Raw genomic sequence first — 115,343 nt, forward strand, 5'->3', positions numbered from 1 at the left:
TGGCCCTGCAACGGGCCCGGAAGGCCGCCCGCGACCGCGGGGACACGCCCCTGTCCAAGGCGGCCGCGGCCAAGAACATGCGCGCCTTCGCCACGGCCATGGAGGAGGGAACGGGCTCCCCGGCATTGCGCGCGCGGGACCGCTACGGCGTGGATCCGCGGCAGCTCGGGGGCTTCTCGGGACCGGGGCGTTCCGCGCGGGACCCCCGAGCGCTGTCCACCGTGGTGGACGCGCTGATGACCCACAGGGGCTGGAAGACGCCCGTGAACGTGAGCAGTGTGCTCGCGGACTGGCCGTCCCTCGTGGGGGCGCGCAACGCTGAGCACACGTGGCCCGAGAGTTTCGAGGACACCGTGGTGCGCGTGCGCTGCGACTCCACGGCCTACGCGACCCAGCTGCGGTTGATCCAACCCCAGATCATCAGGAAGTTCTCGGACAAGCTGGGGGAGGGGATCGTCACGCGGCTCGAGATCCACGGTCCCGTGGGGCCGAGCTGGAAACGGGGGCGCTGGTCGGTGCAGGGCAGGGGGCCGCGGGACACCTACGGGTGAGCTGAAATCGTCAAAAACGCGCCAGAAGCGCGCGAGGCGCACCGCACCCCGAAAATGGGTCCACCCAGCGCGGCGGGGCTCCGGGGCGTCTGCGGGCCGTCCAGCGCTTCATGCGGTAGAATGGGAAGCCAAAGATCTTTCCGTCCCGCCAGCCGATGAGCCGCGAGCCGTCTCATCGGCTGTATTCATATGGGTCGGGTGATGATCGCCATCGATTACGCAGGAGGACCGGAGACCCCGTGGCTACAGAGGATCCCCTACAGCACGAGTACGGAGCGAGCGACATCACCGTTCTGGAAGGCCTCGAGGCGGTCAGGAAGCGCCCGGGGATGTACATCGGTTCCACTGGCCCCCGCGGCCTGCACCACCTGGTCTACGAGGTGGTCGACAACTCGGTGGACGAGGCGCTCGCGGGGTACTGCGACCACATCGAGGTGACCCTCCAGTCGGACGGCGGCGTGCGCGTGAGCGACAACGGCCGCGGCATCCCGGTGGACATGCACCCCACGGAGGGCAAGCCCACCGTGGAGGTCGTGATGACCATCCTGCACGCCGGTGGCAAGTTCGGCGGCGGTGGCTACGCCGTGTCCGGCGGTCTGCACGGCGTGGGCATCTCGGTGGTCAACGCCCTGTCCCGGCGTGTGGACACCGAAGTCCGCAGGCAGGGCTACGTCTGGCGGATGAGCTTCGCGAACGGCGGCCACCCCCAGGGTGAGCTCGAACGCGGCGAGCAGACGGACGAGACCGGGACCACCCAGGTCTTCTACCCGGACCCCGAGATCTTCGAGACCGTGGACTTCGATTTCGAGACCCTGCGGGCGCGGTTCCAGCAGATGGCGTTCCTCAACAAGGGTCTGCGGATCACGCTCACGGACGAGCGTGTCACGGACGAGACCGGCGAGGAGATCGCGGGGGAGTCCCCCGTGGACGCCTCCGGTCCGGTCGAGGGACAGGACGGAGGGACGGTCGGCGCGGACGACGCCGCTGTCCACGACCAGGCGGGCGCCCGCCGGGTGGTCTACTGCTACGAGCACGGGTTGCTGGACTACGTCACGTTCCTGAATTCGGCCAAGAAGGTCGATCTGATCCACGACGACGTCATCTCGCTCGAGGTGGACGACCCGGACAAGAAGATGTCCCTGGAGCTGGCCATGCAGTGGACCACGGCGTTCAACGAGTCCGTGCACACGTACGCCAACACCATCAACACCCATGAGGGCGGCACCCACGAGGAGGGCTTCCGCACCGCGCTGACCACGCTCATCAACCGCTACGCGCGGGAGAACAGGCTGCTGCGCGACAAGGACGACAACCTCACGGGCGAGGACGTGCGCGAGGGGCTCACCGCGGTGATCTCGATCAAGCTCGCGGAACCCCAGTTCGAGGGGCAGACCAAGACCAAGCTAGGCAACTCGGAGGCCAAGACCTTCGTTCAGCGCGAGATGTTCGACCTGTTCGGGGCGTGGTTGGAGCGCAACCCCAACCCCGCCAAGGACATCATCCGCAAGGCGATCTACGCGTCCCAGGCGCGGTTGGCCGCGCGCAAGGCACGCGAGACCACACGACGCAAGGGTCTGCTGGAGTCCGGGGGCATGCCGGGCAAGCTCAAGGACTGCTCGTCCAAGGACCCCACGGTCTCCGAGATCTACATCGTGGAGGGTGACTCCGCGGGCGGTTCCGCCGTGCAGGGCCGCGATCCCGCGCACCAGGCGATCCTGCCGCTGCGCGGGAAGATCCTCAACGTGGAGCGGGCCCGGTTGGACCGGGCGCTGTCCAACGCGGAAGTGCAGTCCATGATCACAGCCTTCGGCGCGGGGATCGGTGACGACTTCGACATCGAGAAGGCCCGCTACCACAAGATCGTGCTCATGGCGGACGCGGACGTGGACGGTCAGCACATCACCACCCTGCTGCTCACGCTGCTGTTCCGGTTCATGCGTCCGCTCATCGAGCACGGGTACGTGTACCTCGCGCAGCCGCCGCTGTATCGCATCAAGTGGTCCAACGCGCCGCACGACTACGTGTTCTCGGACGCCGAGCGCGATGCCGCCCTGGCCAAGGGTCTCGCGGAGAACCGCCGACTGCCCAAGGACAACGGCATCCAGCGTTACAAGGGTCTGGGCGAGATGGACTACACCGAGCTGTGGGAGACCACCATGGACCCGGAGCACCGCACGCTGCTGCAGGTCACCATGGACGACGCCGCCGCGGCGGACCAGGTGTTCTCGGTCCTCATGGGCGAGGACGTGGAGTCCCGCCGCGAGTTCATCCAGCAGAACGCGAAGGACATCCGCTTCCTGGACATCTGATCATGTGACGCCCGGAATATTCCGGCGCGAGTATGAACGATGATCCCGGGAACGAGAGAAGGAAACAGCAACTCATGAGTGACGAGACGCAGGACGGCAACGGCCCCGTGGACCCGCAGGGCGCACCCGAGACCGGCGACGGCGTCGTGACCGACGAGGTGGCGATCACGGGCGACCGCGTGGAGCAGATCGATCTCCAGACGGAGATGCAGCGCTCCTACCTGGACTACGCCATGGCGGTGATTGTGGGGCGCGCGCTGCCGGACGTGCGGGACGGTCTCAAGCCCGTGCACCGGCGGGTGCTCTACACAATGTACGACGGCGGTTACCGCCCCGATCGTTCGTTCAACAAGTGCGCGCGCGTGGTGGGCGACGTGATGGGCAACTACCACCCGCACGGTGACTCCGCGATCTACGACGCCCTGGTGCGACTGATCCAGGACTGGATCATGCGCTACCCGCTCGCGCTGGGGCAGGGCAACTTCGGTTCCCCCGGTAACGACGGCGCTGCGGCCCCCCGGTACACCGAGACCAAGATGGCGCCTCTGGCCATGGAGATGGTCCAGGGCATCCACGAGGACACCGTGGACTTCCAGGACAACTACGACGGCAAGCAGCAGGAACCCGTGGTGCTGCCCGCGCGGTTCCCCAACCTGCTGGTCAATGGCTCCTCCGGCATCGCGGTGGGCATGGCCACCAACATCCCCCCGCACAACCTGCGCGAGGTCGCGGACGGCGTGCAGTGGTACCTCAAGAACCCGCACGTGGACCGCGAGACCCTGCTCGAAGAACTCATCAAGCGAATCAAGGGTCCGGACTTCCCCTCCGGGGCGCAGATCCTCGGCCACAAGGGCATCGAACAGGCCTACCGCACCGGTCGTGGTTCCATCACGCAGCGCGCGGTGGTCAGTGTGGAGGAGATCCACAACCGCACGTGCCTCGTGGTCACGGAGCTGCCGTACCAGGTCAACCCGGACAACCTGGCCATCAAGATCGCGGACCTCGTCAAGGAAGGGCGGGTCCAGGGCATCGCCGACATGCGCGACGAGACCTCGGGGCGCACGGGTCAGCGGTTGGTGATCGTGCTCAAGCGGGACGCCGTACCCAAGGTCGTGCTCAACAACCTCTACAAGCACACGCAGTTGCAGGAGAACTTCTCCGCGAACATGCTCGCGCTCGTGGACGGGGTGCCCCGGACGCTGTCCCTGGACGCGTTCGTGCACCACTGGGTCACCCACCAGATGGAAGTCATCGTCCGGCGCACCACGTACCGCCTCAAGCAGGCGCAGGAGGAAGCGCACATCCTGATCGGCCTGCTCAAGGCCCTGGACGCCCTGGACGAGGTCATCGCCCTGATCCGGCGCTCGCCCACCGTGGAGCAGGCACGCACCGGGCTGATGGAGCTGCTCGAGATCGACGAGGCCCAGGCCCAGGCGATCCTCAACATGCAGTTGCGCCGCCTGGCCGCGCTCGAACGGCAGAAGATCCAGGACCGGCACGCCGAGCTGCAGCGGTTGATCGCCGAGTACGAGTCGATCATCGCGTCCGAGGAGCGTCAACGCGAGATTATCTCGGAGGAACTGCAGGGCATCGTGGACCACTACGGTGACGACCGCCGCACCGAGGTGCTCTACGGCTTCGACGGGGACGTCTCCATGGAGGACCTCATCCCGCAGGAGCAGGTGGTCGTGACCATCACGCGCGACGGCTATGTCAAGCGAACCCGCGCGGACGAGTACCGCGCTCAGCACCGAGGTGGCCGCGGCATCAAGGGCGCGCAGTTGCGCGGCGACGACGTCGTGGAGCACTTCTTCGTGACGAGCACCCACAACTGGATCCTGTTCTTCACGACCCTTGGGCGCGTCTACCGCGTCAAGGCCTACGAGTTCGTGGAGGCCGGCCGGGACGCCAAGGGCCAGCACGTGGCCAATCTCATGGAGTTCCAGCCCGAGGAACGCATCGCCCAGGTCATGGAGCTGCACTCCTACCAGGACGCCCCGTACCTCGTGCTCGCGACCCGCAACGGGTTGATCAAGAAGTCGCGGCTCACGGACTACGACACCAATCGTTCCGCGGGCGTGATCGCGATCAACCTGCGCGAGAACGACGAGTTGGTCTCGGCCATGCTCGTGAACACCGACGACGACGTCATGCTGATCTCGCGCCTGGGCCAGTCCCTGCGGTTCACCGCTGACGACGACGCCCTGCGCCCCATGGGTCGCGCGACCTCCGGTGTCACGGGCATGAAGTTCCGCCCCGGGGACGAGTTGCTCTCCGCCAACGTGGTCAGCGACGACTCCTACGTGTTCGTGGTGACCGAGGGCGGCTACGCCAAGCGCACGAGCGTCCAGGAGTACCGCGTGCAGGGCCGCGGTGGCCTGGGCATCAAGGTTGCCAAACTCGCCGAGGTCCGCGGTGGCCAGGTGGGCGGGCTGATCGTGGGCGAGAACGACGAGGTGCTCGTGGTCATGGAGAGCGGCAAGGTCGTGCGCTCCAACGTGAGCGAGGTCCCCGCCCGCGGCCGTGACACGATGGGTGTGATCTTCGCCAAGCCGGGTCCCAACGACGCCATCGTGGGGGTCGCCCGCAACGCCGAGCGGGAGATCGAGAAGGAGGTCGCGGAGGAGGATGCCGCCGAGGCCACCGGGCCGAGCGACGTCGCCCCCGGCTCCACGACGGACTCCCCCGAAGCCACGACCGCGGACGTCCCCGCGGGCCAGGACGGTGCCGACGCCGCTGCGCCGGTCGGTGACGACGATGCAGTAGCGTTGGAGCACAACGACAACGGAGGTGACGCATGAGCGCGAGCTCAGCCTCGAAGGCGGGCCAGCCCGTGAAGACTTCTTCCCCCCAGAAGCCGTCCCCGCAGAGCGCCAAGAGCTCCGGCAAGGGACTCGTGCGACCCGCCCCCCGGGCCAAGGTGCGCCGCGCACGGCTCGTGGTGTCCAAGGTGGACACGTGGTCCGTGCTCAAGCTGGCCTTCCTGCTCTCCGTGGCGCTCGGGATCATCACGGTCGTGGCGTCCCTGGTGCTGTGGATCGTGCTGAGCCTCACCGGGTTGTTCGACGGCATCAACGAACTGCTGTCCATGCTCGGCGGCAGCGCCGGGGGAGCGGACATCAAGCGGTTCCTCTCGCTCGGCAACGTGGCCCTGTTCGCCACGATCATCTCCGTGGTCAACGTCATCCTGCTGACCGTGCTGTCCGTGCTCGGGGCGCTCGTGTACAACATCGCGGCGTCCCTGATCGGTGGCATCGGGGTGACCCTGACCGACGACTGATCCCGCGGTCCGCCCGATTTTGTGCGGCGGATGAAACTCCGGTAAAGTCTTGGCGTGGCCGATCAGAGGACAATTCTGGCGGTGCACGCTGAGGGCGTATAGCTCAGACGGTTAGAGCGCTTCGCTGATAACGAAGAGGTCCCAGGTTCAATTCCTGGTACGCCCACCCATCGAATTCCCGCCAACCACGAGATGATCTCGTTCGGAGGGTCCCCATGAAGGCACGAATCGCAGCCCTGGCCGCACTGGCCGGCTTGTCCGTGGCAGCCTTCAAGTCTTGGCGCGAGGCGGAAGCCAAACGAGAGGCGTGGAATTCGGCCGTGGACCCCGTGGACTGACCGTCCCGGTACCGCGTCCGCGTTCTGCAGGATCAGCACCACAATTGAACACGGGGCCTTAGCTCAGTTGGTAGAGCGCCGCCTTTGCAAGGCGGATGTCAGGAGTTCGAATCTCCTAGGCTCCACACCCGAGAACCCCCGGGGACCGCAGCGCCGGTCCCCGGGGGTTCCTTCGTGCCGGGCCTGTTCCTGGTCCGTGCTCATCCGCTCTCATCCGGTTCGTCCTGGCCCGGTTCCTCCTGTCCCCGGCCTGGCGTGCGCGTCCCCGGTCCTCGGCGGGGACACACCAGCCATACTTCGCCACCGAAGGAGTGTGGCGCACCCGGCGTGAAAGACTGCATGAGCACAACTGTGACCTGATTCATGCCCGAAGTGTGGAGCCCCCCGATGCGCGACAAGACCCTGCTGCAACCCCTTCCGTCCATCGACCCCGATGAGTCGTTGGAGAAGGTCAAACGGTGGCAGCTGATCGGTCCCGGTCTCGTGGTGGCGGCCACGGGCGTGGGTGCCGCGGACATGGTGGCCACGCTGACCGCCGGCTCCCGCTACGGCTACACCCTGTTGTGGGCGGTCATCGCGGGCACGATCATGAAGATTGTGCTCGTGGAGGGCGCCGGTCGGTACTCGCTCGCGAGCGGGCGCACCATTTTCGAGGGTTGGCGCTCCCTGGGCCGGTGGACGTCCTGGTACTTCGGTCCGTACATCCTGATCTGGGGATTCGTGTACGGCGCCACGGCCATGTCCTCCTCCGCCCTGCCGCTCGCCGCGCTGTTCCCCATCCTGCCCCTATGGGCGTGGGCCATCCTCATGGGCCTGATCGGGTTCGTGATCGTGTGGGCGGGGCGCTACGCGGTGATCGAGAAGATCACCGCGGCCATGGTGGGGATCATGTTCCTGGTCATGGTGGGGCTCGCGATCATCACCCTGCCCAACATCCCTCAGATGCTTACCGGGCTGATCCCCGTGATCCCGCAGGGCGGTGTGGTGTACACGCTCGCGTTGGCCGGCGGCGTGGGCGGCACGATCACCCTCGCGGCTTACGGTTACTGGCTGCGGGAGAAGGGCTGGCACCAACCGCGGTGGATGCGCGTGATGCAGCTCGACAACACCGTGGCCTACACCGTGACCGGTATCTTCGTGCTCGCGATGCTCGTGGTGGGTGCCGAGGTCCTCTACTCCGCCGGCTACGCCATCAGCGGCGGGGACAAGGGCCTGCTGGACCTGGACCGGGTGCTGCGCGACCGCTACGGGGACGTCATCGGCATCGCGTTCCTCGTGGGGTTCTGGGCAGCCTCGTTCTCCTCCGTGGTGGGTGTGTGGTCCGGGGTGTCCCTCATGTTCGCGGACTACTGGGGCAACATCCGCAAGAAGCCCAGCGGCCACCCGGACACCCGCAACGGCGGGAAGTACTTCAAGTTCTACCTGCTGTGGCTCACGTTCCCGCCCATGCTCCTGCTCCTGTTGGACCGGCCCGTGTTCCTCATCCTGCTCTACGGCGTGCTCGGGGCGCTGTTCATGCCGTTCCTGGCGGTCACGCTGCTGGGACTGCTCAACACGTCCCGCACGCCCAAGCGCTGGCGCAACGGTGTGTTCACCAATGCGGTCCTAGTGGTCTGCGCCGTGCTGTTCATCATCCTGGGCGTCTACCAGATGTGGGACACGGTCTCCGACATCTTCTCCTGAGTCCCACCGCACGGGGCCGAGGGTCTCCCTGCACGGCCCGTGCGCTCGCCACGCACGGGTTCGTGTGTTCATTCCGGTACGACGACGGCGCCACACCCCCGAAGGGATGCGGCGCCGTCGTCGTGCGGGTCACGCGCGGTCGACGCGCGAGAACCGGCTCAGTGCTTGGGATCGCCCGGGTTGTGCTTGGAGCGGTTGTCCGGGGTGCCCATGTCGTCCGTCTTGGAGCCCTTGATCTGCTCCTTGACCTCGTTCACGGTCTGCTTGGCGTCCTCGGCCACGGACTTCACGCTGTCCGAGGCGCGGTGGGCGGCCTGGGACGCGGTGCCCGCCTTCTGGGCGGAGGAGGTGGGGTCCTTGACGTCGTCCACCTTCACACCGGTGCCGGCGGCGACCGTGGAGTTCGTGTTGACCGGGGAAGCCGATACACGCGGGGAGGCCGTGACGGGGGTCTTCCAGGGGTCCTGCACCGGGCGGGACGCGCGCCACGCGGCCACACCGGCCACGCCACCGGCGGCGAGGAGACCGAGGAGCAGCAGACCCTTGTGGCCACCCTGGGCCTTCTTCTGCTGCTTGGCGTATTCCTTGGCCGAGTTCTTCGCGGCCTTCTGGATGCGCTTGACGGTCTTCTTGTCACCGGTCAGCTTGGCCACGAGGGCGTCGAACTGGTCCGAGGTGTCCGCGTGGGCGACCTTGGAGGCCAGCGCGGCCACGGCACCGGAGTACTTGTCCTGCGCCACGGCACGGCCCTCGGCGGTCTTTTTGGCGGCCTTCGCGGCCAGGGGGGCGGCGGCAGCGGCACCGGCGGTCTTGGCCTTCTCGCCGCGGTGCTTGATGTCCTCACCGAGGTTCTGCGCCTTGCCCAGACCGTCCTGGACGTAGGGGCCCGTGGCCTCCACACCGCTCGCGAGGGCGGACGCACCCGCCTGCACGCCGTGCTGCAACTTCTCCCCGAGCTCACCGATCTCGCTGGAGAGCCAGTCCCCAGCGCTGACGACCTTGGACTCGGCGTTCTTCCGGGCGTGCTCGGTCTGCTTCTGGGCCTTGCTCTTGAACAAGCTCATTGTGTGTCCCTCCTACAGTGGTGACCGTAAAATCTCCACCTTCAGCATACGGTCTGACAACCCCGGGATTCCCGGGGAAAAGTGACACCCCAGCCCTTTTCACTGTGCGCTGAACACCTCGGGAGCGTTCTGTCGGCCCCGAGGACGCCGTGCCACAATGTGAATCATGACTTCCGCTATCGCCACGCACAAGGCCACCATCCACACCAACCACGGGGACATCGTGGTGGACCTTTTCGGCAACCACGCGCCCAAGACGGTCAAGAACTTCGTGGGTCTCTCGGACGGCACCCAGGAATGGGCGGACCCCCGCACGGGTGAGAAGCAGAACGGCCCGCTCTACAAGGACGTCGTCTTCCACCGCATCATCAAGGACTTCATGATCCAGGGCGGGGACCCGCTGGGCCAGGGCATCGGCGGCCCGGGCTACAACTTCGACGACGAGATCAGCCCCGAACTGAACTTCAATGCCCCGTACATGCTGGCCATGGCCAACGCCGGTACCCGCAACGGCCGCGGCACCAACGGCTCCCAGTTCTTCATCACCACCGCGCCCACCACGTGGCTGCAGGGCAAGCACACCATCTTCGGTGAGGTCGCGGACGACGAGTCCAAGAAGGTCGTGGACGAGCTCAACAACGTGCGCACCGGCGGCCAGGACCGTCCCGTGGAGGACTGCGTGATCACCTCCATCGACATCGAGAAGCTCTGACCCGCAGCTTTCACGCCCGGCACGAAGCCCACCCGGTCCCCGGGTGGGCTTCGTCCGTATTCGAGCCCCGTCCAGCCGCCCTGCCCACTCCCGGAGGATGACCATGACCCACCACCCCGACGACCCGCCGGATTACGGACGGCCCGCCGGCGCCCCGGACGGTCCCGCCCCGTGGAGCGGCGCGCCCGTTCCCGCCCCGCGGTACGGGCAGTACGTCCACGGTCAGCAGTCCGCCCACCCGGGTGGCGCGCCACGCGGCGGGTACGACGGCGCTGCGCCGCGCCGTCGTCGCAGCCCCCAGCGCGTCGGGGGCATGCCCGTGACGTGGACGCTCATCGGGATCTGCGTGGTCATGTGGGGCCTGCAGTGGCTCACGAGCCTGTTCACGCCTTACAGCCTGACGAGCATCCTGGGATACGCTCCCTCGCTCACGGACACCCAGCCGTGGCGGATGCTCACGAGCGGTTTCGTCCACGCGATGCCCTCGCCACTGCACCTACTGCTCAACATGTACACGCTCTATCTCTTCGGTCGGATGCTCGAGCCGCTGCTGGGGACCTGGCGGATGGCCGTCCTGTTCGTGGTGTCCGTGCTGGGCGGATCCGTGGGAGTGCTGTTGCTCGGTAATCCGTGGGTGCTCGTCATCGGGGCGTCCGGCGGCGTCTTCGGGCTCTTCGGCGCAATGTTCGTGTTCATGCGCCACTTCAAGAACAACATCACGCCCATCGCGGTGTTGATCGCGATCAACCTGGCTTTCGGTTTCCTGGTGGGCGGCATCGCCTGGCAGGCGCACGTGGGCGGGTTGATCGCCGGTGGTCTCGTGGCGCTCGCCATGCTGCCGGGGCTGCGTCGCCGACTCTGACCGGGCCCAGCCGTAAGCAGGGAAAGCTCTCCCGTTCCGCCGGATCCGGGTCGGGGATCGCGCTCTGATCCGGGCGTCCCAATGGCTGTCCACAGGGGTTGTCCCCACCTGTTAACAACTTACAGATGTGTAATTCCACAACTGTGAACACCCCTGTGGATACCGCGACAGCGCGCTAGGACTGCCCCGTAGGGGACATGTCGATCGCGATATGCACAAGGTTCTCCACACCTGTGGATAACTTTCGTACACGGGGTGGGGACAGTTCACGATCGTGACCTCACCCACACGTGCGCGGGCTCGTGAATAAATCGCGCGTGCACCGTGTTGTAGTGATCCTGTGCCCGCCCGGGTGCTGCCCGAATGGTCCGCCCGCGCGGTTCGCCCGCTACGAGTGCCTGCGCGGTGCGATGTCATAGGCCACGGACCGATCGCCACGGCCTCTCCGGCCACTCACCCGCATCCCTCTGGGGAACCCCACCTGCGAATCCTCGAAAGGTCGCGCGTCCATGTCCCAGTTGACCCCCGCCCGTCGCAGACTCGCGCTGTTCGCCCTGGCTCTGGGCGGTTTCGGCATCGGCTGCACGGAATTCGCGTCCATGGGACTGTTGCCCCAGATCGCCCAGAACCTCCTGCCCGATCTCTACGGTGCGTCCTCCGAGACCGGGATCGCACGCGCCGGGTGGCTCGTGAGCGCGTATGCCATAGGTGTCGTGGTCGGGGCCCCGGTCATCTCCTTCTTCGCCGCGAAGTCCTCCCGCACCACGATGCTGCTCGTGATGGCCGCGGCACTGCTCATGGGCAACCTCGCCTCTGCAATCGTGCCCACGTTCGAGTCCCTCCTGGTGATGCGGTTCCTCGCGGGTATTCCCCATGGCGCATACTTCGGTCTGGCGTCCCTCGTGGCCGCCACCGTGATGGGTCCGGGGAACCAGGCCAAGGGTGTGGCACTTGCTTTATCGGGGCTCACGGTCGCCAACGTCGTAGGTGTCCCAGTGATGACGGCGGTCGGTCAGGCCTACGGCTGGCGCATGGCATACGTCGTGGTGGCCGTGGTCTTCGCGGTCACTGCGATCGGCGTGTGGCTGACCGTCCCCCACCAGGACCGGGTGGTCGGAGCGAACCGGCGCCGTGAACTGCGGGCGTTCCGGCTGCCGCAGGTGTGGATCGTCATGGGGATCGCGGGGATCGGTTTCGGCGGGTTCTTCGCGATCTACAGCTACCTGACCCAGATGAGCCGTGAGCTGGCGGGGCTGTCCGGCGCCGGCATCCCGTGGTTACTCGCGGTCGTGGGAATCGGCATGACCCTGGGCAACATCCTGGGCGGGATCAGCGCGGACCGCAGTGCCCGGCGCACCATGGCCGTGGGTTTCCCGGCCCTCACCGCGGCACTGTTGCTCGTGGGGGCGCTCGCGGGATCCCCCGTGGGGATCTTCGTGGCCGGGTTCCTCATGGCACTGGCCAACTCATTCATCATGCCCAGCATCCAGAGCTGGCTCATCACGGCGGCGGGGCCCGCCCAGCTCATGGGCGCATCGCTCAACCACGCGGCGTTCAATGTGGCCAACTCGATCGGGGCCCTACTGGGCGGTGCGGTGATCTCCGCCGGTTTCGGCTACCGCTCCCCGGCCCTCGTGGCGGCCGCGCTGGCCGTGATCGGAGGTCTCCTCGCGCTCGCGGGTGTCAAGCGCCAGAAGGCGGACCGGCGGCGTCGGCTCGAGGCCGGCCTCCCGGTGACGGCCTCGCAACAGGCCGTCTGACGCCCCACCCGCGCTCCGCGGACACCTGGCGCGCCTTACTGGACCAGGAAGTGGCCCACCAGCAGGAACTCCCCGGCGTCCAGGAGCATGAGCAGCGCCGCGAGGCCCAGCACCGCGGTGACCAGCCGGTTGATCCACGGGGACACGGCGGCCCGCGCCCTGCGCATGACCCGGGAAAACCGCTGCTGTTTCCCCAGGATCGTCAGTAGCATCAGAAGTGTCAGGGGGAACTGACTGATGAGGGACCACGCGATCCATCCGGCCACCGCGTGGGACGGGGGTTGTGAGGCGCCGGTGGCCACGTGCACGTCGAACGGGAGATCGAAGATCACGATGCCCACGAAGATCACCGCGGTCACGTACAGGGCCCACGGACTCGTGGCGGGCTTCTCCTCGGGGGTGTCGCGGCCCCGGGAGCGCCGCGCCGCCACCACCCGCCACACGGCGTAGCCGCCGATGGCCAGGGCGAGGACCAGTTCGATCCACGCCGAGATGCTGCCGTGGCGGATGAGTTCCCACCAGTTCACGCGCTTCAGACCGGGACCCACGAGCAGGGTCAGGGTCATGCCCCACGCGGCGGTGCCACCCAGCAGTACCGCGGCGGAGCCCATGATGTGCCGTTTCCGGATCCCCGCGCCCAAAGCTGCCGCGAGGATGAGCATGGGCACGGGGTCGAAACCACCCAGGGCCGTGAGTAGGACGCTGAGCGCGTATTCCTGGGTGTTCATCTACGCCGTGCCGGTCAGGCGCTCACGGGCGCGAAGGCCGGGGACGTGCGGCCGAGCCATTCGAGGGACGGATCCAGCTGAGCCTCCCACAGCGCCACGCGGTGACCGCCGCTCTGTGAGATGTTGGACACCAGGGTCGTGGGCGGGGACACCGACGCCGCGAACTTGCGCACCGCGTCGACCGAGATGGTGTCCTCACCGCCGGAGAAGAACCAGATCTTCACGTCCGGTTTGTCCCGGGCCACGACCGAGGCCAGATCGTAGGAGCGAGGATCCGTGGTCTTCCACTGCTGGCCCTTGCTGTACGTGGGGGCGAAGTACCCGGCCAGGTTCACGCTGCTGGCCCAGACGTCCGGGTGACGCACGGCGAACATGGACGAGCACCAACCACCGGCGCTGTAGCCCACCGTGCTCCAGGCTTCCCGGTCCGTGGACACCCGCAGATTGCCGCGGATCCACGAGACCACGTCCTTGCTCACATAGCTCTCCCACTGACCGTTGTTGCTGTCCACGCATTCGGTGTCGTTGTTACCGGGATAAACGTTCGGGATCACCACGATGGCTTCCCGCATGGCGCCGCTGTTGACCCGCGAACGAATGTGCTGGGCGATGTCCATGGCCTTGGTATAGGTCTTCACGTCCCCGGGGAAACCGGTGAACGCGGTGATCACCGGATACACCCGCTGCGGTTGTGTCATGTAGGACGGCGGTAACCAGACGGTGGCTTCCTGCGTGATGCCGGATTGCGGTCCGTGAATCTTCAGATTCACCCACTGCCCTGACGTGTTGTTGGGATCCATCTGGGACCCGAAGAACGCGTTCTGCGTGGGGTTCGTCTGCATGGCGTTGAACGCCCGGTGCGGCAGGTCCTTGATGGGCTTGGCCGCCGCGGCGGTGGCACCCACATCCGTGACGGCCACCTGGCCGCCACCGCCGGAGAGTAGGTCCCCCCAACTGGAATACCACTGGTTGTCCATGTTCATCTTGAGGAAGATCCCCACCAGCACCAACAGGGACACGAGCGCCACGCACACAAATTGCATCACGTACTTGAGGATTCCCGGCCGGCGTTGCCGTGGCAGCACCACGACGGTGAATGCCAGCGCCAGGAAGGCCAAGATCACGGTGATGATGAACAGGGGCCACCCGTTCAGCTCGAAGAACGCCATTGCGAATTGCTCGTTTCCAGAGATTCCCCACGTATCTTGTGTGCAGTACGAAGCCCGGCGGAATAAGACATAACCGATGGGTAGCCGTACGGAAAAACAGCATAGGTACATCGGCGCCGCGCGCGACGCTCGCCGGGCCCGTAAGGGGAAGTTGATGGTTGACGCCCAGCTCGCGCACGGTTGCCGTGTGCCCGAGCTCAGCACCACCACGCCGACGCAACGGCGGTGGGCGAGGATCCTCACGTGGGTCTTCGCCGTGGCCACCCTCGTGGGGGTGGTCCTGCTCCTGCTGCATTGGGTGGTGCGCATCAATCCGCTGCCCACCCTGCTCTTCGGGACCCTCAACATCCCCGTGGCGCCCTCGCTCGTCTCCGTGGTGGTGCTCGGGTTGCTCACCGGTGCGCTCGTGCGCCGCAAGCGCATCGCGCTGGCCACGGTCGCGATCACCCAGATCGTGGGTGTGCTGTGGTCCGTGTTCCAGGAGGTCCTGCGGGCAATGGGCCCCGAGGTCCCCAATCACGGGCCCATCCCCTCCGTGGTGTTCGTGACCCTGGACGCCGTGGCCATCGTGGTGGGCATCGCCGCGCTGTGCCTGCTGTGGTGGTTGCGCCCGGCGTTCCCCGCACGCACGGCCCCGCGCGGTGCGATGGCCGCCCTGGGGACCCTCGTGGGCGGTGTGGTCCTGACGATCATGGCCACCCACGCGGTGCTACTGGTCACGACGAACTCGGCGATCGACGACTGGAACGTCCTCGCCCAAGCCCTCGTGCGCAGCCTCGGCTGGGCGGGCCCCCGGCGACACTTCCACGGCACGGTCCCGCCGTGGCTCCCCGAACTGACCTCCGTGTTGCTGGCCCTGACGATCGTGCTCGCGGTGCTGATCTTCCTGCGCTCGTCCTCCCGTGCCGCGTCGTGGCGGCCCGGGGACGAGATCGCGGTGCGCTCGCTGCTCGCGCAGTACGGTGACGAGGACTCCCTGGGGTACTTCGCGACCCGCCGCGACAAGATCTCGGTCTTCTCCGTGGACGGACGCGCATGCGTCACCTTCCGGGTGGTGGGTCAGGTGGCGATCGCCTCCGGTGACCCGGTGGGGGACCCCGCGGCGTGGACGAACGCCGTGGAACGCTGGCTCGCGCGCACGCATCACTACGGCCTACTCCCGGCCGTCACCTCGGCATCCGAACGGGGTGCACGGGTGTATGCCTCTCAGGGAATGAGCGTACTGGTCATGGGGGACGAGGCCGTCCTGCATCCCGACCGCTTCTCCCTGGCCAACTCCTCGATGACCGCGGTGCGCCGGGCGGTGCGGCATGCCCGCCGGGCCGGGCTCACGGTGGAGATCGCCCGGCACGAGGACCTCGACCCACAGGAGCTCGAGCGCATGGGGCGGCTCGCGGACGAGTGGCGCGGGAACGAACCGGACCGCGGGTTCTCCATGGCGCTCAACCGCTGGGGGGACCCGGCGGACGGTCGCTGCATGCTCGTCATTGCCCGCGATCGCGACGGCGCGGCGCTGGGCCTGCTCTCGTTCGTCCCGTGGGGTCGGCGCGGACTGTCCCTGGACGTGATGCGGCGCAGCCCTCAGGCGCCGAACGGCACCACGGAACTGATGGTCTCGGAGCTCATGGACTACGGGGCGTCCCACGGGATCCGCGAGGTCTCCTTGAACTTCGCGATGTTCCGCGGGGTCTTCGAGGACTCCGAGAAGCTCGGTGCCGGTGTGATCACCCGCTTCAACTCCTCGGTGCTGGGTTTCATGGACCGGTTCTTCCAGCTCGAGAGCCTGTACCGGGCCAACGCCAAGTACCTGCCCGAGTGGGTACCCCGCTACGCGTGCTTCGACGGCTTCTTGTCCCTGCCCCGCATGGCGGCCGCCACGGCCCAGGTGGAGGGGTTCCTGCCCGCGGTGTTCGTGCGCACGGGGTCGCAGCCGCAGCTCGACGCCGAAACACTCGCCGCGGTGCGCGCGATCGACCACGGACCCGCACCCATGCGCGCCCTGGCCCCCAAGCGCTCGCAGCAGACCCGCCACCGCATGCGGCACGCGCGTGCCCTGGCCCACGCGGGGATCGACCCGTACCCCGTGGGTCTCGCGGAGGCCGAGCCCCTCGCTGCGGTGCTCGCGCGCCGGGGCGACGCCGCGGCGTCGTCGGCTGTGCGCGCGAGCGGGCGCGTCCGTAGGTTCCGCGACTTCGGAGGCGTGAGCTTCCTGGACCTGACCGACGGCGGCGCGACCGTGCAGGTGCTCGTGGACCGCGAGCGCGTGGACGCGTCCTGGGCGGCGATCCGGCCCAACGTGGACGTGGGTGATCTCGTGGTGGTGGACGGGCACTGGGGTGTGTCCCGCACCGGCACGGAGTCCGTGCTCGCCGAGCGGGTGACGATGGCCGCGAAGGCGCTGCAGCCCGTCCCGTTCGGCAGTTTCGAGAACCCAGAACAGCGGCTGCGCAAGCGTTCCATGGACCTCCTGGTGCACCCGCGCAGGATGGACCTGTTGCGTCAGCGCTCGCTCGCGGTGGACACCGTGCGCCGCGTGTTGACCGGGCAAGGCTACCGCGAGGTCGAGACACCGGTGCTGAACACGGTGCACGGTGGGGCCTCGGCGCGCCCGTTCCGCACGTACATCAACGCGTACGGGATGGACCTCACACTGCGGATCGCACCCGAGCTGTACCTCAAGCGACTGCTCGTGGCGGGCAGCGGGCCCATCTTCGAGGTGGCCCGCAACTTCCGCAACGAGGGCGCGGACGCGACACACAACCCGGAGTTCACCGCGCTCGAGGTCTACCACCCGTTCGCGGATTACACGGTCATGCGCGAGCTGACCGAGACGATGATCAAGACGGTGGCCCAGGCGTTGCACGGTACCCAGGTGCTGCCCCTGTACGGCGTGCACGACACCGAGGCCACGCCCGTGCTGACCGACGTGTCCGGGCCGTGGCCCGTGATCGCCGTGACGGATGCGGTGAGCAAGGCGGTGGGACGGCGGATCTCGATCGAGTCGGACTTCGAGACCCTGCTCGCAGTGGCCGCGCAGCACGACGTGGAGATCGGTCCGGGCATGGGCCCCGGGGCGGTGCTCGAGAGCCTCTATGAGGAGCTCGTGGAACCGCACACCGTGTTCCCCACGTTTTACTGCGACTTTCCGGAGGAGACCTCCCCGCTGACCGCACCCCACCGCTCCGAGGGCGGGCTCGTGGAACGCTGGGACCTGGTGGTCAACGGCATGGAACTCGGTACGGCGTACTCCGAGCTGACCGACCCGGTGGTCCAGCGCCACCGGCTCACGGAGCAGTCGCTCAAGGCCGCCGCGGGGGACCTCGAGGCCATGCAGGTGGACAATGATTTCCTGGACGCCCTGGAGGTGGGCATGCCCCCGGCCGGTGGCATGGGGATCGGGCTGGACCGGTTGGTCATGCTCATGACCGCCACGACCATCCGCGACGTCCTGAGTTTCCCGTTCGTGAAGCCGCAGCAGCCGTGATCGCGCCCCGCGCGACCCCGGTTGCGGGCACACCCGCGGGACGAACGAGCTACCCCGGGCGAGCGCCGTCGTCCGGGGAGGAACAGGACCGTGGTGCGCGGCACCCGGCCCATGAGGAGAAGACTGGGTCACCATGACGCTTGAACTGCTGCACACCGCGGGAACGCTGATCCCGCAGCTGCCACCGCTAGGCGATCCCGCCCAACTGCTCGAGCAGCTGGGGCCGTGGGCGCTCGCCGGGACCACCCTGATGGTGTTCGTGGAATCGGGGCTGTTGTTCCCGTTCCTGCCCGGGGACTCCCTGCTGTTCACGGGCGGACTGCTGCACGAGGCGTTGCAGGTCCCGCTGTGGCTCATGATCCTGGTACCGTTCATCGCGGCGGTCGCGGGAGACCAGGTGGGCTACTTCCTGGGTAACCGGTTCGGCCGGCGCTTCTTCTCCGACGACGCCCGATTCCTGAAGACCTCCTACCTCAACCGCACGGAGGACTTCTTCCTGCGCTACGGCGGCAGGGCGATCGTGCTCGCGCGCTTCGTCCCGATCATCCGCACGTACGTCCCGCTCGTCGCGGGTACGGCGCGCCACCCGTACCGCCGCTTCGTGGGATGGAACGTCCTGGGCGGATTCCTGTGGGTCACCATCATGGTGGTGGCAGGGTCCCTCCTGGGCGGGATCCCGCTGATCCGTGACCACGTGGACCTGATCGCGATCCTGATCGTGGTGATCTCCGTGATCCCGGTGGCGCTGCAGATCCTCAAGGGATTCCGGGCCCGGGGGCCGCAGGAGAGTGCTACGGAACGATCGTGAACTTTACGTGGCCGTCCCCGCCGCGCTCGGCGATCCGCAGCACCTCGCCGACCTCCTCGAGCGGGTGCACGGGCCCCAGGCAGTAGTCCACGGCCACCTCGCCGTCATGAATGCGGCGCACGGCCTCGTGGAAGGACACGAGACCGGGCTCGGACTGCGCGGCCACGGAGGCCTGCAGGCGCACGCACTTGCGGAAGGTCTCGAAGATCGGGACGGGAGCGGGCTCGAAGCTCTCGTACAACCCGAACCAGCCCACGATCCCGCGGTGGGCCACGATCTGCACGGCCTCCGCGCGCAGCGCGTCCGACCCCACGGCCTCGATGACCAGGTCCGCGCCGTTGTTGCCCGTGAGCTCCGAGACCACGGAGGCCAGGTCCTCGTCCGGGACCCGCACCGTGTGCGCCCCCAGCTCGCGGGAGATCCGCAGGCGTGATTCCTGCTTGTCCGAGACGATCACGCGCTCGAAACCCCGGCGCAGCGCGTCCTGGAGGAAGAACAGACCCGCGGAGCCCGCACCCATGATCACGCACGTGCCCGCGTGGCCTCCGGGGCCGGTCACTGCTCGGTCAGGATGGTCCCCGTCTCGAGGGCATGGGTTGCGCGCACGATGACTCCTCCACGGCGGGGACGGACAGGCTTCCGTCCTCACCGTATGGCACCGGTGTGGTCCCCGTGACAACGTACCGGTAACCTGTGCGGGTGGAACTTCCCCGGGCTCTGCGGCCGTTCTCGTCACGTGCGTACACGGTGCTCGCCGTGGCCATGTGCATGAGCGTCTTCGGCTCCGGGTTGTGGGCCGTGGCCCTCGTGGCGCGGGTCATGGCGCTCGGGGGTTCCGCGGTGCAACTGTCCCTCGTCACGGCCGCCGGCGCGGTGGGCATGGTGTGCTTCGTGCTGCTCGGCGGGGTCACTGCGGACCGCCTGCCCCTGGGGCTGATCCTGCGGTGCGTGGAGGTCACCAACCTGGTCACGGCGTTGACCATCGTGATCCTCACCTGGACCGACACCCTCGCGCTGTGGCACCTCGCGCTCGCCGCGTTCGTCTTCGCCGGCGCCGTGGGGTTCTTCTACCCCGCCTACTCCGCGGCCCTGCCCAGGATCCTGCCGCCCGATCAGCTGCTCGCGGCCAACGGCGTGGAGGGCACGGCCCGCCCCCTGCTGCAGATCGCGGCGGGGCCCGCGGTGGGCGGGGTCCTCACGGGCCTGGCCCTCCCGGGGGCGTCCGTCCTGGCGATCGCGGTGTGCCACGCGATCGCGCTGTCCTTCATGCTGCGGTTACGGATCCCGGAACGCGAGGTCACCGGGCCGATCCCCGCAGTGGACGCCGCCCGGCCCTCCGTCCTGCGCGATCTCGTGGACGGGTTCCGGTACTGCGTGCGCACCCCGTGGTTGCTGTGGACGCTGTTGTGGGCCATGAGCGCGGTGTTCCTGTTCATCGGCCCGCTCGAGGTGCTCGTCCCTTTCCTGGTGGTGGACCGGCTGGGCGGATCGCTCGCCAGTTACGGCGCCATGCTGGGGCTCTACGGCGTGTCCACGGCCGTGGGCTCGAGCATCATGGCGTCCGTCCAACTGCCCCGCAAGTACCTCACGACTATGGTCTGGCTGTGGGGTTTCGGTACCCTGCCGTTCGGTCTGGTGGGCGGCACCGACTCGTGGTGGGTCATGGCGGCGGCGCTGTGCATCTTCGGGGCCACGGGTGGCGCGGGTCAGGTCATCTGGGGCACGCTCCTGCAACGGCGGGTGCCCGGGCACATGCTGGGGCGGATCTCGTCCCTGGACTTCTTCGTCTCGCTGTCCCTCATGCCCATCTCCATGGCCGTGGCCGGGCCCGTCTCGCAGCTGCTGTCCCCGGAAGTGATCTTCTGGGGCGTCGCACTGCTGACCCCCACGCTCGGCGTGGTCGCGGTCGTCGTCGGGCGGATGTACCGGGACCAGGCCGCCCACCCCTTGCGGTGATCCCCGCGTGCGTGTCCTGAACGGACGACGCCGCCGCGGTGCCCCTCCCTGAGGACGGGCGCCGCGGCGTCGTGACAAGTATTTATATCGGGATCAGTATGCCTTGTTGCGCTGCTGGACGACCAGGTGGATCAACGCGAACGTGTGGTCCTCGTCGATCGCCTTGTAGGCCTGCTCAAGCGCCCCGGGGATCTCGGACTCGCGCTCCACACGCACGCCGAAACCGTGGAACGCCGTGGCCATGGCCGCGAAGTCCGGGTTTTTCAGCTGGGTCCCGGAGACGTGACCCGGGTAGTGCTGTTCCTGGTGGGTACGGATGGTGCCGTACTCCTGGTTGTCCATCACGATGACCAGGGGAGTGGCGCCGTACTGCGCGGCGGTCGCGAGTTCCTGGCCGTTCATGAGGAACTCGCCGTCCCCGGCGATCGAGATCACGCGGCGGCCGGGGTAGTTCAGGGACGCCGCCACGGCGGAGGGGATCGAGTAACCCATGGAGCCGTTGCGCGCGGAGATCATGGACGCGTAGCCGTTCGTGGGGAAGTATCGGTGGGCCCAGTTGGTGTGCTCGCCCGCGCCGAAGGTGACCATGGCGTCCTCGGGGAGGGTCGCGACGAGGTTCGCCATCATGGTGTCCATCGAGGCCGGGCCGTCCGCGGGGGAGGCGTCCTTGGGGGTGGAGAAGTCCACCTGCTGCTGACGCATCCGCGCGCACCAGTCCCGCCACGCGTCCGAGACGGGAAGATCCATGCACACCAGGTCACGGACGAACACGTCCGGCTTGGCCACGATCTGGTAGGTCACCGCGCCGGAACGCCCGCGCATGGAGGGGTCCATGGTCACGATGAAGTTCTTCTTGGTCCAGTCCTGGCGCACCAGGAAGCCGTTGGTGATCACGTCACCGGGGACCGTGCCCACGAACACCAGCAGGTCGGTCTCCTCCAGCAGGTCGTAGGTGGGCTTGGGGCGGCCGTAACCGATGGGTCCCACGTACGAGGGGGAGTCGAACGGGACGGTGCCCTCGCAGCGCCACTCTGCGGCGGCGGGGATGTGGTGTTCCTCGAGCCACGCGGTGAAGCGCTGCGCGCCCTGCGGGGTCCAGTCGTTACCACCGAAGACGAACAGGGGCTTCTGGGAATCCTTGAGCGCGGACTCGAGGGCCTTCCAGTCCTCCACGGTCATCCCGCCACCGGCCACCGGGATCTCCGGGTGCACCGTGGGTTCGATCTGCCGGGTGATGACGTCCTCGGGCAGGCCCACCACCACGGGCCCCGGACGCCCGGAACGCGCGGCGAACATGGCCTCGGCCACGTACTCGGAGGCCCGCTCCGCGTGGTCCAGGACCATCACGCGCTTGGCCCCGGAGGCGAACCACTGATGCGGGTCGAACTCCTGGAACGCTTCCTTCTCACGGTGCTCGAACGGGATGAGTCCCACGAACAACACCATGGGCGTGGAGTCCTGCCACGCGGTGTGCAGGCCCACGTGCGCGTTGGCTGCGCCGGGACCACGGGTCACCATGGCCACGCCCGGGACGTCGTTCATCTTCCCGTCCGCTTCCGCCATGTACGCGGCGCCACCCTCCTGACGGCACACCACGGTGTCGATGGGGGAGTCGTAGAGCCCGTCCAGGACGTCTAGGTAACTCTCGCCGGGAACCACGTAGGCGCGCTCGACCCCGTGCGCCGCGAGGGAATCCACGATCACGTGGCCCGCGGACTTGCGTCCTGAGGTCGAGGAGTCGGTGTGCTGCGTCATGGGAGGCTCTCTTTTCGCCGTTGAACGTGTCGTGCTTCCCGGGCCCCGATGCCCGGGCAGCGGCAAATCTGTCTTGAAAATACCCGAACACCTGATCCCTACCGGTATTGCGACGAGCTGTTATCACGAACGTGAACCCGGTGTGACAATGCCCCGGTGCGCGTGTAACGCGAACCGGGGCATCGGGACGGGGAGAGGGGGATCAGGCGTGCATGTCCTCGAGTTCCACGTTGTTGGTCTCCCGCACCATCTTGATGGTGAAGACCAGGGACACCAGCGCGAAGAACGCGTAGATGCCGTAGGTCAGTCCCAGCGAGAAGTTGGACAGTGAGGGGAAGGAGACGGTCACGGCCCAGTTGGCGATCCACTGCACCGCACCGGCCACGGCCAGCGCCGCGCCGCGGATGCGGTTGGGGAACATCTCACCGAGCAGGACCCACATGAGCGGACCCCACGAGACACCGAAGAACACGACGAACAGGTTGGCGGCGATCAGCGCCACGGGTCCGGCCACGGGGCCGAGCTCGGGGGTGAGCTGGCCGTCCACCATGACCTTGGTGGCAGTCGCGAACACCACGGACATGACACCCAGGGACAGGGCCATGCCGGCGGAGCCGGCGAGCAGAAGCGGCCGGCGCCCGATCCGGTCCACCAGGAAGATGGCCACGATGGTCACCGCCACGTTGACCACGGAGGTGGCCACGGAGATGGTGAACGAATCGGACTCCTTGAAGCCCACTGACTCCCACAACACGTTGGAGTAGTAGAAGATCACGTTGATGCCCACGAACTGCTGCAGGGCGGCCAGGCCGATGCCCACCCACACCACGGGCTTGAGCCCGGCCATGGAACCGCGCAGGTCCGAGAAGCGGGGCTTGCGCTCGTTGTCCACGGTGCTGCGGATCTTGGAAACGCGGGCGTCCACGGCGTCGTCACCGTGGATCCGGGAGAGGACGGCGCGCGCCTCGTCCGGACGACCCACCGAGACCAGGTAGCGCGGCGACTCGGGGATCAGGAACGCGCCGATGCCGTACAGCACGGCGGGCACGGCCATGACCAGGAACATCCAGCGCCACGCGGCCAGCCCGAACCACAGCTCGTTGGCGGCGCCACCGGCCCAGTGGGCGAGCAGGGCGTCGATGAGCAGGGACAAGAAGATGCCCAGCACGATACCCATCTGCTGCAGCGAGCCCAGGCGTCCGCGCAGGTGTGCGGGGGAGACCTCCGCGATGTATGCCGGTGCGATCACGGACGCCACACCCACGCCGATACCGCCCACGACCCGCCAGAAGACGAGCCATTCGATGGACTGCGTGAAACCGCAGCCGATCGCCGAGAGCAGGAACAACAGTGCCGCGATCTTCATGATGGGGATGCGCCCCGTGCGGTCCGCGATGCGGGAACCGAAGAACGCACCCACGGCGGCGCCCAGGAGGGCCGCGGCCACCGCGAAGCCCAGGGGCCCGGGACCCACATCGAACGTGGACTGGATGGAGGAGACCGCGCCGTTGATCACGGCGGAGTCGTACCCGAAGAGGAGGCCGCCGAACGCGGCCACGGTGGTGATGCGAATGACCGCGCCGGTGTTCGTCTGATGACGCTCCGGCGAGTGTGCTTGCGCTGGATTGCTCATCCCGCAGCTCCCTTGCTGTACCGAAATTCAACGCTTCCCGCTCCCGGGGATCATGCCGTCCGTTCCGGGGATGTACCGGTCGAGGGGCCCGTACGAGGCGGATTTTCGTCTCCTGGAACCAGCTCGTGGGACCAGGGAGGGCGGCTACCGGGGAAGGACAGTGAACCCAGGGTAGGACCCAGGTCACAAATTGTCCATGAGTCGAAGACAAATTCCGCGCGTGTCGTTTGCGGCGCTCAGCGCGCCCCGGATGTCCTACACGGGGAGGGACGTCTCGGCCCGCGCACGGATGAGCGCACCCATGAGGTGCGCCCGAGCCCCGAGCTGCGCGGTGACGATCCGCAGCCCGGACACACAACCGCGCACCGCGTAGCGCTGCACCGCGTCCCGCACGGGATCGAGCAGCAGGTCCTCGGCGCGCGCGAGCGCCCCGCCCACGACCATGAGTTCCGGGTTGAACGCATTGCACAGCTGGGCCACGGCACCGCCGATCAACCGCCCGGTGTCCGTGATCACCCGGGTGCATCCGGGATCGCCGGCCAGCGCCTCCCGGACCACGTCACCCACGGATTCCACGCGCCGACCCGAGGAGGCCACGACGTCCAGCACGGTCTGGGAGGACACGAAGGTCTCGAGGCACCCTCGGTTGCCGCACCTGCACAGCCCCGCGCGTTCGTCGAGCGTCACGTGGCCGATCTCGCCCGCGGACCCGGTGGCCCCGCGGTACAGCCCGCCGCCCAGGATCAACCCGGCACCCACGCCGTGCGAGAGCTTGAGGTAGGCCATGTGGGCCGTCCCACGCCCCGCACCGAGCGCGTGCTCGGCCACGGCCCCGGCGTTCGCGTCGTTCTCCACCACGGTGGGACAGCCCAGCGTCCCGGTGGCCAGCGCTCGCAGGTCCAGCCCGGCCCACGCCGGGAGGATGGCCCCCGAACCGAGGCCGCGGCACTCGGCGTCCACGGGTGCGGGAAGGGTGAGCCCCGCGCCCAGGATGCGCTGGGCAGGAACGTCGAGCGAGGTCCGCAACTCGTCGAGGATCTCTCGCGCCCCGGTCAGTACGTTCTCGGCGCGGTGCCCGGCCGGGAGGTCGATGCGCCGCTGCGCGCGGACGTCCAGGTTCAGGTCCGCCACGGCCACGCTCGCGTGGCGGTGGCCCACGTCCACTCCCACCAGGTAGCCGGCGCTCTCGCTGAAGTGCACGCGCTGCCCGCGCCGCCCGCCGTGCTCGGGTTCCATGGCGAGCAGGTCGCACGCGGTGAGCTCGTGGACGATGGACGAGACCGTCGACGGCGCCAGGGCCGTCTCCCGCGCGATGCTCGCCTGGGTCGCCGCACCCAGCTCGCGCACCGCGTCCACGACCCTGCGGCGATTGGCCAGGCGCAGTGCCGCCTGAGACCCCGGGGCGGTCAGTTGCGCGGAGGCAGGCTGCGGCGAGGGCGGGTGTGTGGAGGGCGGGCCGACCTGCGCCCGAGACGCTCGCGTGGAGCGCGGGGGTGGGGGTGTGGACGCCATCGTCTCTTCCCTTCGCGAATGTTTCTTGAGGGCTGAGTGTAGTCAGTGTTCGGGGGATGAACTTTTAGGCGTCCCGAGAGGTGTCCGCGCCAGGAAGACGCATGTGAACGGACTATTCGTCCCCGCGGAGCACATACCAAACGAAGCATCCAAGCGAAAAAAGGTGTCTTTGGACTGGGTGTTTCACGTGAAACCCCGTTCCCAGCCCGCGGGGCACGGTGCGCCCGCGCAGCGATGCCGACCCTGGAATACCCCGGAACTTCGCATCACACACGCCACACCGCGTGCGACACGCCCACTTCAGGAATCGTTGAGTGTCTCGTGTCACCATTGACACATGACCTATCCGGCGCAGCACACTTCCCCCTCGCCGGGCGGGTCCCCGTGGCGGTTGCCGCAGTTGCGTCACCGAGTGGCCGTTCCCTTGGTCACGGTGTTGCTGACGGCAACCCTTGGGCGTCTGGTGGTGTTGTCACCGCAGATCACCCACGGGGAGACCGCGTTGCTCGAGGGGCTCTCCCAGCATCGCAACGTTCTTCTGGACGCGGTGGCCACCGCGGTGCAGTACGCACTGTCCAACGGCGCGGTGGTGTTGATCATCGCCGCCGTCATCGGGTGGCTGGCCGTCCTCAGACGCCGCCCCCTCGACGCCACCGGTTTCGGGATCACCGGCCTCGCCGGGTGGGGTGCCGTGGGTCTGGTCAAGGTGTTCGTGGAGCGGCCGCGTCCCACGTTCCTGAGCGGGGAGGCCCTCGCACCGGTCACCGGCTCCATGTCCTTCCCGTCCTCGCACACGGGTGCGGTCGTGGCGATCGCGCTGGCCATGGGTCTCGTGGCCTCCCGCCGTTCCTCACGGCGTCGGATCGCGCTGTTCGGCACGCTGGCCGTGGTGATCGTGGGGGCTGCCCGTATGTACTCGGGCGCGCACTACCCGTTGGACGTCCTGGCCGCCGTGCCCGTGGCCTGGGCCGGGGTCATGGCCGGGTGCGCCCTGGCCAACAAAGTGGTGCCCGCTCTCGCGTTCGGGTTCTCGTGGCGTCAGGCCGGGGTGTCCCAGCCGGCACCCGCGACTACGCGTCGCGCCGGCTCCGCGACGGCAACCGCGCCCGCGCCGTCGTACCGGCCCGCGCGGGGCAGCACCGCGCTGGACGGCGCCGCGCAGCACGACGAGCGCACCGACCGCGCGGCCTGAGCGCTCTTTCCATCACGTCCCACCGACGACGGCGGGCCGGACCTTGGGGGTCCGGCCCGCCGTTCCACGGGGCGATGATTGGTGCTCGCGTGGTCTCTCCCCGTCAGGGCCGCTGGCGCGTGACGGGAAACTGTCGACGTCGCTCGCTCAGGCGGCGTCGTACCCCGCCTTCACGCACAGCACAGGGCACCCGGCCTCGAGCAGCAGCCGCTGCGTGGTGGGGGCCATGATCAACTTGCCCACCGGGGTGCGCCGGCGGGTCCCGATCACGAGCAGAGCGGTCCGGTCGCGATCGGTGGCCTCGAGGATGACGTCCGCCGGATCGGCGTCGTGCGCCACGGGGACCAGCTCGTAGGACACGCCGCTCTCGTCGAGCGCGGCGCGGTCCTCTTTTACGGCGGCTTCGGTGTCCTCGGGGCCGGTGTGCCGTCCCCAGCGCTTGGTGTGATGGCCCTGGACCACCACGAGGTCCGTCGAACGCAGGGTGGCCTCAGTGATCCCGGCGCGCAGGGCGGCCCGGCCGGCGGGGGTGGGTAAGTATCCGACAACGATGTTCATGACGTCTCCGGGTCCGTGAGCGGGTGGGTGGGGGGTGGACTCAGCGGTCCACGTCCTCGAGGTTGGCGAGGTCCTCGGGGTGCTGGAAGCGGGTGCGGCGACCCGTGAACAGGCGGGCGTACAGGAAGTTCAGCAACCACAGGGCCAGGCCCAGGGCGATCAGGACGAGCGCGATCTGGTACTCGATGACGTCTTGCGCCCACGGCCCCAGCAGGAACGCGCACGTGATGGCGCCCAGGTAGGGCAGGACGCGCGGGGCGTGGAAGTAGTCGTGACCCTCCTGGGAGCGGTCGCGGCGCAGGATCACGGCGGCCACGTTGACCACGGTGAACACCGCGAGCAACAACAGCGCCGTGGTGCCGCCCAGTGCCGCGGCGGTGCCCTTACCCATCGCGTTGTTCACCAGGATGATGAGCACTATGCCCAGCACGGTGGTGAAGATGATCGCGGTCCAGGGGGTGCGGCGCCCGGGGAGCACCTTACCCAGGAAGCCCGGGATCACGCCCTGCCGTGCCATGCCGTAGAGCAGGCGCGAGGCCATGAGCATGTTGATCAACGCGGTGTTGGCGACTGCGAAGATGGTGAGGAACGGGTAGATGGTGTCGATCGGCAGCCCGGGGGCGCCGATGCGCACCACCTCCAGCAGCGGGGTCGTGGACTGTCCCAGTTCACCGATGGGCACGATCGCCACCGTGAACACGGACACCAGCACGTAGATCACGCCGGTGAGGCACAGGCCCAGCAGCATCACGCGCGGGAAGTTACGCGTGGGGTCCTTGGTCTCCTCGACCATGTTGACCGAGTCCTCGAAGCCCACGAAGGAGAAGAACGCGAGGGACGTGACGGCGGTCAGGGCCAGGAACATGCCCTTGTCGTCGGAGGTCTCGAAGATCACCGTGCGGCTGAAGTCCGCGTTGCCCTGGGCCGCGGCCCAGAACCCGACCAGGATCACGATCAGCAGGCCGGTGAGTTCGATGCACGTGAGCACCACGTTGAGCTTGACCGATTCGGACACCCCGCGCAGGTTGATCAGCGCGAGGATCGCCAGGAAGGCCACGGCCACGATGGTGATCCCCAGCGGGCCCACGTCCAGGTGGAAACCCTTGGCGAAATTGGAGGCCACGGTGCTGGATGCCGTAGCGGCGGAGGTCAGTCCCGAGCAGAGCACGGCGAACGTCACCAGGAACGTGAGGAAGTGGATCCCGAACGCCTTGTGCGTGTAGAGCGCCGCACCCGAGGCCCCGGGGTACTTGGTCACGAGTTCCAGATAGGAGAACGCGGTGATCGTGGCCACCACGAACGCGATGAGAATGGGTGCCCACGCGGCACCGCCGATCTCACCGGCGATGTTGCCGGTCAGCGCGTAGACGCCCGTGCCCAGGATGTCGCCCACGATGAACAGGAGCAACAGTCCCGGACCCATGACCCGCTTCAGCTCATGCCCGCCCCCCGAGGATGCGGGTGTCCCGGCGGCGCCGGATGCGCCCGGTGTCCGGCTGTTCGCCGTGGATGCCGGGGTGGCACCCTTCGACGCTGGTGAATCGCTCATGGTTTCCTCCGCGGATCGGCCTCGTGCAGCCGCTGACTGGCACCCGTTTCCGATGACATGGATGTGACCCGCGGCTCATGCGTACAGGTAACCCTAAAGGATGCGGTCCGGGTGGTGGGAGCACCGGAGGACCCGGCGCGGCGAGCCGCGCCGGGGAAGGGCGCGGGCGGCGTCGTCGTCCGGTACGACGACGCGCCCCGCACCCGCCGCTGCGGGTACGGGGCGCGCGCCCACGGAAGGGGATCTCAGCGGATGCCGCGCATGAGCCGCAGGATGGGCTTGGCGGCGAGCAGCATGATGATGCCGAGCACGATGGTGATCGCGCCCATGGTGCCGAAGTAACCGACCTCGTTCTCGCGGGAGTAGAAGCTCGCGAGGGAACCGGACAGGGCGGTACCGAGGGCCACCGCGAGGTTGTTCAGGGCCACCATCTGCACCGGGAACTTGCGCGGGGCGAGTTTGGTGGACAAGGACAACCCCACGGGGGAGAGGAACAGCTCACCCATGGTCGCGAAGAACAGGACCAGGACAATCCACCCCACGAAGACGGAGGCAGTGTTCGCCTGCGTGATGAACAGCAGGAACGCCACGCCGATCGCCAGCAGAGCCACACCGAACTTCACGGGGGTGCTGGGCTGACGCGCACCGAGCTTGGTCCACATGGCCGCGAACACCATGCCGAACAGGATGATGAACACCGGGTTGATGGACTGCACCCAGGAGGGCGGGAACTCGTAGCCCAGGAAGTTCAGTTTCAGGCGGGTGTCCGCGTAGATGGCGAGCACCGTGAACTGCTGCTGGAACAGGGCGAAGAATGCCGCGGTGGCGATGAACATGGGGATGAAAGCCAGGACCCGGGAGTGTTCCTCCGGGGAGAGGTCCTTGTCCCGCAGCATGATCGTGAACAATAGGATGGTCGCCACCAGCACCACGAGGACCACGGCGTCGGCCAGGTTGCCCGGGTTGAGGAGGCCCGTGAACAACAGCACCAGGATGATCACGACGGCGGCCACGGCGATGCCGATCCACGTGCCGTACTGCGAACGCGGCAGGGGGTTGGCCACGGTGTGCACGCTGGCGGGCAGGCCCTTGCGGGTGAGGACGTACTGGATCAGGCCGATCGCCATGAAGAAGGCGGCCAGGCCGAAGCCGAAGTGGAAGCCCCACGTGTTCCAGGCGAAGCCGGTCAGCAGGGGGCCCAGGAAGCCGCCGATGTTCACGCCCATGTAGTAAATGGAGAAGCCGGCGTCACGGCGGGGGTCCGCACGGTCGTAGAGGGTTCCCACGAGGTTCACGCACGTGGTCTTGAGGCCACCGGAACCCATGGCGATGCACAGCAGGCCGATGGTCAGGCCGAGAACGCTCGGAATCAGGGCCAGGGCGATGTGGCCCGCCATGATGAGCGCCGCCGAGGCGAGCATGGTGCGCTCGGAGCCCAGCAGTCGGTCCGCGATCCAGCCGCCCAGGATGGAGCACAGGTACACCGTGCCGCCGTAGGCACCCACGATCCCGGCGGCCACGCCCTTGTCGATGCCCAGACCGCCGTCCGAGACGGCGTAGTACATGTAGTACAGGACCAGGGCCTGCATGCCGTAGAAGGAGAAGCGCTCCCACATCTCCACCGAGAAGAGGTTGGCCAGCATTCCGGGCTGGCCGAAGAAGGTTTTCCTGCCCGCAGGGTTGTGCGGGTCGATGGCTGGCTGGGGTGTGGCCGCCGCGGTGTGCGCGCGGCTGCCATCCGGGCTGTTCTGACTCATAACAGTCCATGATGCACCCCGGGGCTGGGTGCCCGGGCCTGCGACGCACCACGGGAACGGCCCCGGGTCCTCCTGTCAGAGTCCCGGGGCCATTGCTCCGCGCCGAACGGCGTGGTCAGCGCGTCAGGCGTGAGCGCCGGACGGGGGCGCCGACGGCGCCGCGTCACCTCGGGTGGGCGGCGGCTGGGCCGTGGGCGGTCACCCGGTCAGTCGTTGAAGTCAGCCGGGTCCGAGCCCAGTCGACCGTCCTCGCGGGTGAGGCCGTTGATCTCCTCGATCTCCTCCGTTGTGAGGGTGACCTGCTGGGCGTCCCAGTTCTGCTGGATGCGCTCCGGGGTTACGGACTTGGGGAACACCACGTTGCCCAGGGCCAGGTGCCACGCGATGATGACCTGCGCGGGGGTGGCGTCGTGGGCGCGGGCGATCTCACCGATGGTCTCGTCCTGCAGCTCCGCCTTGCCCTGGCCCAGCGGGGACCACGCCTCTGTGAGAATGCCGTTGCGGGCACCCATCTCGCGCATGTGCTGCTGGTTGAAGGAGGGGTGCAGCTCGATCTGGTGCACGGCGGGGACCACCCCGGTGTCCACGACGTCCTGCAGGGCCTTCTCCGTGAAGTTGGAGACGCCGATGGAGCGTGCCTTGCCGGAGTCCTTGATCTCCTGGAACGCCTTCCAGGTCTCCAGGTACTTGCCCTTTTTCGGCTGCGACCAGTGGATGAGGTAGAGGTCCACGTAGTCCAGGCCGAGGCGTTCGAGGGACGCGTCGATGGCCTGGAGGGCGGAGTCGTGGCCCTGGTTGTCGTTCCACAGCTTGGTGGTCACGAAGAGCTCCTCGCGGGGGATGCCGCTCTTGGCGATCGCGCGACCCACGCCCTCCTCGTTGCCGTAGATCTCGGCGGTGTCGATGTGGCGGAAGCCCACCTGCAGGGCCTTGGCCACCACGTCCTCTGCAACATCGGACTCCACCTGCCACACGCCGAAGCCGAGCTGCGGGATGGAGTGGCCGTCGTTGAGCTGAAGTGTTTGGTTCTTGGACATCCTGGTGGATCCTTTCTGCGACAACTACTCCCAGTGAACTGCTGCGCCGCGGATCTGACAAGCCGTTAAGTTCTCGGTGAAGTCCCTGGCCGGGGCCGGATCCCGCGCGGGGCGCGGGGGGAAACATGATCAAATAGGGGACATGAAGTTCAACTTCCGGCGCGTCAAATCCCCCGCTTACCTCACGTCCGTGGGTCTCCTACTCATCGGTCTGCTGTTCGCCCTGGCCTCGGTGGCCGTGGCCGCCTGGATCTTCTTCCTCCTGGGTATCGCCCTGAACGTGGTGACACTGAGCGTCACGGACGTTCCCGATTCCTCGTCCCGCGCCCGCGGTGCCGGCACCCGGGTGGTCGTGGAGCCCGAGGCGGACACCGAGCAGCACGCGGCGGTCCCGCCCGCCGGATCATCTCCCGCGGGTTCGTCGTCCCTGCGCCGGGACGAGGAGTGGGTCCGGGACGCACACGAGGGTTCCCGCCAATGACCCTGCCCCGGCAGTGTGCCGTCGTTCCGCAGCACCGGAGCTGATGACGACGGCGCGGTATGGGACCCTGCCCCGCGGTCAGTTCATGGCTGCGGCACGGTAGATCTGCTGCACCGTCAGTTCGGGCAACCGGGTTTCGATCCCCACCGTGTTCTCCGGATCCGAGCGCAGGTAGCGCACCGGCCCGTGCGATCCCACGGTGAGCTTCTCGGCGTCAGCCAGTACGTAGACCGCGTCCAGCACGGCGGTGAACGCCGGGCCCTGCGTGGGGTTCACGCGCAGGGTGAGGTGGGCGGTCACGGTGTCCGAGACGCCGTTCTCGTCGAAGGGGGACTCCACGTCCAGCTCGCGTACGATGCCCACACCGTGGCCGATCACCCCCGGCAGTCGTACGGACAGGTGGCGCTGGGCCCTCGCGAAGCTGCGCCGCAGCACGGACACCCAGGACAGTGCGGCCAGGACGAGCACCACCGCGATGACCCCGAGCCACAACCCGTTGCGGGTGTCCGTGTACCGGATGGCGCTGAGCACCACCACGAGCGCGGAGACCAGGGGGATCACCAGCAGAAGGGACGTGGCCCACTTCTCGCGCAGGGTGGGCTTGGCGGAGAGATCGGGATCGGCCCCCGGGGCCCCGGTGCCGGTACCCGCGGAACCGGTCCCTGCGGCGTCGCCCGACCCGGGTGCGCGGCCCAACTGACGCATGGCGGCGGCGTCGAACCCGCGGTCGTCAACGTTCACGGGCGCGGGCCAGGTGTCGTGGGAGTCCATGCCTCCCATTATGGTGGCATGGACGTCCAGGAGAGGTGGCCCCGTGCCCGCAGTCGATCCACGCCCCGAGCGTTCTGTGTCCGCCCGTGCGCCCCGCGCGGGACTGCTGCTGGTCGGCGTGCTCCTGCTCGGGGCCAACCTGCGGGCGGGGATCACCGCGGTGGGCCCGGTGCTGCCGCAGATCGAACACGAGGTGGGATTGAGCGCGTCGCAGGCGTCGCTGCTCGTGAGCCTGCCGGTCGTGGCGTTCGCCGTGATCTCCCCCTTCGCGCCGCGACTCGCGGAGGCATTCCGGCTCGAACGGGTCCTGGGTCTCGCCCTCGTGGTCCTCGCGGCGGGCATCGTGGTCCGCTCGATTCCCGGGCCCGGGCTGATCTGGGTGGGCACGGGACTGCTGGGCGCGGCGATCGCGGTGCTCAACGTGCTCATCCCGTCCCTGATCAAACGTGACTGGCCGCACCGGATCGGCCCCATGACGGGTGTGTACCAAGCGGTCACGGCGCTGACCGCGGCGCTCGCCTCCGGTGTGGTGGTCCCCATCGCGGACGTCGTCCCGTCCGGCTGGCGGTTCGCGCTCGGGATCTGGGTGGCCGTGGCGATCATCGGCGTGGCCGTCTTCCTGCCGTGGATCCTGGGGGTGGCCTCCCGGGTGGGCTCGGGCACTGCCGCTCCCCGGGCTGCGGCCCCCAGCCCGGCGGCCCCCGATGCGACGGGGCCTGGTTCGCCGACTCCGGGTTCAGGAGCGGACGACGACGCCGCACCGGCGGTTCCCCCGGCCGTCACCGCGTCCGTTGCACGTTCCCGGGCCCGGCTCCCGCTGGGCTCCGCCCTGGCCTGGCAGGTGACCGTGTACATGGGGCTGCAGTCCACCGTCTACTACACGATGGTCACGTGGCTGCCGACGATCCAGATCTCCGACGGCGCTACCCCGGTCCAGGCCGGGTGGTACCACTTCGCGTTCCAGGCGTGCGGACTCGTGGGGACTCTCTTCGCCGGGTTCATGATCCCCCGGCTCCGGGAGCAGTCCGGTCTGGGTGCGGTGTTCGCTGCCTCAGCGGTGATCGGTCTGCTGGGTCTGCTGTTCGTCCCCTCCCTGTCCCTGTTGTGGGCGCTGTTCATCGGGTTCTGCACCGGCGGGGCGATCGTGCTGGCCATGGCCCTGTTCGGGCTGCGCACCACGGACTACCACCGGGCTGCGGCCCTGTCCTCCATGGCGCAGAGCGTGGGGTATCTCTTCGCCGCGCTCGGCCCCGTGATGATCGGGTTGTTGAAGGACGCTTCCGGATCCTGGACCGCACCGCTGCTCGTGATGGTCGGGGTGGCCGTGGCACAGGGCGTGTTCATCGCCCTCGCGGGGCGGCGTCGCACGCTGGGTGCCTGAGCGGTCGGCGTGGGGCGGGGTCACCCAGGTCCTTAGATACCCGAAATATTTGCTACGTCAATATATGCTCACTACACTCGTGAGTATGGAAGAGACCAAGTGGCTGTCAGAGGACGAGCGGGAAGCGTGGCTCGCGCTCGTCTCCATCATGTTCCGCCTGCCGGGTGCCGTGGAGGGGCAGTTGCGCAGCGAGGAGGACATGTCACTCGCGGAATACCTGGTGCTCGCCATGCTGTCCGAAGCCCCGGACCACCGGCACAAGATGTCCGCTCTGGCCACGGCCACGAACACGTCCCAGTCCCGGCTCTCGCGAATCGTCGCGCGGATGGAGAAAGACGGGCTGGTCACTCGCGCGGGCCGTCAGGATGACCGCCGCGTGGTGATCGCGGAGATCACCCCCGCGGGACTCGAACGTTTGCGTGAGGCTGCTCCGGCCCACGTGCGTCATGTGCGGGAAATCGTCTTCGACCGACTGGCTCCCGAGCAGGTGGGCCAACTCAGTGAGATCGGCCGCGCCCTCAACCGCGGCTCCAATACCCGCGGTGCCATGGGGCTGGACGGCCCCGCGTGATTCCCTGACCCGGGAATACAATTGCGAGCGTGAGTATGCAGAGCGCCCACATGGCCATGTGGCGGACCATGAAGGGGCAGGAGAACAAGGGCCGCAAGATCAGCGGTGAAACCGTGCGACGCATCATCACGTTCGCGCGTCCCCACCGCCACGCGATCCTGGCGTTCGTCCTGGTGTCGGTGGCCCTGGCCGTTCTGGGTGTGGTCACGCCCGTACTGGCCGGGCGGGTGGTCAATGCGATCACCGGCGGGCACGACGTCTCCGTGGTGGTGTGGCTCGCGGTGGCCATCGCGGCGGTAGCCATCACGGACGCTGGACTGTCCCTGCTGAACAGGTGGCAGTCCTCACGGATCGGTGAAGGGCTCATCTATGATCTGCGCACCGCCGTGTACGACCACGTGCAGACCATGCCGCTCGCCTTCTTCACCCGCACGCGCACCGGGGCTCTCGTGTCCCGGCTGAACACGGACGTGATCGGCGCGCAGCGCGCGTTCGCCGGGACCCTGTCGGGTGTGGTGTCCAACGTGGTGTCCCTGGTGCTGACCGTAGGGGTCATGGTCACCATCTCGTGGCAGGTCACCGCGCTGTCCCTGCTGCTGTTGCCCATCTTCCTGATCCCCGCCCGGGCCATGGGTGGCCGGTTGGCCGCGTTGCAGCGTCGCTCCGCCCGATACAACGCCCAGATGTCCACGCGGATGACCGAGCGGTTCTCCGCCGGTGGCGCCACCCTGGTCAAGCTCTACAGCGATCCCGCACAGGAATCGCGGGAGTTCGCCGCCCGCGCGAACGACGTCCGGGGAATCGGGATCCGCGCGACCATGTTGCAGACCACGTTCGTCACCGCCCTGACCCTGGTCTCCGCCCTCGCACTGGCGCTCGTGTACGGCGTGGGCGGAGCGCAGGCCCTTCTGGGCCACCTGGACGCGGGATCGGTCGTGGCCCTGGGCATGCTTCTGACCAGGTTGTATACCCCATTGACCATGTTGGCGAACGCCCACATGGACATCATGAGCGCGGTGGTCAGCTTCGAGCGCGTGTTCGAGGTCCTGGACATCAAGCCTCTCATCACCGAGAGCCCCGAGGCGCGTGCCCTGCCCGAGGGGCCCGTGGCCGTGGAGTTCGATCACGTGCGCTTCTCCTACCCCTCTGCGGACAAGGTCTCGCTCGCGTCCCTCGAGGACGTGGCCGTCCTGGATTCGCGCGGCGGCGAGGAAGTCCTGCACGACATCGACTTCCGGGCGGAACCCGGCCACACCGTGGCTCTTGTGGGGTCCTCCGGGGCCGGGAAGTCCACGATCGCGCAGTTGGTCGCGCGGTTGTACGACGTCGACTCGGGCGCGGTCCGGCTCGGCGGCCAAGACGTGCGGGACACGACCTTTGAATCCCTGCGCCGCTCCGTGGGAATGGTCATGCAGGACGGGCACTTGTTCCACGACACGATCCGCGCGAACCTCGGTGTGGCCCGGGAGGGGGTCACGGACGCCGAGCTGTGGAACGCCCTGGAGCGCGCTCGGTTGCGGCACGTGATCGAATCCCTCCCGGACGGTCTGGACACCGTGGTGGGGGAGCGTGGCTACCGGCTCTCGGGTGGCGAGCGCCAGCGCCTCACGATCGCTCGCTTGCTGTTGGCCCAACCCCGCGTGGTGATCCTGGACGAGGCGACCTCCGCCCTGGACTCCACGAACGAGGCCTACGTGCAGGCGGCACTCGACGAGGCGATGTCCGGGCGCACCGCCGTGGTCATCGCGCACCGGCTGTCCACGATCCGCCAGGCGGACCAGATCCTCGTGATCGAGGCCGGCCGAATCGTGGAGCGCGGTTCCCACGAGGAACTGCTCGCACGCGCTGGCCGCTACGCGGAGCTGCACGCCACGCAGTTCGCGGCGGGCCGCAATGACGACGCCGCTACCCAGCTCGATGACGCCGCCCGGCCCAAGGAAGGCGCCGGGCCGGCGTCGTCGGCGTCGCTGGAACGCGGCACGGGCCGGGGCTGAGGCATGCCGTCCTGGGAGGGTCTGGGTGCCGAACTGGGGATCACGTCCGCCCATGCGATCGTGGTGGTGCTCTCCGCGGTGGGGATCTACGTGGCATTCCTCGTCTTTGTGCGGATCTTCGGCCAGCGGGTGCTCACGGCCATGTCCACGTTCGACGTGGTGATCACTGTGATGCTGGGTGCCGTGGCGGGGCGCGTGATCCTGGGGCACCCGCCGACACTCATGAGCGGTGTGCTGGGACTGGGCACCCTGTTCTTGCTGGAAGTGGTGTTCGGCCACCTGGGCACGCGGGCTCGGTGGCAGCGCGTGTTCAATTCACCCGCCCGCCTGCTCATGATCGGTGACCGCGTGGACGAGCACGCCCTGCGTCGCGCCCACATCACGCATTCCGAACTCAACGGGGCACTGCGTCGGGCGGGGGTGCGCTCCTACCGCGAGGTGGCGTGCGTGCTGCACGAACCCGGGGGCGGGATCAGTGTGCTGCGCCGGGGGGTTCCCATCGACCGCCGGATCCTCGCGGACGTGGCCGGGGCGGACCGGATCCCGGAGGAGTTCCTGACCGAGGACGCAGGGGGGAACACCACGCGGCTCCACCGGGTGAACCGTCACGAATCTGGAAATGGTCCGCTCACCGATGGTTTTGCGCCGTTAGGATGAAACCACGGCTACGAAGGGATACGGCCCCATGACCGATCTGGCGATCCGCTACCGCGGGGTGAGCAAAGTCTATTCGGACGGTACGGCCGCGGTGGATAACTTGGACCTGGACGTTCCCGCGGGTTCCCTCACGGTGTTCGTGGGCCCATCCGGCTGCGGCAAGACCACGTCCCTGCGGATGCTCAACCGCATGGTGGAGCCCTCCTCGGGGACGGTGGAGGTCAACGGTCAGGACGTCGCGAGCATCCCGGCCGCCAAGCTGCGCCGCTCCATGGGGTACGTGATGCAGCAATCGGGTCTGCTGCCCCACAAGACCGTGGAGGACAACATCGCCACGGTCCCCCGGCTGAACGGGGTGTCCAAACGGGAGTCCCGCGCGCACGCCCGGCAGTTGCTGGGCTCGGTGGGATTGGACGAGTCCGTGGCCACCCGGTACCCGGCGCAGTTGTCCGGAGGTCAGCAACAACGCGTGGGCGTGGCACGTGCGCTGGCCTCGGATCCGCCCATCCTGCTCATGGACGAACCGTTCTCCGCCGTGGACCCCGTGGTGCGCCAGGACCTGCAGAGCGAATTGTTGGACCTGCAGAAGCGGTTGCACCGCACCATCATCTTCGTGACCCACGACATCGACGAGGCGATCCTGCTGGGCAACCGCGTGGCCGTGTTCGCGCGCGGGGGCAGGCTCGCGCAGTACGCGACCCCGGAGGAACTGCTGCGAGCCCCCGCGGACGACTTCGTCGCGGACTTCATCGGCCGTGACCGCGGGTTCCGTTCGCTGAGCTTCGACAACGCCTCCGTGGCACTGCAGCCCGTCACGGTCCTGGTCGTGGACACCGGCGAGCGCTTCCTGGTGGGCCCCGGCAGCGAGGACCCCGCGCCGTGGCAGGCGGCGGGGGCGGTGTCGCCGTCGGACTGGGTGCTCGCGGTGGACGAGCGCCGCCACCCGCTGGGCTGGCTGCCCGTGACGGCGTCCGGAGAACCGGCCGCGCGCGAGGAACTGCGTGTGGGAGGGACCCTGTGGCACGACGGCGGGTCGTTGCGCACCGCGCTCGACGCCGCCCTGTCCTCCCCGTCCGGGCAGGCCGTGGCCGTGCACCGCGACGGCTCCGTGGCGGGCGTAGTGCCCGGCGAAGACGTGATGCGTACGATCGAAGAGCAGCGCTCGGCGCGCTACGACAGGTCGGAACGCTCGTGAACTGGCTGTCGAACAACTGGTCCACGGTCCTGGACCTCGCCGGCGCGCATCTGATCCAGTCCATCGTGCCCGTGGTCGTGGGCCTGCTGGTCAGCGTCCCGCTTGCGCGGTTGGCCACGAGCAGACGCTGGTTGCGCCCGGTGTTCGTCACGGGCTCGTCACTGCTGTACACGATCCCCTCGCTGACCCTGTTCGTGGTCCTGCCGCTGATCCTGGGCACGGGTATCACGTCCGTGGTCAACGTGATTGTGGCGCTGACCCTGTACGTGATCGCAATCCTGGTGCGCTCGTGCGTGGACGCGTTCGAGTCCCTGGACCGAGATGTCCTCCAGGCCGCCACCTCGCTGGGGTACAAACCCGTGCGCCGCTTCTTCGGGGTGGAACTGCCGCTGGCGGTGCCCGTGATGATCGCGGGGCTGCGCGTGGCCACGGTCTCCAACATCTCCATGGTCTCCGTGGGCGCCGTGATCGGCATCCAGTCCCTGGGCACCCTGTTCACGGACGGGCTGCGCCGCTCAATCGTCTCGGAGATCGTGGTGGGCATCGTGGCCACCGTGCTGATCGCGATCGTGCTGGATCAGCTCTTGCGTCTACTCGGCCATGTCCTGACCCGCTGGCAGCGTACGGGGACCACGACGGCGCGCGAGCGGCGTCGTGCCGGCGCGGCGCGGCACGACAGCGCTAACGGCCGAGTCGACCGACCCGGGGGCGGGGGCCCCGAGGGCCGCGATTCCGTGGCCGGTGCGCCCGGCGGCGCGGGCGCCGTCGCCGCGGTGGAAGCCCGGGGTGATTGCGCGTGAACCTGTTCTCGGAAGCCGCGCAGTTCCTGACCGACCCCGCCAACTGGAGCGGAGCCACCGGGATCCCGCAGCGTTTGCTCGAACACGTGGGCTACAGCGTGCTGACCATGGGGATCGCGCTCGCGATCGCCGTGCCCCTGGGCCTGTGGGTGGGCCACACACGCCGCGGCGGCGGCGTGATCGTGGGCCTGGCCGGCGCATTGCGCTCGCTGCCCACCCTGGGTCTGCTGAGCCTGTTCACGCTGCTCATGGGGCTGGGGCTCATGCCCCCCATCCTGGCGCTCGTGCTGCTGGCCATCCCGCCCATCCTTTCGGGCACGTACTCGGGGGTCGCCGCGGTCTCCCCGGCGCTCGTGGACGCCGCTCGTTCCATGGGCATGACCGAGGGTCAGGTACTCACGCGCGTGGAGATCCCCGTGGCGCTGCCGGTGATCCTGGGCGGGATCCGTAACGCCGCGTTGCAGGTGCTCGCGACCGTGACCATCGTGGCGTACATCAACCTGGGCGGTCTGGGCCGCTATCTGATCGACGGGCTCGCGGTGCGCGACTACGCGCGCATGCTCGCGTCCGTGGTACTCGTGGCCGTGCTCGCACTGGCCGCGGATGCAGTACTCACTCTCGTACAACGCCTGGTGACGTCGCCGGGCCTCAGACTGGCAGGAGATCGACCATGACACCGTCCCCCTCTACGCAGCGCACGCGCGCTGCGCGCCGCGCCCTCCGCCCCGCCGCGTGGGCGGCCATGACCGCCACGGCCGTGTTCGCCCTCACCGCGTGTGGCGGCGGTTCCGACCCGCTCGCGGAGAACTCGGGCGACGCCGCCTCAGGCGGCTCCTCGGACGCCGTCACCGTGGGCTCTGCGGATTTCCCCGAGTCGCAGGTCATCGCCGAGCTCTACGCCGGGGTGCTGCGGGACGCGGGCGTCACGGTGGAGACCAAGCCGGGCATCGGCGCGCGCGAGGCCTACGTGGGTGCCGTCAAGGACGGTTCCGTGGACGTGGTCCCGGACTACTCCGGGAACCTGTTGCTCTTCGCGGACAAGGACGCCACCGCGGCCTCCGCCGAGGACATCATGAAGGCACTGCCTTCCGCGTTGGAGGGCCAGCAGCTCTCGGTGCTCGACCCCTCCCGCGCGGAGAACAAGGACGCCCTGGTGGTCACACAGGCCACCGCGGAGAAGTACGGTCTGACGTCCATCGAGGACCTCTCCTCGGTGTGCGGGGACCTGATCATGGCTGGCCCGCCGGAGTTCCAGGAACGCGCCTACGGCGTGGACGGGTTGAAGCAGAAGTACGACTGCTCCTTCAAATCCTTCCAGCCCATCAACGACGGCGGCGGCCCCCTCACCGTGCAGGCCCTGACCCAGGACGACGCCCAGGTGGCGGACATCTTCACCACCACCCCGGCCATCCAGGACCAGCACCTCACGGTGCTCGAGGACCCCAAGAACAACTTCATCGCCCAGCAGGTGCTCCCGCTCACCGCCCCGGACCGCTTGCCGCAGAACGCGGTGGACGCGCTGAACGAGTTCTCCACCAAGCTGACCACCCAGGACCTGATCGACCTCAACCGCAAGGTTAGCGGGGACCAGCAGCAGAACCCCGCGGAGGCCGCCAAGCAGTGGCTCTCCGACCACGGGTACGAGAAGGCCTCCTGATCCGCGACACCCGCAGCGACGTCGGCCGACGAACCGCCGTCAGGGTCACCTGGTGACGTCCGGAATCCACCCCACGGGGTGGGAGCGCCCGGTGCTCCCCGCATGGGGAAGCACCGGGCGTTCGTCATGTTCCGTTCATCCGCGTCCGGCCGAGCGCGTTCTCCACGGCCGTGTGCGCGGTTCTGCACAGGCTTGTCCACACCCGCTGGCGATTCGCGTCATATCGCTCTGACCTGGGGTTTCAGAGGTATCGCCCCACGTGGCTCACCCGGGAACGCGCCATGGTTTCCACACTTGTGGATAACTCTGTGCACAACCTGTGGGGTGAATACGGGGCGCGGGGACGAGTCACGCGGACGTCACCTGAGCGCCGAGTGCAACCGCGCCCGTATCCTGGACGAAACCGGCCCGCGGGAACGCGGAGGCGGTCGATCCGAGCTCGGCATCAAGGGGGATCCCGGGCACCATGACTCCCCACGCACGTGACGTGCGTCAACCGAGGAGGCATTCCCGTGCTGTCCGAACCCTCGATCCCCCGGGACACCACCGATCGCGAACACGTACTCGAATCGGTGCGGGAGCATCTCGCGCTGGATACGCGCGCGACCCCCGAGGAACGCACCGTCTTCCTTGGTCGGCTCAGCCGTCAGCTGGACCGTCTGATCACCTCCTTGCACGCGGTCTACGGACCCGGGCTCGGTATCTGGGACACCGTGACCCGCGCCGTCCTCACCGCGTGGGAGGCCTATGTGCAGCGCCCCCGGGACCTCAAGGACCTGGACCGCCGCCGCGAGGACCAACTGCCGTGGTTCACGTCCCGGGAGGCCGTGGGCGGGGTGTGTTACGTGGACCGCTACGGCGGGGACCTCGCGGGGATCCGGGAGAAGATCCCGTACTTCGAAGAACTCGGGCTGACCTACCTGCACCTCATGCCCCTCTACGAGAGCCCCGCCGGCAACTCGGACGGGGGGGTACGCGGTGTCCTCCTACCGCCGGGTGGACCCGGAGCTGGGGACCATGGCGGAGCTCGCGGACCTGGCGGCCGAACTGCGGGCCCAGGGGATCGCCCTGGTGCTGGACTTCGTGTTCAACCACACCTCCAACGAGCATGAGTGGGCCCGGGCCGCGGCCGCCGGGGACCCGTTCTACGAACGCTTCTACTGGATGTACTCGGAGCGCACCGTGCCGGACGAGTTCGAGCGCACCGCGCGGGAGATCTTCCCGGACGACCACCCCGGGGTGTTCACGCGCGTGGACAGCACGCCGGCGGGACGGGACGCGAGCCCCTACGACCCGGATCCCCGGTGGGTATGGACCACGTTCCACCGCTTCCAGTGGGACCTCAACTACTCCAACCCACACGTCTTCCACGCCATGGCCGCGGAAATGCTGTTCCTGGCCAACCAGGGGGCCCAGGTGCTGCGCCTGGACGCCGTGGCGTTCATCTGGAAGCAACTCGGCACCTCGTGCGAGTCCCAGCCACAGGTCCACGATCTGCTGCGCGCGTTCAACGCCGTGACGGCCCTGGCCGCCCCGGCCGTGGAGTTCAAGTCGGAGGCGATCGTCCACCCGGACGAGGTCATCCGCTACGTCCACCCGGACCAGTGTGCGCTGTCCTACAACCCCCTGCAGATGGCCCTCACATGGGAGGCCATGGCCACCCGGGATGTCTCCCTGCTCTCCGCCGCGCTCACCGAACGTCACGAGACGCCAGCGGGCACCGCGTGGGTCAACTACGTGCGCGGCCATGACGACATCGGGTGGACGTTCTCCGACGACGACGCCGCTCGCCTGGGTGTCGATGGCCACGACCACCGTCGCTTCCTTAACGCCTTCTACACCGGGCGCCACCCCGGTAGCTTCGCGCACGGCGTGGCGTTCCAGGGCAACCCCCGCACGGGCGATTGCCGGATCTGCGGCACCACCGCGTCCCTGTTGGGTCTGGAGACCGAGCCGGGTCCGGCCGTGGACCGGATCCTGCTGGCGCATTCGCTGGCCATGAGCACCGGCGGAGTCCCCCTGCTTTACCTGGGTGACGAGGTGGGTCAGCGCAACGACGTCCATTGGGACGAAAACCCGGACGCCGCGGACGACGCCCGCTGGGTCCATCGCCCGCGCTACCCCCGCGACGACTACGAACGCCGCCACGACCTGTTCTCAGTGCAGGGGCGGATCTTCGGCGGGATCCGGGGGATGATCTCGGTGCGCCGTGCCACCCCGGAGTTCGAGGGCACCGCGCTCATCCCGTTCATCACGCACAACCGCCATGTCCTGGGCTATCAGCGTCCCGGCGAGCACAGCGTGGTGCTGTGCCTGGCGAACTTCAGCGACTGGCCCCAGTTCGTCACGGGTGAGACGCTGAGCGGTTTCCTGCCCTCGGCGACCATGCTGCACGAGAACGAGCGGGTGGACCTGCGCGGGGGGATCCTGGTGGAGGCTCACGGTTTTCGGTGGCTGCGCGTGATTCCCACCTCCTGACACCGCGGAAATCACAGCGTCACATAACTGCCCCCTAAAAGGGGGTAACTCAACGCAGATAAGCGGACAGTGAGCGTTATCCACAACGCTTCTCCACAGGAGTGGATAAGTCACATGACTGTCATTCGACCCGGTTGGCCAGATGCTTGTTCGGTATTTACCCTGGTCATGCGTCATTTCCTGCCGTTACCGCGCCCGCCCAGGGTGTGTGCGTCGAAACTGTGTTCGAATTGTGCACAGACTTTTCCACCCCTGTGGATAACTTTTCTCCACCTCTTGTGGACGCGTCACACTTCCCCCGGCGGAGTGACGGCTTGTCGTCTTTGCATCAGACTGAGCGTCGTAAGTTACTCGCGTGTAGTTGGTGTTCGGTGGGACGAACGCCATGGGGGGAAGCACGCACCAAGGGGGAAACATGTCTGTTCGCATCTCCGAGGTCGATTCCACCGACCACGGATTCTCGCTACTCGTGGAGCAGGACGTGGCGGTCACCGCCCAGGAGTTCGATCTGGCCCTGGGCAGGCCCAGGGGGATGGGCCGATGGTTCGGGATCCACGTCACGTGGCCCACGTCCCTGGACAATCAACTGCACGTGGGCTCGGCAATCGAGTTCGACGCCCCGGTGGGGCCGTTCACGTTCGACTACGTCATGATCGTCGCGGACCGCGTGCCCGGTGAATCGCTCATGCTGCGCACCACCAAGGGGTTCGCGGACGTGATCATGGAGTACGCGTGGCAGCCCACGAGCTCGGGGGTGACCGTCCAGCTGCGCGCGGATTTCCGACTGCGCGGGGGGTTGTGGTGGAAGCGCCCGTGGGCCCGGATGATGGCCCATCGCCGACTTGCCCAGGGGCTGGAACGGATGCGGCGGGATCTGGCCGCGGGGCAGCCGGGGGAGCTGGCGACGTCGTCGACCGAGCATCCCTCTCGCGGCACCGGCCACGGCGTGCGGGCTGCTGCCCACGGCAGGCACGCGGGAACGCACCACAAGGCCACGGGGCGGCGTCGCGCGCAACGCGCGTGAACCGCTCGAAACGCGCTTACTACTGAGAGCTGCGCGGACGCCACCGGGACCAAGGGGGGGGCGTCCCGCGGCGCGCGTGGGCACCGGATTACGGGCTGAGGCGGCGCTCCATGCGCATGACCGTGACCCGGTAATCCAACCGGGGGACGGCGAAATCCACGGCACCGCGGGGCGTGTAGCCCAGACCTGTGTAGAAACGCTTGAGCACCGGGTTGTCGTCATCGCAGTCCAGGCGGGAGACGCTCCGTCCGGACTCGACGATCACCCGTTCTGCGGTGCGGATCAGACGGGCACCCGTGCCGGTGCCCGCGAGCGAGCGGTCCACCGCGACCCCGTGGGTGTAACCGGCGGGCTCCGGCTGCTCGCCCCAGATCTCAGGATCCGCCCAGATCACACGGGTGCTCGCCAGGATCAGGCCGGGCTGCACCGGGGATTCCATGACCCACCACTCGCCGCGGTCGATTTCGCGGCGCACCTCGGCGGGGTCGAACTCGCCCTCGCGCCACTGGTCGATGCCCCGGCCCTGCAACCACCGCGCCAGACGGTCCCGCAGGTTCACGATGCCCTGCGCGTGCACAGCCTGCGCGCGCGCGATCTCGAGGCCCGCAGGGTCGCCCTCGCCGGTTCGGGCCGCCGACGGCGTGTGGGCGCTCGCGGTGGCGCCGCCGGAACCGGTCGCGGTCGCGGTGACCTCCAGGGCGGTATCAAGGGTGGACATGGGCCCGAGGATAGGTCACGGCCCGGGCGGCAACGCACCGGTTGTGACGGAAGATGACGGGCTCCGTGAAACATACGCTAGTGGCTGAACGTCCTTGACCCGCCGAACCGCAGCGACGGACAGTTGAAGCATCACGCACCCGCAAAGGAAGGATGATTCACCGTGGCTGAAAAGTTCACTCTCCCCGATCTTCCCTACGACTACGCAGCGCTCGAGCCGCACATCTCGGCCCAGATCATGCAGCTGCACCACGACAAGCACCACAACACCTACGTGACCGGTGCCAACACCGCGCTCGAGAAGATGGAGGAGGCCCGCGCCAACGGCGACGCCGCCGGTGCCGCCAAGCTCTCCAAGGACCTCCAGTTCAACCTGGGCGGCCACATTAACCACTCCATCTTCTGGAAGAACCTCTCCCCGGAGGGTGGCGACAAGCCCGAGGGTGAGCTCGCCGCGGCGATCGACAACTTCTTCGGTTCCTTCGACGCCTTCCGCGACCAGTTCACCGCGGTGGCCACCACCATCCAGGGCTCCGGCTGGGCCATCCTGGCGTACGAGCCCATCGCCGGCAACCTGGTGATTGAGCAAATGTACGACCAGCAGAACGGTGTGCCCGTGGCCACCATCCCGCTGCTGCAGCTGGACATGTGGGAGCACGCCTTCTACCTGGACTACCAGAACGTGAAGGCCGACTACGTCAAGGCGTTCTGGAACATCGTCAACTGGGCGGACGTGGCCGAGCGCTTCGAGAAGGCTCGCGGCGGCGCCAAGTCCCTCATCTGATCCGAATGTGAAGTCCGCACCCCACGGGGTGCCTCGGAACCCCGCACGGCAGTTCTCGTGGCCGCGCGGGGTTTCGTGTTCCTCCGGGCGGCCGCCGCCGACGCCGCTCCCCACCTCCCAAGCCCGCCCGCCCGGTCCGTGCCGCATGAGTCGGTGCGTGTCGTACCCGAGGAGAGTTCATGAAGACACCGCGTTTCCTGGTCACCCGTGAGATCCCCGAACCGGGGCCGTCCATCCTGGAGGACGCGGGCGACGTCGAGATCCGGGACGGGATGAGCGCGGACGAACTGCGCGAGGCAGTGACCGGTGGCGAGTACGACGTGGTGGTCTCGCAGGTCTCCGACCGGTTCAACTCAGAGCTGCTGAGCGAGGCGCGGATCCGGGGGATCGCGAACTACGCGGTGGGGTACAACAACATCGACGTCGCGGCGGCCGCCGAACACGGGATCGCCGTGGGAAACACTCCGGACGTCCTCAATGACGCGACCGCCAACACCGCCATGTTGCTCCTGCTCGGCGCCGCGCGGCGTGCCCACGAGGCCGCCGAGTACCTGCGGGACGGGAAGTTCACGGGGATCGGACCCAAACTGCTGGTTGGTCAGGACGTCACCGGGGCCACCCTGGGGATTGCGGGCATGGGCAGGATCGGCAAGGCCGTGGCCCGCAGGGCACTGGGTTTCGACATGACGGTGATCTTCACGCAGCGCCCGCCCGAGGACCGCGCGGTCTCCGACGACGAGCTGGACGACCTGGCCGGGCGGGTGCGCCAGGTGCCGTGGGACGAACTGGTCGAGACGAGTGACTACCTCTCGCTGCACGTCCCGCTCACCGAGGACACCACGCACCTGGTCGACGCGGACGTGTTGCGGCGGATGAAGTCCACCGCGGTGCTCGTGAACACCGCCCGCGGCCCCGTGGTTGATGAAAATGCATTGGTTTCGGCGCTGCGGGATGGGGAGATCTTCGCGGCCGGTCTGGACGTGTTCGAGAACGAACCCGAGCTCGCGGACGGGCTGGCCGATCTGCCCAACGCGTTCTTGCTGCCGCACGTGGGCTCCGCAGAAGTGAGCTCACGGGCGGGGATGGCTCGCAAGGCCGCGGAGAACGCCGTGGCCATGGCCCGCGGTGAGAAGCCGCCGTACGAGGTGACGCCGTAGCGTCCCGCCCCCTCGGGGCGTCGCGCGGAGCGTGAACTCACCACGAGCGGCCCTGCGTCACGCCGACATCGGTGTGGCCGCGGGTGGGAACACCGGTCAAAGTGCGTGCTCGCCGCGGAGGTGGGCAATCACTTGCGCGGTGGCGCGGACGGCGCTGTCCACGTGGGCCTCGGTCGTCTCGCGGCCCAGGCTGAACCGCACCGACGTGGTGGCGAGCTCCGCGGGGATCCCCAGGGCCGTGAGCACGTGGGAGGGCTCGCTGGAACCGGCCGCGCACGCCGAGCCCGAGGACACGAGCACCCCCCGGTTCTGGAGGTCCACCAGGACGGTTTCGCCATTGACGCCCGGGAAGCAGAAGGACGCATTGGTCGGTAGTCGCGTGATCCCGTTCCGTCCCGACGTCGCTCCGATGGTTGCTGTCGCACGGCCGGCCGGCGGGATGAGGCCGTCGGAGGTGATCGAGGCTGGCGGGTCGACGGAAACGGCCGGTTCCGCGGACGCAGCCGGGCCGTCCGGAGTGGCCGGGGTGGCACCGCCATTGCCGAGGCCGCCCACAACGTTCCGAGGATCCTGGCCGGTCAGGATTGCGTCTGGTACGGAGTTCAAGATGCCCGAGATCAGTCGGTCACGCAGGGCTGTCGAGCGGGCCGCGTAGGCCACCCGTTCTCGCTCGGCCAGCTCCAGCGCCACCGCCAGGCTCACGGCGCCGGCCACGGTGGAGGTTCCTGAACGGCGCCCGCGCTCGTGACCGCCGCCGTTCAGCAGCGGGCGCAGCGGGGTGCCGCGCTTGAGCCACAGCAGGCCGATCCCTGGCGGCGTGCCGATCTTGTGTCCCGCCAGCGTCAGCGCGGCCACTCCCAGGTCTTCGACGTTCAGCGGCAGAGTGCCGGTCGCTTGCACGGCGTCCGTGTGCAGTGGAACCCCGTACTCCGCCGCGATCTCCGCCAGGGCGCGGATGTCCTGGACGGTCCCCACCTCGTTGTTGGCGAGCATCACCGACGCCACGGCCACGGTGGTCGGATCGGAGGCGCTGCTGCTCCCGGGAGGGGCATGGGAGGCGACGCCGCGGGAAGGGGCGGCACGGTCGGGGAGGGTGCGAGCGGCGTCGTCGGACACGAGGGCGGCGCGGAAGGTGTCGGGGGAGAGCGCACCGGAGGGATCGACGGGCAGTTCGAGCGTCTCGAAACCGTCGTGCCGGGCGAGTGCGCGGGCGGATTCCAGGACGGCGTCGTGCTCGATGGCGCTGACCAGCACGCGGTGACGCGAAGGCTGCCGCTCCCGGCGGGCCAGGGCGATGCCCTTGACCGCCAGGTTGTCCGCCTCGGTACCGCCGGAGGTGAAGATGATCTCACCCGGGCGGGCCCCGAGGACCGCGGCAACGCGCTGGCGGGCGTCCTCGAGGGCGCGGGCGGCGCGCTGGCCGCGCTCGTGATGACTGGACGCGTTACCGAACCCGCCGGTCAACCACGGCCACATGGCCTCGAGCACTTCGCGGCGCGGGGCGGTGGTCGCCGCGTGATCCAGGTAGATCATGATGTGACCTCTCGTGATGACGGACATGTCGTGCCCGTGACGGGCGATGAGCCGGACTGTAAAGATGAACCATGGAAGAAAACACGCTGACCACCATTGCCCAGGACATGCTCACCGAGGCGCGCGAGGCGTCCAGCGGGCGTTCCGCCCACCACCTCAACGGCGGCCGCGAGCACACGCTGCAGCAGACCATGATCGCGCTGGCCGAGGGCCAGGACCTCAAGGAACACGAGAACCCGGGCGAGGCCACGATCCAGGTGATCACGGGCCGGGTGGAGCTCGTCGCCGGCGACGAATCCGTGCAGCTCGGTCCTGCCCAGTACGCCGTGATCCCGCAGCAGCGTCACTCTCTGCACGCGCCCGAGGACTCCGTGGTGCTGCTGACGCTCGTGAACAAGGGCTAGTCCACGGCCACGTCCAGACCCAGGTCCAATGCGCGCACCGAATGGGTGAGCGCGCCCACGGAGATGACATCCACGCCGGTGGAGGCCACCCTGCCGATGGTCTCCAGCGTGATGCCACCGGATGCCTCCACGATGGCGCGACCGTCCACCACGGCCACGCCGCTGATCAGGTCCGAGTGGGCGAAGTTGTCCAGCATGATGGTGTCCACCCCGCCGGCCAGGACGTCCTCGATCTGATCGAGCCGGTCCACCTCCACCTCAACGTGCGTGGTGTGCGGCAGCTTCTTGCGCAGTTCGCGCAGCGCGTGGGTCACGGAGGTACCGTCCGCGGTGAGCACGGCCAGGTGGTTGTCCTTGAGCATCACGGCGTCCGAGAGGCCGAATCGATGATTGTTGCCGCCGCCGCACGTCACCGCGTGCTTCTCCAACGCTCGTAGTCCGGGGGTGGTCTTGCGGGTGTCGGTCACGCGGGTGCGCGTGATGGTCCCGGCGGGCAGGTTGTTGGCGCGTTCCACCTCTGCCACGGCCTTCTCGACCTCGGCCACGTACCGGGCGGTGAGCGTCGCGATCCCGGACATCCGCTGCACGAGGTTCAGCACGGTGCGTTCGGCGCTCAGCAGTGGTCGCGCCGGGCCGGTGATGGTCGCGATGGCGGTTCCGGGGGTCAGCGGGTCACCATCGCATACGTGGAGCGTGACCTCCAGGCCCGAGTCCGCCGTGGCGAAGCCGGTCCGGATGATCTCTTCTCCCGCAAAAATTCCTGCTTCCCGCGAGGTGATCGTGGTGGTGGCGGTCGCCGCGGCAGGGATCACGAGCTCGGAGGTGATGTCACCCCACGGCGCATCCTCGGCCAGGCTCGCACGCATCACGACTTCAACGGCTGAGCGAGTCAGCATGGTCTGTCCTTTCGGGGGTGGGTGCTGCGGATCCGGAGGCAATCCATGCGGTGCTCGTGGCCAGGCGGGGGTCGGTGGCCGGATGGTCCACGCGCTGATGGGCTCCGCGGGATTCGGTGCGAGCCAACGAGGCGCATACGAGCGCGTGCCCCACGGTCAGGAGGTTCCGGTCCTCCGCTTCAGCCAGGGTTCCAGGGGCCGCCGCCGTATCCTCCTCGTCCGACGACGACGCCGCGAGCCAGCCTTCCAGCCGCGCCTTCGCCCGTTTGAGGCCCTCGGCGGTGCGGAACACCCCGGCGCCCTGCCACATGGCTTGCTGCAGGCCAGCGCGGGAGAACGGTTCGGTGCCGGCCGAGTCCGTCGAGGACGGTGCCCTTCCCGTGGAATACGGCCTGGTGCTGAGCAGCGGGTCGTTTCGGTCTGCCAGGCGGGGCTGGACGTGGGCCGTTGCCTCATCGAGCACGCGCGGCTCCGGTTCGTTGCAGAGGGCCACGGGCGACGCGTCCGCGGGTTCCCCCGGACCGGCGAGCAGTTCGCCGATACTGCGGCCGAGGACCGTGGCTTCCAGCAGGGAATTCGAGGCCAGGCGGTTGGCCCCGTGCATGCCGGTGCGGGCACATTCCCCGGCGGCCCACAGTCCGGGAACAGTGGTGCGGCCCAGCGCATCGGTGGCGATGCCACCCATGAGGTAGTGCGCGGCGGGGCTCACGGGGACCCACTCGGTGGACCAGTCGATGCCTCGCCTCGTGAGTTCGGCGTGGATGGACGGGAACCGGCGGGCCAGGAACTCGGCGCGGGTCAGCCCGGGCGGGACGGGGATCGTGGAGCAGTCCAGGTATGCGGCGCCGTCGTCGGATGCCGTGCGCGCCGCGAAGACCGCGCGCGCCACCACGTCCCGGGGAGCGAGTTCCGCGCGGGGGTCCACATCGGTCATGAAGCGGTGGCCGTGCTGATCGCGCAGTACCGCTCCCTCACCGCGGACCGCCTCGGAGATCAGGAACGAACCCGGAGCGGCCATTGCGGTGGGGTGGAACTGGAAGAACTCCAGGTCACGCACCTGGGCACCGGCGCGCAGGGCCAGTGCGATGCCGTCCCCGGTGGCCACCTGGGGATTGGTCGTCCACGGATACAGCTGACCCGCGCCACCCGTGGCGAGCACCACGTGGTCCGCGGGGAGGAACTCCTCGTCGCCCAGCTCTCCGCCGTGGAGAACCGGGCGGACGGTGCAGCCCACGACCCGGTCACCGACCACGATGACGTCCGTGACCAGGGTGTATTCGCGCAGACGGATATGTCCCCCGCGGGCCATCTCGCGTGCCCGAGCGGACAGAGCCTCCTGGATCGCGTGCCCCGTGGCGTCGCCCCCGGCATGCAGGATGCGCGAGATGCTGTGCGCAGCCTCCAGGCCCTGCACCCACGGGGAGTCGGGGCCGGCCACGTGGTCGAAGGCGACGCCGTGGTCTGTGAGGTCGCGAACAGCCGCGGCGGAGTCCCGGACGACCCCGTGCACCACCAGCGGATCACACAAGCCCGCACCGGCCACCAGGGTGTCCTGGACGTGCAGCCGTACCGAATCCGCTGGGTTTCCGCCGGGGAGGGAGCCGGTCATCGCGGCCATCCCACCTTGGGCGCGATCGGTCGCGGTGTGGGTGAGTGCGGCCTTGGTGACCACGGTGACGCGGGCACCGGCCTCCGCCGCGGACAAGGCCGCGCTGAGACCGGCGACCCCGGTGCCGATGACCAGGACGTCAGTCATGACTCACGCCCTCGGGACGGCGGCGAGCATGCGTTCGAGAGCCACGGACGCCTCCCGTGCGACGTCCTCGGCCACGGACACCTGATTGATCACGCGACCGGCCACGAGTTCCTCCAGGACCCACGCGAGGTAGCCCGGGTGGATGCGGTACATCGTGGAGCACGGGCAGATCACGGGATCCAGGCAGAAGATCGTGTGCTCGGGATGCTCCGCGGCCAAACGGTTGACCATGTTGATCTCGGTACCGATCGCGAACGTCTGCCCCGGCTCCGCGGCCTCCACGGCCTTGCGGATGTGGTCGGTGGAGCCCGAGGAATCGGCGGCGTCCACGACCTCCATGGGGGACTCGGGGTGCACGATCACGGTGCAGCCGGGGTATTCCGCGCGGGCCTTCTCGATCTGGCCCACGGTGAAGCGCTTGTGGACGGAGCAGAAGCCGTGCCACAGGATCACGCGGGAATCCTGGAGGACCTGCGCGGTGTTGCCGCCCAGCTCCCTGCGGGGATCCCACAGGGGCATGTGCTCCAGCGGCACACCCATGGCCTTGGCGGTGTTGCGACCCAGGTGCTGGTCCGGGAAGAACAGCACGCGCTGGCCGCGGCCGAAGGCCCAGTCCAGCACGGTCCGCGCGTTCGAGGACGTGCACACGATTCCGCCGTTGCGACCGCAGAACGCCTTGAGCGCGGCGGACGAGTTCATGTAGGTCACGGGGATCACGGAGGCGAGCGGCTCGCCGTCCTCGCCCATGATCGTCCGGCCGTGGGCGTCCGTGGCGTGGGGGCCGAACACGTCCATGAGATCCGCCCAGCACTCCTCCACGGAATCCGCGTCCGCCATGTCCGCCATGGAGCACCCCGCAGCGGGATTGGGAAGGATCACGGACTGGCCGCCCCGGGAGAGGATGTCCGCCGTCTCGGCCATGAAGTGCACACCGCAGAACACGATGGCTTCCGCCTCCGGGTGCGCCTTGGCCTGCTGCGCGAGCTGGAACGAATCACCGATGAAGTCCGCGTGGTTGACCACTTCGTCCCGCTGGTAGAAGTGCCCCATGACGACGGCGCGCTCACCCAGAGTCTTCTTGGCCGCCGTGATCATGGCGTCCAGTTCCTCGGGGGAGGCATCCCGGTAGCGCTGCGGAATGGTGGGCTGCGCGGGGGAGCCGGCCGGAGCGGCGTCGTCCTGGGAAGCACCCGGGCCGTAACCCGCCGAGAGCGGGGCGGGGAACTCCCACGGGTCCTGGGTGAGAGCGGCGTTGCACGAACCGCCCTCAAGGGTCGCCGCGGTGCCGGATGGGCGGGTGGGTAGCAGCGTGAGTCGGGTGGCCACGGAGGTCATGGGGTCTCCTCGGTACGGTTTGACGGGGATGGGCGGAAGAGTCCGGGCGGTTCGGCCGCCGCGAAGCGGTACAGCGTGGGAGGGCGGTGCCGGGCGCCGGCGAGGCGCTCGCCGGTGTCTCGGAGCTGGCCGGAGGACAGGACGTGGCGCCGGAAATTGGGGGGATCCAGGGCTTTGCTGATGATGGCTTCGTGCACCTCGCGCAGGGCCGCGATCGTGAACGTCTCCGGCAGGAACGCCCGGGCCACGGTTGGCTCGGCGATGCGACCGCGCAGGTGTTCCAGGGCGTGGGCCACGATGAGTGAGTGGTCGAACGCGAGGTCCGGCAGGTCGGTGACGCGCAGCCACGTGACGTTGAGGTCGTTCTCGCCCATCGCGGCCTCTTGTGGCGGGAGGGAGGCCCAGTAGACCACGGTGACCTGGCGTTCTTCGGCCCCGGCGGAGCGGGTCAGCCCGCCGAACGTGGCCAGTTGTTCCAGGTGGGTGGGGGCCAACCCGGTGGTCAGGGTGAGGCTGCGCAGGGCGGAGTCCTCGAGATCTTCAGTGGATCGCAATGGACCGCCCGGCAAAGCCCACATGCCGCGGTAGGGATCGCGAATCCGGCGGACCAGGGGTAACCACAGCTCGTGGGCACTGTTCTCGCCCGTGGGGCGGACCGTGAAGATCACCGTGGACACGGCCAGCAGCACGCGCTGATCGGTCATGGCGGCTCCCCGGTCTTCGACGCCCCGCGGGGCCGGATCGTTAGTGTCAAGATGACTCTAACTTGCTAAAGTCGTTATGACCATAAGTGCGACGGGATGCTTCACCCAGCAGGGAGCAGGGCGGTCCACCGAGCGGGGGTCCCGTTCCCCGGGGATGCCAGGAGACCATCGGGTGCGGGAGTGTGTCGGCGGGCCCGGCTTGCCGCGCGCCGTCGCCGACGCCGTCGGGGCGAGGGGTCGAACGCTCGGGATGCCTGCTACCGTGTGCCGTCGCGGTTGCCGTCGTCCCCCACGGCCGTCGAGTCCGTCGCGTTGGAGGTGGCCCCACCGCGCCGTAGCTGGCGTCCAGGTCCGAGTGTTCGACGCCGGCCCGGGAGAGGATCTCGCGACCGTAGCGGACTGCTTCAACAACCATTCCGCCGTTGGCCACCACGGCGGCGGTGATCCGTGCCGCGAAGTCCACGGCGAGCACGTCCGTCCCGGGGCCGTGGGACTGGGATGTGTGCTGGGTGCTCACGGGTGGACCGTCCTCGGACTCGCGGGTGATGGATGTGGCCGGTGGTGGGTGTTGCTGATGGTGGGTGCCGCTGGTCAGCCTCATTCAGGGCGGGGAGGCCGGACCCCGCAGTGGGCGCGGTAGGGTCACACGTGCACCGCCGCATGGAAAGGATATGCCCGGGTGAACGCGACCAATCCCTCCGAGTTGGTTCTCACCGGCGAGTTCCGGGAGGCCCTGCAGCGGCTGCACCACGGGGAGAGCGTGTTCCTCACGGGCAAGGCCGGGACCGGTAAGTCCACCCTGATCTGGGAGTTCATGGCCCACACCCGGCGCAACGTGGTGGTCGTGGCACCCACGGGTATCGCGGCGTTGAACGTGGGCGGGTACACGATCCACCGGTTGCTCTCGTTGGCCCCGGGGATGTCCCCGGAGGAGGTGCGGCGCGGGCGGTACTACCCCGGCCGGTTCGCGGCCACCCTGCGCGAGTTGCACACGCTGATCGTGGACGAGGCGTCCATGGTCCGTGCGGATCTCTTCGACTGCCTCGTGGCCGCCCTGGAACGTTTCGGCCCCAAACCCGGGCGCAAGTACGGCGGTGTGCAGCTGGTGTTGGTGGGGGACCTCTACCAGTTGCCGCCCGTGGTCACAGATCACGAACGCGAGTACTTCGCGACCCGCTACTCCACCCCGTACTTCTTCTCCGCGGACACCTACCACCGGGACGACTTCGCCACGGTGGAACTGACCACAGTGTTCCGTCAGCTCGGGGACGACCGTCTCGTGGACATCCTCAATGCCGTGCGGGAGGGTGCGCTGCTCGAGGAGGCCCGCCGGGAGCTCAACGCCCGCACCGACCCGGACTTCACCCCGCCCATCGACGAGTTCTGGCTGACCCTGACCACGACCAACCGGATGGCCACGTCCCGCAACCGCGGGATGCTCGAGCAGATCCCCGAGCCGGCCGTGCACCACTCCGCGATCCTCACGGGGCAGCTGGACGGGTTCGAGATCCCCGTGGACCGGGAGCTCGTGTTCAAACGCGGCGCGCAGGTCATGATGCTCACCAACGATCCCTCCGACCGGTGGGTCAACGGCACGATCGCCAAGGTGGCCGACCACTTCTGGGAGGACGGCGAGCTCATCGTGTACATCGAGCTCCCCGACGGTCACCTGGCCAAGGTCGAACCCAACCTGTGGGAGGTGACGCGGCCCGCCGTCGAACACGGAACGCTGCGCCACGACGTGATCGGGAGGTACACGCAGCTGCCGTTCCGTCTCGCGTGGGCGGTGACCATCCACAAGAGCCAGGGACAGACGCTCGACAATGTGGTGGTGGACCTGACCGGGGGCACGTTCGCCGACGGCCTGGAGCTGAGCACCCTGGTCAACCCCACGCGGGACATGGGGGACGCGCGCAGCGCATACGGGATCACCGCGGGCCAGGTCCAGCTCGCGCCCCTGCTCACGGACGCGTGGGCCGCGCTCGCCCCGCACCTCGCGGGTCGCGTCCCCGTGGGCGCGGACATCGACCGCCAGCTCGGGTACCTCGATCACGAGCTCAAACGCACGGGGTACGTCACGCACATGCCCCTGGGGTACGACGTCGCCGCGGGGCGGGTCTCCGCCCAGCAGCGCCGCGGTCTCGGGGCGGCGACGGCGCTCGAACGGGCCCGTGCGGTGCGTGAGATCGCGGCTTCGTCGGGCGTCGCGGAGGGACTGGCCGATCCGTTCCCCGAAGCTCAGGACCGGTCGGGCTATCTCATGCCCCGGCCGGACGGTGTCACCGGGTTCACCGTGCGGTGCAGTGCGGATACCGCGGGGCACCCGGGTGCGGTACTCGCCGAGAAGTTGCGGGAGGCCGGGGAGCGCGGGCGGCTCTCCGCGCAGAGCCTCGCGGTGGTGCGCGCCGTGGAGGAGCACACGGGTGAGTACATCCTGGACGGGTCGGCCGATGCGGCTCAGGGGATCGAGGCCGTCCTGGTGCCGGGTGCGCGGATCTGTTTCACCGGAACGGTGATCGGCCCCGACGGGCGGGAGGTCTACCGGGAGGACCTCGAGGACATGGCCGTGGAGCGTGGGCTGCAGCCGGTGGCCAACGTGACCAAGACCCGCTGCGACGTCCTGGTCACCGCGGAGGACGGCTCGCAGTCGAACAAGGCCAAGAACGCCGCGAAGTGGGGCAAGCCGGTGTTCACCGCCCGGGAGTTCACGGCGTGGTGGCGGGGTGAGCCCGCCTCCGCCGGGCCGGAGTCGGCCGCGGAAGCGGGCGTGGTGATCCGCCCACTGATCGACCCGGCCGGCTGAACCGGGTTACCTGGAACCGGTGGCCACGGGATCCGTGGTGACCGCAGCGGCGTCGTCGGGCAGGACCGTGCGCTCGCGGCCCTTGCCGCGCACGAACGCGAAGAACACCGCCGTCATGATCACGAGCCACGCGAGCCCGGCGCTCAGGGCGATGCGGGTGTCCGGGGTGAAGGCGAGCAGCACGATCACGAACGCCATGAACGCGAGTGCCGCGTACGTGCTCACGCGACCGCCGGGCAGGGGGTAGGAACTGTGCGGGGCGCCGGCGCGGGCGCGCTCGCGGGACATGCCCAGGTGGGAGACCAGGATCATGATCCACACCCACACGGTCGCGAACGTGGCCAGGGACGCGATGATCAGGAACACGTTCTCCGGGATCACCGCGTTGAGCACCACACCGATCAACAGCACCACGGCCATGAGCGCCACGGTGAGGGTGGGCACGCCGCTGCGGCCCACATGGGTGAACGCGCGCGGCGCGTGACCCTGCTGCGCGAGCCCGTAGACCATGCGCCCGGAACCGAAGATGTCCGAGTTGATCGCGGAGATTGCCGCGGTGATGATCACCGCGTTGAGGATGTGGGGTGCGAACGGGATGCCCAGGGAGTCGAAGATCTGCACGAAGGGGCTGACCTCGCCGGTGACCTCGTTCCACGGGAAGAGGCTCATGAGCACGAACAGGGTCAGCACGTAGAACAGCAGGATCCGCACGGGCACCGTGTTGATCGCGGCGGGGATGGTCTTGGCGGGGATCCGGGCCTCACCGGCGGTGATGCCGATGGTCTCGATCCCGCCGAACGCGAACATCACCACGGAGAAGGACAGCAGCAGACTCGTGAACCCGTTGGGGAAGAGACCGCCGTGATCCACCAGGTTGTGCAGCCCGGGCGGGGTGTCGGAGGGGACGGCGAATCCGAAGAGCAGGATCGCGAAACCGCCCACGATCATGAGGATGATGGCCGTGACCTTCACGACCGAGAGCCAGAACTCCAGCTCACCGAAGATCTTGACGTTGAGAAGGTTCAGCCCGGTGATCAGCAGCACGATGGCCAGCACCCAGATCCACTGGGGTGTGTCCGGGAACCAGAACTGCATGTAGATGCCGAACGCCGTGACGTCCGCGAGGGCCACGATCGCCATCTCGAACACGAACGTCCACCCTGTGATGAAACCGGCCAGGGGACCCAGGTAGCGGCCGGCGTACTGACCGAAGGACCCCGAGACGGGGTGGAGCACGGCCATCTCACCGAGCGCACGCATCACCAGGAACACCACGGCCCCGCCCACGATGTACGCGAACAGCACCGCGGGGCCCGCGGTCTGGATGGCCGAGGCCGAGCCGTAGAACAGCCCCGTCCCGATCGCCGAGCCGAGGGCCATGAAGCGGATGTGGCGCACGGTCAGTCCGCGTTTGAGGGCGGCGGGGAATTCGCTCACGGGCGGTCCTTCTCGAGGGTTACCAGGTGGTGGCCGGGGCACCGCGCACCAGGGGCGGCCGGATCCGGGCCTCTAGGAGATTACACCGGGCGCGTACCCGCCCCGGCTCGTGGGGCGAGGATGAACGGGGTGCGCGCCAGGATGCAGGTGCGCCGGCGGAACAGGACGTCGGTGTATCGGTGACAAAGGTGCGCCACGTCACCACTGCTGCGCCGTAATCACGTGTCATGGCCCCGCGATTGCGTACGTTGGGCGCAGCACGACTCCGCCGGCAGAACGGAACCAGAGATGTCCTCGTCCACGCCCCGTGCCCGCTCGCACGGCACACAGAAGGGGACCGGTGGTCTGCTCCGGGTCCTGAACTGGATCGAGTGGGTGGGCAACAAGCTTCCCGACCCGTTCTGGCTGTTCCTCCTGCTCGCGGGGGTCGTGATCCTGCTCAGCTGGATCCTCTCCGCCGTGGGACTCAGCGCGGTCAACCCCGCCACGGGCGAGACGGTGGCGGTCACCAACCTGTTGGCCCCGGACGGGCTGCGCAAGATGGTCGCGGAAGCGGTCACGAACTTCGTGGAGTTCCCGCCCCTGGGGCTCGTGGTCGTGATCCTGTTGGGCGTGGCCGTGGCCGAACAGTCCGGAATGCTCTCCGCGGCGCTGCGCGGCTCGGTGTCCCGCGTGGGTCCCAAGTGGCTGACCTTCGTCCTGGCACTCACGGGCATCATGGGGTCCATCGCCTCGGACGCGATGTACGTGGTGCTGATCCCCCTGGGTGCGCTCGCGTTCAAGGCCGCCGGCCGGTCCCCGGTCGTGGGGCTCGTGGTGGCGTTCTGCTCGGTCGCGGCGGGCTTCAACGCGTCCCTGTTGCCGACGGCGTCGGACGCCCTCCTGGGTGGCATCACCACCGCCGCCGCGGGGCTGATCGACGACAGCGTGATCGTCACCCCGGTCTCCAATTACTTCTTCACCTTCGTGTCGTCGCTCGTGCTCGCGGCGATCATCACCCTGGTCACGGAGACCGTGCTCGCCAAACGCGGTGCGGCGCTCGAGGAGGACACGGATACCAAGCAGCAGAACATGGGGGACTTCGAGGACATGCGCCTGAAGCCCCGAGAGAAGCGGGGTCTGCGCAACGCCGGCATCGCGTTCGCGATCATGCTCGTGATCTATCTCGCGGTCCTGCTGATCCCCGGCTCACCCCTGCGCGCGGAGGACGGTTCCGTGCTGATGTCCCCGCTGCTGCTCAACGTGGGCATCGTGATCGCGGTGATGTTCGCCGTCGTCGGCTGGATCTACGGACGGGCCGCCGGGACCATGACCGAGGCGCGACAGATCCCCGAGGCCATGGCCACGGGACTGACCACCGTGACCCCCGTGCTGGTGCTGTTCTTCGCCGCGGCCCAGTTCACAGCGTACTTCCAGTGGTCCGGGATCGGTCCCGTCCTGGCGATCTACGGCGCGGACTTCATCGGCTCGCTGGGGCTGCACCCCATCCTCACGTTCACCGGGATCGTGGCGATCGTGGCCGTGATGAACCTGCTCATCACCTCGGGCTCGGCGCAGTGGACCCTGCTGGCCCCGGTGATGGTGCCCATGCTCATGCTGCTCGACGTCTCACCGGAGATGACCCAGGCGTTGTTCCGGATCGGGGATTCCCCCACCAATGTGATCAGCCCCGTGAGCCCGTACTTCGCCCTGGTCCTCGGGTACCTGCGCCGCTACCAGAAGGAAGCGGGCGTGGGCACGCTCATCTCCCTGGTGCTGCCGGTCTCGATCGCCATGCTCATCGGCTGGTTCCTGCTGTTCATCGTGTGGTACCTGCTGGGTCTGCCGCTGGGCCCGCAGGACCTGTGAGGCCCGGCATATCGGCCCTGCGTGAACGGCGCCCCTTCCCGACGTGTGGAAACGCGTGGGAAGGGGGCGCCGTTCCAGTGGAGGTCACTGCTCAGTCGTTGGCGTTGATCGTGAGCTCGTTCCCGGACACGCTCACGGTCCCGTAACCGGAGACGCTCGAGGTGGTGTCCCGGTCAGTCCAGTCGGCGGGCTCGTCGTCGTACTCCTCGTTGTACTGGTAGTCCAGCCGCACCTCGCCGGAGCGGTCGGTCGTGAAGGTCGCCTGGTTCCCGTACGAGGACACCGAGTAGGTGGGGTAGCGCTGGATGCTCCACCGGGGATTGCGGTAGTCCTCGTCGTCACCGTAGATCGAGTACCCGAACGGGCAGCCCTCGGGCTCGAACTCCGTGCTCTGGGCGCACCTGTCCAGGGTCGCGTTGAGCTGCTTGGTCAGGTCCTCCTCCAGGGCGGGCGTGAAGGACGGCTGGAAGGACATCACGGGCGCGGAGGACGGCGAACCGGCGCGGATCTCCGCCACCTGGTTCCCGCCGTACGTCACGTACTTGCTCGAGGAGCTCACACCCACGGCGTAGTCACCGGGCAGCACCGTGTACTCCACGGTGTGGGGCTGGCCCTGCGTGTCCACGGACACCTTCTTCCCGTTGACGTCGAGCTCACCGACTCCCGCGGGCACCTCCACGGTGAGCGCCTGGTAGAGAGGCACCCCCGCGCTCTCGTCCACGCGCCACGACTTGAACAGGCCGTTCCGGGAGTCACTGACCATGGGCAGCGCCACGGGCGTGGTGACGCCGTCCTGGGTCACGGTCGCGTTGACCGTGGCGCGGTCCCCGTCGATGGTCGTGTCCTTGATCTCGTACGAGGAGATCCGGTTCTGCGCCGCGCCGTAGACGTCGTCGGTGAGCAGGGCGCGCTGGCCGCTGCTGACGTTGGGATTCGCGATCTCCGCGGCGTGGGTGGCGTTGCCATCCGTAACGGAGCGCAGCAGGTCCTCGGCTTGGTTGTCCGGGCCGAACACGGTGCGGCTCAGCACGGAGAACACCACGGTCGCGAGCACGGCCAGCAGGATCAGGGTGCCCACGATGATCGCGATCAACCGGATCCGCTTCTTCGTCGCGGGGTCCATGGGGGCGCGCTGCGCCGGCATGCGCGTGGTCGCCCCGGGATCGTCGTAGCTCGGCAGCACCCGGGTCTCGTCGCCGCTCCCGGCGTGCGGTCCGGAGTAGGCCGCAGTCGCGTCCTGCAGGGCCGTCGTCGCCGTCGGTTCGGCGCTCGGGTGCTGCGCTGACGACGTCGTTGCGGGGGCTTCCGGAGCGGGCGTCGCCCGGGTGCCGACCCCGGCGAGTCCCGCACCCGCGAGTCCCGCGCCACCCATGGCGGCCGCGGAGGCCACCACGGCCGCCCGGCCCCGGGAGCGCTCCGAACCGCGCAGTCCGCGGGTCACCCGGCGCGGCAGGGTGTGCATGAACGCGGGCACCACCAAGCGGGCGAGCAGTTCGATGATCACGCCCCACACCAAGAACACGAGACACGTCCAGCCGGCCGGCCGCAGGCTGAACACCGCGTTGCTCGAGCCGACCATGCCCCCGGAGGCATATCCGCCCACGCGCAGCAACCACGGGGCCAGCAGGCCCAGCAGGAAGTAGGTGACGGGCAGCACCGTCCACGCCAGCGGGGTGCGCGCCACACGCTCGTCCAGGGGACGCACGTGCGCCCACGTGATGGCCGCACACACCGCGGACACGAGGGCCAGCAGGATGCACAGCACCACGGCCCACACGGGGACGGTACCTTCCGACCACAGGTAGAACGCGTCGGAGCGCCCGGTCAGTCCGGTGAGCGACGTCGCCGCCCCGCCCGCTGTGAGCGCGGACAGCAGCGAGAGGACGAATAGCCAGCCCACCGCGATCGGCAACCAGAACAGGGCGGAGAAGCCGGCGGGGGCGCCACCCTCGACGAACGCGTAGATCAGCAGCCCGAGTCCGGCCACGGTGCCGAACACCGAGAACTGGACGGCGATGGGCCGCAGCACCTGCAGCACGCCGGGGGTCGAACGTTCGGCGCCGACCACGATGCGTCCCGGGGAGACTTGGGTGGAGCGCGCGTTCAGGGCGGCCGCCACGCTCAGCAGGCCCACGAGGAACAGGACCGGGAAGAGGCCCCCGCCCAGGGCCGTGAGGCGCACGCGGATGTCCGAGGCGAAGAACGGCACGTCCAGGCGCAGCACCGTGAGGGCGGTGACGACCAGCGCCAGCGCGGCCCACGTCAGTCCGCTCACGGCGGCCATGAGCCACTGCACCCCGCGGGTCTCCACGCGCATGCGGGTGGAGAGCTTGCGTGCGATGAGCCACGCGGTGAGGATCCCGCACGCCAGGGCGAAGTACTGGGGGACGGTGATCCCGGCGGAGACTCCCTCGCCCCCGAAGCTGAGGATGAGCCGCAGCGGGACCAGGGCCGCCATGGCCGCGAGCTGGAACGGGACGGACAGGATCCAGCGCAGCCCGGAGGTGTCGGTGTCCAGGCCCGTGGCGTTGCTGATCTCCTCGTTAAGGCGGTCGGTCGTGGATCCCCCGTCCGAGTCCCCCTGGAGGGCGAGCCCCAGGATGCTCAACACCAGGGCGATCACGATGCCCACCACGGTTCCCACGTAGCCGCCCACGCCCGCGAGCACGGGAACCCACCAGTGTCGCGCGGTCATCGTGGGCAGCGCCGCCGGGGGCCGGTGGCCCGCACCCCGGGCAGCAGCGGCGTCGTGCTGAGCGTCGAGGTCATGCTGGACTCCGGGGTCATGCCGCGCGGTTCCCGGTGATGTGGTTGCGGACAATTCTTCGGTGTCGTCGGGACCCGGTTCGCGGGCCTTGCCCGCCGGGTCGTGCGCCGATGAAGGCATTCGTTTCTCCCCAGAATCACGCGATGAAAGCCCAAGAACCCACCTGGGCAATTCCTGGATACCAGAAGAATGCGTACGGAAAGCGCCGGGCTATTCGATCGGGGGACAGGTTCGTGAATAAGTCAATATTTGACGTGTGCGCACGGGGCTCCGGCGAGGAGTACCGGGACGGCGGCGGGGCGTGTTCGGTGCGGCGTCATCATCCGGCCCCGCACATCACCGAGGGACGGGGCCCGTGACCGTAATGATGGAATAGGCCCATGAGTACCCCTCTGGAGGACTACGCACTGCTCGCGGACCTGCAGACCGGGCCGTTGGTGTCCCGGGACGGAAGCGTGGACTGGTTGTGCTTCCCGCGCTTCGATTCACCCGCCGTGTTCTGCGCCCTGCTGGGGGACGAGAGCAACGGGCACTGGAAACTCAGCGCCGTGGACGGACACGTGGTCTCCCGTCGCTACGTCCCGGACACCTTCGTGCTGGAGACCGAGTGGCGGACGCCCACCGGACGGGTGCGCGTGACCGACTTCCTGCCGCCCAGTGACGACCACGCGGATCTGGTGCGGCGCGTGAAGTGCTTCGAGGGTACCGCGGAGGTGGAGCACGATCTGCGGTTCCGCTTCGACTACGGCAAGGTCATCCCGTGGGTGCGCCGTGTGCAACTGGGCAACCAACGCCCCCGGCACCCGGATGAGGCGCGGTTGGGGGATTCCGCCACCGAACCCCACCCGGTGGGCACGTCCGAGGAACCCGGCCGTGCGGCGTCGAACCCGGAAACGGTGACAGCCGGCGAGCGGCACGGCCGGCACCCGGACTTCAAAAAGCTGCTACGGGAGATCTCCGCGCGCATCGCGCTCAGTACGTCTCGCGCGGACCACGGGCTGCTGGCCGTGGCCGGCCCGGACGCCCTGCTGCTCACGGGCCCGGACCTGGAGCCGTACGAGGAAGACGCGGAGGGCAATCCCGTGGAGGTGCTGCACCGTGAGCACGATCCCGGCAGCGACATCCGGGTGATGGAGGGGATCCGCCGGGGACACCGTGGCCGGTTCACGCTGCACGAGGGCGAGGGCATGGACTGGGTGCTCACGTGGAGCCACTCGTACGAAGAGCTGCCCGTCCCCGCGGACCCGGACAGCGCCCAACGGGCCACGGAGGACTTCTGGCGCGGCTGGGCCTCGGACGTGGAGTCCCGCGGCGAGTTCGACGGCGCGGTCTCCCGTTCCCTGCTCGTGTTGCGCGGACTCACCCACGCCCGCACCGGCGGGATCGTGGCGGCGGCGACCGCGGCGTTGCCCGAGGACTTCGGGGGCGAGCGCAACTGGGACTACCGCTTCACGTGGTTGCGGGACGCCGCCCTGACCATCGAGGTCCTTGTGGAACACCGGCACACGCACGGTGCGCTGCTGTGGCGTGACTGGTTGCTGCGCGCCGTGGCCGGGGACCCGCAACAACTGCAGATCATGTACGGCGTGGACGGGCGCCGGGACCTCGCTGAACGGGAGCTGGATCACCTCAGCGGCTACGAGAATTCGCGGCCCGTGCGGATCGGTAACGGCGCGGTGGCGCAGTACCAGGCGGATGTTGCGGGCGAGGTCATGATGGTCCTGGCCACCCTGCGGGACAACGGGGTGGAGGAGAACGACTACTCGTGGGGTCTGCAGTGCAACCTGTTGGGCTTTTGTGAGCTGCGCATGGACGAGCCGGACAACGGGATCTGGGAGATGCGCGGGGACACGCATTTCTTCACGCACGGCCGCGTGATGATGTGGGCCGCGTTCAACGAGGGCATCCGGGCCGTGACCGAACACGGGCTCACGGGGGACGTGGCGCACTGGAAAGAGATGCGCGATCGTCTGCACCGCGAGATCTGGGACAAAGGGTACAACCGGGACCTCGGGTACTTCACCCAGACCTACGACAACACGGAGGTGGACGCCTCCCTCCTGCAACTTCCGCAGACCGGGTTCATCGCGCCCGACCACCCCGCGATGCTGCGCACCGTGGGGCGGATCGAGCACGAGTTGCAGGGCGAGGAGGGGCAGGTGTGGCGCTACCGCACCACCGACGCGGGTACGTCCATGGACGGGCTGTCCGGGCGGGAGTGCCCGTTCCTGATCTGCACGTTCTGGCTCGTGGAGCAGTACGCGCGCTCCGGGCGCATTGAGGACGCCCAGCGGTTGATGCGCACCACCGTGGGTTTCGCCTCGGACCTGGGTCTGCTCTCCGAGGAGTACGACGTCGCTCAGCACCGTCTGGCGGGCAACTTCCCCCAGGCGTTCAGTCACCTGGGACTGATCCGCGCCGCGGACGCGCTGGAGGCCGCTCAGCGCGACTCCTGAGGGGAGTCGGGCCGAGCGGCCTCGGGCGGAGCTGCCCACCAGGGGTGGCTCAGGGTCGAGCGGCCCGGAACGATCGGCTCAGGTTCGGAGCCGGCTCACGCCGATCAGCTCGGGCTGAGGGTCAGCGAGCCCCGGTGAGCAGCGAGGTGTTCAGCATGAGGTTCGCCGAACCGTGCACGTTGTCGATCGTGCCGGGGATCGCGCTGGACTTGAGCGCGCGCTCCACCTCCGCCACGCCGGCGTTCGGGTGCTGCTCGAGGTACAGCGCCGCCGTGCCCGCCACGTGCGGGGTGGCCATAGAGGTCCCGGAGATCGTATTGGTCGCGGAGTCACTGGACGGCCAGGCCGAGGTGATGTCCGTGCCCGGGTCCAGGATGTCCACACAGGAGCCCCAGTTCGAGAAGCTCGAGAGCTGGTCGCGGCGATCCGTGGAGCCCACCGTGATGGCGGCGCTCGCGCGGGCCGGGGAGTAGTTGCACGCGTTGTTCGCGTCATTGCCCGCGGCCACGAGGGGCACCACGCCGGCGCTGATCATCCGGTTGATCGCGCTGTCCATGGCGGTGGAGACCCCACCGCCCAGGCTCATGTTGGCCACGGCCGGACCGTTGACGGTGGAGGAGACCCAGTCCATGCCCGCCACGATGCCGGCGGTGGAGCCGATGCCGTCACAGCCCAGCACGCGCACGGGCATGATGTTCGTGGACTTGGCCACGCCCTAGGTGGACCCACCCACGGTGCCGGCCACGTGGGTGCCGTGACCGTTGCAGTCGCCGCTGCCGTAACCGTCGTCGATCGCGGTCACACCGGGGGAGACCCGGCCGCGGAACTGGGAGTGGGTGGCGCGCACGCCCGTGTCGATCACGTAGGTCGTGACACCCGCGCCGGTGGCCGAGTAGTTGTAGGTCCCGTTGAGCGGCAGGTCCTTCTGGTCGGAGCGGTCCAGGCCCCACGTGGCGTTGGACTGGGACGCGGTGGCCTTGACGGTCTTGTTCTTCTCCACGACCGCCACGCCCGGGTCCGCGTTGAGGGTCTTGACCTGGGCGGGGCTCAGGTCAGCGGTGAAACCACCGATGGTGTTGAACTGCTGCTTGACCTTGACGCCCTTGGACTGCCACTTGTCCACCTGCTTCTGGGTGGCCTTGGCCACGGCCGTGCGGGCCGCCCTGCTCGCCGGACCGGCGGGTGCCTTGCTGGCGGCCGGCAGTTCCAGCATGACCACGTACTCGCCGCCGGACACGTCCAGGACCTTGGCCCCCCTGGTTGATGGAGTTCTGCGCGGACGCGTTTTCCGCCGGGGTGTTGGCGGGTGCCGCGATGCCCGGGGAGACCGTGCCCAGGACGACAGCGGCCGCGGCGGCCGTGGCGAGGAATGCGTTTCTCTTGCTCATGGAGGGAATCCTTCGTTCGGTGGGCAACCGAGATCCGAGGAAACGAGCCCGTGGATTTCGTGAACGACCAGAGTGACGAGAAAGTGCCGTTTCCCGTGCACGAGAAACGGGGGCGGCGGGACAGAGGGCGCATTCCAGTACCGCATGAAAGACCGTTTCCGCACGTCCAGGCCGGGTTCTCGAATGCGAGTTCACCGTAATCGGATCGTTATCAAGTGAACAATGGCCAAACGGCCAGACTCTCAAAAACACGTGTCACCTATTTGTTCGGCGGCTCGGCCGCGCTCGTCATGGGCTCCTCACCCCTTCGACAGTTGCCCACTATGTGAGACCCACGTACCTTGGGTGTGTTCCGCGCGACCCATCCGCGTCGCGCGGCCGCCCGGCTCCGCACGGCCCCACCAGGCCGCTTCCCGGAGCCCGACAGTGGGGAGACCGCGACGTGGCACTCAGTGCTCTGGATTTGTTCTCGGTGGGTATCGGACCGTCGTCCTCCCACACGGTGGGGCCCATGCGGGCCGCACGGCTCTTCGTGGCCGGGCTCGCCGCCGACGCCCTGCTGGAGTCCGTGACCCGGGTCCACTCCCAGCTCTTCGGCTCCTTGGGGGCCACCGGGTGGGGCCACGGATCGGACAAGGCCGTGGTGCTGGGGCTCATGGGCGAGGACCCCGAGACCGTGGACACGGACCTCGCGGACCAGAAGGTCGCGCTCGCGGGAGAGAAAGGGCAACTGCTGCTCGGGGGCACACACCCCGTGACCTTCGACCGTTCCCGTGACGTGATCATGCACCGCAGGAAGTCCCTGCCCACCCACCCCAACGGGATGAGCTTCACCGCCTACGACGCCGCCGGCGAGGTCATCCGCGAACGGATCTACTACTCCGTGGGCGGCGGTTTCGTGGTGGACGAGTCCGCGAGCGGTGCGGACAAGGTGGTCGCGGACAGCACCCCCGTGGCCTACCCGTTCAGCACGGGTGATGAATTGTTGGCCATCTGCGAGACCGAGGGTCTGAACATCGCCCAGATCATGGCCGCGAACGAGCTGTCGTGGCGGCCCGCGGAACAGACCCGGGAGCAGCTGCTGCACATCTGGTCCGTAATGCAGGAATGTGTGGAGAACGGGTGCACGCGCGAGGAGAAGACCCTGCCCGGGGGACTGAAGGTGCGCCGTCGTGCGCCGGAGATGCGCAAGCGTCTGCTCGCCAAGGAACCCGGCAACGACCCCCTCTACGGCATGGACTGGGTCAACCTGTACGCGCTCGCGGTCAACGAGGAGAACGCGTCCGGCGGGCGGATCGTGACCGCCCCCACGAACGGTGCGGCGGGGATCATCCCCGCGGTGCTGCATTTCTACACGCGGTTCATGGTGGACGTGTGCGACGACAAGATCGTCGACTTCCTGCTCACCGCCGCGGCGATCGGGATCGTGATCAAGGAGAACGCCTCGATCTCCGGCGCCGAGGTGGGTTGCCAGGGCGAGGTGGGATCGGCGTGTTCCATGGCGGCCGCCGGCCTGTGCGCCGTGCTGGGCGGGAGCCCGCGGCAGGTGGAGTGCGCCGCGGAAATGGGGGTCGAGCACAACCTCGGGCTCACGTGCGACCCCGTGGGCGGGCTCGTGCAGATCCCGTGCATCGAGCGCAACGCGATCGCGAGCGTCAAGGCCATCAACTCCGCCCGGCTGTCCATGCAGGGGGACGGGACCCACAAGGTCTCCCTGGATCAAGTGGTCAAGACCATGCGGGAGACCGGCGCGGACATGAAGATCAAGTACAAGGAGACCTCGCGCGGCGGCCTCGCGGTCAACGTGATCGAGTGCTGACGGGCACAATGGGGGCGTGAGCACCTCGATCCTCCTCCTCGCGGACACCCACCTGCCCAAGCGGGCCAAGGCCCTCCCGGACCAGGTGTGGCGCGAGGTCGACGCCGCGGACGTGGTGCTCCACGCCGGTGACTGGGTGGACCTGGCCACGTTCGAGTCCCTCGAGCAGCGCTCCCGGAAGCTGATCGCGGTGTGGGGCAACAACGACGGCCCCGAGTTACGCGAACGCATGCCTGAAACCGCATACTGGGAACTCGAGGGGGTGCGGTTCGCCATGACGCACGAGACCGGCGCCTCAAGCGGACGGGAGCGGCGTATGGACCGGGCGTTCCCGGACATCGACGTCCTGGTCTTCGGCCATAGCCACATCCCGTGGGACACCGTGGCGCCCTCCGGGATGCGCTTGCTCAACCCCGGCAGCCCCACCGACCGGCGGCGCCAACCACACTGCACGTACATGCGCGCGGTCGCTGACGCGGGTGCCCTCACGAGCGTGGAGCTGATCCGGTTACCGCCGCGCACCGTCTAGGGTGGGCGCATGAGGCTGTTCGCGGCTGTTCACCCCACCCGGGCCGCACGTGAGCACCTGGTCGGTGCATTGCGTGAGGTCCGTGAACTCACCGGCACCGCATTGCGCTGGGGCGACCCCGAGCAGTGGCACGTCACCCTTGCGTTCTATGGCGAGCAACCCGAGGCTGCGGTGCCGGAGCTCGGGGAGCTGCTGAGCGACGTCGCCCGGGACCACGCACCGCTCACCGTGTGCTTGCGAGGCGCGGGATCCTTCTCCGGCACAACCCTGTGGATGGGCGTGGGTGGTGCCTCGGACGCGCTCGTGGAGCTCATGCACGCGTGCTCGCTGGACCCCGAGGAGCGCGCAAGACAGCGCGCCCACCTCACGGTCGCGCGCATGTCCCGCGCCGAGCGCACGCGCAAGGCTCGCGAACGACGCCGCAGTTCACGCACCGTGGCGCGCCCCGGGCCCGAGCTCGCGCATGTAGTGCACGCGCTGTCCGTGTACGAGGGGCCCGCGTGGACCGTCAGCGAGATCTCCCTGGTGTCCTCAGAGCTCGGCGAGGGCCGCAGCGGTGGCGCCCTGCACCGCACCGTGCAACGATTCCGGCTGTCGGAGCGCGTCGCCTCGGACGCCCCTGGGCGTATGCCTGAGGAAGGCTGCCGTTGACTGATTCGGTTCGTGGGGCACGCGCCGGCGCGTGGTTGTGGCTGCTCGTGGCGTGCGGGGTGTTGACCCAGGCCACCGTGAACCTGTTGCGACCGGTCACGTCCTACAAACTGCTCGCGCTGCACGCGGACTCGATCACGATCGGGTTGACCACGGCCGCGTACGCACTGGTCCCGCTGCTCACCGCGGTGTGGCTCGGGCGGTACTCGGACCGCACCCGGCAATTGCGCGTGCTGACCCTTTCCGGGGTGTTTCTGCTGGTCGCCGGTGGGGCGCTGCTGGCGCTGTCACCCACGGTGTGGGCGGTCGTGGCCGCGAGCGCCGTGCTGGGCATGGGGCACCTGAGCTTCACGATCGGGGGTCAGACGGCGATCGCCCGTTACGCCGCGGACCGGGACCTGGACAAGGGGTTCGGGTGGTTCACCGCAGCATTCTCCGCGGGGCAGATGATCGGCCCCGCCCTGGGCGGTTGGCTCGTGGGGCACAGCTCGTCCGCGACCTCCCCGGAGCGCCTCGCGGACGTGAACCAGGCACTGTGGATCGGTGCCGCGATCTCGCTCGCGGCCGTTCCGCTGTTGCTCCTGCGCGCCGGGACACCCGCGGGGGACGCCGCCCCGTCCCGCGCGGCCTCCGGTACTGCGGCGCGTTCCGAATCAGTCGACAAACCCACCATCGCTCGGGTGCTCAGGGTGCCACGGGTGGCGTCCCACATGCTCGCCGCATTGTCCCTGCTCGCGATGCTCGACATCCTCACCGCGTTCCTGCCGGTCATCGGGGAGGAGGCCGGTGTGGCTCCCGCGGTCGTGGGTCTGTTGCTCGGCGTCCGGGGTTTCGCATCCATTGCCTCCCGGTTGCTCCTGCCGTGGTTGTCCCAGCGGTTCTCGCGGCGGGGTCTGCTGCTGACATGTTTGTTCGGGGCCGGCATCACGCTGGTCATCCCACCGCTCGTGCTGGGGAACTTCTGGGTCGCGGCGTTCTTCCTGGCCGTGGGCGGATTCCTGTTGGGTCTGGGTCAGCCACTCACCATGACCATGATCACCACGTCCGTCCCGGGCAACTGGCGCGGCTCCGCCCTGGCGGTCCGGTTGACGGGTAATCGCCTGGGGCAGGTGATCCTCCCCCTGGTTGCGGGTGTCTTCGCGGCACCCCTGGGCCCGGCCGCCGCGGTGTGGATGTGCTGCGGGGTGCTCTTGGCCAGCGGTGCGGAGAAGGCGTGGGGGGACCGCCGCGCGGACCGTTCGTGATGTGACCGTGCCTACCGTGGCCGCAACTGGTTCATGGCTCAGGAGGGTTCATGTCCGCACTGCATCAGGCGCTCCTGCGGGATTTCCGGCGGATGTCCCGCAACCGCGGGCTCGAGTCCGGGGGAGTGGAGTGCCAAGCGGCGACCACCGCGGACGGGCTCAATCGGCAGTGGTTCGTCGGGTGGTTGATCGCGCGCGGTGCCACGGTGTACTACGACGCGATCGGTAACGAGTTCGGCCTCTTCGAGCTGTGTCCGGGCGCCCCGTACGTGATGGTCGGCTCGCATCTGGACTCCCAGCCCAGGGCCGGCCGGTTCGACGGCGCCTACGGCGTGCTTGCCGGGGCGACCGTGTGCCCGGAGCTGTACCGAGCGGCGCCGTCCGGGGAGACGGAACTGACGGACAACCTGTGCGTGGTGAACTGGTTCAACGAGGTGGGCTGCCGGTTCACGCCGTCCATGATGGGCAGCCTGGTCCACGCCATGTGGGGTGCGCGCAAGTACGAGTTCGAGGTGCTCGGCGAGCACTCCCACAAGGGCATCACCCACAACGAGTACGAGTTCACATCGGATCAGGACATGCTCGCCGGACTGGACATGCTCACGGCCACCCTGACAAGGGCGGCGCAGGGGGAACTGGACGGGTAGCGCGCCCGGCCGAGCGTCGTCGCCCGCGGACGTGCGGCGGGCGGCGACCCAGAGGCGTAGCGACGTCGTCGGGCCGCGGCGGCGCACCTAGAGTGGAGGACATCGTCGATCCGAGGAGGACCCCGTGACCGAAGCGCTGCCCCTGGACGGTGTGCTCGTGGCCGATTTCTCGCGCGTGCTCGCGGGGCCGCTGTGCACCATGACGCTCGCGGACCTCGGTGCCCGCGTGATCAAGGTCGAGCGCCCGGACACCGGTGACGACACGCGCGCGTGGGGTCCGCCCTATTCCGAGACCGGTGCCACGTACTTCGAGTCCGTGAACCGCAACAAGGAATCCGTGTGCCTGGACCTGCGGGACGAGGACGGGCGGGAACTCGCGCGCGAACTCGCCCTGCGCGCGGACGTGGTCGTGGAGAACTTCAAGCCCGGCGGGATGGCCAAGCTCGGCCTGGGCTACCAGGAGATCTCGCGCGAGAACCCCGGCGTGGTCTACGTGTCCGTGTCCGGTTTCGGCACCGCCGAGGGCGCCCACCTGGCCGGTTACGACTTCCTGGTCCAGGCCGTGGGTGGGCTCATGAGCATCACGGGCGCCGCGGACGGCGAGCCCACCAAGGTGGGCGTGGCCCTGGTGGACGTCCTGACCGCCAAGGACGCCACGATCGGCGCGCTCGCGGCCCTCGAAGCGCGACACCGCACGGGCCGCGGCGCGCACATCGACGTCAGTCTGCTCTCGAGTCTGCAGGGTGCCCTCGTCAACCAGGGCCAGGCGTACCTGGGTGCCGGTAAGGTCCCCGAGCGCATGGGCAATGCCCACCCGTCCATCGTCCCCTACCAGTTGTTGCACTGCGCGGACGCGCCCCTCGCGGTGACCGTGGGCAACGACGGGCAGTTCCGCAGATTCACGGCCGTGCTGAGCATCCCCGACGTCGCGGACGACGAACGGTTCGCCACGAACTCGGCGCGCGTGGCCCACCGCGACGACCTCGTGCCGCTTCTGGAGGAGGCGCTGTCCGCCCGGACCGCCCGCGAGTGGCAGGAAGCGCTGACCGAGGAAGGGGTGCCTGCGGGCAAGGTCGCCGGGATCGGCGAGGGCGTCACGCTGGCCGAGGACCTCGGACTGGAACCCACGGTGGACGTCCAGGATCGGGAGGGCAGGACCGTGGGACGGCAGTTCCGTCATCCGGCCCGCTGGACCCCACCCCTGGAATCCCCCACGGTCGCCCCGCCGCAGCTCGGGCAGGACACGGAAACGATTGTGGCGTGGCTCCGTGAACCCCGTCACCGTACAGTGAGGACATGAGCCAACAGAACACCGTCAACGTCATGGACCTGGTGGGCTTCGACTCCCTGCTGAACGAGGAAGAGATCGCTCTGCGATCCACCGTGCGGGAGTTCGTGGACGCCACCATCCGCCCCAACATCGCCGAGTGGTACGAGAAAGCGGTCTTCCCCCTGGAGATCGTCCCGGAGATGGCCAAGCTGGGCCTGCTGGGTATGCACCTGAAGGGATACGGCTGCGCGGGCCGTTCCGCCGTGGAATACGGCCTGGCCGGCGCCGAGCTGGAAGCCGGGGATTCCGGTCTGCGCACGTTCGTGTCCGTGCAGGGCTCCCTGGCCATGAGCGCCATCTACAAGTGGGGCTCCGAGGAGCAGAAGCAGGAGTGGCTCCCGCGCATGGCCGCCGGTGAGGCCATCGGGTGCTTCGGGCTCACCGAGCCCACCGCGGGTTCCGACCCCGGTTCCATGAAGACGTTCGCGCGCCGCGACGGCGAGGACTGGGTCATCTCCGGCGCCAAGCGGTGGATCGGCCTGGCGACCGTGGCCAAGGTGGCCGTCATCTGGGCCCAGACGGACGAGGGCATACGCGGTTTCGTGGTGCCCACCGACACCCCGGGCTTCAAGGCCACGCCCATCCAGCCCAAGCTGTCCATGCGGGCCTCGATCCAGTGCGAGATCGAACTCACGGACGTGCGACTTCCCGCATCCGCTCTGCTACCCGAGGCCAAGGGGCTACGCGGCCCGTTCTCGTGTCTCAACGAAGCCCGGTACGGGATCATCTGGGGTGCCATGGGCGCCGCCCGCGACTCGTTCGAGGTGGCCCTGAAGTATTCCCAGGAGCGCATGCAGTTCGATCGCCCGCTGGCCGGGTACCAGCTCACGCAGCAGAAGCTCGCGGACATGGCACTCGAGATCGACAAGGGCTTCCTGCTCGCGCTGCAGATCGGCCGCCTCAAGGACGCCGGCACACTGCAGCACCACCAGATCTCGGTGGGCAAGCTCAACAACTGCCGCGAGGCCATCAAGATTGCCCGCGAGGCCCGCACGATCCTGGGCGGCAACGGCGTCACCCTCGACTACTCCCCGCTGCGCCACGCCAACAACCTGGAATCCGTGCGCACATACGAGGGCACGGATGAGGTGCACGCCCTCATCCTGGGCCAGCAGCTCACCGGGGAGGCGGCCTTCCGCTGATCCCGTGGGTGTTCAGCCCGCCCGACCCGCTCGCCCGTCCCACAGCCCCGTGGCGCGGGCGAGCAGGGGTGCTCCCAGCACGGGTTCCCGGTCCAACAGCGTGACCCGCAGTCCATGATCGCCCAGGCGTTCCCTGAGCTCCACGCCCACCGAGGTGGTTGCGAGCCCGCCTCCCATCACTACGGGGAGGGGCTCGCCCAGGTTCCTGGCCACGGTGATGATCAGCTCCGCGAGGTGCGCGGCGGCCGCCGAGACCAACTCGCGAGCGGCGTCGTCGTGCGGGGCCAGCTCGATCACCGTGCGGGCCAGACCGGCCCAGTGGGTGCGGTCGGGGCGGTCGTGGAACGCCGCGATCAGCTCGGTGGGCGTGTCGACCCCGGCGTGTCCCAACACGGCCCGAGCGAACCGGTCGTCCTCTGCGGGGGTCTCGTCGCTCGCTCCCCTGTGCTGCGCGTCCCGCAGCACATGGCGTACCGCTTCCCGGCCGAGCCAGTACCCGCTGCCCTCGTCGCCGAGCAGGTAGCCCCAGCCCCCGGCGCGGGTCCCGTGGCCGGAAGCGTTCACACCCCACGCCACGGAACCGGTTCCCGCGATCGCCGCGATGCCCTCGGTGTGTCCGCCCGCGGCGAGGATCAGGCGGGTGTCATGCACCGCGATCACGGGCGTCTCCGACGCCGGGCCAGCGCCCGCTGCGGCCTCAGCCACGGAGCGAATGAGCTGCGTCAGCGCAGCGGCGTCGTGCGGGGTGTCCACACCGCCGGCGCCGGCGAGAACCGTGGTGCCGGGTGGCGGTTCCAAGCGGGCGAAGATCTCCCGCAGTGACTGGGCGGCCCGCTCCCGGCTGACGTTCTGCACGTTCGCGCTGCCGGAACGAGCTTCGCGCACCGGGGAGTCCCCGCGGAACAGTACGCCGCGGGTGTGGGATCCGCCGATGTCCAGGCCCACGAGGAACCGGTTCACGGGTTCACGGGTTCCCCGGTCCTCAATGCCTCAGCCCTCGACGGTGACTTCACCCATCTCATCCCAGCCATCACCGTCGATCTGGCGGGAGATGATACGCGGGGTGCGGACGAGGTACGGCGGGAACTTCTCGGTCATGGCGGTGAAGTGCTCGGACTTCACGTGGGCCTCGGCGGCGTCGTCCTCGAAGGCCTCCACGAGCACGTACTCGTTGGGGTTGTCCAGGCTGCGGGACCAGTCGAACCACTTGTTGCCCGGCTCCTGGCGGGTCGCGGCAGTGAAGTCCGCGACGATCTCGGGCCAACGCTCGGCGTACTCGTCCTTGACCTCGAACTTGACCACGATGAAGATCATTGCACTGCTCCTGTCCTGGGGTGTGACACGTCCCGTGCCGGTTCCATGCCGTGCCCCAGTATAAGTCGGCGGCTCGCCGTCATGCGGCGTCACGGCGGCCGCGGGAGGAGCGACCCGTGGGCTAGTGTGCAGACATGAGTAGCGCACCTACCCATCTGCCCGTCACGCACGAGCAGCGTGTCACCGCTCGCCGCGCCGTGGTCGCGTCCTCGATCGGTAACGCGCTCGAGTGGTTCGACATCATCGTCTACTCGTCCCTCGCGGTCGTGATTTCCGCGCTGTTCTTCGAGTCGGATTCGATCGGACAGGTCACGGGCACCCTGCTGACGTTCGGTACGTTCGCGCTGTCGTACCTGATCCGCCCGCTCGGTGCCCTGGTGCTGGGCTCCTACGCGGACCGCCACGGTCGCCGCCCGGCCCTGACCATCACGATTGCCCTGATGATGCTCGGCACGCTCATCATGCTGCTCGCCCCCACGGCGGCGGTCATCGGCCCCGCGGCAGCGCTGCTCATCCTGCTCGCCCGCCTGATCCAGGGCTTCTCCGCCGGTGGCGAGTTCGGCACGGCCACCGCGTTCCTGATCGAGAACGCCCCAGACAAGCGCGCCTTCTACGGGTCGTGGCAAGTGGCGACCCAGGGCCTTGCGATCCTGATGGCCTCGGGTTTCGGGTTCGCGCTGCACACCCTGCTGAGCCACGACGCGCTGTACTCGTGGGGCTGGCGCATCCCCTACCTCTTCGGCCTGCTCATCGGCCCCGTGGGCCTCTACATCCGCTTGCGCATGGATGAGACCCCAGACTTCCGGGCGTTGCAGGACGAGCGTGCGCGAGCGGCGTCGTCGCCCTCGGAGAACACGGGTACGACGACGCCGCCCCGCCCGCCCCTCGGGCGCGGTCCCCTCGCGCAGACCATCGTCCACTCCGCCGGCCGGTGGCTCACGGCCGCAGGTGTGGTGGGCCTGGCGTCCATGTCCGTGTACACGATCCTGTTCATGCCCACGTACTCGATCCAGAACTTTGACCTGCCCTCGTGGGCCGCGTACCTGGGCGGTGTGGTGGCCGGCGCGGTGACCCTGGTGGGCTCCCCGTTCGTGGGGCACCTCGCGGACCGCGTGGGACCTGCCCGGGTCATGCTCGTGGCCTCCGCGGTGGGCATCGTGGTGGTGTACCCGCTGTTCCTGTGGTTGGTCGCGGCTCCGACGGTGGCCACCCTCACCGTGGTGCAAGCGGTGCTGGGCGTGATCATGGCCCTGTACTTCGGCCCCATGCCCGCGCTGCTCACCGACATGTTCCCCACGCAGATCCGCACCACGGGGATGTCCGTGGCCTACAACCTGGGCGTCACGGTGTTCGGGGGATTCGCACCCCTCGTGCTCGCGTGGCTCGTGAGCTCCACCGGCTCTCTGACCTCACCGAGCATCTACTACGCGGTGGTGGCGGCCCTATCCCTGGTGTGCCTGCTGATCGCGCGCAAGCGGTTCGCGGTGCGGTGATCCGGACCCACTGCAGCCCCTGCTTTATCTGAGTAGAAGCAGGATTCGGCGCCACGAAGCTGCTTTTGCTCCACTAATGCAGGGGTAGTGGGGCGGGAAGCGATGCGGGGGTGGTGGGGCGGAGTGCACGACAGGCGCCGTTGCCGGCGGTGGGGCGGGCAGACGAAAGGCCCCCGTCGTGTTCACGACGAGGGCCCTCCGGTCGAAAGGTGGCGGGTGCGGATCTCAGCCCAGCCCGTCCTTCAGATTCTTGCCGGCGTCTTTGATGTTCTCCACGGACTGCTTGGCGCCACCGGAAGCTTTCTCCCCGGCACCCTCAGCTTGCAGATCTGCGTTGTCCGTGGCGTCACCAAGCTTTTCCTTGGCGGAACCGGAAGCCTTCTCCGCAGCATTACTGATCTTGTCACCGAGTCCCATAGGCACTTCCTTCCGTGGAGCGAACAGGTCCTCATAATCTAGACCCGACATCCCGGCCGGGGGAAGACATGGCGCGGAACAATTTCCTGGGAGCACCCGCTTCAAAACCTCGGGAGTGGCGGGCCTGCCGGCCCGGGCGAGTCACCGGAACCGCGGTGTCTGCCGAACCAAAAACTCCGCCAGCCCGAGCGGCTCACTGGTAGGACACGAACCACGGCTTGGGCGTCAGCTCGAAGGTCTGCTTGGGGGTGAACGTGGGGGTGTCCTCGTCGTAGAAGTTCTTCCACGCCATGCGGATCCCCCGGGGCAGCTCGTGCTGCAGAGCGTCCCACGTGGACATCTTCAGATCCGGGGTGCCGTGTCCGTCCGCGTGCAGGAGGAACGCGAGCTCGGGGTGGTCCGTCGTGATGGCCTCACGGTTCTGGATCATGGGCATGGAGAACTGGTGCAGGATCAGGGTCTTCTGGGGCAGGCCGTTCTCGGTCGTGAGCCGGGCGAGCCACTGCGTGGTCTCGTTGATCTCCTGAGCGCTCACGGACCCGATCTGCTGCAGCGGGTACTGCCCGGGCCCCAGCCGCCACTCGGGGTCCAGGGCCAGGCCCACGTTGGGGCGCTTCAGCAGTTCCTCATACCGCTTGGCCTGGGACAGGAAGTCCGAGCGGCCGGGTTGCAGGTCCAGGACCACGTAGATCCCGTGCTTCTGCGCGGCCTCGATGTACGGCATGAGGCGCTCCACGGGAGCCTCGCTGGAGAAGTCGCCGTCCGGTCCCGGGTCGGAGGAGGCGGTGGTCGCGATGATCTCGAACGCCGGGATCACTTTCTCCTGGCTGTAGGGCTCGTACTGCTTGGCCAGCTCGATCGCCCGCTCGGCGGATTCCTCCGGCCCCTGCTCACCCAGCGCGCCCAGCCCCGGGGTGCCCGGGTGTCCGTAGAGCGCCACGAACCGGCGCTCGGGGAACAGGGTGGTGCCCCCGCCGATCAGCTCTGGCGGCTGGGTGGGCGTGGGTGTCGCGCTGGGCTGTTCGGTCGCGGTGGACGACGTCGCTGCGGTACTGTTCGCGGTGTCGTCGCCCCCTGCGTCGCCGCCGGAACCGCAACCGGTGAGCAGCAGCATGGCGCAGAGGGCGGAAAAGGTGGCGGGGGCGGCGGAGCGCATGGTGCGTGACCTCGATCGGTAGGGGGAGCGCGGGGGAGTCGAGTGTGCTGGTTCCATGATACGTGTTCGCGGGCGTGAACACCCGGAATCCCGGGGCGGGCGGGGCCGTATGACGGTGCGCTCAGCCCAGTGCCACGCGCTGCAGCAAGTCCAACAAGGTGGCCCGTTCGTCCTCGCTCAGGGGTGCCAGTGTCCCGTCCGTGCAGTGGTCCACCGCGGCGCGCGCACGCCGGTAGAGCTCGCGGCCCTCGTCCGTGGGCTCGATCAACTTGGAGCGGCGATCATTGGGATCGGTGCGCCGCACCACGGCCCCGCGACGCTCGAGGGAATCCACGATCAGCACGATCTGGCTGGGGTCCAGGACCAGGTACCTGCTCAGCTCCCGCTGGGACGGGTGCAGGTCCGAACACACGAGGGACAGGGCCGAGTAGTGGCGCACCTTCAGGTCCAGTTCCCCCAGGGCCCGGTTGGCGGACGCGGAGCCCAGGGAACTCGCGCGGGCCATGAGGAACACCGGTTCGGATGCGAGATCACTCGCCCTCAGGTCCGGCGCCAGGCCAAGGGCGTCCTGCGGAAGGGGGGTGGTCATGTCGCTGCTCCTGGGTGTCGTGTCGTGTCGTGACGTGCTCCGTGCGGTGGGCGGGGGTGGGACCGTCCGCCGAAGGATCGTCGTGGATAATCTTAACCGTTGGCAATATCAATTAAATCGGTCCCATGAAAGAAACATGTGGTGACGCCCATCACCGCCGGAGCAGAACCCCAGAGGGAACATGTCATGACCGCCAAGACCGTTGTTCTGTTCGACGAGGTGGCCGAGCTCGCAGGGAAGGATTTGGGCTACTCCGAGCGGCGCGAGATCACCCAGGACCAGGTGAACCTGTTCGCGGACGCCACCGATGACCACCAGTGGATTCACGCCGATCCGGAGAAGGCCGCGGACGGTCCGTTCGGTGGGCCCATCGCACACGGGTTCCTGACCCTGTCGCTGCTGATCCCCATGTGGTCCGAGCTCTTCGACGTGTCCGACGTGAAGACCAAGGTCAGCTACGGCGTGGACAAGGTCCGTTTCACCTCACCGGCGAAGGTGGGCGCACGCATCCGGATGACCGTGACCATCGCGGAAGTCTCGGAGGTCAAGGGCAACGGCCTGCACCTCGTGGCGGATGCGACGATCGAGATCGAGGGGGAGGAGCGCCCCGCGGTGGTGGCGCGCTTCCTGAGCCGGTTCTACAAGTAGGGTTCAGGGCCCTCACTACATTCCTGCCCCGATAATGCACGCTACGACGCTGTGGCGTGCATTATCGGGGCACAGGTGTTCTCAGGGGTGGGTCCCAGGTCGTTCACTTCTCGGTTCTGTCCGCGATCCACTTCTGGAACACCGCGGAGTCCTGCTCGCCCAGTCCCGCGTCGATGAGCTGTTGCGCCGCGGCCGCGATGGGCCCGCCCAGCACCGACGTGGTTCCGGTGGCGCGGGCGGCATCCAGGTACGCGGAGACGTCCTTGTGCACGAAGGCCGCCTGCGCGGACACCGAGTAGTCGTGGCCCACGAGCTTGGGAGTCTTGTCCGCCAGGATGGTGGATCCCGCGTAGCCGCCCTGGAGCAGGTCCAGCAGTGTGGCCAGGTCCAGTCCGGCCCGTTCGGCCACCACGCTGGCCTCGGAGATCGCCACGATCTCCGCCGCGCAGATCAGCTGGTTGCACGCCTTCGCTACCTGCCCGGCCCCCAGCGGCCCCAGGCGGACGGGGCGACCGCACGAGGACAGGACGTCCGAGACCAGGCCGGCGGCGGCGTCGTCGCCGCCCACCATGACGGACAGGTCCCCGCGGATCGCCCCGGCCTCCCCGCCGCTTATGGGCGCGTCCACGAACTCGACACCCGAGCTGTCCCGGTGCCAGCGGGTGATGTCCACGGGAGAGACGGTGGAGCTGATCGCCAGGACCAGGCGGTCGTGGTCGGCGTCGCGCTCGCGGGCGCCCTCAGCGAGTTCTTCCAGCACGCCGTCGATTTCCGGGGCGCCGGGCACCAACAGGATCACGATGTCGCACTGGCGCGCCATGTGCCGCGGCGTGTCCACCGCGCGGGCCCCCGGGGCCTTGTGGAGGCTGCGATGCAGAACCACCACGTCGTGCCCGGCGCTGATGATGTGCCCGGCCATGGGCTTGCCCATGGATCCGAGACCGATGATTCCCACGGTGTGCGGTGACGGGCTCATGCTGCGGCTCCTCGCGACGGTGACGGTTGGTCCCATCATGCCCCGAATGCTGGCGCCGGCGTCCAGGGGTGGGGGCGAATTACCTCGAACAGAAATACCGAAATGAGGATGGGCGTCGTACTGCCGGGAAAATTCTATGCAATCTTTGATTTGGTGGAACTGGGTGGCAGTGGGTTATCGCCATGGGAGGTGCCGAGGGTGCATCCAGCCCTTATGGGTGGGATATTTATGACTGCATTACGTGCATTACGTGCATTGCGGGGCCGCGCCCCAATATCCGGCGTCTCGAGCGCTTGGTCATCGGCGCCGGCGTGGATCATCCGGGTCGGATGGCCGGTTGGAGCCGCCGAACAGTGCGGATTTAAAGACACTTCCGAAAAAGTAAATGAGGCCAGCAGCCAGAAGGATAAGCAATATCGAACCGATAAGAATGGCCAGGTGATCCATTATTCACTTCTCGCGCCTCGTGAAGTCCATTGTCATGTGTATTGATGGGGATTCAGTCTAGCAGGATCACCCTCATGAAAATAGTACGGTACTTCATTCGTATTTCTTCTTCGACGCGGACGGGGAATGTCGGCCATTGATTGGGTTATGCACGGGGGTAGGTCATGGAGCCTCCCGCAGTCATGCTCACCACCCGCACCACGGGGTGGCGCTCGAGCTGACCGACGGCACGCTGTTCACGACCCAGGGCACGGAGGATGAACGGCACACCGTGCGCGTGCTTGGCAAGGACGGCGCCGTCAAGGCCGAGACGACGGACTGCCCGGGCGTGCACGGTGAGGCGGCGGCCGCGCCGGGAGCGAGCACCGACACCGTGATGGCGGGTTGCGAGAACGGGCCCGTGATCTATCGGGACGGGACGTTCCACAAGGTGGCCGTGGCGGACGCCTACGCGCGCTCGGGCAACCTCGCAGGTTCGGAGAGGTCGCCGATCGTGCTGGGCGACTACAAGGTGGACGAGGATGCCGAGCAGGAGCGCCCCACGTGTGTGGCCCTCTTCGACACCCGGGACGGGTCGCACCGGCTGGTGGACTTGGGCTCGTCCTACTGGTTCCGTTCGCTGGCCCGCGGGCCGGAGGGTGAGGCTTTGGTGCTCACGTACGACGGCAAGCTCAACGTGATCGACGTGGAGTCCGGAAAGGTGGTCCGGAAGACCGACGTGATCCAGCCGTGGGAGGAGAAGGCGGACTGGCAGGAGGCGGGCCCCGCGATCAAGGTGGCCGGCTCGAGCGCCTACGTGACCGACGCGCAGAACAAGAAACTGCACGTGGTGGATCTGACCAAGGGTGAAGTGGCCAAGACCATCGACCTGCCGCAGACGTCGGTGGAACTCGCGGTGGTGACGGGCAAACCGGAGGCTCCGGCGCGGGAGGAGAAGGCGCACGGACACGTTCCCCACAAGGGTCACGACCATGCCCACGACGACGCCGCTCCCTCAGCGGGTGCCCCTGCGGACGCCGGAGGTCACGGCGGGCCCGGGCGCTGACGGTCCCGAATGATGTGCTCCTCGATCACTGGAACAGATCGGGCAGTGGCCCCGTGGACGCCATCACGCGTCCACGGGGCCACTGCATTGTCAGGTCGTCTCGGTCAGGTTCAGTCCGCTACCGACGTGAACGCACCGTGCGGGTGCGCCAGTTCGTCATCCGACGGAACCGGTCCGATGGCGTCCCACAGTTCGACCCACGCGCCGTCCTCGATGCGCCACAGTTCGCAGAAGAAGTGGCGGTCACCGGCGATGGATCCTTCCGAGAACGTCAGGACGAAGTTCCCGTCAGCCACCGTGCGGTGCAATGTGTCGTAGGTCAGTGCAGAACCGTCCTCCTTGAGGTGTTTCAAGAAGTCGACCATGTTCTGCACACCGTCGGCGATGTCACCCGAGTGCTGCGTGAACCGCCCGTCCGAACGCGTGAAATCGCCCGCGGCGTCGTAGTCCTGGCCCTGTAAGAACGTAGCCCAGGCCCGCTTGACGAACTCCCTGTTGGCCTCGGTGTCGGCGGATGTGTCCACCTCCGTGGGGCCGTCCAGCTGGGTGTGGCCCGACTCGTTGGGTGGTGTCTGATCCACCAGGCCGTCCCAGTGCTCCACGATCTTGCCGTCGGCCACGCGGTAGATGTCGAACCCCACGAACACGGTGTCCGGATCCAACCCGGGATAGGCACCGTGCAGCGCGACCAAACCGGCCTTTTCGTCCACGACTACGCGCGCGACGTCGTGCCTCAGACCCTCGCCCGCGTCGGTGACCAGCTCCCGCAGGCCTTCCTTACCGTTGGCCACGAGCGGCGAATGCTCCACGTAGTCCTCGGCGAAATTGCGGTCCAGGGTGCTCAGGTCGTGTTCGGTGAACAGCTCGCGGTCAGCGGTGAGCACGAGTTCTCGAATGTCGGTCATGATGCGCTCCTTCCCTCGTTCGTTCCCGCCGTCAGTCCAACGAGCTCATCACGTGCTTGACGCGGGTGTACTCCTCCACGGCGTACTTGGAGAGGTCCTTGCCGTAGCCGGAGTGCTTGAAGCCGCCGTGGGGCATCTCGGCGACCAACGGGATGTGGGTGTTGATCCATACGCAGCCGTAGTCCAGATCGCGGGACATCCGCAACGCGCGGCCGTGATCCTTGGTCCACACGGACGACGCCAATCCGTATTCCACCCCGTTCGCCATCTCCACGGCCTGCTCCTCCGTGGAGAAGGTCTGGACGGTGATGACGGGACCGAAGATCTCATTCTGAATGGCCTCGTCCTCCTGCTCGAGATCCGCCACGATGGTCGGCTCGAAGAAGAAGCCGGGCCCGTCCGCCTGCTTGCCACCCGTGGTCACGGTGGCGTGCTCCGGCAAACGATCGATGAACCCGGACACCTGTTCGAGCTGCTTGGCGTTGTTGAGCGGGCCGTAGAGGATGTCCTCCTTGTCCGGGGTGCCGAATGCCGTGTCCTTCGCGGCTTGGGTGATCTTCTCCAGGAACTCGTCACGGACCGATCCCTCCACGAGGATGCGGGTGGAGGCGGTGCAGTCCTGGCCGGCGTTGAAGAAACCGGCTTCTGCGAGCGTGGAGGCGGCGGAGTCCAGGTCCGCGTCCCCGAACACCACGCAGGGCGCCTTTCCGCCCAGTTCCAAGTGAGCGCGCGTGAGGTTCTTCGCTGCGGATGCGGCGACAGCCAGACCGGCTCGGATCGAGCCGGTGATGGAGACGAGTCCCGCCGTGCGGTGTGACACGACCGTTTCCCCGGTCTTGGCATCGCCCAGGACGATGTTGAAGGTGCCTTCAGGAAGGAACTCCGAGGCGATTTCAGCGAACAGCAGTGTCGACTCCGGAGTCGTGTCCGATGGTTTCAACACGATGGTGTTGCCTGCGGCCAGGGCTGGCCCCACTTTCCAGACGGCCATCATGAGGGGATAGTTCCACGGCGTCACCTGGCCCACCACGCCGATCGGTTCCCGGCGGATCACGGAGTTGAGACCCTCCATGTATTCGCCACTCGCGAGGCCCTCCATCAAGCGGGCTGCGCCGGCGAAGAAGCGGATCTGGTCCGCGGAGACATCGACTTCCTCGGACTGGATCAGGTACTTGGGTTGGCCCGTGTTGCGAGATTGCGCGTCCACGAGTTCGGACCCCCGTGCTTCGAGGGCGTCGGCGATGCGCAGCATGGCGAGTTGTCGCGCACCGGGGGTCATGCGCCCCCATGTCTTCGATGCTTTAGCGGCTGCCTCGTACGCGGCATTCACATCTTGCTCGTTCGAGTTGGGAGACTGTTCCGTCACCTCACCGGTAGCCGGGTTGACCAGGTCGAAGGATTCCTCGGATGCGGATTCCACATAGGTGTTGTTGATGAAGTTCTTGAGCATGAGTGCTCAACCCCCGTTCTCAACTGCCTCTGCGTCTTTCGCAGAGGCTTCGGGGCTCACGTCCTTGTGAAGCCCCACTCCCACCGTACCGACCGAGGTATGAGATTGCTCACAAAGAGCCGGGGGTTCCCGTGTGCGCGACGAAACCAGCACAGGGACGGTTTGGTGATGGTTCAGGACCCGGGTGATCCCTTGACCCCACTGGGGGCAGGCGGGGGCGACATCGTCGTCCCCGAGTACCGTGGACCCCATGAACGCCCCAGCCAACGAACCCGGTAGCGCCCGTCTGGATGTGTGGTTGTGGTCGGTCCGGTTGTTCAAGACCCGCTCGGCCGCCACGACCGCGTGCCGCGCGGGACACGTGCGGCTCAACGGCGCCCCCGTGAAGGCCGCCCAGCCGGTGCGGGTGGGGGATCGGGTGAGTGTGCGCCGCCCGGGGTGGCAGCAGGAGTTCCAGGTCACCAAGCTCATCGTCAAGCGTGTGGGCGCCCCCGCGGCGGCCCAGTGCTACATCGACCACTCCCCGCCGCGGCCCGCGGAACTCAGCGTGCCGGTGGCCCGCAGGGACCGTGGGGCGGGGCGGCCCACCAAGAAGGACCGCCGCGAGCTCGAAAGGCTCAGGGGCCTGCGTTAGTCCTTGTGCGCCGTCGTACCCGCGGCCACCTGAGGGGGGCCGGGATCCACCCAGCCCCGGAACCCACCGTGGGTCAGCAGGGTGCGGGTGCGGGGATCGATCAGCGCCAGGTAGAGCGTGAAGGCCACCGTGATCACGAACGCCACCTGGGACACGCTCACGCTGAGGTCGATGAACGGCCACACGGACAGCTGGTCCTGGGCACCGAAGACCACGAAGAACGTGATCACGATGTACAGGATGCGGATCTGCCAGTTGTCCTTGATGCCAGTCGCGGCCAGCAGGGGGATGAGCCACAGGATGTACCAGGGCTGGATGATGGGGGACAGCAGCACCACGGCGGAGAACGCGAGGGCCATCCGCCGCACGATCCTGCGGTCCCCGCCCACGAACATCAGCACGAGGACCAGGGCGATGGCCGCGTACTGCAGCACCTGACGGAACACCGATGCGAGGGCGTCCCCCGGTTGGCCGAAGAAGTTTCCCACGCGCTCCACCTGTTGTCCCAGGAACCCGGACGGCGAGTACCCCGTGTACCCCGGGGTGGGGTCCAACAGGGCCCAGGCCCAGCCCAGACCGAGGTTATCCGCGTAACCGCTCACCGCGAGGATCCCGAAACTGAGGAGCGCGGTGGCCGCCCAGATGACGAACCGCCGCGGCCACGAGGCACCCTTGCCCGCCCAGAGCAGACCGATGAACGGCAGCAGCAGGATGGTGATGGGTTTGATCCCGATGGATCCCGTGACCAGAAGTATGCCCAGCAGGGGATATTTCGTGGCCGCGGCGTATACGCCGGCCACGGCGAGGCCCACCATGAGTGCGTCGTTGTGGGCGCTGGCCACGAAGCTGATGAGGAACAGCGGGTTGGCCACGGCGATCCAGAGAGCCCGGGCCCCGTTGATCCCGTGCAGGCGCGCGAGCTTGGGCACGTAGATCATGCACAGCACCACTCCCACGTACGCCACCGCCCGGAACAGCATCACGGAGGCGTCCGGCTGGGCGTTGGTCAACCGGACGACCCCGGCGGCGATCCACAGGAAGTAGGGGCCGTACGGGGTGCGGGCCTCCGCCCATTCCGGATCCGCGCCCAGCATGAACCAGTTGTCGAGCGAGGAGATCCCCTCCACGTACGGGTCCTTGCCGGCCAGCATCAACCGGCCCTGACCGATGTACGCGTACACGTCCCGCGAGTAGATGGGAACGGCGAGGAACAGGGGCAGGGACCATGCGATCACGGCGATCATCACGGTGCGCAACGACCCGTGCGGCCATCCCCGCAAGCGTTGACCGAGGCGCAACCACGACCGGATGAGCAGCATGGCGCCCACGGTGAGCAGCACGGTGCACCCGTACACGCCCCACACGTTCACGCGCAGTTCGATGACCAGGGGGTGCCGGACCATGGGGGAGCCGTTGGCGATCCACCCGGTCCCCACGGAACCCACGAGCATCATGAGCGAACCAATGACGCCCTGGATGATCGCCATGTGGGCGCGCGAATCACTCTTGGCGGTGGAACCGGTGTGCGCGGGAGAGGGGCGAGAACCGGTCGCGGTCATGGATTCCAGCCCCCTCAGCCAACCAGTGGTGGGCGAGCCGAGGTGTCCAGCGGCTCCGACCCCTGACTTTACAGGACGGTTTGCACTCGAACAGTGCGCGTTCTGGGGGTTCCCTGGGGGCGGGGTGAGCGCATCATGGCGCCGTATGCGGTCCCCGGAGTGGTTCCCCATAGAATCGGAACCGGTATGTCCGAGGCGCCGGGATCCTCGGGCGCCGCACGCCCCCGAACAGGACCAGTGCACACCCCCGGACCAGAACAGAATCCCGCGCGCATTCGGACAAGGACCTCATCCGTGCCCACAGAGAGATATTTCACGGCCGCCACCCGGGCACGGGACGCCGTGCTCCCCCGCGCCGCGCAGGATCGTCTGATGACACCGGGCGCGCTGCTCGTGGGGTTCCTGCTGGTGCACGTGGGCTTCCTGATTTTTGCCCTGATCGTCTCGCTGCAGGGCAATGCCTTCAGCGACACCAACATCTACCGCGCGTGGGCGGAAGCGGGTTTCGACGACCGCAACATCGCGTACGGTCCCAGCCCCTGGGTGTACCCCGTGCTCGCGCAGATCCCCATGGGACTCGCGGGCATTGCGGGCCCGGGCCCGTACTTCTTCCTGTGGGTGCTCATCATCGCGGTGCTCAACGCCGTGGCCATGGGCAAGCTGACCGACTGGGGTCGTAACCGCGCCGCCCTGCCCGCTGGTTGGTGGTGGCTCGTGTTCATCCTGCTCATGGGCTGGCTGGGCTTTGCGCGCGTGGACGGTCTCACGGCCCCGCTCGTGCTGCTGGGCCTGGTCTACGGGGTGTCCCGCCCGTTCGTGGCCTCCGCGATCCTCAGCCTGGCCACGTGGATCAAGGTCTGGCCGGCCGCCGTCGTGATCGCCCTGTTGACCGCCGCACGACGCCGCGGCGCCGTGTTGCTCGCCGGGATCCTGGTCACGCTGTTCGCCGCGGCGGCCGCGTTCGTGTCCGGATCACCGCGCCAGATCGCGGACTTCATGACCCAGCAGGGCGACCGCGGCATGCAGCTCGAGGCCACGTTCAGCACCCCGTGGCTGTGGCTCTCGGTGCTGGGCGTGGGTGATTCCCGCATGTACATGAACACGGACATCAACTCGATGCAGGTCAGCGGCCCCGGCTCGGACGTGATGTCCCGGCTCATGCAGCCGCTGTTCGTGGTGGCCGCCGTGGTGGTCGTGGTGCTGATCGCCCGCGGGCTGCGTCGCGGCGTGCACGCCGGTGCCCTGGACCGCACGGCCCTGTTCCTCGCGGGTTCGCTGACCATGGTCACGGCCTTCATCGTGTTCAACAAGGTGGGCTCGCCCCAGTTCATGGTGTGGCTGGGCCCCGTGATCGCGGTGGGCCTGGTGCACAACTGGAAGGTGTGGCGCACCCCGGCGTTCCTCGCGGTGCTGATCGCGATCGCCACGTTCTTCGTCTACCCGCTCTTCTACACCGCGCTGAGCCACAACAACCCCGTCATGGCCGGCGTGCTGACCCTGCGCAACCTGCTGCTCGTAGTCCTGCTGTGGTGGTCCGCGCGCGGGCTGTACCGGCTGGGGTCCACCGGGCCCGCCAATTCCGCCGCGAAGGGAGGCCCGGTTGCCGGCCCGCACGCCTGATGACGATGCGGCTCCCGCCCCCGGGGACGCCCACCGCACCTCGGTGCCGCGCACGGGTGCCCCCGCGGCACCCACTGGCGGAGCCACGGCGCACCCCGAGGCTGCCTCTGCCGACGACGCCGCTCACTCGGTGACGGGCGCGCGGCCCGGGCCGCAGCGCCGTCGTCCGCAGGAGTGGCTGAACCGCCCCGCCGCCGTGTGGGTGGGCTTCGCGGTGGTGCACGTGTACTTCCTGTGCTGGATGGCCACGTTCTTCCTGCACGGGTGGGCGTTCAGTGACACCGAGCAGTATCGCGAATGGGCGATGGCCGGGTACAACGCGCCCGACCAGGGTTCCGTCAGCCCGTGGGTCTACCCCGTGCTCGCGCAGGTGCCCATCATGTTCCCGAGGATCGCGGGCTACGACCTCTACCTTCTGGCGTGGACGCTCATGATCACCGCGTTGAACGCCGTGGCCATGTGGTTCCTCCTTCACCGCGCCCCGCGCAGCGGTGTACTGGCCGGGTGGTGGTGGGTCGTCTTCACCGTGTTCCTGGGGTACCTCAGCTTCGCGCGTGTGGAGGGTGTGGCGGCGCCGATCGTGTTCATCGGCCTGCTCTACGCCGTGCGCCATCCGGTGGTGGGATCGACGCTGCTGAGCATCGCCACGTGGATCAAGGTGTGGCCGGCCGCGGTGCTGCTGGCCATGGTCATCGCGCTCAAACAGCGCGTGCGCATCATCACGGCGGGCGTGGTGGTCACGCTGTTCGTGGTGCTGGGCGTGCTGGTGCTCGGCGGGATCGAGCGGATCGCGGACTTCCTGCTCAACCAAGGCTCCCGCGGGATGCAGCTCGAGGCCACGTTCTCCACGCCGTGGGTGTGGGCCGCTTTCCTGGGGCTCGCCGACTCCCGGATCGCGGACAACACCGCGATCAACTCCACCGAGGTCTACGGTCCCGGTGTGGAGGTCATGGCTTCCCTCATGCAGCCGCTGCTGCTCATGGCCGTTCTCATTGCCGCGGTGCTGCTCATCCGGGCACTGCGGCGCGGTGCGGACAGGGCGCGCCTGGTTCACGCCGGATCCTTGCTGCTGACCATCGTGCTGATCGTGTTCAACAAGGTGGGCTCCCCGCAGTTCATGATCTGGCTGGCCCCGGTGATCATGGTGGGTCTGCTGCACGATCGCGTCCGGTGGCGCATCCCGGCCTTACTGACCCTGGGCATCGCGGCGACCACGTTCGTGATCTACCCGCTGTTCTACACGCCGCTGATCCACGCGAACCCGGTCATGGCCGGGGTGCTGACCCTGCGTAACGTGCTGCTCGTGATCCTCCTGGGTTGGACCGTGCGGCGGATCTGGCAGCTGGGTGCGCCCGCGGCGGCCGGGGCCCGGCCCGGTGCCACTGTGTTGAATGCGGAGGAGCCAAGCGCCGAAGATAAGAAGTCATCCCCGCGACGATAGCCACACGCCGGAGAAGCTCCCCGTGGCGGTCGTTGAGCGTTAGGAGTCGTCCCCGCGCCTCGTGAGCCGGTTCTTGGCGTACCCCCACAGCGAGGGCGCCTCCTCGGGCTGCCGGGCCTCCGCATTGCGCAACCGGTCCTCCCGCTTGTCGCGGTGGCGTTGCATGTGGTCCTCGTAGCGCTTCTGGTTGAGCCGTTGCTGTTCCTGCTCCGCGGCCTCCCCCTGCGGATCCGTCTCATAGACGTCCCGCGGGTCGGTGCGCTGCGCATCACGTACCACCCGGGGGGCGGTGGCGTGCGTGTCCGCCCGTTCGGCCTCGACCACGCGCGGGAGCCTCCGCCGGATCGCCTCGCGCTCCGCCCGCTCCGCCAACCGTCGCTGCGACGCACTCATCCGGCGGGGCTCGGTATACCGGTCGCGGATCTTCTCGATCACGGGCAGCTCGTCGGTGGTCTCGTACGGCTCCTCCGGGTCGTCGACCTCGTACGACGACGGCGCCGCTCGCTCCCGTACGTGCGGCGCCGCGGCGTCGTCGTCCGTGACGTAGGAGACCCGGGTGACGGGGTGGTGTGCGGTGTCCTGGTCCCGCAGCGGGGTGACACGCGGGACGGAACCGGTGTCGACTTCCCGCGGCGCCTGCCACGGCGTGTCCGCGAAGACGCGGTGGCTGCGCCAACCCCGGAAGAGTTTCCAGCCGAGGTAGAGCACGCCCAGCAGCAGGACGGCGGCGGGTTCGGCGTATCCCGTGGAGTAGTAGATCGAGGCCGCGATGAGCGCCACGATCCCCGTCCCCAGGGGCGCGAGGGCCGCTGGCGACTGAACGGGCAGTAAACCCAGGAGATCACGGGTGTAGCGGTTGTCGTGACGACAACCGTGCACCGTGTGGGCCCGGATCTTCACGCCCGGGGGAGTGTGCTCCGAGAGTCGGTGCGTGGTGACCGGGGGATCCTCCGGGTCCTCGGGCTCGAGCACCACGGTGCGGGCGCGCCCGGCGGCCAACGCCGCCCTATTGGTCGCCAGAAAGCCGGCGACCAGTAGATACACGCCCATGGTCAGAAGCACGTAGGGCAGCATTACCGCCACGACCAGGGCGATCACACGCCAGACCCAGGCTACGTCCCCGGCCGGGAAGTTCTCGAAACGGAAGGGTCCGTGGGTTACCCACAGGAGAAGCGCCCCGAGGATCACGGCCCCCACCCCGTTGCGCACGGCGTGCACGCGCAACCGCGGCCAACCGCGAGCCGACCGCGCGGCCCGGCGCTGTTCGCGTGTGCGCATGAGGACTCCTGTGATCCCGGGGAAAAGGGTGCTCCCAGGGTATGTGGTGCGGGGGACACGCACGAGGACTCAGGGGTGGGACGCACGGGCCGTACTTGCATCGTGACGGGTGAGGTGCGCACCCCCACCTGCCCCTAGGATCGACCCGTGGCCCGTTTCCTGCTCGACATCGCCCCCGTGCGGAACATCCCCGCCTTCCGGCGACTGTGGATCGGGTCCACGCTGTCGATGCTCGGAAGCCAGTTCACCGTGATCGCGATCAGCCTGGAAGTGTTCGAGCTGACCGGATCCACGTTCGCCGTGGGGATGGTGGGCTTCTTCGCGCTCGTGCCCCTGATCATCGCAGGTCTCTACGGGGGCAGCATCGGGGACGCCACCGACCGGCGTTCGGCGGGCCTGTGGACCACGTTCGGCCTGTTCATCATGACCGTGGCGTTGGCCGCGCACGCGTGGCTGGACATTGCGAGCGTCGCGGTGCTCTACGGCATCGTGGCCCTGCACTCCTTCGCGCAGGGACTGAACCAGCCCGTGCGCGGTGCGATCGTCCCGCGCCTGGTCCCCATGCGACAACTGCCCGCCGCCAACGCCCTGTTCCAACTGACCATGGGCTCGTGCCTCATGGTGGGCCCGCTGCTGGGCGCGCTCACGGTGGCCGGACTGGGTTTCCGGTGGGCCTACACGGTGGACGCCCTGAGCTTCGCCGTGAGCCTGTGGGCCATGTACAAACTGCCACCCCTGCCGCCCATCCCCGGGGAGGACGGCGCCACGAGCAAGGCCGGTTTCCGTTCCGTCGTGGAGGGGTTCCGGTTCCTGGCCACCCGCCCCAACCTGCGCATGACGTTCCTGCTGGACCTGGCCGCCATGATCTTCGCCATGCCCCGCGCGCTGTTCCCCGTGCTGGGGGCGTCCGTGCTGGGCGGGGACCAGTTCACGGTGGGGCTGCTCACCGCGGCGCTCGCGGCGGGATCCGTCCTCGCGGGAGTCTTCTCGGGAACATTCATTCGCATCAATCACCACGGTCGCGGGTGTGCCGCCGCCGTGGCCGCGTGGGCCGTGTGCATCATGGCGTTCGGTGCGGTGATCCTGGTGGCCTCCAGCGGCTGGGGCCGGGACACCGCGTGGCCCCTCGTCATGTCCTGCCTGGTGCTCGTGGCTGCGGGGGTCATGGACTCGGTGTCCATGCTGTTCCGCACCACCATCCTGCAGGCGGCCACCCCCGACTCGCTGCGCGGCAGGCTCCAGGGCATCTTCATCGTGGTGGTTGCGGGCGGCCCTCGCCTGGGAGACGCCGCCATGGGCGCCGGCGGCCAGTGGCTCGGACCCGGGTTCGCCGCCCTGGTGGGTGCCGTGATCTGCTTCCTGCTCGTGCTGCTGCTCATGCGGATGTTCCCCGGGTTCATGCGCTACGACGCCCGCGACCCGCAACCCTGACCGCCTGCGCCTTCCTCGAGGGGGCTCGTCTTCGGGGACGACGATGCCGCTCGCGCACCCTCGGGTCGCCCGCTCACTCCCATGCCGTTCGCGGGCCGCGGATATCACCCGGCCCGTGGTCTGGATGGGGCCGGCTCCCGCACAATGGAGATCCATCACGTGGCACACCAGGAGGTAAGGGACATGGCGATTCTCGAGGACGGCCGATGGGACGGGAAGATCTTCGACGGGGAGTGGACGGAGGGTTCCGGTGAGCCCATCACGGTGCTGAACCCGGCCTCGGAAGCGGTCCTGGGTCACGTGGGTGCGGCCACGCCGGAGGACGTGTACCGGGCGGCGTCCGCGGCGTCGTCGGCCCAGCAGTCCTGGGCAGCGCTCAAGCCCACCGAGCGCGCGGCCGTGCTGCGCCGGGCGGGGCAGTTGTTCGAGGAGCACGCTGCCGAGGTCGTGGACTGGGTCGTGCGCGAGACCGGCGCCATCCAGCCCAAGGCCGGGATGGAGGCCCACGTGGCCGCGCAGGAATGCTTCGAGGCGTCCGCGCTGCCCACGCACGCGAAGGGCCAGGTGCTGGCCTCGGACGACCCGCACTGGTCGCTCGCACGGCGTCTGCCCGCCGGGGTGGTGTCGGTGATCTCCCCGTTCAACTTCCCCCTGATCCTCTCGATCCGTTCCGTGGCACCCGCGCTCGCGCTCGGTAATGCGGTGCTGCTCAAGCCGGACCCGCGCACGCCCGTGACCGGCGGAGTGCTGATCGCACGCATCTTCGAGGAGGCCGGGCTTCCCGAGGGTGTGCTGCACGTGCTGCCCGGCGGCGGGGACGCCGGTGCGGCCGCCGTGGACGCACCCGAGGTCCGGATCGTGTCCTTCACGGGTTCCACCGAGGCGGGGCGGCACGTGGGCGCGGCCGGTGCCCAGCATCTCAAGCGCACGCACCTGGAGCTCGGTGGCAACAACGCGATGATCGTGCTGCCCTCCGCCGACCTGGACCTGGCCGCGAGCGTGGGTGCTATGGGGACCTTCTTCCACCAGGGTCAGGTGTGCATGACCACGGGTCGGCACATCGTGCACCGGGACGTCTACGAGGAATACGTCCAGCGACTCGCGGACAAGGCGGACGCCCTCGTGGTGGGCGACCCCTCCGAGGGACAGGTCCACCTGGGCCCGATCATCGACGAGAAGCAGCTGAAGTCCGTGGACTCCAAGGTCCAGGAATCGGTGATCGCCGGCGCCACCATCCGGGCGGGTGCCACCCACGACGGGTTGTTCTATCGCCCCACGGTGCTAACTGATCTCACCCCTGAGATGCCGGCGTGGAACCAGGAGATCTTCGGCCCGGTGGCACCCGTGATCGCGGTGTCCTCCGTGGACGAGGCCGTGGCGCTGGCCAACGCCTCCGAGTACGCGCTGTCCCTGTCGATCCTGGGCGAGGTGGGGGAGGCCATGAAGGTCGCGGACCGCGTCACGGCCGGGAAGATCCACATCAACGAGATGACCGTGATGGACGAGGCCACCGCCCCCATGGGTGGGATGAAGGCCTCCGGCACGGGCGTGCACTTCGGTGGGGCGGACGCCAACGTCGAGGCGTTCACCGAGCTGCAATGGGTCACCCTCAGCCCGGACATCCCGCAGTACCCGTTCTGATCGGGCAATCCCGCCCGGCTCCGAGGACCGCGACGGCGTGTGATTTTGCTGAGCTAAAGCAGCGAACCACCCTCTGAGAGGGGGTTTGCGTGCTTTAGCTCAGCAAAATCAGTGCACCCGCACTTGGGAGAGGGTGGGGTTTACCCGGAGACGAGTCGGCTCAGACGTCCCTGCGGGTGCGGCTCGTGACTTTGCTGCGCAGTGTCAGGAGCAGGATGATCACCAGGACCCCGTAGAGCACGAGCACGATCGGACCGCTCACCAGGACCGAGGCGTCACCGTCCGCGCTGATCAGGGCGTCCCGCAGGCTCGTCTCCGCGAGCGGACCCAGGACCATCCCGATGATCAGCGGCGCGAGCAGGTAATCATGCATACGCATCAAGAAGCCGACGAGTCCCACGCCAGGAGCATGAGCAGGTCGAAGGTTGAGCCGGACGTCGCGTAGATGCCCAGGCCGCAGAACACCGTGATGCCCGCGTACAGGTACGGGCGCGGGATGAGCAGTAGCTTGGCCCACACCATCGCGAACGGCAGGTTGATGATCAGCAGCACGATCATCGCGATGAAGAAGCTGGCCAACAGCGCCCACACGAGATCAGGGGCGCGCTCGAACAGCAGCGGTCCCGGTTGCAGCCCGTACTGCCGGAACGCGGCGAGCATGATGGCGGCGGTCGCGGAGATGGGCAGGCCCAGCGCGAGCAGCGCACCCATGGCCATACCGGTGGTGGCGTTGCCCGCGGCCTCGGGTGCGGCAAGACCTCGAATGGCGCCCTTGCCGAATTGCGGGTCGCGACGACGCCGATCCAGCTTGCGTTCCGCGCCGAATGCCAGGAACGTGGGGATCTCCGCGCCGCCGGCCGGGACCACGCCGAACGGCAAGCCGATGGCCGTGCCGCGCAACCATGCCGGGGTGGCCTCCCGCAGTTCCTTGCGGCTCAACCAGGGCCGCCCCTGGGCCTTCAGCATCCTTCCCTGGCTCTGGAACCGGGCGGTCGTGGCGAAATAGATCACCTCACCCAGCGCGAGCACCGCGACCGTGACGGTCACCAGGGAGATCCCGTCGAAGAGGTAGGGGGAGTTCATGGTGAACCGCGGGATGCCGGTCACGGAGTCGATACCCACCACGGCGATCCCCAGTCCCAGGGCGAGGGACAGCAGACCCTTGACCGCGGAGTCCGTCACCACGGAGGACGTGGCCACGAACGCGAACAGGGCCAGGGCGAAGAACTCCGCCGGACCGAACTGGGTGGAGAACTCGGCCAGGAAGGGTGCGAAGAACACGACCACCACGGACGCCACGAAACCACCGATGAACGCCCCGATGGCCGCCGTGGCGAGCGCTTGTGGGGCTCTGCCGGTGAGCGCCATCTTGTGGCCCTCGAACGTGGACGCGATGGCCGAGGCCTGCCCCGGGGTGTTCATGAGGATGCCCATGGTGGAATCCCCGAACAGCCCGCCGAAATACACGCCGGAGAACATGATGAACGCCGCGGTGGGATCCAGGGCGAACGTCACGGGCAGCAGCAGCGCCACGGCCATGGAGGACCCCAGGCCGGGCATGACACCCACGGCGGTGCCCAGGAAGCATCCGAGCACCACCCAGAAGAGGTTCTGCAGGGTGAGCGCCCCGGCGAAACCGTCCAGCAACAGCGAGAGGGTCTCCATCTAGAACCCACCCCCCAGGAGGCCGGAGGGCAGGGACAGTCCCAGGGCCATGTCGAAGGCGATGTACGCGAGGGAACTCACGGTCAGCCCCACGACCAGTGAGAACAGCGGGCGGGTGGAGCCGAAGCCGCGGGCCACGCACCAGAACAGTACGGCGGCGCCGATGATCCACCCCAGGAACTCGAGCAGTAGTGCAAACACCAGGAAACCGCCCACCACCCAGGCGAAGGACCGCCACGAGAATTGGGGCGTGGCGGGCTCGTAGGCACCTACGAACTCGTAGCCGGCATCGTCCGCCGAGGGTGCGGCGTCGTCATCGGCGGGGGAGGTGTGCGCGGTGCTGCCCGTCGACGTCGTCGGGTGGCCTCCAGGGGAACGGTCCGCGGACCGGCGGCGCAGGATCGAGAGCACCTCCACGATCACCAGGGCGTAGATCACGGCCGTCACCACGGCCGGGAAGAACCGGGGCCCGGGGAAGTCCACCGACTCCGGGACGGACATGCTGAGCATGCCCACCAGCAGGTACGTCGCGAAAGCCGCGAGCACCAAGGGCATGGTCAGCTCGGACAGCAGCGACCGGTGCGCGGAGGGCGGCGCCTCCTGCGGGGGTGGTGCGGACGCCGGGGTCGACCCGGTCACCTGTGATGTCACAGTCCCAACTCCTTGTAGAGGCCCTGGATGCGGGTCTTCTCGTCCGCGAGGAAACGGGTGAGCTCCTCGCCCGTGATCACGTTCTCGTTCCAGTTGAAGCGTTCGATGGCCTCCCGCCACTGCGGTGTGGCGATCGTTTCCCGCACGATGGTCTCGAGCTCGGTCTTCTCCTCCGGCGTGATCCCACCCGGTGCCACGAGCAAGCGCCAGTTGGCCAGGGTGACGTCGAAGCCCTGCTCCACGGTCGTGGGGATCTCCACCCCGGGCACGGGTCCGCGGGCCACGATGCCCAGGGCCCGCAACCGCCCGGACTCGATCTGGTCGATGGAATCCGGGTACCCGCTGGCCGCGGCGGCCGCCGTGCCGTTGAGCAGGGCCTGGGTGGATTCACCGCCGCCGTCCGAGGACACGTAGATCATGTCCTTGGGTGCCAACCCGGTACTGATCGCCATCTCGGTCACGACCAGCTGGTCGAAGGAACCGCCTCCGGTCCACGGGACCTTGCCGGGGGTCTTGGCCCACGCCGTCATGAGTTCCTTCAGGGACGTGTACGGGGAATCGCCGGGGACCACGATCACGTCGTACTCCTCCACCACCACGGCCAGGGGATTCACGTCCGCGTAGGTGGTGGCGGAGTCGTACTGGATGGTGGCCGCCAACTGACCCGTGCCACCCACCATGAGGTTGTTGGCCTTGCCGGAGAGGATCTCCAGGTTCCCGAGCGCGATGGTCCCGCCGGCACCCGGGATGTTCACCACCTGGGTGTTGTTCACGATGCCGTTGGCCCGTTGGGCCTGCTGCATCTCCCGGGCCACGGTGTCCCACCCGCCGCCCGCGGCCGCCGGGGCGATAATGGTCAGCGACGAACGGAGGTCGTTGCCGCCGGAGGCCGATGCGATGGACCCCGCCGTCGCGGTTCCGATGGTCCCCAGGGCCACGAGTCCCCCGAGACCGTAGGTCAGGAACGTGCGGCGGTCGGGGGAGTGGGTGGAGCTCATGGATTCTCCCGGGATTCGCGGTAAGGGGGATTCCCGCGCCCACGGGGCCGCGAGAAGTGTGACTGAGGATACACATACCCCCACGTGGGAGGCGGTACCGACGCGGACCCCGGGATTCACCGAGCCGGCACCGGTTCACCGCCCGGGGGTGATCTCGCCCCGCCCCGGAACCTGCCCCCAGATGGATCGCGCACAGAGAAGAGGACCCATGGCCATCATCCTTGCCGCCGCCGAGACTCCGGCCGGTCACGCCGCCCGCGACTTCGCCGTGCAGGAAGCCCGGCGTCGCGACACCGACCTCGTGGTGTTCCCCGTGGACGGGAACGAGCCGGATCTGTCCGCGATCCCGTATGAGCGCGCGAGCGTGGAGCATGCCGCCGCCCGCAGCCGCAATGCCGTGGGGGATCTGGTGGACGCCACCAACCGCGCGGAGATCGACGCCGTGGTGGTGGGGGTCCGACGGCGGTCCCCCGCGGGCAAGATCTTCCTGGGTTCTTCCGCGCAGCAGATCATCCTGGAATCCGCCGTCCCCGTGATCGCGGTGAAACCCGCTCCGGGACGCTGACCCTGCCCGCCTCGGCGGGTGACTGATCCCCTTACCCTGGTGCGGTGCCTTCCTTCCGCTCACACCCGAACCCCCGCGCGCCCCAAGACGCCCGCCCCTCGGAGCCCGATCCCGGAGGTCTCCACCGCGGGGGCCCCGCAGCTTCCGAGGAGCCCGTGACGCCCGAGGGTCCGGCAACGCCGTCGGATCCTGGGACCCCGTCCAAGACCGCGGGCGGGAAGAGCCTGAACCGCCAGATCCTCGCGCTCGCCGTCCCGGCGTTCGGAGCGCTGATCGCGGAGCCGCTGTTCCTGCTAGCGGACTCGGCGATCATCGGCCACCTGGGCACGGCGCAGCTCGCGGGGGTAGGGATCGCCGCGACGGTGGTGCAGACGGTCGTGGGACTCATGGTCTTCCTGGCCTACAGCACCACCCCCGCGGTGGCCCGGCACGTGGGTGGCGGCAGACTCGCCGATGCCCTGCGCGTGGGTCGGGACGGGCTGTGGACCGCCGCGGGTCTCGGGGTGCTGCTCGCCGCGGCGGGCGCCGTGGCCGTTCGTCCCCTGCTGCGCGCCCTGGGTGCGGAGGGCGAAGTGCTGGAGCACGCGACGTCGTACGCGCTGTGGTCCCTGCCCGGACTCGTGGCCATGCTGATCGTGCTGGCCGCCGTGGGTGTGCTGCGAGGTCTGCAGGACACGACCACCCCGCTCGTGATCGCGGGCGTGGGCGCCGCCGTGAACGCGGGGCTGAACGTGGCGCTCGTGTACGGCGCGCAGCTGGGCGTCGCGGGCGCGGCGATCGGCACGAGCATCACGCAGTGGGCCATGGCAGTGACGTACCTGATCATGCTCACCCGGCAGTTCCGACGGCGCGGCGTGAGCCTCGCGACGTCCTGGGCCGGGGTGCGCACGCACCTCACGGTGGGGACATGGCTCATGCTGCGCACCCTGTCCCTGCGCGCCGCGATCCTGGTGACCGTGGTGGTGGCCACGGCGCAGGGGGCCGAGAACCTCGCGGCCTACCAACTGACCATGACGATCTTCAACTTCCTGGCCTTCGCACTGGACGCCCTGGCCATCGCCGCCCAGGCGCTGCTGGGCAAGGAACTCGGCGCCCGGGACCTGCAACGGCGCTCGGAACGCGAACATGTCCGGAGGCTCATGCATCGACTGATCCGGTGGGGTCTGGGCTTCGGCGTGGTCACGGGCGTGATCGTGGGTCTGCTCGGGCCGCACCTGGGCTTCCTCTTCACCTCGTCGCGGGACGTCCAGGTGATCTTCGGGGTCGCGTTGATCGTCGTGGCCGTGGGTCAGCCCCTCGCGGCATTCGTGTTCGTGCTCGACGGCGTTCTGATCGGCGCCGGCGACGCTCGTTATCTCGCCCTGGCCGGGGTCATCAACCTGGTCGTGTACGCGCCCCTGTTGTGGCTCGTTCTCGAACGGGGTGGGAGCGGCACCGCGGGCGCGGCGTGGCTCTGGGTTGCGTACGCGGGCGGGTACATGGGCGCCCGTGCCGTGACCCTGGGTCTGCGCATCCGCGGGGACAGGTGGATGTTCGCGATGGCGTGAGCGGCCCGCGGAGCCGGCCCGGCGCCAGGAGGCTCCGTGCGGCGTCGTCACAGGCCTGAAATCGCGTGGTGGACCGCGCCGTTGCAGGGTGCGGAGACTATCCTGGAGGTATGAACAACGACGTTCTGAACACCTCGTCCAACGCTCCCGTCCTGGTGGGTATTGATGGTTCCGAGATCGCGCTGCGCGCCCTCGACCGTGCCCTCACGGAGGCGGCCGCCCGCAAAGTCCCGGTGCGCCTGTTGTGCGCGTTCCCCGTCGCGGTCGTGGGGGATCCAGGCCTGGAACAGCGCTTCCACGACGCCGTGAAGGCGGAGAGCGAATCCCATCTCGAGGCCGCCGGGGAGTACGCCCGCTCCCACGCCCCGGACGTCGAGATCCGCAAGGTCCTGGGCGAGGGCGACGCCGCTCGGGCCGTCCTGCACGCCGCCAAGGACGCGTGCCTGGTGGTCATGGGCAAGCGCGGCAAGGGCGATGCCCTGCGGGGTCGGCTGGGTTCGGTCTCCGCGGCCGTGGCGGCCCACAGCCCCGTGCCCGTGATCGTGGTCCCGCCCGGAACCCACGAGGACGACTCGGACGCGGAAATCGCCCGCGAGGAGGGCCGGGACGGCAAGGACGTGCGCGTCTCCGACGACGAGGCCCAGGGTGGAACCCGCACCCCTGCCTCCGAGATGGACTTCTCCGGCTCCGTGGTCGTGGGCGTGGACGGCGCGGGGGAGAAGAACCCCGCGGTAGCGCACGCGATCCAGTACGCCCTGTCCCATGACGCGACCCTGAGCCTCGTCTCCGTGAACGGCGCCCTGTCCGGGACCCCGGAGTGGTTCCAGGACCAGTACAACCAGACCTACTACTTCCAGGAATCGCTTGAACGGCTCTCAGAACTGGCGCGCACCATTGCTGAGCGGGAACCCCGGTTGCGGGTCACTCAGCACGCGTTCCTGGGCCGCCCCGGCCGGGTGCTCGTGCAGGCCACCCGGACCGCGGACCTTGTGGTCGTGGGCTCCCGCGGCATCGGTGGGTTCACGGGTCTGTTGCTCGGATCCGTGTCCCAGGCCGTGCTGAGCTCCGCTGCCGGGCCCGTGATGGTGGTCCCCAGCGGGCGCTGAGTCCCGATCCGCACTCCCCCTCGAAACACGGTTAAGAAACTAGGTGCAGACAGATGACACAGAACATCGTGGTGGCATACGACGGTTCCGATCACAGTGAGCGGGCCCTGGACTGGGCGATCCTCGAGGCCCAGAAGCGGCAGGAGCCGTTGAAGATCGTGCTCTCCACGGGCCGCCAGACCGGCCTGGACCAGTCCATCTATGGAGCCTTCGCGGATGCGCTGCACCAGGAATCGGAGCGGCTGGCCACACGCGCCGTGGAGAAGGCCAAGGCGGGCGGCGTCACCGGGCAGGGCATCATCGAGCGCGGCGACGCCGCCGGCGTGATCGTCTACGAGGCCCAGGACGCCTCCGTGGTGGTCCTCGGCAAGCGCGGGCACCACGGGGTGCGCGGGCGCGTGGGTTCGGTCTCCGCCGCGGTGGCCGCCCACTCCGCCGCGCCCGTGGTGATCCTCCCGGAGGAGTGGCGCCCTGACGAACGTGAGACCCGGCCCGAGGGTGAGAGCTTCGAGGGTCGCGTGGTCGTGGGCGTGGACAAGCTCGGCGCCAAGAACGAGGCGGTCCCGCAGGCCGCCCGGTACGCCGCGGATCACGGGCTGCGGCTCGCGATCGTGAGCGTGGTCCCCACCACGAGCTACCTGCCCATGAACTCCGCCGAGCTGGATCGCGCCGTGCAGGAACAGCTCATGGCCCCGGCCAAGGAGCTCACCGATTCCGTGGCCGAGGAACTGCGCAAGGACTTCCCGGACCTGGAGATCGAGACCCGCGTGCTGGAGGGCCGCCCCGCGGACGCACTCGTGGACGCCTCCCGCACCGCCGAGCTGCTCGTCATGGGCACCCGCGGGTACGGCGGGTTCCGCGGTCTGCTCATGGGTTCGGTGTCCCAGGCCGCCCTCGCGGACGCCGAGTGCCCCGTGATGGTGGTCCCCACCGCGCGCCGCTGAGTCGGGCGCTCTCGAAACCCACTGGGTCTCGAGAGCAACGCGCCGTCGGGACCGCAGGGCCGCGTGGCGTCGTCGTACCCGCACCCTGGCCTACGAGAACCTGTGCCGACCAGCATGTGACGAAACCCGGGAGGATCCGTGGACACCGAGACGCTCAGGATGGCGCCCCTGCGGCGCATCATCACGACCGGCGCGCTGGGGGCGGTGCTCGTCGCGGGAGTCGCCGAGCCCCCCCGCGCCCTGGACGTGCCACCCCGCCCCACCGAGGGTGCGGTGCAGGACCAGGCGGACCTGCTGACCCCGGACCAGGAAGCACAGCTGAACCGATTGATCGGGGAGAAGAACTCCGAGAACGAGTACATCCGCGCGGCCGTGCTCACGGTGGACGACACCCAGGGAGAGAGCATCGAGGACTACTCCCGCACGGTGGCCACGGACTGGGGCGTGGGAGACGACGGCCGCAACAATGGGGTGCTCGTGGTCGCGGACATGGGCGAACGTGAGCTGCGCATCGAGGTCGCGGACGGGGCCCGCGAGGTGCTCTCGGACGGGGACGCCCGGAACATCATGCAGGACGAGCTGGAACCGGGGTTCAAGAAAGAGGATTACGCGGGAGCGTTCACGAACACCATCACCGAGGTCTACGACGAGGCGAATCCGCAAGCGGCCGCGGATCGTGAAGCCAAGAGCAACACCTTGCTCCGCGTGATTCTGGGCCTCGTGGGAGCGGGTGTCCTGGTGGGGCTTTTTCTGGCATGGCGCCATCACCGGCAGAACAACCGGATCCGGGAGCAGGCGGAGGGCGAGATCGAGCAGTTCCAGCGGGAGCATCCGGACGAGGAGATCACGGACGGGATGCGCCAGGCGTACTATAAGTACCGCCTCCAGAACCGCAAGGCCCCCGGGCTCAACGACAAACCCAATCGGGCCAAGGACGCGGACGGCATCGAGCACGAGATCCGGTACGCGCCCACGTTCCGCTCGTGGTTGCCGCTCTACGTGATGTACCCGGCGGTGTACAACGGTTCGGCGGCATCCTCGGCGGGGTCGTCGTTCGGGAGCTCGTCCCCGTCGTCCTTCGGCGGGGGCGGCGGGTTCACCGGCGGGGGTTCATCAGGGAGTTTCTGACCAGGGACGTTCCGGGAACGTCTCTTCGATACTCCGAGCGGCCGCCGCGGGACGAACGCGGGGCCGTGACCCGCGCTATGCGTTCGCGCCCGTCCGGACCATGCTCAGCAGTTCCTCGTGCACGGTGGTCTCTCCCATGAGCTCGGGGTGGAAACTGATGCCCAGGACATTGGCCTGGCGAACGGCCACCACCGTGTCGCGGTAGCGGGCCAGCACCTGCACACCGTCCCCCACCTCGGTCACCGAGGGTGCTCGGATGAAGGCCGCGCGGACGACGCCGCTCGGGGCCATCGCGGTGTCGTCGTCCGTCTCCGCGTGGCCAGCGGTGCCGGCCCACGGGAGCGAAACTTCCGCGGAGTCGACCTGGGAGCCGAACGCATTGCGGTCCACCGTGACGTCCAGAACACCCAGGCTCTGCTGCCCCGGCGCGGGATCCGCAATCCGCGTGGACAGCATGATGAGTCCCGCGCACGTGCCCAGAGTGGGCAGGCCGGCGCGGATGACCCGCTGGAGGGGCTCGAACAGACCGAACGTGCGGCACAGCCGGTCCATCGTGGAGGACTCACCCCCGGGCAGGACGAGCGCGTCCACGGCGGGAGCGCCGTCGTCGCCCAGCAGGTCCGAGACGGAACGGACGCGAACCGCCCGGGCACCCAGCGAGTGGAGCATCGCCAGGTGCTCGGCCACCCCGCCCTGCAGCGCCAGGACACCGACGGTGGGGGCGGAGCTCACCAGCCGCGCTCCGCGAGGCGGTGGGGTGCGGGCAGGTCCGCCACGTTGATGCCGACCATGGCCTCGCCCAGGCCGCGGGAGGCCTCCGCGATGCGGGCGGGATCGTCGTAGTAGGCGGTCGCGGCCACGATGGCGCGGGCGCGCTCGGCGGGGTTGCCGGACTTGAAGATGCCCGAGCCCACGAACACGCCGTCCGCACCGAGCTGCATCATCATGGCGGCGTCCGCGGGGGTCGCGATCCCCCCGGCGGTGAACAGCACCACGGGGAGCTTGCCCGTGCGGGCGACCTCCGCCACCAGCTCGTACGGCGCGGACAGTTCCTTGGCCTTGACGTAGAGGGCGTCCGGGGTGGAGGTGTAGAGGCCCTGCAGCTCGGCGATCTGGGCGCGAATGGTGCGGATGTGCTTGGTGGCCTCGGAGACGTCCCCCGTGCCGGCCTCGCCCTTGGAGCGGATCATGGCCGCGCCCTCGGTGATCCGGCGCAGCGCCTCACCCAGGTTGGTCGCACCGCACACGAACGGGACGTTGAAGCGGTGCTTGTCGATGTGGTTGACGTAATCGGCGGGGGAGAGCACCTCGGACTCGTCGACGTAGTCCACCTTGAGGTGCTCGAGCACCTGGGCCTCCACGAAGTGCCCGATCCGCGCCTTGGCCATCACGGGGATGGACACCGAGTCGATGATCTGCTCGATCAGATCGGGATCACTCATGCGCGCCACGCCACCCTGGGAGCGGATGTCCGCGGGAACGCGCTCGAGCGCCATCACGGCCACGGCTCCGGAGTCCTCGGCGATCCGGGCCTGCTCAGCGGTGACCACGTCCATGATCACACCGCCCTTGAGCATGTCGGCCAGGCCGCGCTTGACGAGGCGCGATCCGGTCACGGGGGTGGGGTTCTGGGCGGAGGTCTGCAAGGTTTCGGTCATGGCCTCCATCCTGGCAGCGTGGATGGTCCATTGACAGAGCCAAAATCGACGAAATGAAGTGGTCCACTTATGCAACGACCGGCACTTAATCCGCGGCCTCTGGCAGCCGTCGATCGAGACGCTATCGAAATCTAAGTAAGTATAAAAATATTCATATAATGCTTTACACTTCGGTACATGGACCTCGCAGCCAACCCCTACAGCCCCGGATCCGGGCTGCGTCCCAAGGTGCTCAGTGGCCGGGAGGCAGAGATTTCCGCCTTCGACCTCATGATCGCGCGCGCCAAGCTCCACCGCCCCAACAGGGGCATGGTGCTCACGGGTCTACGGGGAGTCGGAAAGACCGTTCTGCTCAACGTCCTGCGTGCGCACGCGGACAATCACGGCTGGCTCACCGTCCAGCTGGAGGGGCGGCCGGAGGCTCGGGGCAGGCAGGACGTGAGAGACAGGTTCGCCCGGGAACTCGTGGTGGCGGCTCGGCGTCATCTCGGCCGTCACCCCGGTCGGTTCTTCGCTGATGCGCTCACGACCATCCAGTCCTTCAGTGCCTCCGTGGGGACGAGCGGTGTCTCGGCCAGTGTCGATCTTCATCCCGTACGCGCGCAGTCCGGGCGGATCGACATCGATGTGGAAGAGCTGGTCGAGGATCTCAGCGAACCACTGAAGGCACAGCACAGCGCATTCGGCCTGTTCATCGACGAGATGCAGGACCTGGACCCGGACATGATGAGCGCAATCGTCACGGTCCAGCACATCGCGGGCCAGCGTGACTGGCCGTTCTACGTGATCTGCGCCGGTCTGCCGAACCTTCCCACGATCCTGAGCGCCACACGCAGTTATGCGGAAAGACTCTTCGACTACCGGGTCATCGGACCGCTGGACCCGGAGCAAGCGCGATACGCGGTGGCACGCCCGGCCAAGGACGTGGGCGCTGAATTCGACACCGAGGCGCTGAACGCCATCGTCGCGGCGTCGGGTGGTTATCCGTACTTCATCCAGGAGTTCGGGAACGCAGTGTGGGAAGTCGCGCCGACCACGCCGTTCACGGTCGAGGACTCGAGGGTGGCCATCGAGAAGGGGTGGGCGCAACTGGACTCCGGATTCTTCCCGGCCCGCTGGGGCAGGGCGACGCCCAAGGAGCGCGAGTACATGAGCGTCATGGCGGTGGACGGTGCGGGCCCCTCCCGCACGGGTGAACTCGCAGCCCGGCTCGGTACCAAGGCCAGCAGCCTGGGCCCTACAAGAGCGCAACTGATCCAGAAGGGGATGATCTACGCTCCCGATCACGGTCAGGTGGCGTTCACCGTTCCCGGCATGGCCGGCTTCATCGCCCGGCAGTCCCGGGAATGAGGCACGCCAGGGACACCGACCTCCCCCTGACCGTCGATCGCACCGCGAGCACGGGTCTGGGGGAGCAGCTCGTGCGGCAGATCCGCGAGCTCGTGGCGCGCGGGGTGCTGCGCCCAGGCGATCCCCTACCCTCGTCCCGGGCCCTGGCCGCCCGGTTGGGAATCTCGCGCGGAACGGTCACGTCCGCGTGGGACGTCCTCGCGGGTGAGGGCTACCTCGTGGCCGATCGCGGTGCCACGCGGATCACCCCGCATCTGGACATGCGGCGCGATACAGGGCCCGTTGCCCGTGCTGCCGCTGCGACCGCCGATGCTCTTCGAGCCCGCCCGTCCGGCCCGGTGCCCGGGGGCGACGCCGCGGCGTCGCCCCGCGCCGGACAGCATTCCACCCCCACGTCGCCTCGTGCTGGCATACCGGCCGCGGGCATTCCCGCCCCGACGACGTCGCCCGCGCTCCCTTCGCAGCGCACGGCCCGTCGGTCCGCGGCGCGGCCCGAGATGATCGACCTGCGCCCCGGGAAGAGCGCCATCACGTCCCTGGACACCCCCGCGTGGCGCGGGGCGTGGCGGGACGCGGCGAGCGGCGTCGCCACGGGGCGCACCCTTCGCACCGATCTGCGGGACCACCTCGCGGACTACCTGCGGCTCAATCGCGGGATCGTGCGTTCTCCCGAGGACATCCTCGTCACTGCGGGCGTGCGGGACGGGTTGCAGCTCGCGTTGCGGGTGCTGGGGCTCGCACACGGCAGGAGGCTGCGCGTGGCCGTGGAGAATCCCGGGTACCCCGCGCTTCGTCGTGTGGTGCGCGCACTCGGGCACATCGCCCTGCCGGTGGGGGTGGACGAGCACGGTCTCGTGCCCGAGCATCTGCCCAGCGGGTGGTGGGGCGCGGCGGGGCGGTGGGACGTCGCCCCCGCGCCGGACGCCATCGTGCTCACGCCCGGACACCAGTACCCGCTGGGCGGGACCATGCCCGTGACGCGCCGGATGGAACTGCTCGCGTGGGCCCGTGAGCACGGCGCGCTCGTGCTCGAGGACGACTACGACTCCGAACTGCGCCACAGCGCCCAACCCCTGCCCGCCCTCGGGGCATTGGACACCGCCCGGGACACCGTGGTGACCCTGGGCAGTTTCGCCAAGGTGCTCGGCAGTTCCGTGGGTGTGGGGCACCTCGTGGCCCCGGATTCCCTGCTCCCGGACCTCGCACGCACGCGTGCGGAGCTGGGTTCGCCCGTCTCGCTCATCGCCCAGGAAGCGCTCGCGCGGTTCGTGAATTCGGGGGAGTTCCAGCGCCACACGGCCAGGATGCGCCGCTCCTTCCGACGACGCCGCTCGCTGCTCTCCGACGTCCTCGGCGACCTCCCGCACGTGAGTGTTCTGCCCATGGCCGGCGGTGCCCACGCGGTGCTCGCCGTTCCGGACGAGGACGCCACGATCGAGCGCGCACGAAGCCGCGGGGTCCTCGTGGGTGCCCTGGGCGAGTACTGGACGGGGCAGGGCCGCGAGGGTGGTGAACGTGGTGGGGCAGGGGCGTCGTCGTCGCTGACGGAAGCGGACCGGGGACCCGACGAACGGGGCGGGGTGGTGCTGGGCCTGACCGCGCCGGACCGGGACGTGGAACGCGGTGCCCGGGTGCTGCGGGAGGTGCTGGGCGAGCCCTGAACCCGTCCAGGGAAGCTCGTTAGACTGGGCGGGACATCCCCGGCAAATTCAGGAGTTCTCGGCGTGCCCCAACAGATTTCCGCACCGCACGGCGGGCAGGACCGCGGCAGGTCCCGCGGGGCCGACGTGCGCCACGACCTGTGGGGACCCACCCTGCTGCGCGCCGTGGTGGCGCTGATCTTCGCGGCGGTGACCGTCTTCTGGCAGGAACCGTCCCTCGGGACGGGCCGGTGGGTCATGGCGTTCTTCCTGGTGGGAACGGGCATCTCCGCGATCTTCCTGCAGCTGCGGCTGAACCGCCGCGAGGACGTGGACCTGGGCCCGAGCCGGAACATCCCGCAGTCCTACGGTGTGCTGTACGTCCTGGGCGGGGTGCTCACCGCGGTGGTCGCGAGCAGTGACTGGCTCTTCGTCCTGTTCTCCGCCGTGATCCTGGGTCTGTGCGGGATCACCGAACTGGTGTTGGGCATTCGTTTCCGGGGCCAGTTCCCGCTGGGTCGTGACTGGACGCTGTGCGGCGTGGTGACCGTGTTCGCGGCCACGGGTATGGTGCTCGTGGAGACCCTCGGAACCAAGGCAGAACTTGGTGTGGTGGGCGGTGCGGCCATCATCGTCGGCGTCACCCAGCTCATCGCCGCACTGAGCCTGCGCCACGATGCGCGCGCAGCGGACAAGGCCCTGACGGACCCGGGCCGTACGGCCTGAACGCGTAGACTGACACGTTGAACTCGCGGGCGGATCCCCTACCCCCGCCCCACACCCCGACCACCGCCAGGAGGAATCACGTGGCCCAGCGCACTGAGCACAATGGCCGGCGCAGAACCGATATCAAGGGGCCCCTGATCATCTCGGCCGTTCTGGCGGTCGTGGCCTTCGTGGTGGTGTCCGTGGTAGCAGCGGGCGGCACGGACAACGCCGCCCGGATGGGCCTGGGCCTGATCGCGGCGGGCATCGCGTTCATCGCCTCCGTGGTGGTGTGCGCGACCCTCATGCTGCTCGAGAAGCCCAACGCGGAAGAGCTCGGTCAGGGCACGGGCGTGAACCGGTCCTCCGCCAAGCTGTACGCGGAGAACAAGGCCCGCCGGCAGGCCGAACAGGCGCGCGGGGAAGGCTCGGGGACGACGTCGTCCGGTACCGGCGGTGCTGCGGGGGCGGCAACCACCGACGAACCCCAGTTCGGCCAGCGCGTGCGCCCGGACACCAAGGGCGAGGAGCCGGGCTCGAGCGCTCGCTGACCGCAGCATGTAGGGCTCCCATACAGAGCGAGGCCCCGGAGAACCACTGGTTCCCCGGGGCCTCGCTCTCTCATGTCGTGTCACCCGTGCCGTGCGGCTCTGGTCGCCTGACCCGTGCCGTGCGGCCGTTCGGCACGTCGAGCGCACTCAGCGCGCGAACCGCTTCAGTCGCAATGAGTTCAGCACCACGAACACCGAGCTGAACGCCATGGCGGCGCCGGCGATCATGGGGTTCAACAACCCCAGGGCCGCCACCGGAATGGCCACGGTGTTGTAGGCAAACGCCCAGAACAGGTTGGACTTGATGATGTGCAGCGTCTGGCGGGAGAGCTTGATCGCCAGCGGGATGGCCGTGAGGTCACTGCGCACCACGGTGATGTCCGCGGCCTGCATGGCGGCATCCGTGCCGGAACCCATGGCGATGCCCAGGTCCGCGCGGGTCAGGGCGGGGGCGTCGTTGACGCCGTCGCCCACCATGGCCACCACGCGGCCCTGCGACTGTAGCTCTTCCACGGCCTGGACCTTGCCGTCCGGGGTGACGTCCGCGATCACGTCTTCCGGAGCGATCCCGACGTGGGCGGCCACGGAACGGGCCACGGCGGCGTTGTCCCCCGTGAGCAGCACCGGGCGCAGCCCGAGCCGCTGGAGTTCCGCGATCGCGGCCGGCGCCTCGTCCTTCACGGTGTCCTGCAGGTCGATGAACCCGGCCACGCGCCCGTCCACGGCCACGAGGATGGTGGTGAAACCGTCCTCGCGGGCGCGGCGCAGGGCCCCGGACTCGTCCGCGGTCAGCCGGATCCCGTTCTGGGCGAGCCAGGATTCCCGGCCCACCACGACGGCGCGCGCGTTCATGCCGTCCGGGACGTACCCCTTGACGCCGCCGCCCGGGGCGGACTCGAAGTGGGAGACCTCGTAGCGGTGGGGCGTGGCTGCGGTGATCGCCTGGGCAATCGGGTGCTCGGAGTAGCTCTCCACGGCCGCGGCCAGGTCCAGCACCTGATCCCGCGACCACGAGTTCACCGGGGTCACGGCGGTCACCGCCATGTCCCCGTGGGTCACGGTTCCGGTCTTGTCCAGCACCACGGTGTCCACCGAGCGGGTGTCCTCCAGTACCTCCGCGGAGGTGATCAGGATGCCCAGCTGAGCGCCGCGCCCGGTGCCGGTCAGCATGGCCGTGGGAGTGGCCAGGCCCAGGGCGCACGGGCACGCGATCACCAGGACGGAGACCGCCGCGACGAACGCCTGATTCAGGTCCCCGGACACGAGCCACCAGATCGCGAAGGTCAGCACCGCGATACCCATGACCACGGGCACGAACACGGCAGAGATCCGGTCCGCGAGACGCGCCACGGGGGCCTTGGTGGCCTGCGCGCGCGCCACGGTTCGGCTCATGGAGGCGAGCACGGTGTCCGCACCCACGTGGGTCGCCCGCGCCAGCAGACGACCCGTGGTGTTCACGGTGGCACCCGTGAGTTCATCCCCCGGGCCCACCTCCACGGGAACGGATTCCCCGGTGAGCATGGAGGCGTCCACGGCGGACTCGCCCTCCACGACCAGGGCGTCCGTGGCGATCTTCTCGCCCGGGCGCACCGTGAAGGTGTCCCCCACGCGCAGCTCGGACACGGGCACCGTGCGTTCGGTGCCGTCCTCATCCACCACGGTGGCTTGCTGCGCGCCGAGATCCAGCAACGCCTTGAGTGCCTCACCCGAACGGGATTTGGCGCGCGCTTCGAGCCAGCGGCCCAGCAACAAGAACGTGGTGATGATGGCCGCGGACTCGAAGTACAACTGGTGGCTGGACATGTCCATGGCCATGTCTGGATGGGCATGGGCGGTCATGTCCGGCTCCACGAGCAGGTGGCCCAGCGAGAACAGGTAGGCCGCGGTCACGCCCAGGGACACCAGGGTGTCCATGGTCGTGGAAAGGTGGCGCGCGTTCACGGCGGTGGCCTTGTGGAAAGGCCAGGCCGCCCACGTGACCACGGGCAGTGTCAGCAGCGCGGCCACCCAGCCCCAGTGGGAGAACTGCGCGCCGGGGACCATGGAGATCACGAAGACCGGCACGGAGAAGACCGCGGCCACGATGAACCGCTTCTTGAGGTCGCTCATCCGCCGTTGCGCGGGGGTGGTCTCGAGCGCGGGATCCCGGTGCTCGTTCTCGGCCCGCAGGGTCTCCTCGGCGGTTCGCTCGGGGGTTGTCTCCGAGGACGCATGCCCGCGGGGGTATGCGTCGGTCGTCCCGAGTGCCGATGACGCCCCGCCCCGCGTACCCGCGTGAGCGGCGTCGTCGGCTTGTCTGGGCGTTTCGGCAGGAGCGGAGGCCCGCTGCACGCGGTCCCCACCCGTGATCTCGGCGCCGTAACCGGCGTTGCGGATGGTGTCCAGGATCTGCTCGTCGGAGACGTCTCCGGGGACCTTGACGGACGCGGACTCCAGGGCCAGGTTGACCGCGGGATCCACGCCGTCGATCTTGCGCAGCTTCCGTTCGATCCGCCCAACGCAGGACGCGCACGTCATGCCCGTAATCCGCAGATCCAGATCACGCAGCGGCCCGTGCACCTGCGGCTCGGCAATGGCCGGTTCAGACGATGGCATACCCGGCCTCTTCCACAGCCGCGGAGATCTCGTCCGAGGTCAGTTCGCGCGAGCTTTCGATGGTCACGGGGGAGACGCCGCCGGCGTTGAGGTCCACGGCCACGGAGGTGACGCCGGGGACCTCGGCCAGTTCCTCCTTCACGGAGGCGACGCAGTGTCCGCAGGTCATGCCGGAAACGTTGACGGTGGTGTTCATGGGATTCTCCTCGATGCTCGTGATTCTCTTGCCGGGCTGTACGGCCCGAAGTCCTGGTAGCCGCGGCATGGGCCGACGGCGCCCGCTCAGCTCTTGACGAGCCGCGCGATCGCGGCGTTGGCCTCCGCGAGTTTGGCGTCCATGTCCGAGGTGTCCCCGGAGTCGTGGGCGGCCTCCACGGCGTGCTTGACGCAGTGACCCAGGTGCTCCTCCATGAGCCCCAGGCTCACGGATTTCAGGGCGGACTGGATGGCGGAGATCTGGGTGAGGACGTCGATGCAGTAGGTGTCCTCATCGATCATCCGCTGCACACCGCGCACCTGACCTTCGATGCGCTTGAGACGCCGGGCGTAGGCCGCCTTGTCCTGGGTGTACCCGCGGGTGGGGGTCTCGGGGCTGCTCATGGGTCCAAATTATACCCTATGGGGGTATTGTCGCAATGTGGTGGTGGACACGTGCGGGTGCAGGACGGTGCGCATCGAGGTGCGCAGCAGGTCGGTCATCTCGGTTGTGCTGGCCGTGGCGGTGGCCGCGCGCGCCCGGCGGGTCTCAGGGCGGGCGGGGTCCATGGGGGACTGTTGGCTGGCGGGCGTGAGGGTCGTTGGCGTGACCGCCGGAGTCAGGCCGGGGGCGCACCGGCCTTCGTGTGATCTCGTCGCACGACGGCCCCGTTGTGCCGGTATGTGGCCACGATCGCCGCGATGACGAGGCGGCTGGAGCAGTAGAAGAGCGCGCCCTCGATGATGTACAGCACGATGCCGACCATTGTCCGTTCCGCCTCTCGCTTCCCTGCCGATGGGCCGGAGGGGCTCGTTATGCAAAAAACCCCCACGTTACCGGGGCGGTCAACGGTGCCGACGTGCAGTGGGGGCCGCCCGGGCCAACCTCGAGGCTCCCGTGTTCTGGGAGGCAGGCCTCTGCACGCCTTGGTGCCATGGGGCTTCACGGTGCGGGCGGCGGCGTCGTCATCCACTCGCAGATCCGGACGCGCGGTCGGCAGACCGGATCGCTGGAGATCGTGGCGACCCAGGGCTTTCGTCCTGCCCGGTGTTGTCGGCGGGTGAAGCGCGCTAGTGTGACACAAATCATAGCTCAGCCACATTAGGAAGTGACATGACTCAGACCCACGATCATGCAACCGATCCCGGCGAGAGCTCCGCAGGGAGTGACGATCCGCAGACGGCCAGCAGCGCCGTCGAGAAGTGGCTCGCCGCCTTCGACCGGGCCCTCCGTGCGCACGACGAGGACGCGTTGCGGGAACTCTTCGCCGAGGACTGCTACTGGCGTGACTTCGTGGCATTCACATGGAACCTCAAGACGCTCGAAGGCATCGATGAGATCGCGGCGATGCTCCAGGCCCAGCTGCCGACGGTCGATCCGCACGATTGGCAGATCGCCGAGCCCGCATCGGGCACGGCCGAGAACGCAGAGGCATGGCTCAACTTCATGACCGCCGCCGGGCGTGGTTGGGCTCACCTGAGGCTCGTGGAGGGGCGTTGCTGGACACTGCTGACCACCCTGCAGGAACTGACGGGGCACGAGGAGAAGAAGGGCCCCCGCCGTGAGCTCGGCGTCACCCACGAGATCACCCGGGGACGCAAGACGTGGAAGGAGTCCCGGGCGGAGCGGGACGCCCGGCTCGGTTTCGACGAGCAGCCATACGTGCTGATCATCGGCGGGGGTCAGGGTGGCATCGGGCTCGCCGCGCGGCTGCGACGTGTCGGCGTGCCGACGATTGTCGTCGAGAAGAACGAGCGGGCGGGTGACTCGTGGCGCAAACGCTACAAGTCGCTGCACCTGCACGACCCGGTCTGGTATGACCACATGCCCTACCTGCCCTTCCCCGACGACTGGCCGATCTTCCCGTCGAAGGACAAGATGGGGGACTGGCTCGAGCACTACGTGGACATCATGGAACTCGACTACTGGGCTGGCACACGGTGCCTGGGCGCGCAGTTCGACCAGGGCGCGGGCACGTGGACCGTGCGGGTGGACCGCCGTGGCGAGGAGGTCATCCTGCACCCCACCCAACTCGTCTTCGCGCTGGGTGTCTCCGGCTACCCGAACATCCCCCGTTTCGAGGGCGCCGACGACTTCGCCGGGTGGCAGGGTCACTCCTCCGAGTTCACGGGTGGTGAAGAGGATGTCGAGGGCAGGCACGCTGTGGTCATCGGGTCGAACAACTCGGCCCACGACATCGCGGCAGCCCTGTGGGAGAAGGGCGCCGAGGTCACGATGATCCAGCGTTCCTCCACGCACATCTCCCGCAGCGACTCCCTGCGGGAGCTGGCGCTGGGCGCGCTTTACTCGGAGGAGGCCCTGGAGAACGGGGTGACCACGGAGAAGGCCGACATGCTCTTCGCCTCGTGGCCGTACCGGCTGCTGCCGGCTGCGCAGATTCCTGTGTACGAGCAGATGGCTGAGCGGGACGCGGACTTCTACCGTGCGCTCACCGACGCCGGCTTCGAGTTGGACTTCGGCGAGGACGGCTCAGGCCTGTTCTTGAAGTACCTGCGGCGCGGATCCGGGTACTACATCGACGTGGGTGCATCGCAGCTGATCATCGACGGCCGGATCCAGCTGGAGCGCGGTCAGGTCACCAAGATCGTGCCGGAGGGGGTGGTCATCGACGGCGACCGGCTGGTTCCCGCGGACCTGCTCGTCTATGCGACCGGGTACGGATCGATGAACGCGTGGCTCGCGGATCTCGTCTCGCCGGAGGTTGCCGACGCGGTGGGCAAGTGCTGGGGGTACGGCTCGGACACGACCCGCGACCCCGGTCCCTGGGAAGGGGAGCTGCGCAACATGTGGAAGCCCACAGCGGTGCCGCAGTTGTGGATTCATGGCGGCAATCTGCACCAGTCCCGCCACTACTCGAAGTACCTCGCGCTGCAGCTCAAGGCCCGGGAGCTGGGGATGGACACGCCCGTCTATCAGCTGCAGGAATCGCACCATGTGCGGTGACCGTGAGAAAAGGGTCGAAGGGCGGCTCCCGCCACTCCGTCAGGCGGTGGTCTCGGGCGCCGGGGTGAGGGCAGACGCTGCATCCGTGTAGTCCAGCGTCACCCGGGCGAACGGGGCGCCGATGATGACTTCCAGCCCCGGGATGAGTTCGTAGCGGATCTCGTCCTTGATCCGCTGGTTCTCCAGGGCGGGAGTGAAGACCAGCGTGACCGTGAGTTCGGGGGCCCGAGGGCTGCCAGTGATGCTGAACTGCGCGGAGGCCACGGAGGGGTAGATCTGGATGCCCCTCGTGGCGGCGCGGGCCACGGCGTCGAGCGGCACGCCCGGTACGCGGGCGGGAACGGGGGAAGAGGGGTCGACGGCGGTCGTCCCGAGGGGGCTCGACGTCGGTTCATGAGGGGGCAGCAGGCAGGCCCTCCGCTCCACCTGTAAACCGCCTGGCGGGGCGGTGACAGGGTAGTGTGACGTCCACCCAAGCGGGTGGTCTACCGGAGTGTATGCACACGACATAAACTTCCCGCGCCAGGACGCACCGTGGAGCGCCTGCATGACGTCCGGTTGCTCGGTGAGAGGTTCTCTGCCTTGCTAGAGTCTCCCACCATGTCGGTCGCGAAGCTCTCGGTGAGCCACCAGAACTACCTGCGGGCCATCTAGAACCTGGGGGAGTGGTCCGAGGACCCCGTCACCACCTCGGCCGTGGCCTCGACCACCTGCTGCATCTGGCGGTCCGAGACGGTCGACTCGCAGAACACCGCCGGGACGTGGTTCTGCGGCACGGTGTCGATCGCCGAGTGCAGTTCCTGTGGACCCGCCTCCTGTTCGGAGTTCACGGGCCAGAGGTAATGCTCGCTCGGTCCGGCGTCCCGCGCGAAGCAGGAGAAGGCGCCCTCGCACGTGAGCAGTGCGCGCTGGTTCGCGGGGACCCGGTCCAGCCGTTCCCGTAGGTCCGCGCGGACCTCGTCCAGCTGCTCCTTGTACCTGTC

At 68.5% G+C, this 115,343-nt stretch carries 96 protein-coding genes, 2 tRNA genes and 3 pseudogenes (2 of these 101 running past the window's edge); 59 read left to right on the plus strand and 42 right to left on the minus strand.

Going from position 1 to position 115,343, the window contains the following annotated elements; genetic code table 11:
• The 8 genes from RF650_RS01905 to RF650_RS01940 all read left to right on the plus strand — a co-directional run.
• Positions 1–551 carry the 3' portion of a DUF721 domain-containing protein gene (locus RF650_RS01905; protein WP_368813915.1) on the plus strand. 43 nt of this gene lie to the left of the window's left edge, so the window shows 551 of its 594 coding nt (coding positions 44–594); its start codon lies beyond the left edge, outside the window; it ends in the stop codon at positions 549–551.
• Between the two features lie 239 nt (positions 552–790).
• Positions 791–2,860 (plus strand): DNA topoisomerase (ATP-hydrolyzing) subunit B, encoded by a 2,070-nt coding sequence (gene gyrB / locus RF650_RS01910; protein ID WP_312918265.1) that lies wholly within the window; start codon positions 791–793, stop codon positions 2,858–2,860.
• Positions 2,861–2,934: 74 nt separating this feature from the next.
• Positions 2,935–5,661: a DNA gyrase subunit A gene (gene gyrA / locus RF650_RS01915; RefSeq protein WP_368813916.1), complete on the plus strand. Its 2,727-nt coding sequence runs from the start codon at positions 2,935–2,937 to the stop codon at positions 5,659–5,661.
• Positions 5,658–6,140: a DUF3566 domain-containing protein gene (locus RF650_RS01920; RefSeq protein WP_035962792.1), complete on the plus strand. Its 483-nt coding sequence runs from the start codon at positions 5,658–5,660 to the stop codon at positions 6,138–6,140. Before gyrA ends, RF650_RS01920 begins: the two co-directional genes overlap by 4 nt.
• Before the next feature lie 92 nt (positions 6,141–6,232).
• A tRNA-Ile gene (locus RF650_RS01925) sits at positions 6,233–6,306 on the plus strand.
• Between the two features lie 49 nt (positions 6,307–6,355).
• Entirely contained in the window at positions 6,356–6,478 is a 123-nt protein-coding gene (locus RF650_RS01930) for a hypothetical protein (RefSeq protein ID WP_255359867.1), read from the plus strand.
• A gap of 52 nt (positions 6,479–6,530) precedes the next feature.
• Positions 6,531–6,603, plus strand: a tRNA-Ala gene (locus RF650_RS01935).
• A gap of 262 nt (positions 6,604–6,865) precedes the next feature.
• A complete protein-coding gene (locus RF650_RS01940) occupies positions 6,866–8,161 on the plus strand; it encodes an Nramp family divalent metal transporter (RefSeq protein ID WP_368813917.1) in 1,296 nt (431 codons plus the stop codon).
• Between the two features lie 158 nt (positions 8,162–8,319).
• Here the strand turns inward: RF650_RS01940 and RF650_RS01945 are convergent, their stop codons facing one another.
• Positions 8,320–9,225 (minus strand): hypothetical protein, encoded by a 906-nt coding sequence (locus RF650_RS01945; RefSeq protein WP_312918270.1) that lies wholly within the window; start codon positions 9,223–9,225, stop codon positions 8,320–8,322.
• Positions 9,226–9,391: 166 nt separating this feature from the next.
• On the opposite strand from RF650_RS01945, the gene RF650_RS01950 reads away from it, so the two are divergent.
• The 3 genes from RF650_RS01950 to RF650_RS01960 all read left to right on the plus strand — a co-directional run bounded on the left by RF650_RS01950 (position 9,392) and on the right by RF650_RS01960 (position 12,559).
• A complete protein-coding gene (locus tag RF650_RS01950) occupies positions 9,392–9,937 on the plus strand; it encodes a peptidylprolyl isomerase (RefSeq protein ID WP_064845494.1) in 546 nt (181 codons plus the stop codon).
• A gap of 103 nt (positions 9,938–10,040) precedes the next feature.
• Positions 10,041–10,799, plus strand: coding sequence for a rhomboid family intramembrane serine protease (locus RF650_RS01955; RefSeq protein WP_239320668.1), 759 nt, complete (start codon positions 10,041–10,043; stop codon positions 10,797–10,799).
• Positions 10,800–11,308: 509 nt separating this feature from the next.
• The gene (locus RF650_RS01960; protein WP_313361651.1) at positions 11,309–12,559 is read left to right on the plus strand and encodes an MFS transporter; all 1,251 of its coding nucleotides are present in this window, start codon (positions 11,309–11,311) and stop codon (positions 12,557–12,559) included.
• 35 nt (positions 12,560–12,594) lie between these two features.
• Here the strand turns inward: RF650_RS01960 and RF650_RS01965 are convergent, their stop codons facing one another.
• Both RF650_RS01965 and RF650_RS01970 read right to left on the minus strand, forming a co-directional pair.
• On the minus strand, positions 12,595–13,287 hold the full coding sequence (locus tag RF650_RS01965; RefSeq protein ID WP_368813918.1) for a hypothetical protein: 693 nt from the start codon (positions 13,285–13,287) through the stop codon (positions 12,595–12,597).
• 14 nt (positions 13,288–13,301) lie between these two features.
• Positions 13,302–14,456, minus strand: a complete 1,155-nt coding sequence (locus RF650_RS01970; protein ID WP_368813919.1) for an alpha/beta hydrolase — start codon at positions 14,454–14,456, stop codon at positions 13,302–13,304.
• Between the two features lie 154 nt (positions 14,457–14,610).
• On the opposite strand from RF650_RS01970, the gene lysX reads away from it, so the two are divergent.
• Both lysX and RF650_RS01980 read left to right on the plus strand, forming a co-directional pair.
• Entirely contained in the window at positions 14,611–17,940 is a 3,330-nt protein-coding gene (lysX, locus tag RF650_RS01975) for a bifunctional lysylphosphatidylglycerol synthetase/lysine--tRNA ligase LysX (RefSeq protein ID WP_368813920.1), read from the plus strand.
• A gap of 133 nt (positions 17,941–18,073) precedes the next feature.
• Positions 18,074–18,748, plus strand: coding sequence for a DedA family protein (locus RF650_RS01980; RefSeq protein WP_368813921.1), 675 nt, complete (start codon positions 18,074–18,076; stop codon positions 18,746–18,748).
• On the opposite strand, the gene RF650_RS01985 is transcribed toward RF650_RS01980, so the two are convergent.
• Positions 18,732–19,307: a zinc-binding dehydrogenase gene (locus RF650_RS01985; RefSeq protein ID WP_368813922.1), complete on the minus strand. Its 576-nt coding sequence runs from the start codon at positions 19,305–19,307 to the stop codon at positions 18,732–18,734. The two genes, RF650_RS01980 and RF650_RS01985, sit on opposite strands and share 17 nt — an antisense overlap.
• A gap of 140 nt (positions 19,308–19,447) precedes the next feature.
• Here RF650_RS01985 and RF650_RS01990 point away from each other — a divergent pair, with 140 nt between their 5' ends.
• Positions 19,448–20,704 carry an MFS transporter gene (locus tag RF650_RS01990; RefSeq protein WP_368813923.1) on the plus strand — a complete coding sequence of 419 codons (1,257 nt, stop codon included), beginning with the start codon at positions 19,448–19,450 and terminating at the stop codon, positions 20,702–20,704.
• A gap of 93 nt (positions 20,705–20,797) precedes the next feature.
• Here RF650_RS01990 and RF650_RS01995 read toward each other — a convergent pair whose 3' ends face one another.
• The 3 genes from RF650_RS01995 to RF650_RS02005 all read right to left on the minus strand — a co-directional run bounded on the left by RF650_RS01995 (position 20,798) and on the right by RF650_RS02005 (position 25,604).
• On the minus strand, positions 20,798–22,459 hold the full coding sequence (locus tag RF650_RS01995; RefSeq protein ID WP_145007508.1) for a thiamine pyrophosphate-dependent enzyme: 1,662 nt from the start codon (positions 22,457–22,459) through the stop codon (positions 20,798–20,800).
• Between the two features lie 202 nt (positions 22,460–22,661).
• Positions 22,662–24,092, minus strand: a complete 1,431-nt coding sequence (locus RF650_RS02000; RefSeq protein ID WP_368813924.1) for a sugar porter family MFS transporter — start codon at positions 24,090–24,092, stop codon at positions 22,662–22,664.
• Positions 24,093–24,347: 255 nt separating this feature from the next.
• Entirely contained in the window at positions 24,348–25,604 is a 1,257-nt protein-coding gene (locus RF650_RS02005) for an ROK family protein (RefSeq protein WP_368813925.1), read from the minus strand.
• Positions 25,605–25,941: 337 nt separating this feature from the next.
• Here RF650_RS02005 and RF650_RS02010 point away from each other — a divergent pair, with 337 nt between their 5' ends.
• Positions 25,942–26,796, plus strand: a complete 855-nt coding sequence (locus RF650_RS02010; RefSeq protein WP_368813926.1) for a phosphatase PAP2 family protein — start codon at positions 25,942–25,944, stop codon at positions 26,794–26,796.
• Between the two features lie 147 nt (positions 26,797–26,943).
• Here the strand turns inward: RF650_RS02010 and RF650_RS02015 are convergent, their stop codons facing one another.
• The 4 genes from RF650_RS02015 to RF650_RS02030 form a co-directional block, all read right to left on the minus strand.
• Entirely contained in the window at positions 26,944–27,354 is a 411-nt protein-coding gene (locus tag RF650_RS02015; protein ID WP_311254003.1) for a universal stress protein, read from the minus strand.
• A 40-nt stretch (positions 27,355–27,394) separates the two neighbouring features.
• A complete protein-coding gene (locus RF650_RS02020; RefSeq protein WP_368813927.1) occupies positions 27,395–28,903 on the minus strand; it encodes an APC family permease in 1,509 nt (502 codons plus the stop codon).
• 245 nt (positions 28,904–29,148) lie between these two features.
• Positions 29,149–30,660 carry a peptide MFS transporter gene (locus RF650_RS02025; RefSeq protein WP_368813928.1) on the minus strand — a complete coding sequence of 504 codons (1,512 nt, stop codon included), beginning with the start codon at positions 30,658–30,660 and terminating at the stop codon, positions 29,149–29,151.
• A gap of 206 nt (positions 30,661–30,866) precedes the next feature.
• Positions 30,867–31,697 (minus strand): aldo/keto reductase, encoded by an 831-nt coding sequence (locus tag RF650_RS02030; protein WP_312919321.1) that lies wholly within the window; start codon positions 31,695–31,697, stop codon positions 30,867–30,869.
• Between the two features lie 142 nt (positions 31,698–31,839).
• Here RF650_RS02030 and RF650_RS02035 point away from each other — a divergent pair, with 142 nt between their 5' ends.
• Entirely contained in the window at positions 31,840–32,178 is a 339-nt protein-coding gene (locus RF650_RS02035) for a hypothetical protein (protein WP_368813929.1), read from the plus strand.
• 78 nt (positions 32,179–32,256) lie between these two features.
• On the opposite strand, the gene RF650_RS02040 is transcribed toward RF650_RS02035, so the two are convergent.
• On the minus strand, positions 32,257–32,949 hold the full coding sequence (locus RF650_RS02040) for a hypothetical protein (RefSeq protein WP_368813930.1): 693 nt from the start codon (positions 32,947–32,949) through the stop codon (positions 32,257–32,259).
• Between the two features lie 43 nt (positions 32,950–32,992).
• Between RF650_RS02040 and RF650_RS02045 the strand changes: the two genes are divergently transcribed.
• The 10 genes and pseudogenes from RF650_RS02045 (at position 32,993) to RF650_RS02090 (ending at position 44,706) form a co-directional block, all read left to right on the plus strand.
• Positions 32,993–34,330 (plus strand): CynX/NimT family MFS transporter, encoded by a 1,338-nt coding sequence (locus RF650_RS02045; protein WP_368813931.1) that lies wholly within the window; start codon positions 32,993–32,995, stop codon positions 34,328–34,330.
• 85 nt (positions 34,331–34,415) lie between these two features.
• Positions 34,416–34,901 carry a MarR family winged helix-turn-helix transcriptional regulator gene (locus RF650_RS02050; RefSeq protein ID WP_368813932.1) on the plus strand — a complete coding sequence of 162 codons (486 nt, stop codon included), beginning with the start codon at positions 34,416–34,418 and terminating at the stop codon, positions 34,899–34,901.
• Between the two features lie 50 nt (positions 34,902–34,951).
• Complete coding sequence (locus RF650_RS02055; protein ID WP_368814038.1) at positions 34,952–36,895, plus strand: ABC transporter ATP-binding protein; 1,944 nt, start codon at positions 34,952–34,954, stop codon at positions 36,893–36,895.
• Between the two features lie 3 nt (positions 36,896–36,898).
• Positions 36,899–37,552: a DUF421 domain-containing protein gene (locus RF650_RS02060; RefSeq protein ID WP_165489759.1), complete on the plus strand. Its 654-nt coding sequence runs from the start codon at positions 36,899–36,901 to the stop codon at positions 37,550–37,552.
• Positions 37,553–37,580: 28 nt separating this feature from the next.
• Complete coding sequence (locus RF650_RS02065; protein ID WP_368813933.1) at positions 37,581–38,747, plus strand: ABC transporter ATP-binding protein; 1,167 nt, start codon at positions 37,581–37,583, stop codon at positions 38,745–38,747.
• A complete protein-coding gene (locus RF650_RS02070) occupies positions 38,744–39,547 on the plus strand; it encodes an ABC transporter permease (RefSeq protein ID WP_368813934.1) in 804 nt (267 codons plus the stop codon). Before RF650_RS02065 ends, RF650_RS02070 begins: the two co-directional genes overlap by 4 nt.
• A complete protein-coding gene (locus RF650_RS02075; RefSeq protein ID WP_368813935.1) occupies positions 39,544–40,221 on the plus strand; it encodes an ABC transporter permease in 678 nt (225 codons plus the stop codon). Before RF650_RS02070 ends, RF650_RS02075 begins: the two co-directional genes overlap by 4 nt.
• Positions 40,218–41,204, plus strand: a complete 987-nt coding sequence (locus tag RF650_RS02080) for an ABC transporter substrate-binding protein (RefSeq protein ID WP_368813936.1) — start codon at positions 40,218–40,220, stop codon at positions 41,202–41,204. Before RF650_RS02075 ends, RF650_RS02080 begins: the two co-directional genes overlap by 4 nt.
• Before the next feature lie 512 nt (positions 41,205–41,716).
• Positions 41,717–43,682 (plus strand): annotated as a pseudogene (locus RF650_RS02085) (amylosucrase).
• Between the two features lie 415 nt (positions 43,683–44,097).
• The gene (locus tag RF650_RS02090; protein ID WP_368813937.1) at positions 44,098–44,706 is read left to right on the plus strand and encodes a hypothetical protein; all 609 of its coding nucleotides are present in this window, start codon (positions 44,098–44,100) and stop codon (positions 44,704–44,706) included.
• Positions 44,707–44,794: 88 nt separating this feature from the next.
• On the opposite strand, the gene RF650_RS02095 is transcribed toward RF650_RS02090, so the two are convergent.
• Complete coding sequence (locus RF650_RS02095) at positions 44,795–45,424, minus strand: GNAT family N-acetyltransferase (protein ID WP_368813938.1); 630 nt, start codon at positions 45,422–45,424, stop codon at positions 44,795–44,797.
• A 162-nt stretch (positions 45,425–45,586) separates the two neighbouring features.
• On the opposite strand from RF650_RS02095, the gene RF650_RS02100 reads away from it, so the two are divergent.
• Together RF650_RS02100 and RF650_RS02105 are read left to right on the plus strand one after the other, a co-directional pair.
• Entirely contained in the window at positions 45,587–46,207 is a 621-nt protein-coding gene (locus tag RF650_RS02100) for a superoxide dismutase (RefSeq protein WP_035962724.1), read from the plus strand.
• A 179-nt stretch (positions 46,208–46,386) separates the two neighbouring features.
• The gene (locus RF650_RS02105; RefSeq protein WP_368813939.1) at positions 46,387–47,364 is read left to right on the plus strand and encodes a 2-hydroxyacid dehydrogenase; all 978 of its coding nucleotides are present in this window, start codon (positions 46,387–46,389) and stop codon (positions 47,362–47,364) included.
• 96 nt (positions 47,365–47,460) lie between these two features.
• On the opposite strand, the gene RF650_RS02110 is transcribed toward RF650_RS02105, so the two are convergent.
• On the minus strand, positions 47,461–48,924 hold the full coding sequence (locus RF650_RS02110; RefSeq protein ID WP_368813940.1) for a cysteine desulfurase family protein: 1,464 nt from the start codon (positions 48,922–48,924) through the stop codon (positions 47,461–47,463).
• Between the two features lie 44 nt (positions 48,925–48,968).
• Here RF650_RS02110 and RF650_RS02115 point away from each other — a divergent pair, with 44 nt between their 5' ends.
• Positions 48,969–49,301: a cupin domain-containing protein gene (locus tag RF650_RS02115; RefSeq protein WP_131332090.1), complete on the plus strand. Its 333-nt coding sequence runs from the start codon at positions 48,969–48,971 to the stop codon at positions 49,299–49,301.
• On the opposite strand, the gene nadC is transcribed toward RF650_RS02115, so the two are convergent.
• Genes nadC through RF650_RS02135 form a run of 4 tightly spaced genes read right to left on the minus strand, consistent with a single transcriptional unit; the run spans position 49,298 to position 53,992 of the window.
• Positions 49,298–50,197 carry a carboxylating nicotinate-nucleotide diphosphorylase gene (gene nadC, locus RF650_RS02120; protein WP_286737422.1) on the minus strand — a complete coding sequence of 300 codons (900 nt, stop codon included), beginning with the start codon at positions 50,195–50,197 and terminating at the stop codon, positions 49,298–49,300. The genes RF650_RS02115 and nadC overlap by 4 nt on opposite strands.
• A complete protein-coding gene (locus RF650_RS02125) occupies positions 50,175–51,953 on the minus strand; it encodes an L-aspartate oxidase (protein WP_368813941.1) in 1,779 nt (592 codons plus the stop codon). The genes nadC and RF650_RS02125 overlap by 23 nt, the downstream gene beginning before the upstream one ends.
• A 3-nt stretch (positions 51,954–51,956) precedes the next feature.
• The gene (nadA, locus tag RF650_RS02130; RefSeq protein ID WP_131332093.1) at positions 51,957–53,288 is read right to left on the minus strand and encodes a quinolinate synthase NadA; all 1,332 of its coding nucleotides are present in this window, start codon (positions 53,286–53,288) and stop codon (positions 51,957–51,959) included.
• A complete protein-coding gene (locus RF650_RS02135; protein WP_131332094.1) occupies positions 53,285–53,992 on the minus strand; it encodes an NUDIX domain-containing protein in 708 nt (235 codons plus the stop codon). Before RF650_RS02135 ends, nadA begins: the two co-directional genes overlap by 4 nt.
• Before the next feature lie 422 nt (positions 53,993–54,414).
• Here RF650_RS02135 and RF650_RS02140 point away from each other — a divergent pair, with 422 nt between their 5' ends.
• Both RF650_RS02140 and RF650_RS02145 read left to right on the plus strand, forming a co-directional pair.
• The gene (locus RF650_RS02140) at positions 54,415–54,567 is read left to right on the plus strand and encodes a hypothetical protein (protein WP_368813942.1); all 153 of its coding nucleotides are present in this window, start codon (positions 54,415–54,417) and stop codon (positions 54,565–54,567) included.
• 104 nt (positions 54,568–54,671) lie between these two features.
• The gene (locus tag RF650_RS02145) at positions 54,672–56,795 is read left to right on the plus strand and encodes an AAA family ATPase (protein WP_368813943.1); all 2,124 of its coding nucleotides are present in this window, start codon (positions 54,672–54,674) and stop codon (positions 56,793–56,795) included.
• Positions 56,796–56,801: 6 nt separating this feature from the next.
• On the opposite strand, the gene RF650_RS02150 is transcribed toward RF650_RS02145, so the two are convergent.
• The gene (locus RF650_RS02150; RefSeq protein ID WP_311254040.1) at positions 56,802–58,175 is read right to left on the minus strand and encodes an amino acid permease; all 1,374 of its coding nucleotides are present in this window, start codon (positions 58,173–58,175) and stop codon (positions 56,802–56,804) included.
• A gap of 345 nt (positions 58,176–58,520) precedes the next feature.
• Between RF650_RS02150 and RF650_RS02155 the strand changes: the two genes are divergently transcribed.
• Positions 58,521–60,080 (plus strand): AbgT family transporter, encoded by a 1,560-nt coding sequence (locus RF650_RS02155; protein ID WP_368813944.1) that lies wholly within the window; start codon positions 58,521–58,523, stop codon positions 60,078–60,080.
• 91 nt (positions 60,081–60,171) lie between these two features.
• Here RF650_RS02155 and RF650_RS02160 read toward each other — a convergent pair whose 3' ends face one another.
• On the minus strand, positions 60,172–62,967 hold the full coding sequence (locus tag RF650_RS02160; RefSeq protein WP_368813945.1) for a hypothetical protein: 2,796 nt from the start codon (positions 62,965–62,967) through the stop codon (positions 60,172–60,174).
• Between the two features lie 260 nt (positions 62,968–63,227).
• On the opposite strand from RF650_RS02160, the gene RF650_RS02165 reads away from it, so the two are divergent.
• Entirely contained in the window at positions 63,228–65,303 is a 2,076-nt protein-coding gene (locus RF650_RS02165) for a glycoside hydrolase family 15 protein (protein ID WP_368813946.1), read from the plus strand.
• Between the two features lie 121 nt (positions 65,304–65,424).
• On the opposite strand, the pseudogene RF650_RS02170 reads toward RF650_RS02165, so the two are convergent.
• Positions 65,425–66,516: pseudogene (locus tag RF650_RS02170) on the minus strand (S8 family peptidase).
• A gap of 617 nt (positions 66,517–67,133) precedes the next feature.
• Here RF650_RS02170 and RF650_RS02175 point away from each other — a divergent pair.
• From RF650_RS02175 to RF650_RS02205, 7 genes are all read left to right on the plus strand, one after another.
• Positions 67,134–68,510 (plus strand): L-serine ammonia-lyase, encoded by a 1,377-nt coding sequence (locus RF650_RS02175; protein ID WP_368813947.1) that lies wholly within the window; start codon positions 67,134–67,136, stop codon positions 68,508–68,510.
• Positions 68,511–68,526: 16 nt separating this feature from the next.
• A complete protein-coding gene (locus RF650_RS02180; protein WP_368813948.1) occupies positions 68,527–69,039 on the plus strand; it encodes a metallophosphoesterase in 513 nt (170 codons plus the stop codon).
• 9 nt (positions 69,040–69,048) lie between these two features.
• A complete protein-coding gene (gene thpR / locus RF650_RS02185; RefSeq protein WP_368813949.1) occupies positions 69,049–69,690 on the plus strand; it encodes an RNA 2',3'-cyclic phosphodiesterase in 642 nt (213 codons plus the stop codon).
• Complete coding sequence (locus RF650_RS02190; RefSeq protein ID WP_368813950.1) at positions 69,687–70,934, plus strand: MFS transporter; 1,248 nt, start codon at positions 69,687–69,689, stop codon at positions 70,932–70,934. Before thpR ends, RF650_RS02190 begins: the two co-directional genes overlap by 4 nt.
• A gap of 50 nt (positions 70,935–70,984) precedes the next feature.
• Positions 70,985–71,581, plus strand: coding sequence for a hypothetical protein (locus RF650_RS02195; protein ID WP_368813951.1), 597 nt, complete (start codon positions 70,985–70,987; stop codon positions 71,579–71,581).
• A 124-nt stretch (positions 71,582–71,705) separates the two neighbouring features.
• Positions 71,706–72,881, plus strand: coding sequence for a CaiB/BaiF CoA-transferase family protein (locus tag RF650_RS02200; RefSeq protein WP_131332104.1), 1,176 nt, complete (start codon positions 71,706–71,708; stop codon positions 72,879–72,881).
• A complete protein-coding gene (locus tag RF650_RS02205; protein WP_368813952.1) occupies positions 72,878–74,053 on the plus strand; it encodes an acyl-CoA dehydrogenase family protein in 1,176 nt (391 codons plus the stop codon). Before RF650_RS02200 ends, RF650_RS02205 begins: the two co-directional genes overlap by 4 nt.
• Positions 74,054–74,065: 12 nt before the next feature.
• Here the strand turns inward: RF650_RS02205 and RF650_RS02210 are convergent, their stop codons facing one another.
• Positions 74,066–75,013 (minus strand): N-acetylglucosamine kinase, encoded by a 948-nt coding sequence (locus RF650_RS02210; protein ID WP_242670546.1) that lies wholly within the window; start codon positions 75,011–75,013, stop codon positions 74,066–74,068.
• Positions 75,014–75,043: 30 nt separating this feature from the next.
• Positions 75,044–75,367 carry a putative quinol monooxygenase gene (locus tag RF650_RS02215; protein ID WP_064845396.1) on the minus strand — a complete coding sequence of 108 codons (324 nt, stop codon included), beginning with the start codon at positions 75,365–75,367 and terminating at the stop codon, positions 75,044–75,046.
• Positions 75,368–75,501: 134 nt separating this feature from the next.
• On the opposite strand from RF650_RS02215, the gene RF650_RS02220 reads away from it, so the two are divergent.
• Positions 75,502–76,860: an MFS transporter gene (locus RF650_RS02220; RefSeq protein ID WP_368813953.1), complete on the plus strand. Its 1,359-nt coding sequence runs from the start codon at positions 75,502–75,504 to the stop codon at positions 76,858–76,860.
• Between the two features lie 225 nt (positions 76,861–77,085).
• Here RF650_RS02220 and RF650_RS02225 read toward each other — a convergent pair whose 3' ends face one another.
• From RF650_RS02225 to RF650_RS02235, 3 genes are all read right to left on the minus strand, one after another.
• Positions 77,086–77,277 carry a CsbD family protein gene (locus RF650_RS02225; RefSeq protein ID WP_035965533.1) on the minus strand — a complete coding sequence of 64 codons (192 nt, stop codon included), beginning with the start codon at positions 77,275–77,277 and terminating at the stop codon, positions 77,086–77,088.
• A 193-nt stretch (positions 77,278–77,470) separates the two neighbouring features.
• A complete protein-coding gene (locus tag RF650_RS02230; RefSeq protein WP_131332107.1) occupies positions 77,471–78,433 on the minus strand; it encodes a hypothetical protein in 963 nt (320 codons plus the stop codon).
• Between the two features lie 121 nt (positions 78,434–78,554).
• Complete coding sequence (locus RF650_RS02235) at positions 78,555–79,022, minus strand: MarR family winged helix-turn-helix transcriptional regulator (RefSeq protein ID WP_131332108.1); 468 nt, start codon at positions 79,020–79,022, stop codon at positions 78,555–78,557.
• Positions 79,023–79,208: 186 nt separating this feature from the next.
• On the opposite strand from RF650_RS02235, the gene RF650_RS02240 reads away from it, so the two are divergent.
• Entirely contained in the window at positions 79,209–79,670 is a 462-nt protein-coding gene (locus RF650_RS02240; protein WP_131332109.1) for a MaoC family dehydratase, read from the plus strand.
• Between the two features lie 103 nt (positions 79,671–79,773).
• Here the strand turns inward: RF650_RS02240 and RF650_RS02245 are convergent, their stop codons facing one another.
• The gene (locus RF650_RS02245) at positions 79,774–80,646 is read right to left on the minus strand and encodes an NAD(P)-dependent oxidoreductase (RefSeq protein ID WP_368813954.1); all 873 of its coding nucleotides are present in this window, start codon (positions 80,644–80,646) and stop codon (positions 79,774–79,776) included.
• 108 nt (positions 80,647–80,754) lie between these two features.
• Between RF650_RS02245 and RF650_RS02250 the strand changes: the two genes are divergently transcribed.
• Complete coding sequence (locus RF650_RS02250) at positions 80,755–81,138, plus strand: hypothetical protein (RefSeq protein ID WP_131332111.1); 384 nt, start codon at positions 80,755–80,757, stop codon at positions 81,136–81,138.
• 160 nt (positions 81,139–81,298) lie between these two features.
• Entirely contained in the window at positions 81,299–82,138 is an 840-nt protein-coding gene (locus tag RF650_RS02255) for a hypothetical protein (protein WP_242670547.1), read from the plus strand.
• 110 nt (positions 82,139–82,248) lie between these two features.
• On the opposite strand, the gene RF650_RS02260 is transcribed toward RF650_RS02255, so the two are convergent.
• Together RF650_RS02260 and RF650_RS02265 are read right to left on the minus strand one after the other, a co-directional pair.
• Positions 82,249–83,043 (minus strand): nuclear transport factor 2 family protein, encoded by a 795-nt coding sequence (locus RF650_RS02260; protein WP_064846409.1) that lies wholly within the window; start codon positions 83,041–83,043, stop codon positions 82,249–82,251.
• Between the two features lie 31 nt (positions 83,044–83,074).
• Positions 83,075–84,493: a gamma-aminobutyraldehyde dehydrogenase gene (locus RF650_RS02265; protein WP_131332112.1), complete on the minus strand. Its 1,419-nt coding sequence runs from the start codon at positions 84,491–84,493 to the stop codon at positions 83,075–83,077.
• Positions 84,494–84,743: 250 nt separating this feature from the next.
• Here RF650_RS02265 and RF650_RS02270 point away from each other — a divergent pair, with 250 nt between their 5' ends.
• Positions 84,744–85,127: an RNA-binding S4 domain-containing protein gene (locus tag RF650_RS02270; RefSeq protein WP_068466774.1), complete on the plus strand. Its 384-nt coding sequence runs from the start codon at positions 84,744–84,746 to the stop codon at positions 85,125–85,127.
• On the opposite strand, the gene mptB is transcribed toward RF650_RS02270, so the two are convergent.
• Positions 85,124–86,686: a polyprenol phosphomannose-dependent alpha 1,6 mannosyltransferase MptB gene (gene mptB / locus RF650_RS02275; protein WP_368813955.1), complete on the minus strand. Its 1,563-nt coding sequence runs from the start codon at positions 86,684–86,686 to the stop codon at positions 85,124–85,126. The genes RF650_RS02270 and mptB overlap by 4 nt on opposite strands.
• A gap of 294 nt (positions 86,687–86,980) precedes the next feature.
• On the opposite strand from mptB, the gene RF650_RS02280 reads away from it, so the two are divergent.
• Positions 86,981–88,306, plus strand: a complete 1,326-nt coding sequence (locus RF650_RS02280; RefSeq protein ID WP_242670548.1) for a glycosyltransferase family 87 protein — start codon at positions 86,981–86,983, stop codon at positions 88,304–88,306.
• Positions 88,307–88,436: 130 nt separating this feature from the next.
• Positions 88,437–89,747 (plus strand): hypothetical protein, encoded by a 1,311-nt coding sequence (locus tag RF650_RS02285; protein WP_368814039.1) that lies wholly within the window; start codon positions 88,437–88,439, stop codon positions 89,745–89,747.
• Between the two features lie 39 nt (positions 89,748–89,786).
• On the opposite strand, the gene RF650_RS02290 is transcribed toward RF650_RS02285, so the two are convergent.
• The gene (locus RF650_RS02290; protein ID WP_368813956.1) at positions 89,787–91,025 is read right to left on the minus strand and encodes a hypothetical protein; all 1,239 of its coding nucleotides are present in this window, start codon (positions 91,023–91,025) and stop codon (positions 89,787–89,789) included.
• Between the two features lie 147 nt (positions 91,026–91,172).
• Between RF650_RS02290 and RF650_RS02295 the strand changes: the two genes are divergently transcribed.
• Together RF650_RS02295 and RF650_RS02300 are read left to right on the plus strand one after the other, a co-directional pair.
• Positions 91,173–92,456, plus strand: a complete 1,284-nt coding sequence (locus RF650_RS02295) for an MFS transporter (protein WP_368813957.1) — start codon at positions 91,173–91,175, stop codon at positions 92,454–92,456.
• Between the two features lie 183 nt (positions 92,457–92,639).
• On the plus strand, positions 92,640–94,097 hold the full coding sequence (locus RF650_RS02300; RefSeq protein WP_368813958.1) for a benzaldehyde dehydrogenase: 1,458 nt from the start codon (positions 92,640–92,642) through the stop codon (positions 94,095–94,097).
• A gap of 160 nt (positions 94,098–94,257) precedes the next feature.
• On the opposite strand, the pseudogene RF650_RS02305 reads toward RF650_RS02300, so the two are convergent.
• From RF650_RS02305 to RF650_RS02315, 3 genes and pseudogenes are all read right to left on the minus strand, one after another.
• Positions 94,258–95,762: pseudogene (locus tag RF650_RS02305) on the minus strand (tripartite tricarboxylate transporter permease).
• Positions 95,763–96,413 (minus strand): tripartite tricarboxylate transporter TctB family protein, encoded by a 651-nt coding sequence (locus RF650_RS02310; protein WP_242670549.1) that lies wholly within the window; start codon positions 96,411–96,413, stop codon positions 95,763–95,765. It lies immediately after the preceding pseudogene.
• Positions 96,410–97,411, minus strand: coding sequence for a tripartite tricarboxylate transporter substrate binding protein (locus RF650_RS02315; RefSeq protein WP_131332118.1), 1,002 nt, complete (start codon positions 97,409–97,411; stop codon positions 96,410–96,412). Before RF650_RS02315 ends, RF650_RS02310 begins: the two co-directional genes overlap by 4 nt.
• A gap of 208 nt (positions 97,412–97,619) precedes the next feature.
• On the opposite strand from RF650_RS02315, the gene RF650_RS02320 reads away from it, so the two are divergent.
• The 5 genes from RF650_RS02320 (at position 97,620) to RF650_RS02340 (ending at position 102,701) form a co-directional block, all read left to right on the plus strand.
• Positions 97,620–97,976 carry a universal stress protein gene (locus tag RF650_RS02320; RefSeq protein WP_131332119.1) on the plus strand — a complete coding sequence of 119 codons (357 nt, stop codon included), beginning with the start codon at positions 97,620–97,622 and terminating at the stop codon, positions 97,974–97,976.
• A 224-nt stretch (positions 97,977–98,200) separates the two neighbouring features.
• Complete coding sequence (locus tag RF650_RS02325) at positions 98,201–99,523, plus strand: MATE family efflux transporter (RefSeq protein ID WP_131333837.1); 1,323 nt, start codon at positions 98,201–98,203, stop codon at positions 99,521–99,523.
• 110 nt (positions 99,524–99,633) lie between these two features.
• Positions 99,634–100,629: a universal stress protein gene (locus tag RF650_RS02330; RefSeq protein ID WP_131332120.1), complete on the plus strand. Its 996-nt coding sequence runs from the start codon at positions 99,634–99,636 to the stop codon at positions 100,627–100,629.
• A gap of 53 nt (positions 100,630–100,682) precedes the next feature.
• Positions 100,683–101,573: a universal stress protein gene (locus RF650_RS02335; RefSeq protein ID WP_368813959.1), complete on the plus strand. Its 891-nt coding sequence runs from the start codon at positions 100,683–100,685 to the stop codon at positions 101,571–101,573.
• 138 nt (positions 101,574–101,711) lie between these two features.
• A complete protein-coding gene (locus RF650_RS02340; protein ID WP_368813960.1) occupies positions 101,712–102,701 on the plus strand; it encodes a YgcG family protein in 990 nt (329 codons plus the stop codon).
• A gap of 75 nt (positions 102,702–102,776) precedes the next feature.
• On the opposite strand, the gene pdxT is transcribed toward RF650_RS02340, so the two are convergent.
• Both pdxT and pdxS read right to left on the minus strand, forming a co-directional pair.
• Positions 102,777–103,433: a pyridoxal 5'-phosphate synthase glutaminase subunit PdxT gene (gene pdxT, locus RF650_RS02345; RefSeq protein ID WP_368813961.1), complete on the minus strand. Its 657-nt coding sequence runs from the start codon at positions 103,431–103,433 to the stop codon at positions 102,777–102,779.
• Positions 103,430–104,359: a pyridoxal 5'-phosphate synthase lyase subunit PdxS gene (gene pdxS / locus RF650_RS02350; RefSeq protein WP_098053906.1), complete on the minus strand. Its 930-nt coding sequence runs from the start codon at positions 104,357–104,359 to the stop codon at positions 103,430–103,432. The genes pdxT and pdxS overlap by 4 nt, the downstream gene beginning before the upstream one ends.
• A 177-nt stretch (positions 104,360–104,536) precedes the next feature.
• Between pdxS and RF650_RS02355 the strand changes: the two genes are divergently transcribed.
• The 4 genes from RF650_RS02355 (at position 104,537) to RF650_RS02370 (ending at position 108,605) form a co-directional block, all read left to right on the plus strand.
• Positions 104,537–105,709: an AAA family ATPase gene (locus tag RF650_RS02355; protein WP_368813962.1), complete on the plus strand. Its 1,173-nt coding sequence runs from the start codon at positions 104,537–104,539 to the stop codon at positions 105,707–105,709.
• On the plus strand, positions 105,706–107,370 hold the full coding sequence (locus RF650_RS02360; protein WP_368813963.1) for a PLP-dependent aminotransferase family protein: 1,665 nt from the start codon (positions 105,706–105,708) through the stop codon (positions 107,368–107,370). The genes RF650_RS02355 and RF650_RS02360 overlap by 4 nt, the downstream gene beginning before the upstream one ends.
• Before the next feature lie 63 nt (positions 107,371–107,433).
• Positions 107,434–108,075 carry a hypothetical protein gene (locus tag RF650_RS02365; protein WP_368813964.1) on the plus strand — a complete coding sequence of 214 codons (642 nt, stop codon included), beginning with the start codon at positions 107,434–107,436 and terminating at the stop codon, positions 108,073–108,075.
• Between the two features lie 80 nt (positions 108,076–108,155).
• Positions 108,156–108,605, plus strand: a complete 450-nt coding sequence (locus RF650_RS02370; protein WP_064846427.1) for a hypothetical protein — start codon at positions 108,156–108,158, stop codon at positions 108,603–108,605.
• Positions 108,606–108,752: 147 nt separating this feature from the next.
• Here the strand turns inward: RF650_RS02370 and RF650_RS02375 are convergent, their stop codons facing one another.
• The 4 genes from RF650_RS02375 to RF650_RS02390 form a co-directional block, all read right to left on the minus strand.
• Positions 108,753–111,200, minus strand: coding sequence for a heavy metal translocating P-type ATPase (locus tag RF650_RS02375; protein ID WP_368813965.1), 2,448 nt, complete (start codon positions 111,198–111,200; stop codon positions 108,753–108,755).
• Positions 111,187–111,396 (minus strand): heavy-metal-associated domain-containing protein, encoded by a 210-nt coding sequence (locus tag RF650_RS02380; protein WP_131332128.1) that lies wholly within the window; start codon positions 111,394–111,396, stop codon positions 111,187–111,189. The genes RF650_RS02375 and RF650_RS02380 overlap by 14 nt, the downstream gene beginning before the upstream one ends.
• Before the next feature lie 86 nt (positions 111,397–111,482).
• A complete protein-coding gene (locus RF650_RS02385; protein WP_035960928.1) occupies positions 111,483–111,800 on the minus strand; it encodes a metal-sensitive transcriptional regulator in 318 nt (105 codons plus the stop codon).
• Positions 111,801–112,015: 215 nt separating this feature from the next.
• Complete coding sequence (locus RF650_RS02390) at positions 112,016–112,162, minus strand: hypothetical protein (protein WP_165489760.1); 147 nt, start codon at positions 112,160–112,162, stop codon at positions 112,016–112,018.
• A gap of 347 nt (positions 112,163–112,509) precedes the next feature.
• Between RF650_RS02390 and RF650_RS02395 the strand changes: the two genes are divergently transcribed.
• Positions 112,510–114,360, plus strand: coding sequence for an NAD(P)-binding domain-containing protein (locus tag RF650_RS02395; protein ID WP_368813966.1), 1,851 nt, complete (start codon positions 112,510–112,512; stop codon positions 114,358–114,360).
• Between the two features lie 39 nt (positions 114,361–114,399).
• On the opposite strand, the gene RF650_RS02400 is transcribed toward RF650_RS02395, so the two are convergent.
• Both RF650_RS02400 and RF650_RS02405 read right to left on the minus strand, forming a co-directional pair.
• A complete protein-coding gene (locus RF650_RS02400; RefSeq protein ID WP_368813967.1) occupies positions 114,400–114,681 on the minus strand; it encodes a hypothetical protein in 282 nt (93 codons plus the stop codon).
• A gap of 329 nt (positions 114,682–115,010) precedes the next feature.
• Positions 115,011–115,343, minus strand: partial view of a metal ABC transporter solute-binding protein, Zn/Mn family gene (locus tag RF650_RS02405; RefSeq protein WP_368813968.1) — the 3' portion only. The gene runs 96 nt beyond the window's last position; 333 of the gene's 429 nt are visible here — the last part of the coding sequence; its start codon lies beyond the right edge, outside the window; it ends in the stop codon at positions 115,011–115,013.

Origin of the sequence: Kocuria sp. CPCC 205297 (assembly GCF_040981035.1) — a bacterium.
Lineage (GTDB): Bacteria > Actinomycetota > Actinomycetes > Actinomycetales > Micrococcaceae > Kocuria > Kocuria marina.

Bases quoted from the DNA above. Each gene is read 5' to 3' on its own strand.
- gyrA (WP_368813916.1), top strand. From the start codon at position 2,935: ATGAGTGACGAGACGCAGGACGGCAACGGCCCCGTGGACCCGCAGGGC.
- RF650_RS01920 (WP_035962792.1), top strand. From the start codon at position 5,658: ATGAGCGCGAGCTCAGCCTCGAAGGCGGGCCAGCCCGTGAAGACTTCT.
- RF650_RS01930 (WP_255359867.1), top strand. From the start codon at position 6,356: ATGAAGGCACGAATCGCAGCCCTGGCCGCACTGGCCGGCTTGTCCGTG.
- RF650_RS01940 (WP_368813917.1), top strand. From the start codon at position 6,866: ATGCGCGACAAGACCCTGCTGCAACCCCTTCCGTCCATCGACCCCGAT.
- RF650_RS01945 (WP_312918270.1), bottom strand. From the start codon at position 9,225: ATGAGCTTGTTCAAGAGCAAGGCCCAGAAGCAGACCGAGCACGCCCGG.
- RF650_RS01950 (WP_064845494.1), top strand. From the start codon at position 9,392: ATGACTTCCGCTATCGCCACGCACAAGGCCACCATCCACACCAACCAC.
- RF650_RS01955 (WP_239320668.1), top strand. From the start codon at position 10,041: ATGACCCACCACCCCGACGACCCGCCGGATTACGGACGGCCCGCCGGC.
- RF650_RS01960 (WP_313361651.1), top strand. From the start codon at position 11,309: ATGTCCCAGTTGACCCCCGCCCGTCGCAGACTCGCGCTGTTCGCCCTG.
- RF650_RS01965 (WP_368813918.1), bottom strand. From the start codon at position 13,287: ATGAACACCCAGGAATACGCGCTCAGCGTCCTACTCACGGCCCTGGGT.
- RF650_RS01970 (WP_368813919.1), bottom strand. From the start codon at position 14,456: ATGGCGTTCTTCGAGCTGAACGGGTGGCCCCTGTTCATCATCACCGTG.
- lysX (WP_368813920.1), top strand. From the start codon at position 14,611: ATGGTTGACGCCCAGCTCGCGCACGGTTGCCGTGTGCCCGAGCTCAGC.
- RF650_RS01980 (WP_368813921.1), top strand. From the start codon at position 18,074: ATGACGCTTGAACTGCTGCACACCGCGGGAACGCTGATCCCGCAGCTG.
- RF650_RS01995 (WP_145007508.1), bottom strand. From the start codon at position 22,459: ATGACGCAGCACACCGACTCCTCGACCTCAGGACGCAAGTCCGCGGGC.
- RF650_RS02000 (WP_368813924.1), bottom strand. From the start codon at position 24,092: ATGAGCAATCCAGCGCAAGCACACTCGCCGGAGCGTCATCAGACGAAC.
- RF650_RS02005 (WP_368813925.1), bottom strand. From the start codon at position 25,604: ATGGCGTCCACACCCCCACCCCCGCGCTCCACGCGAGCGTCTCGGGCG.
- RF650_RS02010 (WP_368813926.1), top strand. From the start codon at position 25,942: ATGACCTATCCGGCGCAGCACACTTCCCCCTCGCCGGGCGGGTCCCCG.
- RF650_RS02015 (WP_311254003.1), bottom strand. From the start codon at position 27,354: ATGAACATCGTTGTCGGATACTTACCCACCCCCGCCGGCCGGGCCGCC.
- RF650_RS02020 (WP_368813927.1), bottom strand. From the start codon at position 28,903: ATGAGCGATTCACCAGCGTCGAAGGGTGCCACCCCGGCATCCACGGCG.
- RF650_RS02025 (WP_368813928.1), bottom strand. From the start codon at position 30,660: ATGAGTCAGAACAGCCCGGATGGCAGCCGCGCGCACACCGCGGCGGCC.
- RF650_RS02030 (WP_312919321.1), bottom strand. From the start codon at position 31,697: ATGTCCAAGAACCAAACACTTCAGCTCAACGACGGCCACTCCATCCCG.
- RF650_RS02035 (WP_368813929.1), top strand. From the start codon at position 31,840: ATGAAGTTCAACTTCCGGCGCGTCAAATCCCCCGCTTACCTCACGTCC.
- RF650_RS02040 (WP_368813930.1), bottom strand. From the start codon at position 32,949: ATGGACTCCCACGACACCTGGCCCGCGCCCGTGAACGTTGACGACCGC.
- RF650_RS02050 (WP_368813932.1), top strand. From the start codon at position 34,416: ATGGAAGAGACCAAGTGGCTGTCAGAGGACGAGCGGGAAGCGTGGCTC.
- RF650_RS02055 (WP_368814038.1), top strand. From the start codon at position 34,952: ATGGCCATGTGGCGGACCATGAAGGGGCAGGAGAACAAGGGCCGCAAG.
- RF650_RS02060 (WP_165489759.1), top strand. From the start codon at position 36,899: ATGCCGTCCTGGGAGGGTCTGGGTGCCGAACTGGGGATCACGTCCGCC.
- RF650_RS02065 (WP_368813933.1), top strand. From the start codon at position 37,581: ATGACCGATCTGGCGATCCGCTACCGCGGGGTGAGCAAAGTCTATTCG.
- RF650_RS02080 (WP_368813936.1), top strand. From the start codon at position 40,218: ATGACACCGTCCCCCTCTACGCAGCGCACGCGCGCTGCGCGCCGCGCC.
- RF650_RS02090 (WP_368813937.1), top strand. From the start codon at position 44,098: ATGTCTGTTCGCATCTCCGAGGTCGATTCCACCGACCACGGATTCTCG.
- RF650_RS02095 (WP_368813938.1), bottom strand. From the start codon at position 45,424: ATGTCCACCCTTGATACCGCCCTGGAGGTCACCGCGACCGCGACCGGT.
- RF650_RS02105 (WP_368813939.1), top strand. From the start codon at position 46,387: ATGAAGACACCGCGTTTCCTGGTCACCCGTGAGATCCCCGAACCGGGG.
- RF650_RS02110 (WP_368813940.1), bottom strand. From the start codon at position 48,924: ATGTCCGTCATCACGAGAGGTCACATCATGATCTACCTGGATCACGCG.
- RF650_RS02115 (WP_131332090.1), top strand. From the start codon at position 48,969: ATGGAAGAAAACACGCTGACCACCATTGCCCAGGACATGCTCACCGAG.
- nadC (WP_286737422.1), bottom strand. From the start codon at position 50,197: ATGCTGACTCGCTCAGCCGTTGAAGTCGTGATGCGTGCGAGCCTGGCC.
- RF650_RS02125 (WP_368813941.1), bottom strand. From the start codon at position 51,953: ATGACTGACGTCCTGGTCATCGGCACCGGGGTCGCCGGTCTCAGCGCG.
- nadA (WP_131332093.1), bottom strand. From the start codon at position 53,288: ATGACCTCCGTGGCCACCCGACTCACGCTGCTACCCACCCGCCCATCC.
- RF650_RS02135 (WP_131332094.1), bottom strand. From the start codon at position 53,992: ATGACCGATCAGCGCGTGCTGCTGGCCGTGTCCACGGTGATCTTCACG.
- RF650_RS02150 (WP_311254040.1), bottom strand. From the start codon at position 58,175: ATGGCCCTCGGCTCGGCGATCGGGACGGGGCTGTTCTACGGCTCGGCC.
- RF650_RS02155 (WP_368813944.1), top strand. From the start codon at position 58,521: ATGTCCTCGTCCACGCCCCGTGCCCGCTCGCACGGCACACAGAAGGGG.
- RF650_RS02160 (WP_368813945.1), bottom strand. From the start codon at position 62,967: ATGCCTTCATCGGCGCACGACCCGGCGGGCAAGGCCCGCGAACCGGGT.
- RF650_RS02165 (WP_368813946.1), top strand. From the start codon at position 63,228: ATGAGTACCCCTCTGGAGGACTACGCACTGCTCGCGGACCTGCAGACC.
- thpR (WP_368813949.1), top strand. From the start codon at position 69,049: ATGAGGCTGTTCGCGGCTGTTCACCCCACCCGGGCCGCACGTGAGCAC.
- RF650_RS02195 (WP_368813951.1), top strand. From the start codon at position 70,985: ATGTCCGCACTGCATCAGGCGCTCCTGCGGGATTTCCGGCGGATGTCC.
- RF650_RS02205 (WP_368813952.1), top strand. From the start codon at position 72,878: ATGAGCCAACAGAACACCGTCAACGTCATGGACCTGGTGGGCTTCGAC.
- RF650_RS02215 (WP_064845396.1), bottom strand. From the start codon at position 75,367: ATGATCTTCATCGTGGTCAAGTTCGAGGTCAAGGACGAGTACGCCGAG.
- RF650_RS02220 (WP_368813953.1), top strand. From the start codon at position 75,502: ATGAGTAGCGCACCTACCCATCTGCCCGTCACGCACGAGCAGCGTGTC.
- RF650_RS02225 (WP_035965533.1), bottom strand. From the start codon at position 77,277: ATGGGACTCGGTGACAAGATCAGTAATGCTGCGGAGAAGGCTTCCGGT.
- RF650_RS02230 (WP_131332107.1), bottom strand. From the start codon at position 78,433: ATGCGCTCCGCCGCCCCCGCCACCTTTTCCGCCCTCTGCGCCATGCTG.
- RF650_RS02235 (WP_131332108.1), bottom strand. From the start codon at position 79,022: ATGACCACCCCCCTTCCGCAGGACGCCCTTGGCCTGGCGCCGGACCTG.
- RF650_RS02240 (WP_131332109.1), top strand. From the start codon at position 79,209: ATGACCGCCAAGACCGTTGTTCTGTTCGACGAGGTGGCCGAGCTCGCA.
- RF650_RS02245 (WP_368813954.1), bottom strand. From the start codon at position 80,646: ATGAGCCCGTCACCGCACACCGTGGGAATCATCGGTCTCGGATCCATG.
- RF650_RS02250 (WP_131332111.1), top strand. From the start codon at position 80,755: ATGGGCGTCGTACTGCCGGGAAAATTCTATGCAATCTTTGATTTGGTG.
- RF650_RS02260 (WP_064846409.1), bottom strand. From the start codon at position 83,043: ATGACCGACATTCGAGAACTCGTGCTCACCGCTGACCGCGAGCTGTTC.
- RF650_RS02265 (WP_131332112.1), bottom strand. From the start codon at position 84,493: ATGCTCAAGAACTTCATCAACAACACCTATGTGGAATCCGCATCCGAG.
- RF650_RS02270 (WP_068466774.1), top strand. From the start codon at position 84,744: ATGAACGCCCCAGCCAACGAACCCGGTAGCGCCCGTCTGGATGTGTGG.
- mptB (WP_368813955.1), bottom strand. From the start codon at position 86,686: ATGACCGCGACCGGTTCTCGCCCCTCTCCCGCGCACACCGGTTCCACC.
- RF650_RS02290 (WP_368813956.1), bottom strand. From the start codon at position 91,025: ATGCGCACACGCGAACAGCGCCGGGCCGCGCGGTCGGCTCGCGGTTGG.
- RF650_RS02300 (WP_368813958.1), top strand. From the start codon at position 92,640: ATGGCGATTCTCGAGGACGGCCGATGGGACGGGAAGATCTTCGACGGG.
- RF650_RS02315 (WP_131332118.1), bottom strand. From the start codon at position 97,411: ATGAGCTCCACCCACTCCCCCGACCGCCGCACGTTCCTGACCTACGGT.
- RF650_RS02320 (WP_131332119.1), top strand. From the start codon at position 97,620: ATGGCCATCATCCTTGCCGCCGCCGAGACTCCGGCCGGTCACGCCGCC.
- RF650_RS02330 (WP_131332120.1), top strand. From the start codon at position 99,634: ATGAACAACGACGTTCTGAACACCTCGTCCAACGCTCCCGTCCTGGTG.
- RF650_RS02335 (WP_368813959.1), top strand. From the start codon at position 100,683: ATGACACAGAACATCGTGGTGGCATACGACGGTTCCGATCACAGTGAG.
- pdxS (WP_098053906.1), bottom strand. From the start codon at position 104,359: ATGACCGAAACCTTGCAGACCTCCGCCCAGAACCCCACCCCCGTGACC.
- RF650_RS02355 (WP_368813962.1), top strand. From the start codon at position 104,537: ATGGACCTCGCAGCCAACCCCTACAGCCCCGGATCCGGGCTGCGTCCC.
- RF650_RS02360 (WP_368813963.1), top strand. From the start codon at position 105,706: ATGAGGCACGCCAGGGACACCGACCTCCCCCTGACCGTCGATCGCACC.
- RF650_RS02375 (WP_368813965.1), bottom strand. From the start codon at position 111,200: ATGCCATCGTCTGAACCGGCCATTGCCGAGCCGCAGGTGCACGGGCCG.
- RF650_RS02380 (WP_131332128.1), bottom strand. From the start codon at position 111,396: ATGAACACCACCGTCAACGTTTCCGGCATGACCTGCGGACACTGCGTC.
- RF650_RS02385 (WP_035960928.1), bottom strand. From the start codon at position 111,800: ATGAGCAGCCCCGAGACCCCCACCCGCGGGTACACCCAGGACAAGGCG.
- RF650_RS02390 (WP_165489760.1), bottom strand. From the start codon at position 112,162: ATGGTCGGCATCGTGCTGTACATCATCGAGGGCGCGCTCTTCTACTGC.
- RF650_RS02395 (WP_368813966.1), top strand. From the start codon at position 112,510: ATGACTCAGACCCACGATCATGCAACCGATCCCGGCGAGAGCTCCGCA.